At 70.9% G+C, this 115343-nt stretch carries 91 protein-coding genes, 1 tRNA gene and 2 pseudogenes (2 of these 94 running past the window's edge); 45 read left to right on the forward strand and 49 right to left on the reverse strand.

Annotated features, from left to right (window positions below; genetic code table 11):
* A protein-coding gene (locus ACIBBA_RS11295) for an amylo-alpha-1,6-glucosidase (RefSeq protein ID WP_396696110.1) crosses the window boundary here: on the reverse strand, positions 1–1150 show its 5' portion. It extends 794 nt beyond the left edge of the window; the window shows 1150 of its 1944 coding nt (coding positions 1–1150); the start codon lies at positions 1148–1150; its stop codon lies beyond the left edge, outside the window.
* 42 nt (positions 1151–1192) lie between these two features.
* On the opposite strand from ACIBBA_RS11295, the gene ACIBBA_RS11300 reads away from it, so the two are divergent.
* The 3 genes from ACIBBA_RS11300 (at position 1193) to aroA (ending at position 6753) form a co-directional block, all read left to right on the forward strand.
* Entirely contained in the window at positions 1193–3901 is a 2709-nt protein-coding gene (locus tag ACIBBA_RS11300; protein ID WP_396696112.1) for an MGH1-like glycoside hydrolase domain-containing protein, read from the forward strand.
* An 82-nt stretch (positions 3902–3983) separates the two neighbouring features.
* Complete coding sequence (locus ACIBBA_RS11305; RefSeq protein WP_396696114.1) at positions 3984–5357, forward strand: serine hydrolase domain-containing protein; 1374 nt, start codon at positions 3984–3986, stop codon at positions 5355–5357.
* A 115-nt stretch (positions 5358–5472) separates the two neighbouring features.
* A complete protein-coding gene (gene aroA, locus ACIBBA_RS11310; RefSeq protein ID WP_396696116.1) occupies positions 5473–6753 on the forward strand; it encodes a 3-phosphoshikimate 1-carboxyvinyltransferase in 1281 nt (426 codons plus the stop codon).
* Positions 6754–6946: 193 nt separating this feature from the next.
* On the opposite strand, the gene ACIBBA_RS11315 is transcribed toward aroA, so the two are convergent.
* Positions 6947–7534, reverse strand: coding sequence for a TetR/AcrR family transcriptional regulator (locus ACIBBA_RS11315; RefSeq protein ID WP_396696118.1), 588 nt, complete (start codon positions 7532–7534; stop codon positions 6947–6949).
* A gap of 84 nt (positions 7535–7618) precedes the next feature.
* On the opposite strand from ACIBBA_RS11315, the gene ACIBBA_RS11320 reads away from it, so the two are divergent.
* Together ACIBBA_RS11320 and ACIBBA_RS11325 are read left to right on the forward strand one after the other, a co-directional pair.
* Positions 7619–8035 carry a nuclear transport factor 2 family protein gene (locus ACIBBA_RS11320; protein ID WP_396696495.1) on the forward strand — a complete coding sequence of 139 codons (417 nt, stop codon included), beginning with the start codon at positions 7619–7621 and terminating at the stop codon, positions 8033–8035.
* A 153-nt stretch (positions 8036–8188) separates the two neighbouring features.
* The gene (locus ACIBBA_RS11325; RefSeq protein ID WP_396696497.1) at positions 8189–9460 is read left to right on the forward strand and encodes an IS701 family transposase; all 1272 of its coding nucleotides are present in this window, start codon (positions 8189–8191) and stop codon (positions 9458–9460) included.
* 21 nt (positions 9461–9481) lie between these two features.
* Here the strand turns inward: ACIBBA_RS11325 and ACIBBA_RS11330 are convergent, their stop codons facing one another.
* Positions 9482–9994 (reverse strand): GNAT family N-acetyltransferase, encoded by a 513-nt coding sequence (locus ACIBBA_RS11330; RefSeq protein ID WP_396696120.1) that lies wholly within the window; start codon positions 9992–9994, stop codon positions 9482–9484.
* Between the two features lie 159 nt (positions 9995–10153).
* Here ACIBBA_RS11330 and ACIBBA_RS11335 point away from each other — a divergent pair, with 159 nt between their 5' ends.
* The 7 genes from ACIBBA_RS11335 (at position 10154) to ACIBBA_RS11365 (ending at position 24189) form a co-directional block, all read left to right on the forward strand.
* Entirely contained in the window at positions 10154–10732 is a 579-nt protein-coding gene (locus ACIBBA_RS11335) for a TetR/AcrR family transcriptional regulator (RefSeq protein ID WP_396696122.1), read from the forward strand.
* A 114-nt stretch (positions 10733–10846) separates the two neighbouring features.
* Positions 10847–11557, forward strand: a complete 711-nt coding sequence (locus tag ACIBBA_RS11340; RefSeq protein ID WP_396696124.1) for an HAD family hydrolase — start codon at positions 10847–10849, stop codon at positions 11555–11557.
* A gap of 678 nt (positions 11558–12235) precedes the next feature.
* The gene (locus ACIBBA_RS11345; RefSeq protein ID WP_396696126.1) at positions 12236–12898 is read left to right on the forward strand and encodes a L,D-transpeptidase; all 663 of its coding nucleotides are present in this window, start codon (positions 12236–12238) and stop codon (positions 12896–12898) included.
* A 169-nt stretch (positions 12899–13067) separates the two neighbouring features.
* A complete protein-coding gene (locus ACIBBA_RS11350) occupies positions 13068–22190 on the forward strand; it encodes a DNRLRE domain-containing protein (protein WP_396696128.1) in 9123 nt (3040 codons plus the stop codon).
* Complete coding sequence (locus ACIBBA_RS11355) at positions 22187–22816, forward strand: hypothetical protein (RefSeq protein WP_396696130.1); 630 nt, start codon at positions 22187–22189, stop codon at positions 22814–22816. Before ACIBBA_RS11350 ends, ACIBBA_RS11355 begins: the two co-directional genes overlap by 4 nt.
* Positions 22817–22975: 159 nt before the next feature.
* Positions 22976–23521, forward strand: coding sequence for a hypothetical protein (locus ACIBBA_RS11360; RefSeq protein ID WP_396696132.1), 546 nt, complete (start codon positions 22976–22978; stop codon positions 23519–23521).
* Between the two features lie 185 nt (positions 23522–23706).
* On the forward strand, positions 23707–24189 hold the full coding sequence (locus ACIBBA_RS11365; protein ID WP_396696134.1) for a hypothetical protein: 483 nt from the start codon (positions 23707–23709) through the stop codon (positions 24187–24189).
* Positions 24190–24239: 50 nt separating this feature from the next.
* Here ACIBBA_RS11365 and ACIBBA_RS11370 read toward each other — a convergent pair whose 3' ends face one another.
* Positions 24240–24485, reverse strand: a complete 246-nt coding sequence (locus tag ACIBBA_RS11370; protein ID WP_396696136.1) for a hypothetical protein — start codon at positions 24483–24485, stop codon at positions 24240–24242.
* A gap of 493 nt (positions 24486–24978) precedes the next feature.
* Between ACIBBA_RS11370 and ACIBBA_RS11375 the strand changes: the two genes are divergently transcribed.
* From ACIBBA_RS11375 to ACIBBA_RS11390, 4 genes are all read left to right on the forward strand, one after another.
* Positions 24979–25485 carry a hypothetical protein gene (locus ACIBBA_RS11375; RefSeq protein ID WP_396696138.1) on the forward strand — a complete coding sequence of 169 codons (507 nt, stop codon included), beginning with the start codon at positions 24979–24981 and terminating at the stop codon, positions 25483–25485.
* Between the two features lie 81 nt (positions 25486–25566).
* Positions 25567–26109, forward strand: a complete 543-nt coding sequence (locus ACIBBA_RS11380) for a hypothetical protein (RefSeq protein WP_396696140.1) — start codon at positions 25567–25569, stop codon at positions 26107–26109.
* 72 nt (positions 26110–26181) lie between these two features.
* Positions 26182–26664 carry a hypothetical protein gene (locus ACIBBA_RS11385; protein WP_396696142.1) on the forward strand — a complete coding sequence of 161 codons (483 nt, stop codon included), beginning with the start codon at positions 26182–26184 and terminating at the stop codon, positions 26662–26664.
* Positions 26642–27157: an SUKH-4 family immunity protein gene (locus ACIBBA_RS11390; protein WP_396696144.1), complete on the forward strand. Its 516-nt coding sequence runs from the start codon at positions 26642–26644 to the stop codon at positions 27155–27157. The genes ACIBBA_RS11385 and ACIBBA_RS11390 overlap by 23 nt, the downstream gene beginning before the upstream one ends.
* Positions 27158–27180: 23 nt before the next feature.
* Here ACIBBA_RS11390 and ACIBBA_RS11395 read toward each other — a convergent pair whose 3' ends face one another.
* Positions 27181–27540, reverse strand: coding sequence for a hypothetical protein (locus ACIBBA_RS11395; protein ID WP_396696146.1), 360 nt, complete (start codon positions 27538–27540; stop codon positions 27181–27183).
* Between the two features lie 78 nt (positions 27541–27618).
* A complete protein-coding gene (locus tag ACIBBA_RS11400) occupies positions 27619–27945 on the reverse strand; it encodes a hypothetical protein (RefSeq protein WP_396696148.1) in 327 nt (108 codons plus the stop codon).
* A 487-nt stretch (positions 27946–28432) separates the two neighbouring features.
* Between ACIBBA_RS11400 and ACIBBA_RS11405 the strand changes: the two genes are divergently transcribed.
* Positions 28433–30274, forward strand: coding sequence for a BTAD domain-containing putative transcriptional regulator (locus ACIBBA_RS11405; RefSeq protein WP_396696150.1), 1842 nt, complete (start codon positions 28433–28435; stop codon positions 30272–30274).
* A gap of 14 nt (positions 30275–30288) precedes the next feature.
* On the opposite strand, the gene ACIBBA_RS11410 is transcribed toward ACIBBA_RS11405, so the two are convergent.
* From ACIBBA_RS11410 to ACIBBA_RS11430, 5 genes are all read right to left on the reverse strand, one after another.
* Complete coding sequence (locus ACIBBA_RS11410) at positions 30289–30564, reverse strand: hypothetical protein (RefSeq protein ID WP_357057229.1); 276 nt, start codon at positions 30562–30564, stop codon at positions 30289–30291.
* A 47-nt stretch (positions 30565–30611) separates the two neighbouring features.
* A complete protein-coding gene (locus tag ACIBBA_RS11415) occupies positions 30612–31043 on the reverse strand; it encodes a hypothetical protein (protein WP_350872920.1) in 432 nt (143 codons plus the stop codon).
* A gap of 186 nt (positions 31044–31229) precedes the next feature.
* Positions 31230–31934 (reverse strand): VOC family protein, encoded by a 705-nt coding sequence (locus tag ACIBBA_RS11420; protein ID WP_396696152.1) that lies wholly within the window; start codon positions 31932–31934, stop codon positions 31230–31232.
* A 7-nt stretch (positions 31935–31941) separates the two neighbouring features.
* Entirely contained in the window at positions 31942–32373 is a 432-nt protein-coding gene (locus ACIBBA_RS11425) for a hypothetical protein (RefSeq protein ID WP_396696154.1), read from the reverse strand.
* Positions 32374–32408: 35 nt separating this feature from the next.
* Entirely contained in the window at positions 32409–32936 is a 528-nt protein-coding gene (locus ACIBBA_RS11430) for a hypothetical protein (protein WP_396696156.1), read from the reverse strand.
* Positions 32937–33243: 307 nt separating this feature from the next.
* Between ACIBBA_RS11430 and ACIBBA_RS11435 the strand changes: the two genes are divergently transcribed.
* Genes ACIBBA_RS11435 through ACIBBA_RS11450 form a run of 4 tightly spaced genes read left to right on the forward strand, consistent with a single transcriptional unit; the run spans position 33244 to position 37578 of the window.
* Positions 33244–34530, forward strand: coding sequence for an ABC transporter substrate-binding protein (locus ACIBBA_RS11435; RefSeq protein ID WP_350872923.1), 1287 nt, complete (start codon positions 33244–33246; stop codon positions 34528–34530).
* Positions 34527–35522 (forward strand): sugar ABC transporter permease, encoded by a 996-nt coding sequence (locus ACIBBA_RS11440; protein WP_350872924.1) that lies wholly within the window; start codon positions 34527–34529, stop codon positions 35520–35522. Before ACIBBA_RS11435 ends, ACIBBA_RS11440 begins: the two co-directional genes overlap by 4 nt.
* Position 35523: 1 nt before the next feature.
* A complete protein-coding gene (locus ACIBBA_RS11445) occupies positions 35524–36360 on the forward strand; it encodes a carbohydrate ABC transporter permease (RefSeq protein ID WP_357057218.1) in 837 nt (278 codons plus the stop codon).
* Positions 36361–36369: 9 nt separating this feature from the next.
* Entirely contained in the window at positions 36370–37578 is a 1209-nt protein-coding gene (locus tag ACIBBA_RS11450; protein WP_350872926.1) for a sn-glycerol-3-phosphate ABC transporter ATP-binding protein UgpC, read from the forward strand.
* Between the two features lie 213 nt (positions 37579–37791).
* Here ACIBBA_RS11450 and ACIBBA_RS11455 read toward each other — a convergent pair whose 3' ends face one another.
* Positions 37792–38892, reverse strand: coding sequence for a winged helix DNA-binding domain-containing protein (locus ACIBBA_RS11455; protein WP_396696160.1), 1101 nt, complete (start codon positions 38890–38892; stop codon positions 37792–37794).
* 128 nt (positions 38893–39020) lie between these two features.
* Between ACIBBA_RS11455 and ACIBBA_RS11460 the strand changes: the two genes are divergently transcribed.
* Positions 39021–39407: a hypothetical protein gene (locus tag ACIBBA_RS11460; protein WP_350872928.1), complete on the forward strand. Its 387-nt coding sequence runs from the start codon at positions 39021–39023 to the stop codon at positions 39405–39407.
* A gap of 353 nt (positions 39408–39760) precedes the next feature.
* On the forward strand, positions 39761–40378 hold the full coding sequence (wrbA, locus tag ACIBBA_RS11465; protein WP_396696162.1) for an NAD(P)H:quinone oxidoreductase: 618 nt from the start codon (positions 39761–39763) through the stop codon (positions 40376–40378).
* Between the two features lie 119 nt (positions 40379–40497).
* Here wrbA and ACIBBA_RS11470 read toward each other — a convergent pair whose 3' ends face one another.
* Positions 40498–42447, reverse strand: coding sequence for a chorismate-binding protein (locus ACIBBA_RS11470; RefSeq protein ID WP_396696164.1), 1950 nt, complete (start codon positions 42445–42447; stop codon positions 40498–40500).
* A gap of 252 nt (positions 42448–42699) precedes the next feature.
* Here ACIBBA_RS11470 and ACIBBA_RS11475 point away from each other — a divergent pair, with 252 nt between their 5' ends.
* From ACIBBA_RS11475 to ACIBBA_RS11485, 3 genes are all read left to right on the forward strand, one after another.
* Entirely contained in the window at positions 42700–44112 is a 1413-nt protein-coding gene (locus tag ACIBBA_RS11475; protein ID WP_396696166.1) for an FGGY family carbohydrate kinase, read from the forward strand.
* 98 nt (positions 44113–44210) lie between these two features.
* Complete coding sequence (locus tag ACIBBA_RS11480) at positions 44211–46697, forward strand: nitrate- and nitrite sensing domain-containing protein (protein WP_396696168.1); 2487 nt, start codon at positions 44211–44213, stop codon at positions 46695–46697.
* 5 nt (positions 46698–46702) lie between these two features.
* The gene (locus tag ACIBBA_RS11485) at positions 46703–47116 is read left to right on the forward strand and encodes a roadblock/LC7 domain-containing protein (protein ID WP_350872965.1); all 414 of its coding nucleotides are present in this window, start codon (positions 46703–46705) and stop codon (positions 47114–47116) included.
* Between the two features lie 138 nt (positions 47117–47254).
* On the opposite strand, the gene ACIBBA_RS11490 is transcribed toward ACIBBA_RS11485, so the two are convergent.
* The 4 genes and pseudogenes from ACIBBA_RS11490 to ACIBBA_RS11505 form a co-directional block, all read right to left on the reverse strand.
* On the reverse strand, positions 47255–47527 hold the full coding sequence (locus ACIBBA_RS11490) for a nuclear transport factor 2 family protein (protein WP_396696499.1): 273 nt from the start codon (positions 47525–47527) through the stop codon (positions 47255–47257).
* A 2-nt stretch (positions 47528–47529) separates the two neighbouring features.
* Positions 47530–47694, reverse strand: a pseudogene (locus ACIBBA_RS11495) (nuclear transport factor 2 family protein); the annotation flags it as partial.
* A gap of 25 nt (positions 47695–47719) precedes the next feature.
* A complete protein-coding gene (locus ACIBBA_RS11500) occupies positions 47720–47947 on the reverse strand; it encodes a hypothetical protein (protein ID WP_396696519.1) in 228 nt (75 codons plus the stop codon).
* Between the two features lie 247 nt (positions 47948–48194).
* On the reverse strand, positions 48195–49517 hold the full coding sequence (locus tag ACIBBA_RS11505; protein ID WP_396696170.1) for a GH1 family beta-glucosidase: 1323 nt from the start codon (positions 49515–49517) through the stop codon (positions 48195–48197).
* Positions 49518–50365: 848 nt separating this feature from the next.
* Here ACIBBA_RS11505 and ACIBBA_RS11510 point away from each other — a divergent pair.
* Positions 50366–53260 (forward strand): glycoside hydrolase family 48 protein, encoded by a 2895-nt coding sequence (locus tag ACIBBA_RS11510; protein WP_396696501.1) that lies wholly within the window; start codon positions 50366–50368, stop codon positions 53258–53260.
* 281 nt (positions 53261–53541) lie between these two features.
* On the opposite strand, the gene ACIBBA_RS11515 is transcribed toward ACIBBA_RS11510, so the two are convergent.
* Entirely contained in the window at positions 53542–54237 is a 696-nt protein-coding gene (locus ACIBBA_RS11515) for a DUF3159 domain-containing protein (RefSeq protein WP_396696172.1), read from the reverse strand.
* Positions 54238–54309: 72 nt separating this feature from the next.
* Between ACIBBA_RS11515 and ACIBBA_RS11520 the strand changes: the two genes are divergently transcribed.
* Positions 54310–55197 carry a phosphatase PAP2 family protein gene (locus tag ACIBBA_RS11520; protein WP_396696174.1) on the forward strand — a complete coding sequence of 296 codons (888 nt, stop codon included), beginning with the start codon at positions 54310–54312 and terminating at the stop codon, positions 55195–55197.
* Positions 55198–55203: 6 nt separating this feature from the next.
* Here the strand turns inward: ACIBBA_RS11520 and ACIBBA_RS11525 are convergent, their stop codons facing one another.
* The gene (locus tag ACIBBA_RS11525) at positions 55204–55656 is read right to left on the reverse strand and encodes a YbhB/YbcL family Raf kinase inhibitor-like protein (protein WP_396696176.1); all 453 of its coding nucleotides are present in this window, start codon (positions 55654–55656) and stop codon (positions 55204–55206) included.
* A gap of 121 nt (positions 55657–55777) precedes the next feature.
* On the opposite strand from ACIBBA_RS11525, the gene ACIBBA_RS11530 reads away from it, so the two are divergent.
* The gene (locus tag ACIBBA_RS11530) at positions 55778–56446 is read left to right on the forward strand and encodes a maleylpyruvate isomerase N-terminal domain-containing protein (RefSeq protein ID WP_396696178.1); all 669 of its coding nucleotides are present in this window, start codon (positions 55778–55780) and stop codon (positions 56444–56446) included.
* Positions 56447–56534: 88 nt separating this feature from the next.
* Here ACIBBA_RS11530 and ACIBBA_RS11535 read toward each other — a convergent pair whose 3' ends face one another.
* The 3 genes from ACIBBA_RS11535 to ACIBBA_RS11545 form a co-directional block, all read right to left on the reverse strand.
* A complete protein-coding gene (locus ACIBBA_RS11535) occupies positions 56535–57008 on the reverse strand; it encodes a DUF3618 domain-containing protein (RefSeq protein WP_396696180.1) in 474 nt (157 codons plus the stop codon).
* Entirely contained in the window at positions 57005–57436 is a 432-nt protein-coding gene (locus ACIBBA_RS11540) for a phage holin family protein (RefSeq protein WP_396696182.1), read from the reverse strand. Before ACIBBA_RS11540 ends, ACIBBA_RS11535 begins: the two co-directional genes overlap by 4 nt.
* A gap of 95 nt (positions 57437–57531) precedes the next feature.
* Positions 57532–57765, reverse strand: a complete 234-nt coding sequence (locus ACIBBA_RS11545; RefSeq protein WP_396696184.1) for a hypothetical protein — start codon at positions 57763–57765, stop codon at positions 57532–57534.
* A 169-nt stretch (positions 57766–57934) separates the two neighbouring features.
* On the opposite strand from ACIBBA_RS11545, the gene ACIBBA_RS11550 reads away from it, so the two are divergent.
* The 9 genes from ACIBBA_RS11550 (at position 57935) to ACIBBA_RS11590 (ending at position 67314) form a co-directional block, all read left to right on the forward strand.
* Positions 57935–58636, forward strand: a complete 702-nt coding sequence (locus ACIBBA_RS11550; RefSeq protein ID WP_396696186.1) for a YsnF/AvaK domain-containing protein — start codon at positions 57935–57937, stop codon at positions 58634–58636.
* A gap of 496 nt (positions 58637–59132) precedes the next feature.
* The gene (locus ACIBBA_RS11555) at positions 59133–59351 is read left to right on the forward strand and encodes a hypothetical protein (protein WP_396696188.1); all 219 of its coding nucleotides are present in this window, start codon (positions 59133–59135) and stop codon (positions 59349–59351) included.
* 110 nt (positions 59352–59461) lie between these two features.
* Positions 59462–60403 (forward strand): helix-turn-helix domain-containing protein, encoded by a 942-nt coding sequence (locus tag ACIBBA_RS11560; RefSeq protein WP_396696190.1) that lies wholly within the window; start codon positions 59462–59464, stop codon positions 60401–60403.
* Between the two features lie 58 nt (positions 60404–60461).
* On the forward strand, positions 60462–61121 hold the full coding sequence (locus ACIBBA_RS11565; protein WP_396696192.1) for a dihydrofolate reductase family protein: 660 nt from the start codon (positions 60462–60464) through the stop codon (positions 61119–61121).
* 150 nt (positions 61122–61271) lie between these two features.
* Positions 61272–62282, forward strand: a complete 1011-nt coding sequence (locus ACIBBA_RS11570) for a DUF5937 family protein (protein WP_396696194.1) — start codon at positions 61272–61274, stop codon at positions 62280–62282.
* A 1-nt stretch (position 62283) separates the two neighbouring features.
* A complete protein-coding gene (locus tag ACIBBA_RS11575; RefSeq protein ID WP_396696196.1) occupies positions 62284–63759 on the forward strand; it encodes an epoxide hydrolase family protein in 1476 nt (491 codons plus the stop codon).
* Between the two features lie 175 nt (positions 63760–63934).
* On the forward strand, positions 63935–64879 hold the full coding sequence (locus ACIBBA_RS11580) for an RNA polymerase sigma-70 factor (protein WP_396696198.1): 945 nt from the start codon (positions 63935–63937) through the stop codon (positions 64877–64879).
* 92 nt (positions 64880–64971) lie between these two features.
* Positions 64972–66165, forward strand: a complete 1194-nt coding sequence (locus tag ACIBBA_RS11585; protein ID WP_396696200.1) for an NAD(P)/FAD-dependent oxidoreductase — start codon at positions 64972–64974, stop codon at positions 66163–66165.
* A gap of 174 nt (positions 66166–66339) precedes the next feature.
* The gene (locus ACIBBA_RS11590; protein ID WP_396696202.1) at positions 66340–67314 is read left to right on the forward strand and encodes an NADPH:quinone reductase; all 975 of its coding nucleotides are present in this window, start codon (positions 66340–66342) and stop codon (positions 67312–67314) included.
* A gap of 73 nt (positions 67315–67387) precedes the next feature.
* On the opposite strand, the gene ACIBBA_RS11595 is transcribed toward ACIBBA_RS11590, so the two are convergent.
* Complete coding sequence (locus ACIBBA_RS11595; protein WP_396696204.1) at positions 67388–68095, reverse strand: VOC family protein; 708 nt, start codon at positions 68093–68095, stop codon at positions 67388–67390.
* A gap of 118 nt (positions 68096–68213) precedes the next feature.
* Positions 68214–69152 carry an AraC family transcriptional regulator gene (locus ACIBBA_RS11600; protein ID WP_396696206.1) on the reverse strand — a complete coding sequence of 313 codons (939 nt, stop codon included), beginning with the start codon at positions 69150–69152 and terminating at the stop codon, positions 68214–68216.
* 72 nt (positions 69153–69224) lie between these two features.
* On the opposite strand from ACIBBA_RS11600, the gene ACIBBA_RS11605 reads away from it, so the two are divergent.
* On the forward strand, positions 69225–70064 hold the full coding sequence (locus tag ACIBBA_RS11605) for an NAD(P)H-binding protein (protein ID WP_396696208.1): 840 nt from the start codon (positions 69225–69227) through the stop codon (positions 70062–70064).
* A gap of 60 nt (positions 70065–70124) precedes the next feature.
* Here ACIBBA_RS11605 and ACIBBA_RS11610 read toward each other — a convergent pair whose 3' ends face one another.
* From ACIBBA_RS11610 to ACIBBA_RS11630, 5 genes are all read right to left on the reverse strand, one after another.
* Entirely contained in the window at positions 70125–71297 is a 1173-nt protein-coding gene (locus ACIBBA_RS11610) for an alanine--tRNA ligase-related protein (protein WP_396696210.1), read from the reverse strand.
* A 297-nt stretch (positions 71298–71594) separates the two neighbouring features.
* Entirely contained in the window at positions 71595–71837 is a 243-nt protein-coding gene (locus ACIBBA_RS11615) for a hypothetical protein (protein ID WP_396696212.1), read from the reverse strand.
* An 84-nt stretch (positions 71838–71921) separates the two neighbouring features.
* Entirely contained in the window at positions 71922–72245 is a 324-nt protein-coding gene (locus tag ACIBBA_RS11620) for an amphi-Trp domain-containing protein (RefSeq protein WP_396696214.1), read from the reverse strand.
* A 97-nt stretch (positions 72246–72342) separates the two neighbouring features.
* A complete protein-coding gene (locus tag ACIBBA_RS11625; RefSeq protein WP_396696216.1) occupies positions 72343–73203 on the reverse strand; it encodes a DUF1028 domain-containing protein in 861 nt (286 codons plus the stop codon).
* Between the two features lie 46 nt (positions 73204–73249).
* Positions 73250–74503 (reverse strand): low temperature requirement protein A, encoded by a 1254-nt coding sequence (locus ACIBBA_RS11630; RefSeq protein ID WP_396696218.1) that lies wholly within the window; start codon positions 74501–74503, stop codon positions 73250–73252.
* Positions 74504–74643: 140 nt separating this feature from the next.
* Here ACIBBA_RS11630 and ACIBBA_RS11635 point away from each other — a divergent pair, with 140 nt between their 5' ends.
* Together ACIBBA_RS11635 and ACIBBA_RS11640 are read left to right on the forward strand one after the other, a co-directional pair.
* Entirely contained in the window at positions 74644–75621 is a 978-nt protein-coding gene (locus ACIBBA_RS11635) for an LLM class F420-dependent oxidoreductase (RefSeq protein ID WP_396696503.1), read from the forward strand.
* Between the two features lie 2 nt (positions 75622–75623).
* On the forward strand, positions 75624–76415 hold the full coding sequence (locus tag ACIBBA_RS11640; RefSeq protein WP_396696220.1) for an SDR family oxidoreductase: 792 nt from the start codon (positions 75624–75626) through the stop codon (positions 76413–76415).
* A 111-nt stretch (positions 76416–76526) separates the two neighbouring features.
* Here ACIBBA_RS11640 and ACIBBA_RS11645 read toward each other — a convergent pair whose 3' ends face one another.
* The 5 genes from ACIBBA_RS11645 to ACIBBA_RS11665 form a co-directional block, all read right to left on the reverse strand.
* Positions 76527–78968: a DUF3488 and transglutaminase-like domain-containing protein gene (locus tag ACIBBA_RS11645; protein ID WP_396696222.1), complete on the reverse strand. Its 2442-nt coding sequence runs from the start codon at positions 78966–78968 to the stop codon at positions 76527–76529.
* Entirely contained in the window at positions 78944–80221 is a 1278-nt protein-coding gene (locus tag ACIBBA_RS11650; RefSeq protein ID WP_396696224.1) for a DUF58 domain-containing protein, read from the reverse strand. The genes ACIBBA_RS11645 and ACIBBA_RS11650 overlap by 25 nt, the downstream gene beginning before the upstream one ends.
* Positions 80222–80235: 14 nt before the next feature.
* Positions 80236–81231, reverse strand: coding sequence for an AAA family ATPase (locus ACIBBA_RS11655; protein WP_396696226.1), 996 nt, complete (start codon positions 81229–81231; stop codon positions 80236–80238).
* Between the two features lie 32 nt (positions 81232–81263).
* Positions 81264–83894, reverse strand: coding sequence for a fibronectin type III domain-containing protein (locus ACIBBA_RS11660; protein ID WP_396696228.1), 2631 nt, complete (start codon positions 83892–83894; stop codon positions 81264–81266).
* Positions 83895–84046: 152 nt separating this feature from the next.
* Positions 84047–87031, reverse strand: coding sequence for a tetratricopeptide repeat protein (locus ACIBBA_RS11665; RefSeq protein ID WP_396696230.1), 2985 nt, complete (start codon positions 87029–87031; stop codon positions 84047–84049).
* A 219-nt stretch (positions 87032–87250) separates the two neighbouring features.
* On the opposite strand from ACIBBA_RS11665, the gene ACIBBA_RS11670 reads away from it, so the two are divergent.
* Together ACIBBA_RS11670 and ACIBBA_RS11675 are read left to right on the forward strand one after the other, a co-directional pair.
* A tRNA-Leu gene (locus tag ACIBBA_RS11670) sits at positions 87251–87337 on the forward strand.
* A 436-nt stretch (positions 87338–87773) separates the two neighbouring features.
* Positions 87774–90959, forward strand: a complete 3186-nt coding sequence (locus tag ACIBBA_RS11675) for a penicillin acylase family protein (protein WP_396696232.1) — start codon at positions 87774–87776, stop codon at positions 90957–90959.
* Positions 90960–91079: 120 nt separating this feature from the next.
* Here ACIBBA_RS11675 and ACIBBA_RS11680 read toward each other — a convergent pair whose 3' ends face one another.
* The 9 genes from ACIBBA_RS11680 to ACIBBA_RS11720 all read right to left on the reverse strand — a co-directional run bounded on the left by ACIBBA_RS11680 (position 91080) and on the right by ACIBBA_RS11720 (position 107521).
* A complete protein-coding gene (locus ACIBBA_RS11680) occupies positions 91080–97268 on the reverse strand; it encodes a S8 family serine peptidase (RefSeq protein ID WP_396696234.1) in 6189 nt (2062 codons plus the stop codon).
* A 15-nt stretch (positions 97269–97283) separates the two neighbouring features.
* Positions 97284–97445: a hypothetical protein gene (locus tag ACIBBA_RS11685; RefSeq protein ID WP_396696236.1), complete on the reverse strand. Its 162-nt coding sequence runs from the start codon at positions 97443–97445 to the stop codon at positions 97284–97286.
* Between the two features lie 80 nt (positions 97446–97525).
* The gene (locus tag ACIBBA_RS11690) at positions 97526–100663 is read right to left on the reverse strand and encodes an ATP-binding protein (RefSeq protein ID WP_396696238.1); all 3138 of its coding nucleotides are present in this window, start codon (positions 100661–100663) and stop codon (positions 97526–97528) included.
* 63 nt (positions 100664–100726) lie between these two features.
* Positions 100727–102898 (reverse strand): HelD family protein, encoded by a 2172-nt coding sequence (locus ACIBBA_RS11695; RefSeq protein WP_396696240.1) that lies wholly within the window; start codon positions 102896–102898, stop codon positions 100727–100729.
* A 304-nt stretch (positions 102899–103202) separates the two neighbouring features.
* On the reverse strand, positions 103203–104093 hold the full coding sequence (locus ACIBBA_RS11700) for a hypothetical protein (RefSeq protein WP_396696242.1): 891 nt from the start codon (positions 104091–104093) through the stop codon (positions 103203–103205).
* A gap of 126 nt (positions 104094–104219) precedes the next feature.
* Complete coding sequence (locus ACIBBA_RS11705; protein ID WP_396696244.1) at positions 104220–105434, reverse strand: amidohydrolase family protein; 1215 nt, start codon at positions 105432–105434, stop codon at positions 104220–104222.
* 253 nt (positions 105435–105687) lie between these two features.
* The gene (locus tag ACIBBA_RS11710) at positions 105688–106062 is read right to left on the reverse strand and encodes a hypothetical protein (RefSeq protein WP_396696246.1); all 375 of its coding nucleotides are present in this window, start codon (positions 106060–106062) and stop codon (positions 105688–105690) included.
* A gap of 143 nt (positions 106063–106205) precedes the next feature.
* Entirely contained in the window at positions 106206–107228 is a 1023-nt protein-coding gene (locus ACIBBA_RS11715; RefSeq protein WP_396696248.1) for a hypothetical protein, read from the reverse strand.
* A gap of 158 nt (positions 107229–107386) precedes the next feature.
* Entirely contained in the window at positions 107387–107521 is a 135-nt protein-coding gene (locus ACIBBA_RS11720; protein ID WP_396696249.1) for a hypothetical protein, read from the reverse strand.
* Between the two features lie 254 nt (positions 107522–107775).
* Between ACIBBA_RS11720 and ACIBBA_RS11725 the strand changes: the two genes are divergently transcribed.
* The gene (locus tag ACIBBA_RS11725; RefSeq protein ID WP_396696251.1) at positions 107776–108036 is read left to right on the forward strand and encodes an ArsR/SmtB family transcription factor; all 261 of its coding nucleotides are present in this window, start codon (positions 107776–107778) and stop codon (positions 108034–108036) included.
* A 109-nt stretch (positions 108037–108145) separates the two neighbouring features.
* On the opposite strand, the gene ACIBBA_RS11730 is transcribed toward ACIBBA_RS11725, so the two are convergent.
* Both ACIBBA_RS11730 and ACIBBA_RS11735 read right to left on the reverse strand, forming a co-directional pair.
* Positions 108146–108928: an alpha/beta fold hydrolase gene (locus ACIBBA_RS11730; protein ID WP_396696253.1), complete on the reverse strand. Its 783-nt coding sequence runs from the start codon at positions 108926–108928 to the stop codon at positions 108146–108148.
* Entirely contained in the window at positions 108925–109443 is a 519-nt protein-coding gene (locus ACIBBA_RS11735) for a PadR family transcriptional regulator (RefSeq protein ID WP_396696255.1), read from the reverse strand. Before ACIBBA_RS11735 ends, ACIBBA_RS11730 begins: the two co-directional genes overlap by 4 nt.
* 221 nt (positions 109444–109664) lie before the next feature.
* Between ACIBBA_RS11735 and ACIBBA_RS11740 the strand changes: the two genes are divergently transcribed.
* Complete coding sequence (locus tag ACIBBA_RS11740) at positions 109665–110045, forward strand: DUF6506 family protein (protein WP_396696257.1); 381 nt, start codon at positions 109665–109667, stop codon at positions 110043–110045.
* Positions 110046–110151: 106 nt separating this feature from the next.
* On the opposite strand, the pseudogene ACIBBA_RS11745 reads toward ACIBBA_RS11740, so the two are convergent.
* The 4 genes and pseudogenes from ACIBBA_RS11745 to ACIBBA_RS11760 all read right to left on the reverse strand — a co-directional run.
* Positions 110152–110307 (reverse strand): annotated as a pseudogene (locus ACIBBA_RS11745) (VOC family protein); the annotation flags it as partial.
* Between the two features lie 146 nt (positions 110308–110453).
* Positions 110454–110936: a VOC family protein gene (locus tag ACIBBA_RS11750; RefSeq protein ID WP_357056946.1), complete on the reverse strand. Its 483-nt coding sequence runs from the start codon at positions 110934–110936 to the stop codon at positions 110454–110456.
* Positions 110937–111003: 67 nt separating this feature from the next.
* Complete coding sequence (locus tag ACIBBA_RS11755; RefSeq protein ID WP_396696259.1) at positions 111004–113727, reverse strand: AAA family ATPase; 2724 nt, start codon at positions 113725–113727, stop codon at positions 111004–111006.
* Positions 113728–113941: 214 nt separating this feature from the next.
* Positions 113942–115343 carry the 3' portion of a tannase/feruloyl esterase family alpha/beta hydrolase gene (locus tag ACIBBA_RS11760; RefSeq protein WP_396696261.1) on the reverse strand. The gene runs 209 nt beyond the window's last position, so only the last 1402 of its 1611 coding nucleotides appear in the window; its start codon lies beyond the right edge, outside the window; the stop codon is at positions 113942–113944.

Below are 115343 nucleotides of genomic sequence, written 5' to 3' on the forward strand. Positions count from 1 at the left end.
CCGGCAGCAGCTCGTCCCCGAGGTCGGTGTCGCCGGTGACGGTCACGTGCCGGCTCACCGCGTGCAGGAACCACAGCGTCGCGTCGACCGTGTTGTACTCCACCCGGCCGGTGTCGGCGGTGTTCGCCAGCATCCCCTCCGACAGCGTCGCCGCGTACGAGCGCAGCAGCTCCCGCCCCAGCTCGGCCCGGTTGGTGCTGAGGAAGAGCCCCTCGTACGAGATCATGGTGTCGCGCGACCAGGCGCCGAACCACGGGTAGCCGGCGACCACGTCCACCGGGGCGTCTGCGGTGCGCACCACGAACGCGTCGGCGGCCAGGGCCAGCGTCGCCTCGACGTCGTCGGCGGGCTTCGCCTGCGCCACCACCTGCCGGTTACGCCGCCGGGCCACCTCGATCACGTCGGTCGCCGGCGGCGGCTCGACCTCCAGCGGTGCCGCCCAGGCCAGCACCGACACCGTGTCGCCGGGCCGCTCCAGCGCGCCGCTGAACCGACCCGCGTACCAGAGGTCCTCCTGAGGGTGCAGCCCGCGGGCCGCCTCCTCCCGGTGGTGCACTCCCAGCCACCACTGACCCTGCGGCGTCCAGCCCGGCCCGGCGAGCCGGAACGCGCCCTCCACCACCGCGCCGCCGGCCACCTGCTCCACCGTGGGAGCCGGGCCGTCGGCTCGGCGCTCGCCGTGCGCGTCCCGCCAGGTGCAGGCCGCGGAGAGGTCGAGGCGCACCGGCCCGCCGGAGACCAGCCGGTGCACCACCGCCACGCACGACCGGCCGGGGAGCATGGCCAGCTCCCGCTCGATCACCACGTCGCCGATCCGCCACCGCCACCGCGGCACCCCGTCGATCAACCTGAACTGCTCCAGCAGTTCGAACCCGCGCGGGTCGACGTTGCCGGAGGCCCACTCGTGCGCGCCGAGGCGCACCTGCGCGCCGGAGGGGAGCTGCACGGCCGGGTCGAGACTGACCAGTCCCACGCGTCGGGACGCGGGCGTGTCGCCGGCAACCACCAGCAGCCCGTGGTAGCGGCGGGTCCGCAACCCGCTGACCGTGCCCATGGCGTAGCCGCCGACGCCGTCGCAGACGAGCCACTCCCGGGTCGCTGCGCTGGTCAGCTCGGTGCAGACCTGCGGGCCGAAGCGAATGTCGATCAACTTTCCTCCACCGGCGGCGGCGTGCCACACGCCACGACGAGAATGGCTGCTGTGGTCAAGTACCCGAACGGCGTCGAAGATGTGCAGGTGATCACCGACCGTTCGTCCTCCGACGCGCCGGCCCCCGACGCCGAGCGGATCCGGCTGGCCCAAGCCGACTCCGGGGAGCAGGACTGGCGCGCATGGGGTCCCTATCTGTCCGAACGGGCGTGGGGAACGGTACGGGAGGACTACAGCGAGCACGGTACGGCCTGGGACTACTTCCCGCACGATCACGCGCGGTCCCGAGCGTACCGATGGAACGACGACGGCATGGCCGGCGTCTGCGACGACCGGCAGACCTTCTGCTTCGCGCTCGCGCTCTGGAACGGCAGGGACCCGATTCTCAAGGAGCGGATGTTCGGTCTCGGGGGCGACGGCGGCAATCACGGCGAGGACGTCAAGGAGTACTGGTGGTACGAGGACTCCACCCCGACGCACTCCTGGATGCGCTGGCGCTACCACTACCCGCAGGCCGCCTTTCCCTACGACGAGCTGGTCGCGGTGAACGCGCTGCGCGGCCGGGACGACACCGAGTACGAGCTGGTCGACACCGGCATCTTCGACGACGACCGGTACTGGGCGGTGACCGTCGATTACGCGAAGGCGTCGCCGACGGACATGTGCATCGTGATCACCGTGGCCAACCGGGGCGACCAGGCGGCCACCCTGCACGTGCTGCCCACGCTCTGGTTCCGCAACACCTGGGCCTGGGGGCTGCCGGGCGCCGACCGGGTGCCGCGGCTGGTGGGCGACGGGTCGCGGCTGGTCGGCGAGCACTGGGTGCTCGGCCAGCTGCTGCTGGAGGGCGACGGGGCGCCGACCCCGCTGCTCTGTGACAACGACACGAACGCCGAGCGGCTCTGGGGCCTGCCGGGCCGCTCGCCCTACCCGAAGGACGGCATCAACGACCACGTGGTCGACGGGGCGGCGACGGTCAACCCGGACCGGGAGGGGACCAAGGGCGCGCTGCACTACGTGCTGGACGTGCCGGCCGGCGGCAAGCGACAGATCCGGCTGCGGCTGACCCGTACCGCCGGGCCGCCGGCGGGCGACCCGCCGCCCCCCGCCGACCTGGGCGGCGGTTTCGACGCGGTGTTCTGGGCCCGCCGGGCCGAGGCGAACCGGTTCTTCGCCGGCGTGATCCCGGCGGCGGCCACCGCCGACGAGGCGCTGGTGGCCCGGCAGGCCATCGCCGGGCTGATGTGGGGCAAGCAGTTCTACCACTTCGACGTCAAGCGGTGGCTGGAGGGCGACCCCGGATCTTCGCCGCCGCCGGCCGGACGCCGGCACGGGCGCAACAGCCACTGGTGGCACATGACCAGCTTCGACGTGATCTCCATGCCGGATCCGTGGGAGTACCCGTGGTACGCGGCCTGGGACCTGGCCTTCCACTGCGTCAGCATCGCCCGGGTGGACCCGAGCTTCGCCAAGGCGCAGCTGCTGCTCCTGCTTCGCGAGTGGTACCTGCACCCCAACGGGCAGATCCCGGCGTACGAGTGGGCCTTCGGCGACGTGAACCCGCCGGTGCACGCCTGGGCGGCGCTGAAGGTGTTCGAGATCGACGGCAGCCGGGACCACGAGTTCCTCGCCCGGGTGATGCACAAGCTGCTGCTCAACTTCACCTGGTGGGTCAACCGCAAGGACACCGGGGGCAACAACGTCTTCGAGGGCGGCTTCCTCGGGCTGGACAACGTCGGGCCGTTCGACCGGTCCGCGGCGCTGCCGGTGGCCGGCGTGCTGGAGCAGTCCGACGGCACCGGCTGGATGGCGATGTACGCGCTCAACATGCTCGACATGGCCATCGTGCTGGCCGAGCACGACCGCACCTGGGTGGACACCGCCACGAAGTTCTTCGAGCACTTCACCTACATCGCCGCGGCCGCGTACTCGCAGGGGCTCTGGGACGAGGAGGACGCCTTCTTCTACGACGTGCTGCGGCTCGCCGACGGCAGCAAGGTGCCGCTGAAGGTCCGCTCGGTGGTCGGCCTGCTGCCGCTGGCCGCCGTCACCCGGCTCAGCGCCCGCACCCTGCACCACCTGCCCGAACTGGGCGCCCGGCTGCGCTGGTTCCTGACCAACCGGCCCGAGTACGCCGACGTGGTCGGCGCCCGCCGGCTGGGGCCGGACGGCCGGCAGCAGCGGCTGCTCTCCATGGTGGGACCGGAGCAGGTGGTCCGACTGCTGGCCCGGATGCTGGACAGCGACGAGTTCCTCTCCGATTACGGCCTGCGCACGCTCTCCCGGGCACACCTGGACAAGCCGTTCTCGGTCACCCTCGGCGGCCAGGAGTTCTGCGTCGGGTACGAGCCGGCCGAGTCCACCAGCGGCCTCTTCGGCGGCAACTCCAACTGGCGCGGCCCAATCTGGATGCCGACCAACTTCCTGCTGATCAGCGCGCTGCGCGACTACGCCGCCTTCTTCGGCGACGACCTCCAGGTCGAGTATCCGACCCGGTCCGGGGTGAAGCTGACCCTGAACGAGATCGCCGACGACCTCTCCGCCCGGTTGATCGCGCTCTTCACCCGCGACGGCTGGGGCCGCCGGCCGATCTACGGTGCGGCGCAGCTCTTTCAGACGCACCCGGACTGGCGGGACCTGATCGCCTTTCCGGAGTACTTCCACGGCGACAACGGCGCGGGCCTGGGCGCCTGGCACCAGACCGGCTGGACGGCGCTGGTCGCCGACCTGATCCTCACCCTGCGCCGCTGACCGCGCGCCGCGCCGCGCCGACGTGGCCGGTGGGCATGGTCGTGCTCCAAGCTACGGGGACGTGTGGTCGAGAATCGGTGCCATGAAAGACGTGGACTTCTCGCAGGACTGGGTCCGATTGCTGGGTCAACTTGACCGTAATGTGTCTTCCGAGCGGCTCTCGCCGGACACGGCGGCGTTGTCGGATCTGATGAACGTCTATCAGGTGCCGGGGGTCAGCATCGCCGTCGGGCACGTGAGCGGGCGGGTGTGGGCGGCGGGGTATGGCGTCACGGGTGGCGAGACGTCGACGCCGGTGACCGCCGGCACCGCGTTTGCGGCCTGTTCGATCAGTAAGCACGTTGCCGCGTTCGGCGCACTGCTACTGGTCCAGGACGGTGTCCTGGACCTGGACACCGACATCGGCGAGTACCTCACCTCGTGGCAGCTACTCGACCGCGAGGGTCGGCGACCGGGAGTTACGTTGCGCCAATTGCTGGCGCACACGGCGGGCTTGTCCGACACCTGGTATCGCGGCTATGCCGCGGATCGCGCCCCGTCGCTGTTGCAGGTCCTCGAAGGCAGCGGCTCGACGACTACTCCACCGGTTCGGTCGACCCTGTTGCCGGGCAGCCGTTTCCGGTACTCGGGCAGCCACTACGCCGTGCTCCAGCAGCTGATGGCGGACGCGACCGGAACCCCGTTCGAGGACCTCATGCGAACTCTGGTGCTGGAACCGATGGCCATGGCCGACAGCAGCTTTGACCAGCGGTTTCCACACCGGCGAGCGCATCTGGTGGCTCGTGGTCATCACGGTGGCGGCACCGGGATCCCCGGCGGTTGGCGAGCGCAACCGGAGACGGCCGCGGCTGGACTGTGGAGCACCCCGGCCGACCTGCTCCGGCTCGACCTCGAGATCGCCCGGGCGGCCTCGGGAGACTCGAAGCTGCTCGACCGCGACCTGGCCACCGAGATGTGGACACCGCAGATTCCGGGCGGCAGCTACGGGCTCGGCACCCAGGTCGACGACCGCGCCGGGCACCGGCGTTTTGGCCACACCGGGCTGAACGTCGGCTATACCTGCTTCTCCTACGTGTGGCCCGACAGTGGCACCGCGGTCGCTGCGATGACCAACTCCGAGGATGGATGGGAGCTGCTGGCCAGCATCCGCGCCGCCGCGGACCGTCGGTACGCCACCAGCACCACAGCCGCGCCGCTTGGTGACGTGACGGGCCGCTACGTGCTGCACGACGACTACCCGATCGACATCGCGATCACCAACAGCCGACTGACCTTCTCCGCCGCTGCCCAGCAACCGGTTGTACTACTGGCAGAACCGGACGGTCGCTACCTGCACCCAGGACTCGATCTGGAAGTCCGGTTCCTACCGACCAACGACCAGCCTCACGTCCTGGAACTGCGACAGGAAGGAGTCACGCAAACCGCGACACCATCAACCAAGCAACCAGAATCGTGACTGCCGCCAGGCCTTACTTGAATGCACCCTGCGGAATGCGCTATTGCCGATGAATGTGAGGCCATTGCGGTCCCCTGGTGGGCGGCTGTGATCGAGTTTGCGAGAGACTGTCGCTGTGGCTGCCATCGCCGAAGATCTTCCCGATGTCCTGACCGTGTCCCCGTTGCCGACACCGCCGGATACATCGGTGCGGCCTCCGGGCTCGAAGAGCATCACCAACCGGGCTTTGCTGTGTGCCAGCCTGGCCCCTGGCCGGAGCACACTGACCGGCACGCTGTTCGCTGATGACACACGCGCCATGCTCGATGCCGTCACAGCACGGGGCGCCGTGGTGGTGGCGGACGAGGCGAGTAGCACTGTCACGGTGACCGGAGTCGACCCCCGCACATCGGCCGGAGCGTCGACGGTCGACGCACGGCGGTCCGGGACCACCTCACGGTTCATCCTGCCGGCCGCAGCCCTGAGCCCACACCGCACCGTCGTTGATGGGACCCCGCAACTCAGAGCGCGGCCGTTCGGACCGGTAATCGAAGCGCTGCGTCACCTTGGAGCCACGGTCGAAGAACTGGAACGGCCCGGATTTCTACCCGTCGCGGTGGCCGGGCCCATACGCGGCGGGCACGTGCAGCTGCCCGGGCACCTGTCCAGTCAGTTCCTGTCTGGCCTACTCATGGCCGGGCCACTGATGCGTGACGGCCTGGACGTGGAGTTGACCTCCCCGCTGGTCTCCGTGCCGTACCTGAAGATGACCCTTGCCGTCATGGCGGCGTTCGGGGTGGATGCCGACGGCCTGAGTGTGCCCCCCGGCGGCAGCTACCGCCCGACGGACTTCGCCATCGAGCCGGACGCGAGCGCGGCCTCGTACTTCCTGGCTGCGGCCGCGATCACCGGCGGCCGGATCACTGTCGAAGGGCTGGGCGCCACAAGCCTGCAGGGAGACGTGGCCTTCGCCGACGTGCTGGAGCGCATGGGAGCACGGGTGGAACGCGCCCCCAACCAGCTCACCGTCATCGGCACTGGAGCATTGCGGGGCATCGACGTTGACATGACCGACATCTCCGACACCGCGCAGACGCTGGCCGCAGTCGCCGTTTTCGCCGACGCCCCTACCCGAATTCGCGGTATCGGGTTCATCCGCGGCAAGGAAACCGACCGTATCGGCGCGACCGTCACCGAACTGCGACGAGCTGGTATCGACGCCACCGAGCACGACGACGGATTCACCGTCTGCCCGGGCACGCCGACTCCGACGAGATTCGCCACCTACGAGGATCACCGCATGGCGATGAGCTTGTCGCTCGTGGGTCTCCGTACACCCGGCATCGAGATCGCCGACCCCGGATGCGTGGCGAAGACCTACCCGGGATTCTTCCGCGACCTTGCCCGCCTGAGATGACCGATTGAGCGCGCGACGCGGCGTTGAGAAGTGCCGGCTCGGCCGGCATGCGCACATGGGCCACGGTCGCAGGTCAATGAAACAAGTAGCCGATGTGCGAGCGTCGGTGACGGGTCGGCCCAGTCCTAGTACGGCAGCCGCCGTTCGGGATCTGGGCTGAGGCGTTCATCGGAGCGGCATATGTCACGCTCATTTACAAGGGCTTCACCGATGTCGGCGGTGGTGTGGTCAGGCTTTGGAAGCACGGGCGCAGTAGGTCGATGATCTGCTCGGGTGAGGCGTTCGCAAGGTGCGTGAGGCGCAGCAGGTATCGCTCGGCTATCACGCCGTGGATGATCGCGCTGAGTAGGCTCGCGCGTAGGTCGGCGTCGGGCGTCGATATCGCCTCGGTGAGCTGGTTGAGCTGAGGCTCTCCGGCCGTCCGGTAACGGTCGGCGGCGTCGGCGTTCGTGAGCATCGATCGCAGCACCGCCAGGGAGGCCGCCGGCTCGCCGGTCAGGCGCCGGCCCAGCGACGTGAGGAGTGCCTCGGCCACCTCACCTGAGGTGCCGCCGGGCAACTCGTCGGCGGGCACCTCGACGGCCCGGGCGAAAAGCAGGTCCTTGCTGCCGAAATAGTGCATGACCAGGGCGGCGTCAACACCGGCAGCCGACGCCACGGCCCGAATCGTGGCTCGGTCGTAGCCGAGTTCGGCGAAGATCTGGCGGGCCGCCGAAAGGATGCGCTCCTCACTTTGGAGGCGCTGCTGCGCTCTGGTAGGGCGGGCGCTCGATTCAGTCACGGGTTCATTCTACGGCTGTTGACCGGCTGCACTCGAAGCTCTACGCTCGTTCGGTCAACAGGCGTTGAACGAATGGGGGTGGCCATGACTGCCACGTCACGCGAAGTCGTCGAGCAAATCCTGCGCGCGAGCCGCGAGCAGAACACTGAAACGTTCGTCAACCTGTTCGCAGCGGACGGCTATATCGAGTGGCCGTACCTACCAGCAGGCATGCCGGACCGTGTGGAGGGCCGCGACCAGATCCGCGAGTTTCTGACCGCTCGAGCTAACGGCCTCGTCAAGTTCGACGAGTACCGCAACACGGTGATCCACGAGACCACTGACTCGGAGGTGGTGATCGTCGAGTATGAGGCTCACGGCACCGTGATCCCCACAGGCGCACCCTTGCACCAGACGATTGTTGCCGTTTTGCGGATCAGGGACGGCTTGGTCGTCTCGTACCGCGACTACCTCAACCCCCTGGTGCTGGCCGAAGCCCTGGCAGGCATCGGCAACGTTTAACGACAGCCCTCGTTCGGGATCTTGTCCGATTAGGTGGACGCAGGGCGGCCACCGCGTGATCGTCTGTATGTTGTGGACAAACATTCGAGTCTTGCGGTGGCCGCCGGCCACAGCGTAGACGTTGCCGGTTGGCAGCAGGTTTTGGATCAGGTACTGAGCGCGTTTGCAGGCCGTTTCGGGCGTGTTGAGCCGCGACGTGCGGCGGCCGGATTCGTGAACGGCATGCTGGCCGATCTTGAGGTTAAGACCTGCTGGCAGCTCGCTGAACAGGCCGGACATGCCCGCCCGGATGCGATGCAACAACTGCTGTATCGGGCGGTGTGGGACGCCGACGCCGTCCGCGACGACTTACGGACCTTGATCGTCGGACGTCTCGGCGATCCGGAAGGCGTGTTGGTCCCGGATGAGACCGGGGACTTGAAGAAAGGCACCCACACGGTCGGGGTGCAACGCCAATACACCGGCACCGCCGGGCGGATCGAGAACGCCCAGGTCGCCGTGTTCATGACCTACGCTGGCCAACGCGGGCACACTTTAATCGATCGGCGCCTCTACCTGCCCGCATCCTGGACCAATGATCCGGACCGGATGCAAGCCGCTGGTGTCCCTGAGCAGATCGGGTTCGCGAAACGCTGGGAACTGGCCGCGGACATGATCACCGCAGCCGTCGAGGCGGCCGTGCCGGCACGATGGGCCGCCGCGGACGAGGCCTACGGCAACAGCAGTACCTTCCGCAGCCGGCTCCGCAAGCTCGGACTCGGCTATGTCCTGGCTGTCTCGTGCGACCACCCGGTCCCGCTCGACGCCGGTAAGACCCGCCGCCGCGCCGACCACATCGCCACCAACCTGCCCGCGACGGCTTGGCAAAGCCGGTCAGCAGGCGCCGGGTCCAAGGGCCCAAGATTTTACGACTGGGCCTGGCTCGACGAAGTCACCACGGACACCGACCCGGACGTCGGTGGCCGGCACAGCCTGCTGATCCGCCGGAACAACACCACCGGTGAGCTGGCGTTCTACCGCTGCTGGAGCCCACGGCCGGTCAGCCTGGCCGTGCTGGTGCGCGTCGCCGGGATCCGCTGGACGGTCGAGGAAAGCTTTCAGGCCGCGAAGGGCCAGGTCGGTCTCGACCAACACCAAGTTCGGCGCTGGAACTCCTGGCATCGCTTCACCACCCTCGCCATGGCCGCCCTCGCAGTCCTGGCGATCGGCGCCGCCGACAGCCACGACCCCGCAAACGACCCCGCCGAGCAGGCCATGATCGCGTTGACGGTCAACGAGCTCCGCCGCCTCATCAACGTTTTCATCATCAAATCCAGCCATGACCTCATACATTGTTTGCACTGGTCAGGATCGCGACGACAGCACCAAGCCCGAGCCAAACGAGCCCACTACGCCCGTCGCCTCAACCTTGAACTTCAGCCATGATCTCGAACGGCGGCTGCCGTACTAGGGCTGGCTCGATTGCGAGGAGTTGTCGAGAAGCACCTCGTAGCGGCACAGGTCGCCGTCGGCACCCGATTGCCGGAAACCCGCGCGTTCAAGGGTGCGTTGGGAGGCGACGTTGTCTCTGTCGGTGTCGGCAACGACCCGGGACACTCCGTGCTCGGCCGCGACGGTCAGCAGCACGGTGACCGCCTCTGCCGCGTAGCCCTGTCCACGAGCCGACGCTGCCAGGCCGTAGCCGATCTCGACGCATCCGTCGTGCGGCTGGCCCTTGAAGCCGATGCCGCCGATGGCCTTCCCGTCGGCCTTGCGAGTGATCCGATAGTGCCCGAATGGCCTTGGGTTCCCATGGGCCGCGGCGGTCCTCAGGAACGCCGTGACGCCGATGACGTCACCGTCGAAGGGGAAGTCGGCCGCCCAGAGGTCACCCGCTCCGGCCTGACGCGCGACTATGCGTTCGCCCTCTGCGGTGTCGATCGCGTGCAAGGTGAGTCGCGGTGTGTGCAGTTCGGTCACGGCGGCAGCCAAGCAGGGCGCCGCGGCTGCCACAAGCTACTTTTCGCGTCCGGCGCACCCGGCGTCGGGTCGGCCGGTGCCGGAGATGACCCGGATCGGCCGTAGTCGCCAATCCGTCATGGAGCGACCACGGGCCGTGTGCGCCACTAGGCTCGTGGCGTGTCCGGACCTGAAGAAGGGGCCGCCGAACGAGATCTGCGTGACCGCATCGTCACGGCTGCCCGCGAGTTCGCCGAGGCGGAAGGCTGGGCGGGGGTGAGCATCCGGCGGTTGGCCGATCGGGCCGAGATCGACATCGGTGATCTCTACCGGCACTTCGCCGATCTGGAGGCGCTGGTCGCCGCCGTCGCGGTGTGCGCCTTCGCCGACATCGCCGCCGACCTGGCCGAGGCCCACGCCGAGGCGACCGGCGGGCCGGAGGGCGCCTGGCCGGCGGTGGTGAGCGCGTACCTCGACTTCGCGTACGCGAACCCGGAGGTCTACGACGCGATGCTCGTGCTGACGCCCGACCTGGCCCTCGGCGTCGACGGCGTGCCGGCGGCGCCCCGGGCGGTCTTCGCCGAGCTGCGTGCGGCGCTCGCCCCGCTGGCCGCGGGGCGTGACCCGGACACCCTCGCCGAGGTGGGCTGGAGCCTGCTGCACGGGGTGGTCATGCTCACCCGGGGTGGCCGGCTGCGCCCCGAGGCGCAGGAGGAGCGGGAGGCGATGATCGCGGACCGGCTGCTGCGCTGGCCCTGACAAGCGACGGGCGGGCGCGACGCGCCGCTGGGCCGGAGCGGAAAGTCACTGCGCACACCGCGTCCGGTGCCCTAGAGTCCCGGACCGTTCGGATGAGCGTGAGGAGGCGGCGGCATGACGGTCGGCGGGATGGCAGTGCGGCGCGGGCAGGTGTTGGTCTTCGACGCGGACGACACGCTCTGGGAGAACAACGTCGTGTTCGAGCGCGTGATCGACGACTTCCTCGCCTGGCTCGATCACCCCACCCTCGACCGGGCCGAGACCCGAGCCATCCTCGACGACATCGAGCGGGCCAACGCGGTGGCGCACGGTTACGGCAGCAAGGTCTTCCTGCGCAGCCTGGGGGAGTGCCTGGAGCGGCTGCGCGAGCGGCCGGCCACCGACGCCGAGCGCCGGGAGATCGACCGGCTCGCGGTGGCGCTGGTGGAGCACAAGGTCGAGCTGATGCCCGGGGTGGCCGAGGCGCTGGACGAGCTGGCCGGCCGGCACGAGCTGCTGCTGCTGACCAAGGGCGAGCGGGAGGAGCAGCAGCGCAAGCTCGACGCGTCCGGGCTGCTGCACCACTTCCGGGCCGCGCACATCGTCCGGGAGAAGGACGTCGACACCTACCGGTGGCTCGTCCGCGAGCACGACTTCGACCCCGCCCGCGCCTGGATGATCGGCAACTCCCCGCGCTCGGACATCCGCCCCGCCCGAGCGGCCGGGATGAACGCGGTGTTCATCCCGAACGAGAACACCTGGGTGCTGGAGCATGACGACCTGGACCCGACCGACCGGGGCGTGCTCCGCCTGGCCGCCTTTCCCGACCTGCTCCGGCATTTCTGAGCAGCGCCGCTCACCCGGCGTCGCCGCCGCGACGGGCGTACGGTTGCTGAGCCGGGTGGCGCCGCTCCGCGCGCTCGCCGCCGGCGCGCTGGCACGCCGACGCCGACCAGCGGCACACCGGACGCGGCACACCCCACGGCGAGGTCGTCTCGACCAGAAACAGCGTTCACGAGAACCGTCGTGTTACGCCGACATGCCGCTTTTCCACGTTGATATCAATCACCCTTCTCCGACTCCGCGGCTCCTTGTCCAGCCTGGAGAAACGCGCCTAACCTGAGCCGGCGCTCGCGCCTCTTCGGGGTGAGACGGGAGCGCGCCGAAGTCCGGTCGTTGGGCACCGTGGAGCTGAGTGCAGGCGGGCCGGCTCGTCGTGTTGAGCCCGGAGTGGGCGGCGTGCCACGCCCGCACGTTCAATACGACGATGTCCGCTACCACGCCCGGACGGTGGGGGTCAGGACCGGGGAGTTGCGGACCCGGTCCTGACCCGTTATCTGTTTCCGTTTCGGCGCCGACTGATCCTGGTGGCGTCCGGCTCGTCATTTCCGTTACGCCGACTCTCCGCGTGGGCAACCGACGTTCCTCACTATTTCCGGGGCCCCGGAAGCGGCTGCGGCCTGTCATCATCCTTCGAATGGAACGCAGACATATCGCTGCGGTGGCGACGCGGGCGGGTCGGCCGTGAGCGGGCGGGGGCGGCCGATCCCGCCGCCGAACCGGGCCTCCGCGCTGACCACGCTGCCCGATGCGACCAACCAGGTCGTCATCGTCACCGGCAACGGCTACAGCACGACGTACGCGACGCTGGAGACGTTCGCGAAGGTGGGCGGGCACTGGACAGCGGTCTCGGCGCCGCTGCCGGCGCGCATCGGCTCCAAGGGGTTCAGCGACAACCACGTCGAGGGTGTGGCCACCACGCCGACCGGCGTCTACTCGTTCGGCCCGACCATGTACGGCATCGCCGCTGACCCGGGCGTGCGGTTCCCGTACCACCGGTTGGTGGCGAACGACTGGTGGAACGAGAACGTCAATTCGCCGCTCTACAACACCTTCCAGCACAGCACCACCAACCCGGGCGGCTACAGCGAGGCGCTCTGGCAGGAGGTCCCGGCGTACACCCACTTCGCCGTGATCACGTACAACATGCCGCCGAACGTGGCGAAGCCGGTGCCGGGCGCCGGCAGCGGCATCTTCCTGCACGAGTTCAGCACCGCCAGCGGCAACGCGACCGCCGGCTGCGTCAGCCTCTCCCATGCCAACCTGCTCAAGGTGCTCACCTGGCTCGACCCGGCCCGCTCGCCGCGGATCGTGATGTGCCCGGTGCAGAACCTCGGCCGCTACTGACACCACCCGTCCCCGACAGGGCCGTCCCGCGCGTCGGGGCGGCCCTTCGTCGTGCCCGGCCGCCGATACCGCCGCGAGATAGCCGGACGATAGCCGGACGATAGCTGTCGGTGTATGTCCTCTCCCTAGCTTCTACCCGACGTATTGGCCCTTGACCGGAGGGTAACGGGTGAGAAGAAAGCTAAGGGGACCGCTGATCGCGGCCCTGGTGGTGACCCTGGCGGCCACCATGGGCGGGACGCAGGTCCTGTCCGAACAGAGACCGGAGGGCGCCGCGAGCGCCGACGACGACGGAAAGGGCCTGCTCGACCGGCTCGGGGGCGCCGCCCGCGGGTTGGTCGGCGACGGACCAGACCGGCCCAGGCCGGAGGTCATCAGCGCCGGGCTGTCGGTGCAGGAGAACACGCCGGCGGGCAAGGCGTGGCCGGCGCAGAAGCGGGTCAAGGAGTTGACCGGCAAGCGCACGGCGAACGGCAAGACCTACCAGCTGTCCGACGGGCGCACGCAGGCGGAGATCTCCGCGGTGCCGGTGCACTACAAGGACTCGAAGGGCCGCTACCAGCCCATCGACACCACCGTCCGGCCGACCAACGACAAGGGCTACGTCCAGGGCAACCGGACGAACGCCTTCACCAGCCTCTTCGGGGACAGCTCGGATGAGCTGGCCCGGTTCGAGCAGGACGGCCGCAGCATCGAGCTGGGGCTGGCGGGCGCGCCGCAGGCGGTCACTCCGAAGGTGTCCGGCTCGACGGTGACCTACGCCGGCGTGGCCGGTGGCGCGGACGTGGTCTACGACGTGACCAGCACCGCGCTCAAGGAGAAGATCGTCCTGCGTAGGGCCCCGGCCGCGCCGGTGTCCTACACGTTCACGCTCGACAGCGCGGGGCTGGTCGCGCAGCAGCGCGAGGACGGCTCGATCGCGTTCGTCGGCCGCGACGGCGGCCGGACGTACTTCGAGATGCCCGCGCCGTTCATGTTCGACGACAAGGACGACAAGGCCTCGCCGCACGGCAAGGTGTGGAGCGACAAGGTCACCCAGAAGGTGACGCAGTCCGGCGCCACCACGACGGTCACCGTCACCCCCGACGCGGGTTGGCTGGCGGACTCGGCGCGGGTGTACCCGGTGGTGGTCGACCCGACCATCAAGGTCCAGCCGGTGCCGACCGACGCGCAGGACGTCGCGATCTACTCCGGCGCCACCACCACGAACTACAACGACACCTACCAACTGAAGGTGGGCACGGACGCCTCCCAGTCGTGGCGGTCCCTGGTCAAGTTCGACGTCAGCTCGGTCCCGGCGAACACGCCGATCGACGACGCGCGGCTCGACATGTACTACTCGCAGACCCACCACGCGTGGGGCTTCGACGTGGCGATGGAGGCCCGGCGGGTCACCCAGCCGTGGACGGAGAGCACCGCGAACTGGTCGAACATGAACGCCAACATGGCCGCACAGCCGGCCGGCAACATGGTCACCAAGGACGACGGCGACTCCGGCACGTCGATCAGCGGCACCTGGCCGTACTCGGCCAACGCCGATCTGACGCCGCTGGCGATCAACGGTGACTACCGCTACAACAGCGACACCACCGCCGGGAACACCCACACCTGGGTGCCGACCATCACCGAGTCGGGTGACTACCAGGTCGAGGTCCACTACGTCTCTGAGGCGGACCGGCCGACCAACGCCCCTTACACGGTCTACTACAACGGCGGGTCCAAGACCTACAACGTCGACCAGACCGGCAGCGGTCTCGGTGAGTGGAAGACCCTCGGCGTGCACCCGTTCGTCGCCGGCACCACCGGCAAGGTCGTCCTCGGCGACGTGCTCGGCAAGTCGGTGATCGCGGACGCGGTCCGCTTCACCCGCTGGGGCGTGACCACCAAGAAGGCCGCGGTCTCCAACGTCTGGAGCTCGTTCCCGGTCCGCAATGCCGTGCAGGAGTGGGTCAACAAGTCCCAGCCGAACTACGGCTTCATGGTCAAGGCGGTCGACGAGGCGAAGAAGGGCCGCGGCGGCCCGATCTTCGAGGCGTCGGAGTTCGCCTACAACAACGCGCGGCGGGACTACAACCTGCCGAAGCTGGTGGTCACCTGGGGCACCCCGGGCATCGCGGTGAACCCGCCGACCACGATCACCTCGACCGGTGCGGTACTGGACTGGCCGGCCTACCCGGGCACCGACATCGCCGAGTACCAGGTGCACCGCAGCATCTTCCAGGAGTACACGCCGTCGGCGGCCACGCTGGTCGCGCCGGTCTCCAGCGCCACCCGCACCTACCAGGACACCACCGCGGTCCCCACGCCGGCGGACAACACCGACCCGTTGGCGCGGAAGTTTTATTACTACATGGTCGCGGTCAAGACCAAGGACGGGCGGCTGATCGCGGGTCCGACCCAGTCGGCGATCCTGCCGAAGGCGGGTCAGATCACCCGGATCTACCGTACGGGCACCACGGACACCACGCTGGCGCAGAGCCGGCCGACGGAGAACGTGGACGTCTACGACGGTGACCCGTACGTCAGCCCGGGCAACAACTCGCCCTACTACGGCGACACCCACGGTCTGGTGAAGTTCCCGACGCTGACCGGGATCCCGACCGACGCCCAGGTCGTCGACGCCGACCTGCGGCTGTACAACACGTCGCTGTTCCCGGGCACGGACACCGACGAGTACGTCGACGTCTACAAGCTCAAGCGGGCGTTCACCGAGACGAAGGCGACCTGGAACACCTACGACGGTGTCAACGCGTGGACCACGGCGGGTGGCGACTACGACACCACCTGGAAGGCCGGCACCACCGGGTTCACCAACGACCCGGAGTGGGCGAGCTGGGACATCACCGCCGCGGTGAAGGGCTGGGTGACCACCCCGACCAGCAACAACGGCCTGCTGCTGCGCCAGCGCGACGAGGTCAACCAGACCGCGCGGGCGATGCTGCTGTCGTCCGAGGCGCAGGAGCCGCTGCTGCGCCCGACGCTGGAGGTCACCTACCTCGAGCAGAACGCCGAGTCGACCTACTACGCGGCTTCGACGCCGGCGTTGACGACGCCGAACGCCACGTACACGGTGCCGATGACCCTGTCGAACCCGACCCTGGCGGCGTGGAACCCGACCGACTGGGAGCTGGCCTACGACTGGAAGCGGCCCGACGGGATCACCGACGGCGCGGACGCCACCTTCGAGTTGAAGACGGCGCTGCCGAAGAGCGTCCCGGCCGGCGGCACGGTCGACGTGGCCGCGCAGGTGAAGACCCCGCCGTCGTCGACGGACGGGAACAAGCGCACCGACTACGTGCTGCAGTGGGATCTGCGCAACAAGCTCACCGGCAAGAAGCTGTCGGAGACCACTCCGGCGATCCAGCCGCTGCCGCAGAACGTGGCGGTGGAGGAGCCGACCTCCGACCAGCTGGGTCTGGAGAAGTTCTACTCCTACGCGGGGAAGAACACCGGCGCCGGTGGCTCGCTGATGAACAACCTGTACTCCGGCAACACGGTGTGGTCGTACAACGCGATCAACAACCCGTCCCGCGGGCTGTCGACGTTTGTGCGGCTGGCCTACAACTCGCTGGACACGAGTGACTCGGTCACCGGCTTCGGCTGGTCGTTGCAGGCGTCGTCGTTGATGCGCCTGGGCACGCCGCTGGACTTCCACCCGAACCCGAACCCGACCAAGGTCACGCTGACCGACGGTGACGGTACGAGCCACTGGTTCACCTGGGACGCGGCGGCGAACGAGTGGAAGAGCCCGAAGGGTGTGCACCTCTACCTGCAGAAGTACAGCAGCGTGGACTGCAAGCCCAACACGCAGGAGCCGAAGGCGTGGGTGCTGACCCGGCCGGACCGGACGCAGTTCTTCTACGACTGCGAGGGCTTCCTGTCCAGCATCGTGGACAACAACCAGAACGAGATGCGCTTCGTGTACGAGGAGCGCAAGTCCAACAACAAGCCGACGAAGTTCCTCAAGTACATCCTCGACGCGACCAACCGTAAGACCCTGACCATCGAGTACTTCGCGAAGGGTCAGACCTTCGACTACATCGATGATGTCACCTGGACCCGCAAGACCGGGACCGGCCTGACCAACCCGAAGATCATCGACCACATCTCGGAGATCACCGACATCTCCGGGCGGAAGCTGACCTTCGCGTACACCGACAAGGGTCTGCTCGGTGAGCTGATCGACGGTGCCGGCTCGACCGACGGCGCGCCGAAGACGTTCAAGTTCGCCTACGACATGACCCAGGGCAACAAGAACGTCAAGCTGGTCAAGATCACGGACCCGCGGGCCAGTGCCAGCGGCGCCAACTACTCGACCAACCTGGTCTACAACTACCCGCAGGCCGGCGACGACCCGAAGTGGCACTGGACCACCAAGTCGTACACCGACCGGCTCGGCTACCTGACCCAGTTCGCCTACGTCGACCCGGACGGCCCGCAGGGCAACAACATCAACACCACGGTCACCGACGCGGAGAACCACGCCACCGCCTACCAGATGGACGGCTACGGGCGGACCTACCAGACCACCAACGCCAAGAATGAGACCACGAAGTTCGGCTGGGACGACGACCACAACGTGGTCCGGATCGAGGAAGCCAACGGCGCGGTCGCGACCTGGGCGTACGACCCCAAGACCGGTTACCCGACCTCGATGAGGGACGCCGAGGCGGTCAAGAACGGTTGGCCGGGAACGGCGCTGGCCTACCAGCGCCAGCTCAACGGCTACGTGGCCGAGGTGATCAGCAAGACCAGCTCGGAAGGCCGCAAGTGGACCTTCACGTACACCGCCGAGGGTGACGTCGAGACGGTCACCGACCCGGTGGGCAACACCACGGCGACCGCCGGCGACTACACGAGCACGAACACCTACGACGAGTGGGGTCAGCTCCTCACCGCCAAGGACGCCAACGGCAACACCACCAAGTACGGTCCCTTCCACGCCAGCGGTTACCCGACGAAGATCGAGGACCCGGGCCCGGGCTTCTCGTACTTCACCTACGACGACCGGGGCAACACCCTCGAGGTCAAGAACGGCAAGAACGCCAAGGTCACCCAGGCGTACGACACGTTCGGTCGGCCGAAGACCAAGGTCGAGCCGATGGACGCGGCGAACAACCGCTTCATCACGACCAAGGCCCCGGTGTACGACGCCAACGACAACATCACCACGGCGTACGCGACCAACGGGGCGGAGTCGACGTCGGTCTACGACCGGGCCGACCAGGTCACCGAGTCGTACGCGCCGAAGGACGTGGCCACCGACCCGGAGCGCAAGACCACCACGACGTACGACAAGGTCGGCAACGTCCTGACCGTCACGGAGCCGCAGGGCAACCTGACCTCCACGGTCGGCGACTACACGACGACGACCAAGTACGACGCGATCTACCAGCCGATCGAGGTCGTCAACGGCCTCGGTCAGAAGGTGGCCTCGGAGTACGACAACGTCGGCAATGTCACGGTCCTGTACGACGCGAAGAAGACCGCCAGCGCGGCGGCCGACTTCACGACCAAGTACGAGTACGACTGGAACCACCGGGTCGTCAAGACCACCGACGCGCTCGGCAAGTTCACCACCGCCCGGTACGACAAGGACGGCCTGACGCTCGGGACCACCGACGCGGAGGGCAACGAGTCGCTGGCGCAGTACGACGCCCGCGGCGCGCTGGTCGAGTCGAAGGTGCCGCACAAGAAGGACGCCTCCGGCAACAACGTCTACCGGACGACCAAGTACGAGTACGACCAGGTCGGCAACCAGACGAAGGCGATCACGCCGCGCGGCGTGGACACCGCCGACGACGCCGACGACTTCGCCGTGGTGACCCTCTACGACGCGCTCAACCGCAAGAAGGAGGAGTGGTCGTCCTACGACAAGGACGACAGCCGCTACAACACGCCGGACAAGACCTTCTACACCTACGACGAGATCGGCAACCTGGCGAAGGTCAGCGCGCCGCCGTCGGACGGGCAGAGCGTCCGCAACGAGACCGAGTACACCTACTACGACAACGGGTGGACGAAGACGTCCAAGGACCCGTGGGACATCGTCAACTCGTACGACTACAACGACCTGGGCCAGCAGACCAAGAACACGCTGAGCTCGGCCGGTGGGTCGACCACCCGGACGATGACCTGGGACTTCTACCCGTCCGGCAATGAGAAGGGGCGGTCGGAGGACGGCCTACCGGTCGGCAAGGACGTTGTCCTCGTCGACAACTCGGACTCCCAGAACACGGCCACCCAGGGCACCTGGACCAGCGGCGCCGCGACCGGCAACTACGGCTACGACGTGGCCACCGCGCCCGCGGGCAGCGGGTCGGCGCAGTTCAACTGGCAGCTGACCATCCCGCGGGACGGCAGCTACGAGGTGTTCGTCCGGCACCCGCAGGTCAGCGGTGCCGCGACGGACGCGAAGTTCACCATCACCCACAGCGGCGGCAACGTCGTCAAGACGGTGAACCAGACCCAGAACACCGGCAGCTGGATCAGCCTGGGCAGCTACCCGTTCACCGAGGACGGCGTCCAGAAGATCACCGTCACCGACCAGGCGACGGGCAAGGTGCTCGCCGACGCGGTCAAGCTGGTGCGGGACAACGCCGGTGACGTGGACAACGAAAAGAAGGAGTTCACCTACCGGTACAACCCGAACGGGATGCTGGTCGAGGTCAAGGACCTCAGCCCGGGCGCGAAGATCAACCGGTACGACGTCGCGTACGACCAGCTGAACCAGATCTCGTCGGTCAAGGAGTTCGTCGGGGCCACCGACACGACGCCGAAGAACACCACGGCGCTCACCTACGACGACAACGGCAACCCGCTCACCTCGACCCACGACCTCACCTGGTCGAAGATCGAGTACGACGGTCGGGACATGGTCGCCAAGGTGACCAACGCCGACTCGCCGACGGCGGGCAACCAGCAGATCTCGACGTTCACGTACACGGCCCGCGGGCAGATGCTCAAGCAGACCAAGCCCAACGGCAACACCGTGGACTTCGAGTACTACCTCGACGGCGCCACCAAGCACCAACTGGAGAAGACCTCCGGTGGGGCGACCGTCGCGGAGCACACGCTGGAGTACCAGGCCAACGGGCACCCGTCCCGGGACGTGCTCAAGTTGATGAACGCCGACAACGCGTCGGACCACATCGACAACACGTACGTCTTCAGCTACGACCCGCAGGACCGGATCGCGAAGCTCGACAAGACCGGAGACAGCACGTCGACGGAGACGTACGTCTACGACGCCAACGGCAACACGGTCTCGCAGACGGTCGCCGGCACGACGAGCACCAGCAAGTACGACCGGAACCGGCTGCACTCCACCACCACCGGTGGCGTGACGCAGACGTACAACTACGACCCGCTGGGTCGCCTCGACACCGTGTCGATCGGTGGTCAGCGGACGCAGAAGCACTACTACGACGGTTTCGACCGCACGGTGAAGACCACTGCGGGCATCGGTGCGAACGCCAAGTCGACCACCTACGTGTACGACCCGTTCGACCGGACGGTGTCGCAGACGAAGGGCGACAAGACCACCCTGTTCACGTACCTGGGGATGGACAGCCAGGTGCTGCGCGAGGAGGTCGCCGGCAAGGCGGAGAAGTCGTACCAGTACGCGCCGTGGGGTCAGCAGTTGACCCAGATCAAGCACAAGGACGACGGCAGCCGGGAGTACTCGCAGTTCATCTACCGGCCCCGCGGTGACGTCGTCGGTATCACCAAGGATGACGGCAACACCCGCGCGACGTACGGCTACACGGCGTACGGCAAGGACGACGAGTCGCAGTTCACCGGTGTGGACAAGCCGGGTGCGACGCCGGAGGGTGAGGAGCCGTACAACGCGTTCCGGTTCAACGCCTCCCGGTGGGACTCGGGCTCCGGTACGTACGACATGGGTTTCCGCAACTACGACCCGGGTCTGAACCGGTTCCTGACGCGGGACACCTATGGCGGCGCCATGGCGGACATGGGTCTGGCGATGGACCCGTTCACGGGCAACCGGTACTCCTTCGCCGGCGGTAACCCGATCAGCTTCGTGGAGTTGGACGGGCACCTGTTCGGGATGTCGTGGTCGGACATCGGTCACGCCGCCCTGGACGTGGTCGGCATGGTGCCGGTCGTCGGTGAGGTCGCCGACGTCGCCAACGGCATCTGGTACGCGGCCGAGGGCAACTACGTCGACGCCGCTCTGTCGATGGCGTCCGCGATCCCGCTGGCGGGTAACGCGGTGGCCGCGGCGAAGCTGGCCAAGACCGGCACGAGGATCGCCGAGGGCATCGACACCGCCAAGGACGTCAAGAACGGCGCCGAGGCCGTCACTACTGGTGCCAAGGGAGCGCCCTCGACCGGCGCGCCCAAACCGAAGGACACGACACCGTCGGGTCCGAGCTGCAAGGTCAACAGCTTCGTACCCGGTACGAGGGTGCTGATGGCAGACGGCTCGACCACGGCCATCGAGGACCTGCAGGAGGGCGACTGGATCAAGGCCACGGATGTCGAGTCGGGTGCCACCCGGAACCGTGAGGTCACGAACACCCGCAACCACGAGGGTGACAAGAAGCTCGTCACTCTGACGCTCGACACCGACGGCCGTGATGGCCAAGCTACCGGCAAGGTCACGTCAACGGCCGGTCACCACTACTGGTTGCCGGACTCCGGGCGTTGGGTCACCGCGGACACGCTCAAGCCGGGCATGTGGCTGCGGGCGTCCTCCGGCGTCTGGGTGCAGATCACCGCTGTCGAGCACGAGAAGCGCTCTGCACGTGTCTACAACCTCACCGTCGATGCGGACCACAACTACTACGTCCTCGCCGGTGGCCAGACCGTCCTGGTCCACAACGAATGCCCTGACTATGATGAGCTCGCCGGTGACCGGGCGAAGCAGCTCCACGAGGGGCTGAAGGATCCCTCGAAGGAGAAGGGCGGATGGGCCTACGAGAACGACACGACGGCGGTGATTCTCGCTCGCGACCAGGCGGGTGACATCCGCACCATTGTCGCCTCGAACCGTAAGTACGTGCCCAAGGCGATCAAGAACCAGCTGGACGCCGATGCTGGCGATGTGTTTGCCAATGGCAAGGGGCATGCTGAGATGACGGCTCTGAGCTACATGGACAAGCAGGGCTGGACATTCCTCGGGGGCGGTGCCAACCGCAACGTCTGTCCTCCCTGTGAGAACTCAATACGTGACCGGGGGATGTCTCTGACGGGCCCGAAGTTCCTGGGCAGGCTCAAGTACCTCGGTCGGATGTTCAACTACAAGGGCGAAAGGACGTTCAAGTGACAGATCTGGAGGAGGACATGCGCCAGGCGTCTCTGCTTGGCCCTGCAGGTCGACAGAGTGCTGTCGCCCTGGTCCTCGTCCGATACTTCGGCTTCGATCAGGATCCGAAGTTTTCGCCCTGGTTCGAACAACATCGGGAGGCGCTGTCACAGGTGCTGGCCTTCGGCTCTCGGGTCCACCGTGAGGCGATCACCGGTTCCGGAGTGTCCACCGAAGAAGTTCGACCTGTAAGAGAACTGGTCGAGCGCGTTCTGGAGGCTAGCGATCCGGACGGCCCGCCTTTCGAAACGGAGATCGTCGACCATCTTGTGCTGGCAACGGAGGTTTTTGACTCCTTGGCGGCACCAGAGGACCTGGAACGGTTGAGGCGCGCCTTCGAACATGCCGAGGAACTTGCGGAGGCCTCTGAAGAGATGGCGGCCGAGTCTTCTTCTGAGGACGAGGACGCTGCCGAGTTCCTGCGCCTGGAGAGCGAGATCCGACGGTCGGATTTGAGTGAGGCGAGATTGGCGCGGGAGGTTCCGGGTTTCGATCCTGAGCTCCTTCTTCTTCGCAGCGAGGCGTTCGCCCGGTCCTACGCCGAGGTAATCGCCAACGGCTATTCGGATGAGGAAGCCGGTCGCTAACTAAATCCGCATTGTCCGGTGCCCACCCCGCCGCCAGTGGGGTGGGCACCGTGTTAGCCGCGCAGCGGGCTAACCCCAACTGCGTGGCAGCCATTGCCCAGCAGAAGGGAATCAATAGGGGTGTGGTGAGCCGGATCCTCGGTGAAAGGGAGGTGGCTTGTGCTGCAGCAGTCTCTTGAAGCACTCTGGGGTCACCTGGCTACGATCGGTCGACCGGTGGTTGTCGCACGTATCCCGGGCCCCGGCCTGGAAGACGTGAAGTCCGCTCTCGGGGAGCCGATCCCGGACATGGTGGCTCAGTGGTTCAACTGGAGCAACGGAGTCGCTGACACGCCCGGGCAGACTCAGGATGACGCATCGGTCATGCCGGGTTACTGGCCGCTCTCGATCGCCGAAGCTAAGTCGATCATGTCTGACTACATCGACGACGAGGCGGCGTTGGGCGATCACTGGGTGCCGTTGCTGGGTTCCGGCGGTGGTGACTTCTACGCTGCGGTCTTCGACGAGTCGCTGCACGAAGTGGGTGTCTTCACCGTCATGTCCGGCGGCGAGACGGAGATTTCCTTCCGTTCGGTCGAAGAGATGGTTGATGGGTTCCTTGAGCTCTATCAGACCGGTGTCTTCTACGTGGATGATGACGGCACCCTCGAAGCCGACGATGACCGCTGGGTGGAATATGAGTCCAGAGTTGGTGGTACCGCGTAGCAAGTGACCAACGTGGACTCGGATCCGACGCGGCCGTAGTTCGATAGACCGGCTCGGGCAGCATAGGGTCCAGCGTGGCCGCCGGGGTGACTTGTCACCTCGGCGGCACGTCCTTTTGCCATAACGACGGGACACTGCGGCAACAGGAGTTGTCGGCCGGGTCTGATTGTGGCCGCGAGCGATGCGTGCGGGACGCGACGTCAGAGCGATGTGAGATTCTCTCCAAGGTCCGGACGTTGAACACGACGGACTCTGGCGGTGTGAAGGAATTCCCCGAGAAAGTAGAGTTGGTGGCAGTCATGGAGTCCGCCCGGGTGGGCCAGGGGAGGGTAATGGATAAAAGAGTCGATCTGATTGACATAATCGGAAGAACTGGCGGCGTCCATGCCAGACCTGAGGATTTTGAACGAGCCTTGGACCTGTGGTGCCACAAAGCTGAAAAGGAAGGCTGGTCTGTGTCGGTGCTCGACCATGAGCGTGACTCGGGCATAGATGGACGATGCGGAACGGTCGAGGTAGAGGGCCTGAGGTACGAAGTTCGCTACGGACCGCGCACCCGCACGACCCTCATCGACGACAGCACTGGAGAGGACATCGAGCGACCTGCCTTTGCCTACGCCGTGTGGGCCGAACCGGTCGTACTTGAGATATTCCTGGTCGAGGAGTAACGCGCACCGCGAGGACCATCGGCTGCGGGCCACCCCGGACATCGGGACAGCTAACCGGTGGGTGGAGACTTCGAGATCCGCCATTCGAAGTCCCCGCGTCGCGGATGACCCTCAAGGAGGGTGGCCAACGCCGAGGTCGGAGCCGCGGGGATGGTCACGGCGATCACGCGTGCGGCGTGTGCGTCGATCTCGCCTCCAACCTCGGTGAGCCGCGATTCCATGTCCCTGAGATCCTCGAGTTCCAGGTCTCGGCGGTAGTAGATCTGCAGCGCGTAGTGGTCGCCGTCGCGAACCACCTGGTAGGTCCGCCGCCATTTTCAATGCGAATGGTATCGCCGCGAGCTACACCATCCGCCATCAGCGGTGAACGTTCCAGCACATACAAGTCCGAACCGAGGGGGGTGACGAGCAGCGATTCGAAGGAATCCTGACCCGCCCGTGTCGTGCCGATCAACACCTGAACGACTTCCGCCAAGGAACAAGTCCGTTCTTCCGTACGGGGCTCCACACCTTCCCCGATCCGCGCAGGACGGCCTGGTTTCGGAGCGCCCAGAGTTCCGAGCAGTGAGGTTACAGCCTGCACTCGGAGCGGACGTTGATCAAGGTCAAGGTGCCGCGCTGGAGCCAGAAAGTGGTCAACACCTGGCCTTCGTACGGTATGCGTCCGCCCGTCGTCGTCGGGCGCCGCTCGGGACTGTACGAACACCGTGGCAGGTGGTTGGGCACCTCCCCGGTATTGGATCAAGGTGTGGGCGGGGCTCAACGGTGGCGACTCTGTGGGACCGGGAGATGGCCGACAAGATCCCTCTCCTCGGACGGCTGGACTCCGGTTCGCAACTCAACCTGATCGTGCGGCTGCTGGAGTGGACGGTTGAGGTTCTGCCGTCCGGGGCGCGTGAGCTGCTGGAAGGGGAGGGCCGTGGCGCCGTCGAAGCAGCGCTTGACTACGTTCGCGCGGCTGCGGCGGGGTCGCCACCGGATGTCGAGTCGGAGGCGTTCGAGGAACTTGAGGACGAGTTGTCAGAACTGGCCGACGAGGTCGACCTTCAAGACCTCTGGCAGCTTTTTGTCGCGCTGATCGACTCTGTCGGAGTGCCGGCGGAGGACGTCACGGTGGGCTTCACGCGGACGATCATGTCGGCCTGCTACGACGTCATCCGTGACTGCGAGGACTTGCCGGAACTCCCGCTGGGAACCGCGGAACCTGTCGTCCTCGACGTCGAGCGTGCGAACCCCAACTGCATGCGTGCGATCGAGTATCAGAGGCAACTCGTCCGCACTGCGGCGCAGGATTAGGTGGACGCCGACACGGGATGCTGTGGTGGGTCGGAGCCCTGGCCGATAGCCGGCACGTCGGATCGCGAGGTGTGCTTGTTCATGAACGCCGATCAGTTCGCGGGCGTTGCTTCCCTCCAACAGGCGGCCCTGTTCGCCGCCGGATGTGCGGAGCGGGCCTGCGGGGTGCTCTTCTGGGCGGTGTCCGAGGATGATCGGCGCGATGACCTGGACCGCTACCACGAGGCGTTGGAATTGTTGTGGCGCCCGCTTTCGAGCGACGTCGCGCGGTACTCGTCGACCCGATCCGGCCTCGAGCGGATGCGCGAGATGCGCTTCGGGGACGAGCTTGAGGGGTCTGCTGCTCATGCTCTCTACGCAGCGGTTGTCCTCCACTCGGCGTTGGGGATGCTTGCAAGGCGATCGCTTGACGGTCTGGCGGAGTGCTCCGCGGCGGCGCGGAACGGTGCCTTCAGGATCGGGGCCCGGACCGGGCATCACCTCGTGCTCGACTTGGAGGAGCGTTGTCAGGCGGAGGACGTCGAGCGTCTGCTCGACGGGGGAAGTGCAGACGAGCTTCGGGAGTCCGCCCGACGCCGCGGGCGTGAGCGGCTGCGCCTGCTGTACGAACACTATCGGCGGTGACGTCGGCCCGTGCGACCGATGGTTCGGCCGGCGGGATGTCCTAACCGGGATCAACCACGTTTGGAGGACAGCGTGCTGCTGTGGGATTACGAGATGAAGCCCTTGCGGGATGAGCTTCCGACCATCCCGCCTGCGCGGAGGCTTGCTGTGGCCGTGTCGGTGCTGGACTGGACGCTTCAGGCTGCGGGCGAGATCGAGGACGCGGAGGTCCGGAGCTACCTGGCGGAGGGGCTGAGGATCGGCCATGAATCGGTCCGGGCCGGCCGTGACGAGATGATCCTCCCCGAGGACATGCTCGATGCGTACGAAGACGTCTACGACAGTTCGGATGAGCCCGGTACGGCGCACCTGATGTCGGCGATCCTGGCCTGTGTCGACGCGCCCGAGGGCCTGACCGGCGAGGTTCTCTACGGCGTTCTCTCCTCCTGCTATGAGGGCCTTCTCGACCGGGAGAGGCTGCCGATCTGGACCGTCGAGGCGGAGCGGGAGAACGCCAGATGCCTCGAAACCATCGCATACCAGAAGAGGATCGTTGACGAAGCGCTGGGACGCTGAGAGCGTCACGAGATGGTCGTCCCACCAGGCCGCCGTCATCCGCCACTTGCGCACCCGGGCGTTCCTCCTCCAGCAGGGGCTGCCCCGGCGGTCGCTGCTGTTCGAGGCGGCCGAGCCGACGGGCCGTACGCAGATCCTGAGCGGTCAGGTCTGCGTGTTGCTGGGCAGCTATGACAAGGGCGAGCAGTTCTTCCTCGACGTCGAGCGTGGGCAGGTTCTGTTCGGCGCGGAAGGGTTCGACGACGCCCACTCGGTCAACACCACCGTCGAGATGTTCGCCCAGTGCCTGCTGGTGTCGGAGCGGGCGTACCCCTACTACTCGTCGGCCGAGGGGCCTTCGGCCTTCGTGTCGGTCGCGGGGCGACTGGAGGCGCTGTTCGCCGCGGTCGACCCGGCGACCTATGGGCTGGTGGGCTCGTTCTGGAAGACCTTCGTCCACGACGTGTCCGTCGGTGACTTCGCGATCGAGGACGTCGACTGGTGGAGCCCCTGACCGGGCCGGTCGTGCGGGAGCAGCTACTGCTCCCGCCACCTGAACTCGGTCAGGAGTCCCGGCACGTCGTGGGCGAGCCGCAGCGCGGCGAGCCCGGTCTCCGGCCGCACCAGCGCGCCGGCCGGGACCCACGCCTCCTGCCCGCACAGCAGGATTTCCACCAGTTCCGCGGCCGGTGACTCCGTCAGCCAGTACCAGGTGCGGTCGTGAAGCAGCGAAACGGTGCTGTACTCGTCGTGCAGCGAGACGATCAGCACGTCTTCGCCGCCGTCGCCGTAGCCGAACACCGGCTCGTGGTCCGGGACGTACAGGCCGGGCAGCTCCTCGAGCGTGATGACGCGGGATGCCGCGTACGGCAGGTACGTCTCCATCTCGTAGCGCATGCCGCCGAGGGTACGACCGGGTCGCCGGGGATCGACTGGCGGAGATCGGACCGGGTGGGAACAGCGAGGAGAGGTGGCTCAGGTGGCTTGCGGAGTTAGCTGGTAGCGGCTGCAGACGTCGAGCAACAGAGCGGCCCTGACCTCGAACCGCTCGTCGTTGCCGTCCAACTCCACATCCACCAGCACGCTGTCCTCCGCGGCCGCGAAGTGCAGCTCGACGCGCGTCTGGCCGTCCAGTTCGAGGGTGAACCAGCGGTCGTCGTCGGCGTCGGAGCCGTCGACTCCGGCGGTGACGCGGCTCGGGTCGAGTTCGTGCCGGACAAGGTAGGCGATCGTCTCGACGAACGGCAGCACGTTCCGGCGCCAGATCCAGCCGTGCATCGTGCCGTGTGGCTCGTCTTGCATCGGTGCAGGCTAGATCCCGGCACGTCGGGCCACAAGGAAGCGAAGGGCTCCGCGCCGGGGAGCGGCCCCGCCGCCGGACGTGGGGGCGCGCCGCCAGGGGGAGCGCCGGCCACCCGAACGGCCAGGTCACCGGCCGGATCGGCGGTGATCACCGAGCCGTACGGGGAGTTGGCGGTGGGGCCGTCGGCGGTGTGTGCTGATGGGACGATCCGGCACCGGACATTGGTCCGGTCGTCATGGCGGGTTTCCCGCCGCTCGGGACGGGGTAGGGCCGGTGTCGCAGGCCATCGATGCCGCGATGACCATCGATGTCGCAGGTCGAGGGCGAGCACCTGTGGGAGCGTTTTCCGACGGGATCCCGTTACGCTGACACGCCGTCTCGGGACATTGACTCTCATCACAATAGCCGAGCGGTTGAATCGCTTGTTACCTGCTCCGATGTCCGTTTAGCCTGAGCGCGCTCAAGGTGCAACGGGGGAGCTACGACATGCAACTTCAGATCCGGCTACTGGGCACAGTGGAGCTGAGTGTCGACGGCCGGATCGCCACACCCGGCCCGGCGAAACGACGCGCGGTGCTCGCCGGGCTCGCCCTGGAGGCCAACCATCCCGTCTCGCTGGCCCGGCTGACCGGGATGGTGTGGACGGAGGAACCGCCGGCTTCCGCGGTGGCCAACCTCCGGTCGCACGCCGCGGCCCTGCGCCGCGTGCTCGGCGACCGGCTGATCGCCCGTCCCAACGCGTACGAGCTGAGCCTGGGACCGGACGAGCTGGACATCACCGAGTTCCAGCGGCTGGCGGGGGAGGGGCGTGGCCTGCTGGCCGGCGGCGAGCCGGACGCCGCCGCGGACCCGCTGCGCGCGGCCCTGGACTGCTGGCGCGGCGGCCAGGCCGGCGACGGCCTGCCCCGCGGGACCGCATTGGACAACCGCTGGGCGAGCCTCGACGAGCAGCGGCTCCAGGTCTTCGAGGAGCTGACCGAGGCGCGCCTGGCCGTCGGCGAGCACCGACCACTGTTGTCGGAGGTCCGGCGGCACCTCGCGGCCCATCCGCTGCGCGAGCGGGCCTGGGGGCAGCTGATGCTGGCGCTCTACCGGTGCGGTGAGGTGCCCGCCGCGCTGGCCGCCTACCGGGACGCGCACGCCATCCTGCACGAGCAGCTCGGCATCGACCCGGGTGAGGACCTGGCCCGGTTGCACCGGGCCGTGCTCGACCGGTCACCCGACCTGGCCCACGTCCCGCCGGCCACCCCGATCGTCGCCGCCGCCGTCCCGGTCACCCCGGCGGCGGTCAGGGTCCCCCGCGAGCTGCCGGCCGACCTGGTCACCTTCGTCGGTCGTACGCCCGAGGTGGCGGACGTGGTCGCGGCCGTGACCGGCGGGACGCCGGCCGCCGTGGTGGTCAGCGGGCCGGCGGGCAGCGGCAAGAGTGCGCTGGCGGTGCGCGCGGCACACGCGGTGGCCGCCGACTTCCCCGAGGGACAGGTCTTCGTCGACCTCGGCTACCGGCCGACGGTGACGCCCGACGAGGTGCTGGCCCGGGTGCTGCGCGCGCTGGGGGTTCCGGCCGCCGAGGTGCCGGTCAGCGTCGACGAACGGGCCGGCTGGGTCCGGTCCCGGATTGCCGGGCACCGTCTTCTGCTGGTGGTCGACGGGGTCACCGGGGCCGAGCAGGTGCGGCCGCTGATCCCGGCCGGGCCCGGCCCGGCGCTGATCGTCGTCGGCCAGCGGCAGCTGCGCAGCCTCGACGGTGTGCGGCGGGTGGCCCTCGGCCCGGTCGGCGCGGTGGGGGCGCGGGCGTTGGTCGCCGCGTTCAGCGGCGCCGACCGGCTGAAGGCGGAACCGGCCGCCACGGCCGAGCTGGTACGGCTCTGCGCCGGCTCGGTGCTGGCGCTGCGGATCACCGGCTCGCGGCTGGCCAGTCGGCCGGACCTGTCGGTGGCGGCGCTGGTCGACCAGTTGCGCGACCGCCGTGATCGGCTGGACCTGCTGGTCTACGAGGACCAGTCGGTGCGGGCGAGCCTGGCCCTCGGGATCGCCGCGCTGCGCTCCGGCGACGAGCTGATCGGTCGTCTGCTCAAGCTGCTCGGCGAGTCACCGGACGCGCCCGCGCTGCCCGAGCGGACGGCGGCTCGGCTCGGCGTCTCCGCGCAGCGGGCGAGGCACGCGCTGGAGGAGTTGGTCGACGCGCACCTGGCCCAGCGGACCGATCCGGGCGGCTACCGTCTGCCGGCGTTGGTGCGCGACTACGCGGCGGAGCTGGCCGGCCCGCCGGCGCTGCTCGCCGCGCACCCGCTGACCGGCTGGCGGGTCGACCCGGTCGCCGCCTGAGCGCCGGTTGGCGATCAGCCGTGGTCGGCGCGGACGATCGCCACCGCGACCCGGCAGAACTCGTCCATGTCCGGGTTGAAGCCGGCCGCGATGTCGGGGTGCAGCCCGGAGCGGGTCTCGTCGAGCAGCCGCTGGCAGACCTGCTCGACGGGCTCGCCCGCGTAGCCGGCGCGGACCCGTTCGGTCGCCGCCTGGAGCGCCGAGGTCAGCTGATCCTCCAGCGGGCCACGCAGCTTCTGCTGCACGGGATCGAGCCCGCGTGGATCGAGCGTGACATGTGGCTCCGACATCGGCGCTCCCTTCGTCGGCGTCCGCGGTACCCCGCCGCGGTCGTCGGTCAAACCACGTTCGGTACGGCGGCCACCCGCACCTGGTACGAGAACTCCTCGGCCGGTTCCTCGGTGTACGACAGCCGGCGGATCTGCCGGTCGTCGTCGTAGAGGGCGACGTCCACCAGGACGCCGAGGTGGGCCAGGCCGATGGTGGCGACCCGCTTCTTGTCCTGGAGCACCGCGCACACCCCACCGAGCAGGGTGCTCGCGTCGGAGGTGCGGTGCCCGGGCGGACAGCGGAGAACCAGATCCACCTCGATCGGCCCGGAGAGCGGGGTCCAGCCGGTACGCTGGGCCGCCGCACAGGCCGCGTCGAGCAGGGCGCGGACCCTCGTCGCCTGCCGGTGCCCGGCGGCGAAGATGGACAGCGCCTCGGTCTTGACCGGTGGCAGGCCGCTCACCTCGAATGTCAGGGCGAGAGCGCGGGTGTCCTGCACGACGGCACCTCCTCGTTGCGGACGATCCTGCCCAACCGGTGGACCGGGGGAGGGAGTTCCCGCGAGAACCAACCGAACGGGCGGGTGGGGGTCGGCCGGAGGCGTATCGACGTCGACGGCGTACGCGCTGGCAGCGGAGCTATGAAAACGCTAATGCAACCGGCCGGCGCTGGGTAGCTCCGCCGCTCACTGGGTGGGACGCGGCGCGAACGCGCAGAACTCGTTGCCCTCGGGGTCGGCCAGCACCCACCAGCTGATCGCGTCGTCCGGCTCACGCAGCAGGGTCGCGCCGGCCCGGATCAGCCCGGTCGGCTCGGGGTCGATCAGGTCGACGTCCCAGTGCATCCGGTTCTTGACCGTCTTGCGCTCCGGCACCGGGTTGAAGACCCACTCGTCCCACGGGAAGCCGGCCGCGCCGACCAGCGAGGCCGCGTCCCAGCCGGTCATCTCGACCGCACCGCCGAGCACGCCGGCCCACCACTCGGCCAGCCGCTGCGGCTCGACGGTGTCCACCACCAGCTCCATCGGCCCGGGCGAGGTGTCCGGTCGGGCGGCGAAGGCGCAGAACTCGTTGCCGTCCGGGTCGGCCAGCACCCACCACTCGATCTCGTCGTCGGGCTCGCGTACCACCCGGGCGCCGGCGGCGAGCAGCGGCGCGGGATCGTCGCCGGCGAGGCGCAGCTCCAGGTGGACGCGGGTCTTGACGGTGCGCGGCTCGGGCACCCGGTTGACCCAGATCGACTCGGGGCCCACGCCGTCCGGGCCGGCGTCGACCCGGGTGTCCCCGTCACCGGTGTCGACGACGCTCCCGTCGAGCACCCGGGCCCAGAAGGCCCCGAGCCGGTCAGGGTCGGCCGCGTCGATGCAGAGGTCCTTGAAACGAGCGATCACCGGAACATCATGCCGCTCGAGTGCGACGTTCCGCTGGAGCCGGTGCGGCCGAGGCGCGGCCAGCGGGGCACTCCGGTCTGGTCAGGGCCAGGTAGGAACTGGCCGAGACGAGCAGCCCCACCCCCCACAGCGTGTAGGTGGCCAGCGCCACCACCAGGAACCAGTCCGGCGCGATCATCCCGGTCGCCACCGCGGTCCCGCCGCCGATGCCGAAGTAGCTGGTCAAACCCGCCCCGAGGAACAGCGCCGGAACGAGCACCAGCCAGCGCGGCACCGGCCGTGCGGCCAGCGGCCCCACCCACGAGGGCCAGATCCGGCCCCAACGGTGCACCAGCGCGAGCGGCAGCAGCGTGCCCGCCAGGACCATCAGCGCGACGAAGGTCAGCAGGAACGGGGCGGATGCGCCGGGCGAGGTCCGCCACAGGGCTCCCTGCGGCACGGCCGCACCGAGGCGGGCCAGGCAGGAGGCGATGGTCAGGTAGCCGGCAAGGTAGGCCCAGCGCGGCGAGGGACATCGCGCTTTTCGGGGGAACGGCCGTGGACACGACCGCAACGCGGGCAGGCGGCCCGGGTGCGGCGCTGTGCCAGGACGGCGACCGCGGACGCCAGCACCCCGGCCACCGCGCCGGCGCCCTGGGCGAGCAGGACGACCAGATCGGCCCGGCTGACCGGCTGGCCGAAGAGGGCGCCGAGCGCCATCAGGAGGCTCAGCGGAAACATGATGGCGTAGAGCAGCAGCGCGATCCCGCACGACCAGGCCAACACCGCCGACACCCAGCTCGCCGGCTGGGACCGAGCCGCCCTCGTGCCGGCCAGCGCCGCCACGATCGCGGCCGACGCGGCCGGCACGACCGGCGTCCAGCCCTCTGGCAGGAACGACTCACCGAGGTCGCCGAAGTCAGGCGCGCCGCCGATCGCCCAACTCGCGTGCACGATCGCGTACGCCGTGCACCAGACAACCGCGAGCGGGGGTGTCCACCGCATCCACCTCGGCTCTGTCATGGCCGCAGCCTCTCGCGTGCCGAATGCCAAGCGACTCCCCGCGAAGGGGGATCTGGCCCGTTCCGGTCTCCCCGGTGCGCGGGAGCGCCGGCGAATCGCCCGTGCGAGCGGACAGGTGATCCAGGGCACACCGCCGCCGCGTCATCCGGTGCCGTCGCCGGCAGGTTTCGCGACTTCGCAGGTCGGGCAGTGTTGGGACCACGAAACGTCCGGGGTCCGTCACTCGCCGGTCAGAGCCCGACCGTCTCGCCGTGCGCCGGGGCACGGTGACCTTCCCCGGCTGTTGGCCGATCAGAGGGGAGGGGTGATGAGCGACCCTGACGAGGCCGGACGTCGACGTCGACCGCGGGTGCGCGCGGTCGCGGCCGCCGCCGCGGTGGCGCTGGCGGCGCCCTTGGCGGGCTGCGGTTCCGGTGGGGACGGCGGCACGCCCACGATCAACCTGTACTACCCACCGGAGCAGAACCTGCAGAAGGTGGTGGACAACTGCAACGCGCAGGCCGGCGGTCGCTACGAGATCGTCTACCGGGTGCTACCGCGGCAGGCCGACGACCAGCGGGTGCAGATGGTCCGCCGGCTGGCAGCCGAGGACAGTGGCATGGACGTGCTCGGTCTGGACGTGACCTGGACGCAGGAGTTCGCCAGCGCCGACTGGATCCGGGAGTGGACCGGGGCGGACAAGGCCGAGGTGGAGCAGGGCACCCTGGCCGGCCCGCTGGAGACCGCCCGCTACCAGGACAAGCTCTACGCGGCGCCGAAGAACACCAACGTGCAGCTGCTCTGGTACCGAAAGGACCTGGCACCGGACCCGCCGAAGACCTGGGACCAGATGATCGCCGCGGCGCAGGAGCTGAAGCGGCAGGGCAAGCCCTACCAGGTGCTCACCATGGGCGCCCAGTACGAGGGCCTGGTCGTCCTCTACAACACCCTGGCGGAGAGCGCCGGCGGCAAGATCCTCAGCGACGACGGCAAGAAGGCCCTGATGGACGAGGGCACGGTGAAGGCGCTCGACCAGCTGCAGAAGTTCGCCTCCTCCGGCGTGACGTCGCCGTCGTTCACCAACGCCACCGAGGACCCGGTCCGGTTGGAGTTCCAGTCCGGTAGCGGCGCCTTCCAGGTGAACTGGCCGTTCGTCTATCCGGCGATGCAGGAGGCCAACCCGGACCTGGCCAAGCAGGTCGGCTGGGCCCGGATTCCCGGCATCGACGAGAACACCCCGAGCAAGGTCACCATCGGCGGGGTGAACATGGCGGTCAGCGCCTACTCGAAGCACCCGGAGCTGTCCTTCGAGGCGGCGAAGTGCATCCGTAACGAGCAGAACCAGAAGTTCTCGGCGATCAACGACGGCGTGCCGCCGACGATCGAGTCGATCTACGCCGATCCGGAGATGGAGGAGGCGTACCCGATGAAGGAGACCATCCTCGAGGAGCTGAAGGAGCCGGCGGTGCGTCCGCTCACCCCGGCGTACCAGAGCATCTCCACGGTCATGTCGGCGATCCTGTCGCCGCCGTCGGGGATCCGCCCACAGCAGACCGCTGACGAGCTGCGCGGCGCCATCGCCGACGCGCTCCAGTCGAAGGGGGTGCTGCCGTGAGCCTGCCCGCCACACCCACCGGCGCCGAGGCGACCGCCGCCGAGACCGCGACCGGCACCGGCCGGCACGCCGCCGTGCCCGCGCAGCGCAGCCGGCGCGGACGGCCGCCGCTGAGTGAGAACAAGAAGGCCGAGCGCCGGCTCGGGTGGCTGCTCTGCGCACCGGCCGCGCTGGTCATGCTGGCAGTGACCGCGTACCCGATCATCTACTCGGTCTGGCTGTCGCTGCAGCGCTTCGACCTGCGCTTCCCCGATGAGCGCGAGTTCATCGGGTTGGAGAACTACGCCACCGTGCTGAGCAACGAGTTCTGGTGGACAGCTTTCGGGGTGACCGCGCTGATCACCGTGGTCACCGTCGCGGTCGAGCTGGTGCTCGGCATGGGGCTGGCCCTGATCATGCACCGGACCCTGGTCGGGCGCGGCATCGTGCGGACCGCGGCGTTGATCCCGTACGGGATCGTCACGGTGGTCGCCGCGTTCTCCTGGCGGTACGCCTGGACGCCCGGCACCGGCTACCTGGCCAACGTGTTCAGCGACGGCGCCCCGCTCACCGAACGGGCCAGCTCGCTGGCGATCATCATGCTGGCCGAGATCTGGAAGACCACCCCGTTCATGGCGCTGCTGCTGATGGCCGGGCTGGCGCTGGTGCCGGAGGACCTGCTCAAGGCGGCCTCCACCGACGGGGCGACGTCCTGGCAGCGGTTCACCAAGGTGATGCTGCCGGTGATGAAGCCGGCGATCCTGGTCGCGCTGCTGTTCCGCATGCTCGACGCGTTCCGGGTCTTCGACAACATCTTCGTGCTGACCGCCGGCGCGAACGAGACCTCGTCGGTCTCGATGCTCGCCTACAACAACCTGATCCGGGGCCTGAACCTCGGCATCGGGTCGACCATGTCGGTGCTGATCTTCATCACCGTGGCGATCATCGCGTTCGTCTTCGTGAAGCTCTTCGGCACCGCTGCCCCCGGCAGCTCGGACGACGAGAGGCGTTGAGATGGCTACCGAAACCACCACCCGGGCGAGACTGCGGTGGGGCCTGCTGGACGTCATCGTGGTCGTCTTCGCGCTGATCCCGGTGCTCTGGATCGCCTCGCTGTCGTTCAAGACCCCGGCCACTCTCACCGACGGGAAGTTCATCCCGCGCGAGTGGACGCTGGAGAACTACCGGACGATCTTCGACACCGACCAGTTCGTCCGGGCCCTGGTCAACTCGATCGGCATCGCCCTGATCGCCACCCTGATCGCGGTGGTGCTCGGCGCGATGGCCGCGTACGCGATCTCCCGGCTGGACTTCCCCGGCAAGAAGCTGCTGGTCGGCGTCTCCCTGTTGATCGCGATGTTCCCGCAGGTGTCGCTGGTGTCGCCGCTGTTCGAGATCGAGCGGCAGCTGGGGCTCTTCGACACCTGGCCGGGGCTGATCCTGCCGTACATCACCTTCGCCCTGCCGCTGGCGATCTACACGCTGTCGGCGTTCTTCAAGCAGATCCCGTGGGACCTGGAAAAGGCGGCGAAGATGGACGGCGCCACCCAGGGGCAGGCGTTCCGGCGGGTGATCGCGCCGCTGGCCGCGCCCGGCCTGTTCACCACGGCGATCCTGGTCTTCATCTTCTGCTGGAACGACTTCCTCTTCGCCATCTCGCTGACCTCCACCGAGCGGTCCCGCACGGTGCCGGTCGCGCTGTCGTTCTTCACCGGCGAGTCGCAGTTCGAGGACCCCACCGGGGCGATCTGCGCCGCCGCCGTGGTGATCACCATTCCGATCATCCTGTTCGTGCTCTTCTTCCAGCGCCGCATCGTCTCCGGCCTGACCTCCGGCGCAGTCAAGGGATAGGTGACAACAATGGCTGACATCGTGCTGGACAAGGTGAGCAAGCGGTTCCCGGACGGGACCGTCGCGGTGCAGGACGTCGACCTGGAGATCGCCGACGGCGAGTTCGTGATTTTGGTCGGCCCGTCCGGCTGCGGCAAGTCCACCACCCTCAACATGATCGCCGGGTTGGAGGACATCAGCTCCGGCGAGCTGCGCATCGGTGGCGACCGGGTGAACGACAAGGCGCCCCGGGACCGGGACATCGCCATGGTCTTCCAGTCGTACGCCCTGTATCCGAACATGACCGTCCGGGAGAACATGGCGTTCCCCCTGCGCCTGCAGAAGCTGGACCGGGAGACCATCAACGCCAAGGTCGACGAGGCGGCCAAGGTGCTGGAGCTGACCGCGCTGCTGGACCGCAAGCCGGCAAACCTCTCCGGCGGGCAGCGGCAGCGGGTGGCGATGGGCCGGGCGATCGTGCGGCAGCCGAAGGCCTTCCTGATGGACGAACCGCTGTCCAACCTGGACGCCAAGCTGCGGGTGCAGATGCGAACGGTGGTGTCCCGGTTGCAGAAGCAGCTCGGCACCACCACCGTCTACGTCACCCACGACCAGACCGAGGCGATGACCCTCGGCGACCGGGTGGTCATCATGCGCGGCGGCGCGGTGCAGCAGGTCGGCCCGCCGCAGGAGCTCTACGACCACCCGCGCAACCTCTTCGTGGCCGGGTTCATCGGTTCGCCGTCGATGAACTTCCTGCACGCCGCGGTCGAGGACGGTCGGCTGCGGACCGCGCTGGGTGACGTGCCCGTCGGCGACCGGCTCCGCCGCGAGCTGGAGGCGGCCGACGCGCCCCGGGAGCTGATCCTCGGCATCCGCCCGGAGCACTTCGAGGACGCCGAGCTGGTCGACGACGAGACCCGGCGGCGGGGCATGGAGTTCGAGGCGCCGGCGGAGATTGTCGAGTCGATGGGCTCGGACAAGTACGTCTACTTCACCGTGGAGGGGGAGCGGGCCAGCGCCGCCGAGCTGGAGGAGCTGGCCGCCGACGCGGGCGCGGCCGACCTGACCGGGGCGGGCGCCAACCTGGTGACCCGGCTGTCGGCGGAGTCCCCGGTGGCCGAGGGGCAGCACCGTCGGGTCTGGTTCAACCTGGAGAAGATCCACCTCTTCGACCCGGCCAACGGCCGCAACCTCACGCTGCACGAGGGTCGGGCCGCCGGCGCGCTCGCCGACTGAGACCCTCCGCGCGCGGGGCCGGCGGGGCAGGAAGCCCCACCGGCCCCGCGCCCTGCTCCCATCGTGCTGTCACGTGGAGGCGGGCCGGCGGCTCCGCCCGGGGTGGAGGTGGCCGAGCGTGATCGACTCCGGTTCGCCGATGTGGCGATGCCCCGGTGGGGTTACCGCGAGACCCGCGAACCAGCGTGGATCATGGGATCGAGCCGGGCGGGGTCAGGCCGGCCAGTCGACCCGCAGCTCAAGGCCGAGGAACTCGGCGTAGCGGCCGAGGGCGCGCTCCACCCGGGGGCGGTCGACCGGCGCCAGCGGGCGCACCGCGACGGTGACCCGATCACGCCCGACGCTGCGCTTCCAGGTGCCCACCACCCGGCCGTCGCGCACCACCGTGGCCTGGAAGACGCCGTTGCCGCCCGGCACGATCGCGTCCCGGTGCGCCGGATCGAGCATGAGCCCTCGGTCCTTGTAGCCGAGCAGGTATTCGTCGAACCCGGGCAGCGCCAGCAGGTCGTCGACCGGCGCCCGGGGCGCGTCCAGCAGAGCCGTGTCGACCAGCATCTCGACCTCGTCGACCCGCACGGCGGCGAGGGCGTCGCCGGCTGCGGCCAGGCCCCGCCGCGCGTCGGTGAGGGTCAGCCCCGTCCAGCCGGCGAACTCACGGGCGGTGACCGGGCCGTGCGAGCGCACATAGCGGTGGGCGAGGGTGGCGAGCGCGGCATCGCGCTCGGGCCGGTGCGGCTCCGGCGCCCACTCGTCGAGCAGCGCGAAGGTCTGCTCGGTGCCGACGGTCGGCGCCAGACAGGTCACCCCGCGCACGCTCGCGTACCAGAGGAGGTGGTAGCCCCGCTGCCCGCTGGTGCCGATGCCGGCGGCTTCCAGGGTGGTCAGGCACTGGGCCCGGGTGAGCCGGCCCCCGCCGGCCAGCGCGCTGCCGAGCAGCTCCACCGCCCGCTCCGCGTCGACGTCGCTGAGGCCGAGTTGCGCGCGGCGGGTGGCGGCGGGGGTCAGCGACCGTACGCCGGTGAGCTCCAGCATCCAGCGCGCGTCGCGGGGCGGGACGAGGTGCACGGTGCCCCGCATCGGCCAGGTGCGCAGCGCCTCGCGCCGTTCCAGCGCGGCCTGCACGTCGACCTGGGTGAGGGTGGGCAGTCGGGCGCCCAGTGACCAGAGCCCGCTGGCCAGATCCTGGGCCTGCATGGCGCCGAACCACTCGACCACCTCGGCCACCGTGCCCGGCCCGGCGGTGGGATGGGGGCGCAACAGCAGGCTGGTCATCCGCAGGGCGAGCGCCTCGCTCGCCGTGAGCTGCACGGGCATTGGCCGCCTTTCCCCGGTGGTGCCGTCAGCCTAGGCCCGCCCACTGACACCGCCCGGGAGGCATATCGGCCGGGGGAGTGGGGATGCCGCGGCGGAATGCGCGCGTCGCGCGTGTGGAAGGGAGAGCCATGACTGCGTCCAGCGAACCGATGCGGGGCGGCGCGCCGGCCCGTTCCCGGGCCGATCGGGGCACCCCGGCCAAGACCAGTGCAGCTGCCACCTTTTCCCTGGTCTTCGGGGTGGCCGCCCTGGTGTGCACGCTGACGGCCATCCTGGCGTGGGCGGGGATCATCCTCGGCATCATCGGGATCATCGTCGGCATCTTCGGGCTCCGGATGGCCGCCCGGCCGGGCGTGACCGGGCGGGGGGTGACCATCGGGGGTCTCGTGCTCAGCGTTCTGGCGCTGATCCTCGGTCTGGTGTTCATCGCGGGGGTGGCCACGTTCCTCAACAACGAGGGGGCCGTGGACCGGTTGCAGCAGCAGGTCGACGACCTGCGCGGCCGGGTCACGTGATCCGTGGGGACGTGAGTGACGGGACCGGACGTCCCGGACGGGTGCGCGGGTGGCGGGGGTCTGTCCGTCGCCGCCCCGCAGCCCCTGATCGCGCTCCGCCGGCCTGATCGCCGGCGGAGCGCGATCCCCCGTTCAGGTTCACCGACGCGGGGCCGCGGCAGGCTCCCACCGGCGCCGGTGCGATCAGGATCCCCGAGCGCCGCGCGCCCGGGACCGGCAGCCATCGGAACTTGCGGAAATCTTGAGTAACAGCAAGCAATTTCTTTGTGACGGAGAGCGACGTCGCGCGGCGTTTGTCGGGGCAGGTGACGGGTAGTCGCGGGAGCTGACCGAGTCGGAAGGGGACACATCTGATGGCTGCCCAGACCAAGGTGGCGGTGATCTACTACAGCGCCACCGGCATCACCTACCAGATGGCGCAGGCCGCCTGCGAGGCCGCCGGCGACGCGGGCGCGGACGTCCGGCTGCGAAAGGTGCGCGAGCTGGCGCCCGCCGAGGCGATCCGTTCCAACTCCGGCTGGCAGTCGCACCATCTGGAGACCCAGGACGTGCCCGAGGCGCAGATCGACGACGTGGCCTGGGCCGACGTGGTGATCTTCGGCTCGCCGACCCGGTACGGCATGGTCGCCGCCCAGCTCAAGCAGTTCATCGACACGACCGGGCCGCTCTGGGCGCAGGGCGCGCTGGTCAACAAGGTCTACTCCGCCTTCACCTCGACGGCGACCTCGCACGGCGGCCAGGAGACGACCCTGACCTCGCTCTTCTCGGTCTTCTACCACTGGGGCGGGATCGTGGTCACCCCCGGCTACACCGACACCAGCCAGTTCATCGCGGGCAACCCGTACGGCGCGTCGCACACCAGCAACAACGGCGAGATCGCGCCGGACGACATCGCGCTGACCGCCACCGCGCTCACCGCCCGGCGGGCGGTGCAGATCGGCGCGGCGCTGAAGATGGGCCTCGCCGGCTGAGCAGCCGCTGACCGGCGGCGCAACCGGCGACCCGGCGGCACGTCGACCCGGTGACCGGACGGGGGCTCTCGACCCGTCCGGCCACCGGTCGACCCAGCCGTACCCGCGTTCGGCCCGGACTATGCCGGCCCGGGCGCGGACCGACCGGTGCCGGTGACCCCCGTGGGTACCGGCGTGGACCCGCCGGCCGCCGGAAGCAACCGCTCCAGCAGTTCGGCCAGCACCGCCAACCCGTCCGGGCTGAGCACCGACTCCGGGTGGAACTGCACCCCGGCGAAGCCCTCGCCGCGCAGCGCGTGCACCGCGCCGTCCGTGCTGTCCCGGGCCAGCTCGACCGGGCCGTACCCGCTCTCCAGCCGGTCGCTGTCGGCGCGGGCCGTGAAGGTGGCGTAGAAGCCCACCCGGCGCGGCGTGCCGAAGAGCCGCACCTCCCGCTGCAAGCCCTGATACGGCACCGCGCGCCGGTGCAGGGGCAGGCCGAGCAACCCGGCGAGCAGCTGGTGCCCGAGGCAGACCGCGAGGACCGGACGTCCCGCCGTGAGCAGCCCGGCGAGCAGCCCGCGCAGCGCCAGCATCTTCGGCTCGGTCCCGCTGCCCGGGTCGCCCGGCCCCGGGCCGACCACCACCAGGTCGTGGTCGTCCGTCTGGCCGGGCGCCGACCACGGCCGTAGCGTCACGGCGAGGCCGAGCGCCCGCAGCTGGTGGGCCAGCATGCCGGTGAAGGTGTCCTCACCGTCGACGATCAGCGCCGTGCGGCCGGCCAGCCCGGGCAGCGCGGCGGCGCCCGGCGCCCGTTGGTCCAGCCAGAAGCGGGACAGCGGCGCGTTGCGGGCGGCGAGCGCGGCACGTACCGCCGGATCGTCGGCTAGGCGGACCGTCGGCCCCCGGCCGGCGCCGGGCGCCTGCGGGCCGAGCCCGAGCGCGGCCAGCACCCCGGCGGCCTTGGCGTGCGTCTCCGCCACCTCGCCCGCCGCGGTCGAGTGCCGGACCAGGGTGGCCCCCACCGGCACCCGCAGCGCGCCGGTGGGAGAGATCTCCGCGGTGCGGATCAGGATCGGCGCGTCCAGGGTCTGCCGCCCGGCGTCGTCGTGGCCGAGCAGGGCCAGCACCCCGGCGTAGTAGCGCCGCCCGGTGCGCTCGTGCCGGGCGATCACCCGGCAGGCGTTCTCCATCGGGCTGCCGGTGACGGTGGGCGCGAACATCGTCTCGCGCAGCACCTCCCGCACGTCCCGCGAGCCCCGCCCGGCGAGCAGGTACTCGGTGTGCGCCAGGTGGGACATCTCCTTGAGGTACGGGCCCACCACCTGGCCGCCGTGCTCGGCGACCGTGGCCATCATCTTCAGCTCCTCGTCGAGCACCATGTACAGCTCCTCGACCTCCTTCGGGTCGGCGAGAAAACGCAGCAGCGCGGCGCGGTCCGGCGTCGCGCCGGCGTGCCGGAAGGTCCCACTGATCGGGTTCATCATCACCAGGCCGTCGTCGACGCTGACGTGCCGTTCCGGGCTCGCCCCGACCAGCACCCGGTCGCCGGTGTACACCACGAAGGTCCAGTACGCGCCGCGCTCGCGCAGCAGCAGTCGACGCAGCGCGGCGAGCGCCGCCGCCAGCGGCGAGCCCTGCACGGTCGCGGTCAACGTCCGGTGGATGACGAAGTTGGCGCCCTCGCCCCGGCCGATCTCCTCGGCCAGCACCCGGCCCACCGTGGCGGCGTACTCGTCATCACTGACGTCGAACGCGGCGTCGGCGGTACGCACGGGGGCGTCCGGCAGCGCGGCCAGCGCCTCGGTCAGGCCGATGCGCTCGTGCCCGGTCACCAGCAGGCACTCCAGCGGCGCACCGTCGTCGACGCAGGCGAAGCCGCGTTCGGTGATCTGCCGGTAGGGCACCAGGGCCAGCGTCCGGGGCCCGGGTGCGCCGTCGGGGAGCGGGATCTCGGCCAGCCGGTCGACCGTGCGGACCGGGCCGGTGAACAGCTCCACCTCATCGGCTTCGGCGCGACGGACCAGCGCGAACGGGCCCGGGTCGGTGCCGCCGGACACGGCGGCGAGCAGGTCGGAAAAATGGTTCATCGGAGTCTCCTGAGGCCGGGCGCCGCCGGCGGGGCGGCCCCGGGGCCGGGAGATCCGGCGACCGCCTCGACGGGCGGCCGCGTGGGAAAGCTACGCGCGGAGGGTGGCCGCCGGGTCGGCGGGCCACCAGCAGGTCAGATGCGCGAGCATGCGACCACCCTACGCGGCGGACCGGCCGCGGGGAAGCCGATCCGGCGTACCCCGGGGCGGACGCGGCTTGGGCGCGGCGCGCAGCGGGTAACTTGACCTTCGATGAACACTCTCGCGCTCGACCTGGGCACCTCCTCGGTACGCGGGCTGGTGCTGGACGAGGACACCCAGCCGTTGCCGGGTGCCCTGGCGCGGCGCAAGGTCAGCCTGGCCATCGGTGACGACGGCACCGGCACCCTGAACGCCCCCGCCTACTACGCCTGCCTGCTCGAGTGCCTGGACGAGCTGGCCGACGCCGGGCACCTGCGCGACGTGACGCTGGTGGCGATCTCCGGGCAGTGGCACTCGGTGATCCCGCTGGACGGCGGGGGGCAGCCGCTCGGCCCGGTGCTCACCTGGCTGGACACTCGGCCACAACCGCTGCCGTCGGCCACCGGTCCGGCCAATCCCGACGACTACCACCAGCGCACCGGCACCTGGTGGCACCGCACGTACTGGTCGGTTCGGCTGCCCTGGCTGCGCGAGCGCGCCGGCAGCCGGGTGACCCGCTTCGCCGGCCTGGTCGAGTACGTGCTGGGTGAGCTGCTCGAGGCGGCGCCGATGTCCATCTCGCAGGCCTCCGGGACCGGCCTGCTCGACCTGTGCACCCTCGACTGGGACGACGAGGCGCTCGCGTTGGCCGGCGCCGGCCTGGCCGAGCTGCCCGAGCTGGCCCCGCTGGACTGGCACGGGCGGCTGCGCAAGGAACACGCGAAGCGCTGGCCCGGGCTGGCCGACGCCCGCTGGTCGGCGCCGGTGGGCGACGGCGCGGCGTCGAATGTCGGCTCGGGGTGTGTCGACCCGACCCGGGCGGCGGTCACCGTCGGCACCTCCGCGGCGGTGCGGCTGATGCAGCGGCTGCCGGCCGGCCAGGAACAGCCCCGGCTGCCCGAGCGGCTCTGGCGCTACCGGGTGGACCACGACCACGTGGTGACCGGCGCCGCGTACTCCTCCGGCGGCAACCTGTTCGCGTGGGCGAAGCGGGAGCTTCGGCTGCCCGCCGGCGCCGAGTTGGACGCGGCGTTGGCGCTGGTGCCGGCCGGCGGGGGGCTGCCGGTCGACCCCCGCCTGGGCGGTGACCGCCCGCCGGGGCTGGCCCCGGCCGGCTCCGGTGAGCTGCGCCGGCTGAGCTTCGGCACCACAGCGGTGGACATCCTGGCCGGGCTCATGCAGGGCCTGTGCGAGATGGTCGCCGAGGACCTGCGGGTGATGGAGTCCACCATCGACCGGCAGGTCGCGGTGGTGCTGGGCGGCGGCGCGGTGGCCGCGTCGGTGTGGTGGCGGCAGGCGTTCGCCACGGCGCTCGCGCCGCGGGCCGTGTCGCACCAGCGCAACCCGGAGATCGGTGCGACCGGTGCGGCTTTGGTGGCGCTCGGACGGTTGGCAGCGGCGGTCGACCTAGCCGACATCGGCCGGACGGATGAGCTGGTCCTGCCGACCACGACAGGACCGTCCCGCCCGCAGTATCCTTCCTGAACACCTGCCTCGGTCGAGCCGTTGACACGGCCTCCCGGCCTGGTTGGATGGACTCCGCTCCCCAGGCGCGGCGGACGCGAGGGGCGGAGGAGGCAGGTGTGGGCGTAGGTGCGGACCCGGCGCGCGGCGCGGTGTCCAACCATCGCCGGCGTCGCTTCGACGTCCGGGTCGTACCGCACCGGCGCCGCTCGCCGTTGCGACTGCGCGACTGGCGGATGCGGACGAAGCTGGCCACCGTCCTGATCGTCCCCTCGGTGGCGTTCCTGGTCCTGGCCGGTGTGCAGACGCAGGCCCTGGTCGGGCGGACCACCGCGCTCGGCGACTTCGCCGAGCAGGTGGGCATCGGTCGGCAGATCACCGTGGCGGTGCACCGGATCCAGCAGGAGCGCGACCGCTCGGCGGGCGAGCTGGCCGAGCTGCGCCGGGTGGGCGGTGTGGCTGACCGCGACGCCGCCATCGACGCGCTGGAGCCGCTGCAGGACGCCGCTGATCAGGCCATTCAGGATCTGCGTCGGGCGGCCGAGCCGCTGGCCGACGCGGACGCGTCCTGGCGGGTCGCGTACTCGGAGGTGCTCGAGGCGTACGACCAGGTCATCTACATCCGGCCGACGGTGCCGCCGGCGGTGCTGAGCAGCGACACGATCCTGAGCAACTACCACCGGGCCATCGACGCGCTGCTGAACCTGCTGGCCGAGCCGACGCCGGGGCCGGACCGTCCCGCGCTCAGCGACGCGGTGCTGCGCTACGTCCAGCTGGCCCGGGTCAAGGAGCTTTCCTCCCGGATCCGCGCCGAGCTCTACGCGGCCGGTCGGGCCGGCCGGTACGGCCCGGAGGACCAGGTCGTCCTCTCCGATCTGCGCGCTCAGCAGCTCACCGCGCTCGGCGCGTTCCGGGTCGCCGCCAGCAGCGATCAGATCCGCCGCTACGACCAGACCTCGGTGAACCCGGCGTTCGTCGCCGCCGCCCGGCTCGAGGAGCAGAGCCTGCCGACCGGTGACGCCGCGCCGGCGGTGCTGCCCGCCTCGCAGTGGTGGACGGCGAGCGAGGAACGGCAGGAGCTGCTCCAGCAGGTCGAGGCGGGGGTTCTGGACGACGCGGTCCGGCAGGCCGACGAGGCCAGCTCCGGGCAGCTGCGCGCCACCCTGCTGGTGGTCGGCGGGATCGTCGCGGTGCTGCTGGTCGCCCTGCTCATCTCCATCCTCATCGGCCGGTCGCTGGCCCGTTCGATGCGGCTGCTGCGCAGCCAGGCGCTGCGCATCGCCCAGGTCGAGCTGCCGGACGCCCTGGACCAGCTGCGCACCGTCACCGGTGGGGTGCCCGACATCGAGGTCGCGCCGGCGGTGGTCCGCTCGCTGGACGAGATCGGTGAGCTGGCCGAGGCGTTCGTCGCGGTGCACCGCAGCGCGGTCAGCGTCGCCGTCGAGCAGGCGATGATGCGGCGCAACGTCAACGCCATGTTCGTCAACCTGGCCCGGCGCAGCCAGGTGCTGGTGGAGCGGCAGCTGGAGCTGCTGGACGACCTGGAGCGCGAGGAGAGCAACCCGGACCAGCTGGAGAACCTGTTCAAACTCGACCACCTGGCCGCGCGCATGCGTCGCAACGACGAGAGCCTGCTGGTGCTGGCCGGTACCGAGTCCACCCGACGGTGGCAGCAGCCGGTCGGCCTGGGCACGATGCTGCTCGCGGCCGCCGCCGAGATCGAGCAGTACCAGCGGGTCCGCCACGAGTCCGTGGCCGAGCTGCACATCGTCGGTCACGCGGTGGGGGAGCTGGTGCACCTCCTGGCGGAGCTGCTGGAGAACGCCACGGCCTTCTCCCGGCCGGACACCACGGTCTCGGTCACCGCCCGCGCCGAAGGGGCCGGCGCGATCATCGAGATCGTCGACCGGGGCCTGGGCATGAGCCCGACGGCCCTGGCCGAGGCGAACGCGGTCCTCGCCAGCCCGCCGGCCGCCGACGTGGCGACCGTCGAGCGGATGGGCCACTTCGTGGTCAGCCACCTGGCGGCTCGGCTCGGCGTACGGGTGCGGCTCGACGGCGGGCAGGACGGGCTGGTGGCCGTGCTCAGGCTGCCCGCGCAGTTGCTGGCACCGGCTCCACCGATGTCGTTGGACCAGCCGGTGCCGGCGCGGATGCTGGCCACCGCGGCGCAGACCGCCACCCCTGCCGACCTGCCGGTGGCGGGTCGCCGACCGGCGGTGCCCCGCCAGGTCCGACCGGTGCCGGTGCGGGCCGAGAACGTGCTCGCCCCGGCCGCCGAACCGGCGGGCGGCAGCGGCTGGTGGTCCCGGCAGGGCACGGCCGCGGCAGCGCAGCCGGCACCGGCCACGCCGCCGTCGACCCCGGTGACCGGCGGCACCAACGCGCGCGGTCTGCCGGTCCGGGTACCGATGGCGCAGCTGGCCACGGTCACCCGGTCGGCCCGCCCGGAGCCGGCGCCGTCCCGGCACGAGCCGGATCCGGAGGCGGTCGGCGGCATGCTCTCCCGCCTGTACGGCGGAGTGCGGCGCGCCGAGGCCGAGGACACCACCGAATTACCCGTGCCGCCGCTGGGCGCGCACAGTGAAGGAGGACGACGACAGTGACGACGTTGAGTCAGGAGGCGCGGGACCTCAGCTGGCTGGTCAGCGGCTTCGCCGAGCGGGTGCCCGGCGTGGCGCACGCGGTGGTGGTCTCCTCCGACGGATTGCTGGTGGCGATCTCCGATCACCTTCCCCGGGACAACGCGGACAAGCTCGCCGCGGTGACCTCCGGGCTGATGAGCATCACCTCGGGTGCCGCGCAGATGTTCGACGGGGACGTGGTCAAGCAGACGGTGGTCGAGATGGGCCGCGGCTACTTCCTGGTCATGCAGGTGCGCGACGGTTCGATCCTGGCCACGCTCGCCGCGGCCGACGCCGACATCGGCGTGGTCGGCTACGAGATGGCCCGGCTGGCCAAGCAGGCGGGGGAGATGCTCACCCCGGCGCTGCGCGCGGAGTTGCAGCAGGCGCTGCCCCGCTGACCGGAGCCGGTCCCGGGTCGGTCGGACCCGGGACCGGGCAGCGCTCTTTCAGACGCTGCTCGATCCGTACGTGCATGTTGTCTGCCGATGAGAGTGCGTGTGACGGCGGTCCTGCCGTGAGGCGAATCGCGGTTTGGGCTACGCCGGGTCCCGGCTGAACAGTTGCACCCAGGCGCGGTGGGTGAAGCGCCAGCCGGTGTCGGTGCGGACGAACTTGTCGTGATCCTCGCCGACGACCCAGGGCGTGCTGATCGGCCGGCCGTGGGCGTCGTCGAGGTACACGGTGAGCACCGTGAGCCCTTCGGCGGTGTCACGTCCGTCGGCGTCGACGCCGGTGGCGACGAAGCGCATGTTGGACGCCAGGTGCCGGATGCCCGGGTAGGGTTGTTCTGGTCGAGTTCCTGGCCCCAGGCGCGGATCGCGTCACGGCCCCGGTAGGGCTTACCGATGTCGAGCACGCCGTCTTCGGTGAAGAGTTCGAACAGGGTGCCGGCCTGGCCGGCGTCGACCCGCCAGCCGCTTTCGCCGACGAGGCGGGACAGGCTCAGATGGTCGGCGTCACCGACGAGACCGGGCAGGAGGGATCGCTGACGCTCATGTCGCTCACCACGTCTGCTCCGCTGCCCAGACGAGCATCTCGTTGACCGCGAGGTGTCGTTTGCGGGTGACCAGGTAGGCCACGGCGTCGGCGATGTCCTGTGGGCGTAGCAACTCCATGTCTCCGATCTGCCGCACGACCGCCTCCCGTACGCCATCGCGGAGGTGCGAGGCCAACTCGGTGTCCACCGTTACGGGCGCCACCAGGCCGACGCGTACCTGGTCATTGCCCATCCTCCGACAACACTCTAGAAGCGGAGCGCCGTCCGCATACACGTCAAGCACAAGCGGAGCGTGCTCCGGTAGTAGGGCACGGTGGAGGACCGGGTGACCGAAGAAGCAGGGGGTCGCCTGCGACGCGAAGATCAGACATCGGCGACGCGGGTCAGCGCGGGGCATTCCGTGCCACCCCGCACCAATCCGCAGGTCGCCAGGCTGGACGCTCGCGCCCTTGCCTCTCAGGAATGGGGCAACGGTGTTCTCAGAGACCGTTGTCGGCGATCACCGCGCGGTACCAGTGCGCGCTGCGCTTGAGGATCCGGCGCTGGGTCGGGTAGTCCACGTACACCAGCCCCCAGCGCTGGTCGTAGCCCTCGGCCCATTCGAAGTTGTCCAGCAGCGACCAGACGTGGTAGCTCTCCAACGGCACCCCGGCGGTCAGCGCCCGGTGCACGGCGGCCAGGTGGTCGCGCAGGAAACTGATCCGCCCGGCGTCGTCCACCGTGCCGTCGGCGCCAAGGTTGTCCGGGGTGGGCAGACCGTTCTCGGTGACGGTGAGCGGCACCGGTCCGTAGTCGCGGGTGACCCGGGTCAGGATGTCGTACATGCCGTCGGGGTAGATCTGCTGCCACTCGGCTTCCGAGGTTGGCCAGCGTGGCACCGTGCCGCCGTCGGCGGTCACGTAGATCGGGGTGTAGTACTGCACCGCGAGCAGGTCGACCGGGGAGGCGATGACGGCCAGGTCCCCGTCGGCGATGCCGCGGACCAGCCGGCTCTGCGGCCCGAGGTCGGCCAGCACGTCCTGCGGGTAGCGGCCGGTGAAGACGGGGTCGAGGTAGAGGCGGTTCTCGTAGCCGTCGTAGAGCCGGCTGGCGGCGGCGGCCTCGGGCGAGTCGTCGGCCGGGTAGCAGGGGTGCAGGTTCAGCGCGGGCCCGATCCGGGCGCCGGTGGCGGTGGCTCGCAGCGCCCGTACGGCCAGCCCGTGGGCGAGCTGGAGGTGGTGGGCGACCAGGTAGGCCGCGTCGGGGTCCTGCCGGCCCGGGGCGTGGTGCCCCTGCAGGTAGCCGTTCTGCACCACCGTCTTCGGCTCGTTGATGGTCAGCCAGTTCGGCACCCGGTCACCGAGGGCGCGGAACACGGCGTCGGCGTAGTCGGCGAACCGGTATGCGGTGTCGCGCGCCTCCCAGCCGCCGGCGTCCTGCAACGCCTGCGGCAGGTCCCAGTGGAAGAGCGTGGCCATCGGGGTGATGCCCCGGTCGTGCAGACCGTCGACGAGCCGGCGGTAGAAGTCCAGGCCGCGCTGGTTGGGGGCGCCGGTGCCGTCGGCCTGGATGCGCGGCCAGGAGATGGAGAACCGGTAGCTGCGCAGCCCGAGGTCGCGCATCAGGTCGAGATCCTCGCGGTACCGGTGGTAGTGATCGGCGGCCACGTCGCCGGTGTCGCCGTTGCGGGTACGCCCCGGCGTGCGGCTGAAGGTGTCCCAGATGGACTCACCCCGGCCGTCCTCCTTGGCCGCCCCCTCGATCTGGTAGGCCGAGGTGGCCGCACCCCAGCCGAAGCCGGGTGGAAAGCTCAGGATCGTCATGGTTCTCCTCGTGTTTACGGGCCCACCGCCCGAGGGCCGGGAGCGCTCCCATCATAGGGCAGCCGCCGCCGGCCGGGCACCCGGCCGGGCTGGGTGGGTGCGGCGGCGCGGTAGGAGGTCGGAAGCCCGGACAGCGAGCGAGGCCGGCCGGGCGGCGCGGTGCGCCTGTCCCGTCGGCCTCTTTTCCCATCGTGTACGGGCGGTTAGTGTGGGGACGGGGGAGGGCAACCCCCGTCCCCACCATTGCTGCACACGCACGGGCGGAATTGGCGTCCTGCCGTACGTGTCGCGCGGGAGCCGGGCCACGCGAGTGGCTTCGGATCCACCTCCCTCCGGTTGGCGGGATGATGGCTGACGGCGGTGTCCGGGCTGGCCCGCCGTCGGCCTTCGGGCTGGTCCCCGAGCCCGTCACAGGGACGAACTCGACGATCTCCTTCTTGGACCGCCATCGATGGAAGCGCTCCCATCGATGATGCTGCGACTGTAACCTCCGTCACGGCTTTGTGAAAGACCCAAAACGAGATCGAAACAAGGAGCTGGTGGAGGGCCCGCGCGTCTTGTTGTGGGAGCGCTTCCATGTAACACTGTCGATTCAGCGCGACGGGGAGCCAGCTCGCGCGCAAACGCGGGGTCGCTGAGGGCAGCCGGCAGATCCGGTACGGCAACCACGCGGCCGGCGGGACCGGTGTCCCCATGAGGGCCCGCCTCCGCCGCACCCCGACCGGGCCGGGGCGACCACCTTCCCGGGCGACCGTGACCCCACCGCACGCCACCACCCGCGCGGCACGGCGCCCCGCCGGGGGCAGCACCCCGGCCAGGCCCGAGGAGACACCGCGCACATGAGAAATCTGGCCCACCGCCGCCGGCTGGCGATGCTCGCCGCCGCCGCGCTGGCCGTCGTCGGGGTGACCGTGCCCGCCGGCGCCGCCCAGGCCGCACCGGCCTGCGACGTGGTCTACGCGACCAACGACTGGAACAACGGCTTCACCGCGAACGTGACCATCAGGAACCTCGGCGACCCGATCAACGGGTGGACGCTGCAGTTCGCCTTCCCCGGCGACCAACGGGTCACCCAGGGCTGGTCGGCGCGGTGGAGCCAGACGGGCAACCAGGTAACCGCCACCAGTGAGTCCTGGAACGGCAACCTCGGCACCGGCGCCAGCACCAGCGTCGGCTTCAACGGGTCGTACACCGGCAGCAACCCCAAGCCGACCTCGTTCTCGGTCAACGGCGTGACCTGCGGCGGCACCGCCCAGCAGCCGCCGACGGTCGGGCTCACCGTGCCGGCCGGACCCTTCGAGGCCCCCGCCGACGTGCCGCTGACCGCCACCGCGAGCGACCCCGACGGCAGCATCAGCAAGGTCGAGTTCTACCGCAACGGCCTGCTGGTCAACACCGACACCACCGCCCCGTACGCCTACACCCTGGAAGACCTGCCGGCCGGGTCGTACACCGTGCAGGCGAAGGCGTACGACAACGCCAACCTCAGCGCCACCGCCGAGCGGTCGTTCACAGTGTCGCCGGCGTCCGGCCCGGTGCTGGTCGCCACCCCGTCGGCGGTGAGCGTCACCGAGGGCGGCACCAGCCCCCTCACCCTGAAGCTCAGCGCCGCGCCGACGGCCAACGTCCCGGTCTCGCTGACCCGCACCGGTGACGCCGACATCAGCGTCTCGCCGGCGAGCGTGACGCTGACCCCGGCCAACTGGAGCACCGGGGCCACGGTGAGCGTCGCCGCGGCCGAAGACGCCGACACCATGGGCGGCACCGCCACCCTCACCGCCTCGGCCACCGGCTACGCGCCGCTCGCGATCACCGCCACCGAGATCGACAACGACACCCCGGGCGGTGGCGACAACGAGTACACCGAGCGTTTCCTCGACCAGTACGGAAAGATCAAGAACTCCGGCTACTTCAGCCCGGAGGGAGTGCCCTACCACTCGGTGGAGACGCTGATCGTCGAGGCGCCCGACCACGGGCACGAGACCACGTCCGAGGCGTTCAGCTTCTGGCTCTGGCTGGAGGCCCAGTACGGGCGGGTGACCCAGAACTGGGCGCCGTTCAACAACGCCTGGACCGTCATGGAGAAGTACATAATTCCGACCCACGCCGACCAGCCGACTGCCGGCGCCGCCGGCACCCCGCAGTACGCCGCCGAGCACGACCTGCCCAGCCAGTACCCGTCGGCGCTGGAGGCGTCGGTGCCCGTCGGCCAGGACCCGCTGCGCGGCGAGCTGCAGTCCACCTACGGCACCGGCGACATCTACGGCATGCACTGGCTGATCGACGTCGACAACACCTACGGCTTCGGTCGCTGCGGCGACAAGACCACCCGCCCGGCGTACATCAACACCTTCCAGCGCGGCACCCAGGAGTCGGTCTGGGAGACCGTGCCGCAGCCCTCCTGCGACACCTTCACCGCCGGCGGCCGCTACGGCTACCTCGACCTCTTCGTCAAGGAGTCGGCCGCGCCGGCCAAGCAGTGGAAGTACACCAACGCCCCGGACGCCGACGCCCGGGCCGTGCAGGCCGCGTACTGGGCGCTGACCTGGGCCAAGGCGCAGGGCCGGCAGGCCGACGTGGCGGCCACCGTGGCCAAGGCCGCGAAGATGGGTGACTACCTGCGGTACGCGATGTTCGACAAGTACTTCAAGAAGATCGGCAACTGCGTCGGGGCCAGCACCTGTCCCGCCGGCAGCGGCCGGGACTCCGCGCACTACCTGCTCTCCTGGTACTACGCCTGGGGCGGCGCGTACGAGACCAGCCAGAACTGGTCCTGGCGGATCGGCTCCAGCCACAACCACTTCGGCTACCAGAACCCGTTCGCGGCCTGGGCGCTGACCAACACCCCGGAGCTGAAGCCGCAGTCGCCGACCGCGGTCACCGACTGGACCAGGAGCTTCGAGCGGCAGCTGGAGTTCTACACCTGGCTGCAGTCCGCCGAGGGCGGCATCGCCGGTGGCGCCACCAACAGCTGGGGCGGCAACTACGGCCAGCCGCCGGCCGGCACGTCCACCTTCTACGGCATGTATTACGACGTCGACCCGGTCTACAACGACCCGCCGTCCAACCAGTGGTTCGGCATGCAGGCCTGGTCGATGCAGCGGATCGCCGAGCTGTACCTGCAGACCGGCAACACCCGGGCCAAGGCGCTGCTGGACAAGTGGGTGCCGTGGGCCATCGCCAACACCACCCTGGGCACCAACTGGTCGATCCCGTCCGACATGCGCTGGACCGGCCAACCGATCACCTGGAACCCGACCAACCCGCAGCCGAACACCAACCTGCACGTCGAGGTCATCAGCAAGGGCCAGGACGTCGGCGTCGCCGCCGCGTACGCCCGGACCCTGATCGCGTACGCGGCGAAGTCCGGTGACGCGGCGGCGAAGACCACCGCCAAGGGGCTGCTCGACGCCCTGCACGCGGCGAGCGACGCCAAGGGCGTCTCGACGGTGGAGAAGCGCGGCGACTACCGGCGCTTCGACGACGTCTACGACGCGGGCACCGGGCAGGGCCTCTACGTCCCGCCGGGCTGGACCGGGACGATGCCCAACGGCGACGCCATCGCCGCCGGCAAGAGCTTCCTCGACATCCGCTCCTTCTACAAGAACGACCCGGCGTGGCCCAAGGTGCAGGCGTATCTGAACGGCGGGCCGGAGCCGGAGTTCAGCTACCACCGGTTCTGGGCCCAGGCCGACGTCGCCATGGCGTACGCCGACTACGGGGCCCTGTTCCCCAACGGCTGACCCCCGAGCCGGGGTGGGCGGCCCAGGCGCCCGCCCCGGCACCGGTCGGGGCCCCGGGGCACGCCGGGCCCGACCGGCGGGCGGCCTGACACCCACGGTCAGGCCGGGGTGGGCCGGCCATCCGGCCGACGCAGCGGGTCGGCCGGCCCACCCCACCGCCCGGACATGAACCCGGCGCGAAAAAGCCCGCAAAAAGAGGCCGTCACGGGATCACGCGTCGGACCGTGACGGAGTAACGTACGTCACCGGAGAGGCCGCTCCCCCCGTGGCGGCCTCTCCCTTTATGTGCTGGTCTCGCCGTCGGTAGCGGTGACCGGGTGCCGCAGCCCGGGATGGCCGGGCGGCAGCGACCGCCGCACCACCACCCAACTCAGCGCCAGCGCCGCCGCCACCAGCGGCCAGGTCAACGCGACCCGGGCCACCACCAGCGCGACCACCTGACCGCCGAGGTAGAGCGGCACGAACACCGCCACCCGCAGCAGGTACGTCGCGGTCCACACCCAACTGCCCCGCCCGTACGCGCGCAGCAGCGCCGGATCCCGCCGCCACCGGCTGCGCTGGCCGAGCGCGGCGCCCACCACCACCCCCAGCAGCGGCCAGCGCAGCACGATGCTGACCGCCCAGGCCAACGCGCTCGCCGCGTTGGAGAGCAGCTGGAGCAGGAAGAAGTCGGCGGCCCGACCGGTCCGCAGGGCGATCAGCGCGGCCACGCAGACGGCGAGCAGCCCGATCAGCACCGAGCGCGGCCGGTCGCCCCGGCGCAGCCGCCAGCCGGCGACCACGGCGCCGGTGACCACCGCCGCGCCCACCCCGGCCCAGATCGACTCACCGCCGAGCAGCCAACCGGCGGCGAACGCCACCGGCGGCAGGGTCGCGTCGATCGCGCCGCCCCGGCCGCCGAGCAGGTCCGCGAGCGACTCCGGCCGGCCGGAATCCGGCTCCGGCGGGCGGGCATCGTGCTCCGGTGTGGCGCCCACGTCACCTCCTCACGTCGCCTAAAATTTAGCGGGCGGCCCACCGGCCGGTCCGGGCCGGCCAATCGCTACGGTGTGCGGGTGCGAGCGACGGCGCGGGGTTGGACAGCGGTGTGGTTGGTCCTGTTCGCCCTGATCCAGGCGGCAGCCTTCCTCGCGGTGTGGCGGGTGGCCATGCACACCGGCGTCGGGCAGTGGCTCGACACGGTGGCGCTCACCGGCAACCGGATCGGGCAGGACCGCATCGACGGTCCTGTCGACCGGCTCCTCAACGCCATGTCGATCGTCTCGCTGCTGGCCGCGACCGCGGTGATCGGCTTCATCGCGCTGATGCGCGGCCGGATCGCGCTGGCGATCACCGCGACCCTGCTGATCGCCGGCGCGAACGTCACCACCCAACTGCTCAAATGGGGCCTGTCCCGCCCCGACTTCGGCATCGACCTGGAACGCGTCTACGCGGGCAACAGCCTGCCCAGCGGGCACACCACGGTCGCGGCGTCGGTGGCGGTGGCCCTGGTGCTCGTCCTACCGGCCAAGGTCCGGGCGGTCGGCGCCTTCATCGGCGCCGGCTACGCGGCGGTCGCCGGGGTGGCGACCCTCTCCGCCGGATGGCACCGGCCCAGCGACGCCGTCGCCGCTTTCCTGGTGGTGGGCGTCTGGGCGGCGCTGGCCGGGCTGGTGCTGCTGGTGACCCAGCGGGAACAGGCCCAGTTCTCCGCCGGCGACGCGCACCGGGCGGCCGCGACGGTGCTCGGCGTGGGCGGCGTGCTCGCCCTGGTCGCCTCGGGGGTCGCCCTGGCCTGGCTGGTGGACCTGCGCGGGGTCGACCCGGACGAGCTGGGCCGGCGCGCGCTCTTCGCCGGCTATGCCGGCAGCGCCACCGGCATCGCCGGAACGATGTCCGTGGTGATGGCACTGGTCCTCGCCGTGGTGCACCGGCTGGTGCCCCGCCACAAGGGTTGAGGCTGCTCAGCGGGCGTACAACCCCACCACGGTCCCGCTGGCGAACTCGTGGCCGGTGATGGCCTGGTGCACGTCCGCCGCCTGCGGCGCGTCCGGCAGGTCCAGCGGGCGGTTCAGCGCCCAGAGCCGGAAGAAGTAGCGGTGCGGGTCGTCGCCGCGCGGCGGCTGCGGCCCGCCCCAGCCGATCTCCCCGAAGCCGTTCGGCCACTCCCGGCCGCCCGTGGGCACCGCGCCCTCGCCGATCCCGCCGGAGACCGGTTGGATGCCGGTGACCAGCCAGTGCAGGAACGGCTCACGCCCGGCGTCGCGATCCTCCACCAGCAGGAGCAGCTCGTTCGCCCCCTCGGGCACCTGCCCCCACTCCAGCGGCGGCGACACGTTGCCGCCGTCGCGGGCGAAGCGGTCCGGCAGCAGGTCGTGGTCGTTGAACGCGGTGCTGCGCATCATGATCCCGGCCATCGTGGCGCCCCCTCACTCGGTCCCGGTCGCGCGTACCCGCCGGACCGGCGCCGAAACGGCCGGAGCGCGTGACCCGGCGTCGTGAGAGGGTACGGGCGGCAGCCGGACGGGGGGAGCAACGGTGGAGACGGTACGGGCGGCGTTCCGGGACGAGTGCGCGCGACTGGGCGAGGTGTTGCGTGGTCTCGCCGAGGCGGACCTGGACCGGCCTACCGACTGCCGGCCCTGGACCGTACGAGAGCTGCTCGCCCACGTCCGCAGCGGCGCCGGCCGACTCACCGACATGCTCGCCGCACCGGCCCCGGACCGGGCGGAGGTGGACGCCGCCGGCTACTTCGGCGCACCGAAGTTCACCCCCGACGTCGACGCGGCCCGGATCGACAGCGGGCGGCGGGAGGCGCGACAGCTCGACGGCCCCGCGCTGGTGGCCGACTTCGACCGGGCCTGGCGGGCCGCCGTCGCGGCGGTCGCCGTCGCGCCTGCCGACCGGGTGGTCCGCACCCGCCACGGCGACGCGATGAGTCTCACCGAGTTCCTGCGTACCCGGGTGGTGGAGGTCGGTGTGCACGGCCTGGACCTCGCCGCGGCGCTGCACCGCGCGCCGTGGCTCACCCCGGCCGCCGCGGAGGTGGTCGCCGAGCTGCTCGCCGGTGGGCGACCGGTCCCGGTCGAGCTGGGTTGGGACCGGCTGACGCTGATCCGCAAGGCGACCGGGCGGGCGCCGCTCACCGACCGGGAACGGGCGGTGGTCGACGCCGCCGGCTTTCGCTGGCTCTCCTTTGGCGGCTGACCTTCTGCCACAAGCACTCCGCCGCAGGTCACAGGTCGTCTCCATGCCTTTCGAAGACCCGTTGTTGACCGTCCCTGCGCGCCGGTGGTCATCTCGTCCGGCGGCGCCCGTAGGCCACGACGGTGATGACGGCTGCGGCACCGGCGGCCGTGACGACCGGAACGGGTTTCGCGCGCACGGCGGCGCCGACCTTCGCTGTCGCGGCACGCGCGGAGGTGATCGCGGCGGACCCGGCCTTACCGGGGGCCTGCGTGCCGGCGGCCGCCGAGGCTCGCACTCGGGCCACGGCTTGAAGGCTTTTCTGCTTCGCAACCGCGGCCCGCTGGGAGGTGTTCTGCCTGACCGTGGCGAACCTCTGGGCTGCCGAGGTCCTCACGGACTGACTGACCGTGGTCAAGCGCTGCCGGAGTCCGCCGGCGGTTGTGGTGGCCTTGGTGTGCAGGCGGGTCTTGACGTCGGTCTTGGCGGCCAGAGCGGCGACGGTATCTCCCAGCTCCGCGCGTGTGTGCTGGATGTCCTGCCGCGTCTTGTCCGGGTCGTTGGCTGCGTTTGCCGTGCTCATGGCTGCCTCCGACCCGCCGCGCCGCGTATCGTCTCGGTGTCTGCCCGCACGCTGTCCCTGGTTTCCGTCGGTGTGGGTGGCATGGCCTTTGTGACCTGCTTCTTTCCCCATTGCGCCGCTACCGCTGCGGCGATGAGCAGGATGACGGCGACGATGACCGCGGCCAGCGCATCCGGAATGACCGCGCCCAGGGCCAGCACGACTGCGGCGACGAGGACGCCGCCGCCGTAGAACCCGAGCGTGGCGCCACCACCGAGCAACCCGGCGCCTGCGCCTGCGCGTTTGCCCTTCGCCGTCATCTCCGCACGGGCCATCGTCAGCTCGTCCCGGACCAGGCGGGTGATCTGGTCCGTGGCGCGCTGCACCAGCTCAGGGACCGGGGTGTCAGCAGAGGCAGCGCCGGGGCTGCCGCCGGGTTTGTCTGCCATGAGTGCCCCCACTTGTTCTCGCGTTCTGTAATGGCCAGAGACGCCGACGGGTGACCTGGTCGGCCACGTTCGACTGGTGCTCCAGGATGGCCGCGTCAGCCTTGCTGCACCGCTGACGCGGCCAACGAGCCCTGCGAGAATCCGTCGGAACGTTCGACCGGAGACGGGAAGGCAGTGTCGCTTAGATGGCCGGCGGCGTCACCCGCCGGAATGTCGCTTCCCTGCCTGTGACGCCGCAGCATCAGCGCGCCCGCCGCCCCGGTCAACGCCCCCACCGCGAAAGCAAGGACCAGCGCTTGTCGGATGCTTGAAGTGCTCTTGCGCGCCATGATCGCTCCTTGGACCCAACGTGCCCGTAGAGCCTTGATTGTCTGACCCGCACGCTTGAGCCATGCACCGAATCGGTGGACTTGTATGGCAACCCACGCGGGCCCGGGGCGGTGAATGGCCGGGGGGCCGTCGGGTACGCAGGGGTTACACGCGAAAGGAGGACGACCCGTGCAACTCACAGAACAGCAGGTGCGTTCGCTGTTTGACCAGGACGTCCAGGACCAGGCGGATACCAAGATCGGCAGTGTCGGCCAGGTATGGGCCACTGCGGGCCACCCTGCCTGGGTCAGCGTGCACACTGGTGGTGGCCAGGAGCCGATGGCCCCGCTGGGCAACGCGCAGATGCAGGACGGGCGGCTGAAGGTTGCCTACGACAAGGCAACCGTTCAGAACGCCCCGAGTGTGCCACGTGGCACGAATACGCCGCTCAACGCGGAGCAGACCGCGCAGCTGTACGCGTACTACCGGATGCAGCCGCAGCAGACCTCGCAGAGCCGTGAGGAACTGATCCGCTCTGAGGAGCGGCTGCGGGTGGGCACGGAAAGCCAGCCCGCTGGCAAGGCGGTACTGCGCAAGAACGTGGTCACCGAGGACGTTCACACCACCGTGCCGGTCGAGCACGATGAGGTGTACGTCGAGCGCGAGCCGATCACCGCCGCGGGTGCGGGTGACGTTCGCGCCGAGATGGGCGCGGCGGAGCAGGAGATGCAGTTGCGCGCCGAACGTCCCGTGGTGGCCAAGGACCGGGTGCCCGTCGAGCGGGTCCACCTGGCCAAGAACGAGGTGGTCGAGGACCAGCCGATCGATGAGCAGGTCCGTCACGAGGAGATCGAGGCGAACATCCCCGAGCCCAGCCGCCGCCGGCGGTAAGAGCCTGGGCCCTGTGACAGGGTGCCGTGGGCGGGTGGGTCATCGGCCCGCCCGTCCCCGACCGAATTTGTGCTGGTCAGGTCCCGCTCGCACGTGGTGTCGGGTGAGGATCCGAACCCCTGGAGTTCACGGGTGACACAGAGCGAAGCGACCGCGGCACCACCGGATAGGTGACGAGCACGGAAGGGGCAGGTCATGACATCGGTTGGCCAACGAATCAAAGGATTCCTGAACAGCCCTCAGGGCCGCAAAATGATCGAACGCGGGCGACGCCAAGCGGCGAAGCCGAGCACCCAGCAGAAGCTACGGCAGTTCGCGGAGCGCATGACCGGGCGGCCATCCGGCCGTTGACCGTGCGAGAGCGGACCGGCAGAGCTCCCGGTCGGCTGTGTCAGCCATACCCAGACGGCTCGCCGGTAGGGGCGGGCAGGGTGAGCGCCCCTACCGGGAATTGCGAAATCGCCTGTGATCAGGACGGCCGTCTAATGATCGGGGCATGTGGGAGAAGGTCGACGTGCCGTGCGTTGGAGGTCCGGCCAACGGCCGGTCATTGCTGGTGCCCGTCGACGAAGGCGGTGTCCCGCCCGACGTGATCGACCAGAACTGGCTGTGGGTGGAGTTCGGTGGCGAGTTACCCGATGCCGAAATGGCATCGTCTAGTGCCTTCGTCTCACTTGTCGTCTCGTTCGTTGGCGTACGGGGCAACTGTAGATGAACGGCCGGCCGAGTTGGCCTGGGTGGCGAGCCGGCGTTCAGGACGATTAGGGCCTGTGTCGAAATCGGTTGGCGCCAGTCGTTGATCGCAGCGATCTGTACGGTGGCCGGGTGGCGCACGGCGAGTTTGTTGAAGCGGTGGCCACCGCACGGTTGCGCTCGAGCCGGTTGATGCCGCACTCGACCGCGTGGCGCTGCTTGTCAATCTCCGGGTCGAAGGTCGGTGGCCGGACTCCGTTGACCCCGGACCACGCTGCCGATGGTGATGACGACAGCGGAACGACCCCTGCCCGTAACCCCGGCAGATTGACGACGGAGGAGGCCATGGCCTTGCGGTTCGAGCATCGCGACACCGAGATCGACGTGAGCCTCGTCGACCGCGTGTGGCGCACCCGCTCTGACGCGGAGGAGACGATGACGTCCGCAGCACGCACCTGCTGGCATCTGATCCTCTCGCGGGCGCAGGGACGCCTACTCGCCAGCCTGCGCGGGCCGGAGACGAGGGCGACTACGGCACCGGTCCCGTCTGGCACCGAGTTCCTCGGGGTCCGGTTCGCATTCGGCGTGGTTCTTCGGCCGCATCCTGCCGCCTCGATCGTCGATGGATACGTGCCGTTCCCCGTGACGGAATCGGGCAGGATCGTCATCGGCGGCGAAAGCTGGGAGGTACCGACGTTCGAGAACGTCGAGCACTTCGTCCGGCGATTGCAGGACGCGGGTCTGCTGGTGCGATCGCATCTCGGGAACGAGGAGCGGGTCGCCGAGCATCCCGGAGCCAGCCCGACCGAGCGAACCCTGCAGCGTCGCTACCGAGCGATCATTGGACTATCGCGAACCGCCGTAAGGCAGATCGACCGCGCGAACGCCGCAGCCACGATGCTGCGTGACGGCCTTGACTGGCGCACAGTCGTCGAGACGTTGGGGTACTTCGACCAAGCGCACCTCGCGCATGCGCTGCGTCGCTACGTCGGGTGCACCGCACGCGAGCTGCAGGCGGGCCGCTTTGCCGCGATGTCGTTCCTGTACAAGACCCACCCTGGGCCCGGAAGCTAGCGTCCGTCTGCCAGCCAACCCTGGCCGGCTGTCCGCGACCCGAATTCAGAGGAAAACCGTGCTACTCAGCGTCAACATCTTCGTCAGTCTCGACGGCATCATGCAGGGACCCGGAAATCCCGACGAGGACCGCTCCGGCGGCTTCGACCGCGGTGGGTGGCTCGTTCCGCACGGCTCGACGCACACCAACGAGGTCGTCGAGAGCTGGTTCCGTGAGGCCGACGCGTTCCTCTTTGGCCGTACTAGCTTCGGCCTGCTCGGCGGGTACTGGCCGAAGGTCACCGAACCTGACAACCTGATCGCCACCAAGCTCAACACGCTGCCGAAGTATGTCGTCAGCTCTACGCTGACCGACGATGAAGCCGATTGGAACCCGACGACGGTCCTACGCGGTAACCCGGTCGACGAGGTACGCCGCCTCAAGGAGCTTCCCGGCAAGGAACTCCAGGTTCACGGAAGCTGGAAACTCGTGCAGACGCTGCATCAGGCAGGACTCGTCGATGTCTACCGGCTGCTCCAATACCCGGTCATCGTCGGCACGGGAAAGCGCCTGTTCCCGGACGGATCGACGCCCGCGACGTTCGCAACCGTCGAAGAGAGCTCGCGCGTACTGCCCGGCGGCGTCGTCTCGCTGACCCTCAACCCCACGAGCCTCGGCGCGATCTCCGCAGGCGCGTACACGGTCGACGAAGGGCGCTCGGCGACGGTCCTCGACTGACATCGGCCGGCTTAGGCCCTGACCTCCGGCTAGGGCCCGGCTCTCTTAAGGAGTGGACGCGGCGGCGGCACGATATTCGACGTACCGGGTGACTCAGAGCGCGGGCGTTCGGGCGAGGGGCGAGCGTCCGCGAACGCCTAGGCTGGCGGTGTGATCCGGCTGCGGATGGGTCTGGCGGATGTGGCGAGGATGCGACTTGCGTTCTCGCCGCTCGCCGAGGTGATCGAGAGCCTGTACCAACTGTCGTCGGGGCGGGTGTCGCCGCTGCACCAGGGCTGGTTGGCGGCGACGTGGGACGGCCTACGCGCGGTGGACATGGCGTTGTTGGGCGCGGTGGTGCCGGCGAGTGCGTACGTGGCGGATTTCCTGTTCGTGGCGGCCACCGGCGCCAGCACCATCGACGATCAGCTGCGGTTGGTTGCCGAGTCGCCCGTTCCGGGAATCCGTGCCGACCTGGCGGCGGTGTGGGAGCGGGAGCCCATGCCGGCGCCGGCCCAGGCGTTGGTTGCCGAAGGGGCGGCTGGCGCGCGACGGTTGGCCGACGAGCTGTGGCGGTACTGGTCGGTGGCGATCGAACCGCATTGGCGGGAGCTACGCGCGGTGCTGGAGGATGATGTCGCGTACCGGGCTGGCCGGCTGACCGGCGGTGGTGTCGACGCGCTGCTGTCGAGTTTGCACCCGGAGATCAGCGTGCGTGGTGAGTTCCTGCGGATCGACAAGCCCCGACACTCGGTGGAACATGACCTGGCTGGTGACGGGCTCGTGCTGGTGCCGTCGGTCTTCGCGTGGCCGAACCTGGTAGTGGACAAGAGCCCCGACCGACCGGCGAGCCTCATCTATGCCTGCCGAGGAGTTGGCACGCTGTGGGAAGGCGATTCGCGGGACGCCGACTACGACGACGACGCGCTGGGTGCGCTGCTGGGTCACAGCCGCGCGGCGATCCTCAGCTGTCTGACGCTGCCGAAGTCGACCACCGACCTCGCCCGTGAACTCAGTCAGAGCGCACCGTCGGTGAGCTTCCACCTGTCGGTGCTGCGCCGCAATGGCCTGGTGATGTCGTGGCGTTCCGGGCGCCGGGTGTTGTACCGGCGAACGCCGCTGGCCAGCGTGCTGGTCACGGCTGGTCCGGGGCGCGGGCGGGGCTGGCCGGATCCCGGGTGAGGTGCCGACGGCGACGCCGGATTCCAGGGCCATCGAATCGTTGGTGACTTCCCTCCAGGGCTGCGACGGTGACCGGACGCAGGCATTCGACGCGCTACGGTGCCCGGTCGAGTCGCAATCTGGCCTTATCGCGACCATCACCGCAGGCCGTCGATCCTTGCCGATCACTCGACAAGGGAAGGCAGGAATTGTGCTGAACGAAGATACGCGTGGCCTGACCCGACGCACCGTCTTGCGCGGGGCCGCCACGGTCGGCGCCGTCGCAGGCCCGCTCGGGGTGGTGGGAACAGCGGTATCCCCGGCGTCTGCCGAGCCCGGGGCGACGTTGCCGGCGGCCACAACCGACGTGACACCGTTCCAGTTGTCGGTGCCGGACAGCGCGCTGCGCGATCTGCAGCGGCGGTTGGCGGCGGCCCGGTTTCCGGAGCGGGAGACCGTCCCCGACGGGTCCCAGGGCGTGCCGCTGGAGCGGGTACGCGGCCTTGTCGAGTACTGGCGGACGCGGTACGACTGGCGTCGGGTCGAGGCGCGGCTGAACGGGTTCGGCCAGTTCCGCACCCAGATCGACGGGTTGGGGATCCATTTCCTGCACGTACGTTCCCGCCACTCCAGTGCCATACCGGTGGTGCTGACCCACGGCTGGCCGGGTTCGGTGGTGGAGTTCCTCAACATGATCGGGCCGTTGACCGATCCGACGGCGTTCGGCGGGAGCGCCGCGGACGCGTTCCATGTCGTGGTGCCGTCCCTACCGGGCTTCGGGTTCTCCGACAAGCCGGCCACGACCGGGTGGAACATCCAACGCACCGCCAGAGCCTGGGCGGTACTCATGTCCCGGCTCGGCTACCGTCGCTGGCTCGCACAGGGCGGCGACCTGGGCGGCTCCGTGACGCACGAACTCGCCAAGCTCGGGCCCGCCGGACTCGCCGGGATCCACCTCAACTTCTTCCCCGTGTTCCAGCCCCCGGTCAGCGACCCGCCGACGCCACCAGAGCAGGAAGCGCTGGACAAGCTGCAGCGATTCTTCGACGACGGCGCCGGCTTCATCTACCAGCAATCCACCCGCCCCCAGACGGTGGGGTATGCGTTGACCGACTCCCCGGTGGGGCAGGCGGCGTGGATCTACGAGAAGTTCATGGAGTGGACCGACAGCGACGGCAATCCCGAACGGGTCCTCGGTGTCGACCGGATGCTCGACGACATCATGCTGTACTGGCTGCCTGGCACCGCCGCCTCCTCGGCCCGGATCTACTGGGAGGACGCGCGGGCCGCCGGCACGGCCGATGACTTCGCGGTCCCAGTCGGGTTCACGGTCTTTCCCCGCGAGATCATCCCAACTCCGAGAATCTGGGCCGAGCGCGTCTACAAGTCCAAACTCGTCTACTTCAACACGGTCGCCCGTGGTGGCCATTTCGCCGCGTTCGAGCAACCAGAAACCCTCACCGAGGAGCTGCGGAGGTTCGCACGCCTGGTCCGTTGACCCACCAGGCGGAGGTGGGGTGACCCAAGCTGTCGCGGGACGGTAGAGGATCCGCTGAAACAGGGGCTCCGGACAGGGTGAACCCGGTGGGTGCGGGCCGGCAACTTACCGGCCCGCACCGCGCCGTCGGGCGCACGCGGGCTCGACTCAGCGCCGCGCGGGCTAAGATCCAGCCGTGCCCTTGACGGCGAACGACGTCGACCGGTTCGAGGCCTTCAGGCCCCGCCTGGAGGCCATCGCCTACCGTCTCCTCGGCTCCTCCGTGGAGGCCGAGGACGCCGTGCAGGAGACGTTCCTGCGCTGGCAGGCTGTCGACGTCGACCGCATCGAGGTCCCCGAGGCCTGGCTGACGAAGGCCCTCACCAACCTGTGCCTCAACCAGCTCACTTCCGCGCGGGCGCGCCGCGAGACCTATGTGGGCGAGTGGCTTCCCGAGCCGCTGCTCGGCGGGGACCCGATGCTCGGCCCGGCCGACTCCGCCGAGCAGCGCGAAACGGTTTCGTACGCGGTCCTCACCCTCATGGAGCGCCTCTCGCCCAACGAGCGGGCGGTGTACGTGCTGCGGGAGGCCTTCGACTACCCGCACCGGGAGATCGCCGAGATCCTCGACATCAGCGAGGCCGGCAGCCAGCAGATCCTGCACCGTGCCAAGAGGCGCATCGCGGACGGCAGGGCCCGCACCGAGATCGACAAGGCCACCGCCCGGCGGATCGTCGAGGAGTTCATGACGGCCACCACCAGCGGCCGGATCGAGCCGCTGGTACGCCTGCTCACCGCGGACGCCGTCTCGGTCGGCGACGGCGGTGGGAAGGTGCCGGCCCGTGCCCGGGCGATCGAGGGCGCCGTCGCGGTCGCGAAGTTCCTGCGGGGCCTGTTCAAGCCCGGCGAGGCCAAGCGCGCCCTGCTCGGCGGCGAGGTCGAGATCTACGCCTGGACCGCCAACGGCGACCCCGCCGTCCTGGCCGTCGTGGACGGCCGGGTCGTCGGCGTCATGTGCCTGGAGGTCACCGCCGAGGGGATCGCGGCGTGCCGCAACCAGGTCAATCCCGACAAGCTCGCACGCGCGACCGCGCACTGGGCGGCCGCCGAGCACGGGGAGCCCCTGTTCCGGGCCTTCTGACCCCTACGTGAGCTGCTTCACATCGCGCTGCTGTCAGGAAACGGCGGGCCGCCCGGTTCAAAGGGCAATCCCGCGCAGACAGGAGCAGCGAAATGCAGCACCGGATCATCGTCCTCGGAGCCGGATACACCGGAGCCATCGCCGCCGGCCGTCTCGCCAAGCGGCTCCGCCGCGAGGACGTCGCCATCACCCTCGTCAACGCCGAGCCCGACTTCGTCGAACGCGTCCGCATGCACCAGTTGGCGACCGGCCAGGACCTCAAGCCCCGGCCATTCCGCGAGATGTTCTCGGGCACCGGCGTCGAATTCCGGCTCGGGAAGATCACCGGTGTCGACGTCGACCGCAGGACCGTCGCCGTCGTCGACGCGAACGGCGCCGAGGAACTCGCCTACGACACGCTCGTCTACGCCCTCGGCAGCGGCTGGAACGCCCAGGGCGTTCCCGGGACCGCCGAGCACGCCTACGAGATCGCCAGCCGCCCTGGAGCGCGCCGGCTGCGCGAGCGCCTGGCCCGACTCGACGCCGGGCAGACCGTGGTCGTCGTCGGCGGCGGGCTCACCGGCGTGGAAGCCGCGACCGAGATCGCCGAGGCCCGCCCGGACCTCGACGTCGCCCTCGCCGCCCGCGGCGGCCTCGGCGACTGGCTCTCGCCCAAGGGCCGCGCGCATCTGCGGAAGGTCTTCGACAAGCTCGGGATCACCGCGCACGAGCACGCCGCCGTCACCGGCGTCGAAGCCGGCCACGTCACCACCGCCGACGGAAAGGCCATCCCGGCCGCGGTCACCGTCTGGGCCACCGGCTTCGCGGTCCACCCGATCGCGAAGGCGACCGCCCTGGAGGTCACCGGCACCGGCCAGATCGTGGTCGACGGCACCATGCGCTCGGTCTCGCACCCGGACGTGTACGCCATCGGCGACGCGGCCATGGCGATGGGCCCCGGAGACAAGCCGCTGCGGATGTCGTGCGCCTCGGGAACTCCGGCCGCGTGGCAGGCCGCCGACGCGATCGCGGCGCGCCTGACCGGCGGGAAGCTCCCGAACACGCCGATCCGCTACTTCAACCAGTGCATCTCGCTGGGCCGCAAGGAGGGGCTGATCCAGTACGTCACCGCCGACGACCGCGCCGTGCAGGCGGTCCTGACCGGACGCCTCGCCGCCGTCTACAAGGAGCTGGTCTGCAAGGGCGCCGCCTGGGGCGTGGCCAACCCGACGCTCGGGCTGCCGACCCGGCGCCGCCGCGTCACGGGGGAGCGGGCGGCGGGCCCGGCCGTCCGGGCAGAGGCCTGACGCACCGAGCGAAACGGGTGCCCTCGACGCGAGGGCGCCCGCGCGTTCCCGGGCTCGCGTGCCGCACGGTGGGCCGGCGGCAAAGGCCCTGACCTGGTGTTCTGCATCGGTCCGGCGCCTTTCACATTCCGGGTCGGAGCGCCGGGCCGTCGGGATGCCGACCAGAATGAGGGCATGCGAGCCGCGTACATCGAGCGTCCCGGGTCCGCCGCCGACATCCGGTTCGGCGAGCTGCCGGCACCCCGCCCGGGCCCGACCGATGTCCTGGTCGACGTGGTCGCCACCACCGTCAACCCCGTCGACACCTTCGTACGCTCCGGGGCCTATCCCACGCCGCTGCCGTGGCCCTTCGTGGTCGGCCGCGACCTGGTCGGCCGGGTGGCCGAGGTGGGCCCGGGCGTCGCCGGCTTCCGCCCCGGAGACCTGGTCTGGTGCAACAGCCTGGGGCACGACGGACGGCAGGGCAGCGCCGCCGAGCAGGCCGTGGTCGCGGTGGACCGGCTCTACCGGCTGCCCGCCGGCGTCGAGCCGGCCACCGCGGTGACCGTGGTGCACCCGGCCGCCACCGCCTACCTGGCGTTGTTCGTCCACGGCCGGCTCCGGCCCGGGGAGACCGTGGTCGTCGCCGGTGGCGCCGGCAACGTCGGGGCGGCGCTGGTGGCCCTCGCCGCCACGGCCGGTGCCCGCGTCGTGGCGACCGCCTCGGCGGCGGACGCCGACTACTGCCGGCGCAACGGCGCCAGCGAGGTGCTCGACTATCGCGCCCCCGACCTCGTGGACCGGCTGAGATCGGCCTGCCCCGACGGCGTCGACGTGTACCTGGACACGGCCGGGCGCAACGACGTGGAGTCGGTGCTCGACCTGCTCGCCCTACGCGGACGGATCGTGCTGTTCGCCGGGGGCGCCTCCCGGCCGGTGGTGCCGGCCGGCGCGCTCTACCAGTACGACCGCGCCGTCATCGGCTTCGCGATCTCCCGCGCCACCGTCGCGGAGTTGGCCGAGGCCGCCGGCATGGTGAACCGGCTGCTCGCCGACGGGCGGATGGCCCCGCGCGAGATCCTGCCGCTGCCGTTGTCGGCGACGGGGGAGGCGCACCGCATGCTCGAGCGGGGTGAGCTGCGCGGCCGGCGGGCGGTGATCCGCCCGTGACCGCGGCGGGCGGCACCAGGCGATGATCGGCAGCGAGTCGCGGTGACGCGCAGGGGGCCAGGCGGCCCCGTGGTCATTTCGCCGTCACGCAGAACTCGTTGCCGTCGGGGTCGGCCAGCACGACGGCGCCGTCCGCACCGACCTCCAGCCGAGTGGCCCCGAGGGAAACCAGTCGATCGACCTCCGCCTGCTGGTCGCCACCGACCGGGGCAAGATCGAAGCGCTGCCGGTTCCGCACCTCTTTCGGGGTCACGGGCGGGCCGCCCCACGCGACCTTGGTGCCGCCGTGCGGCGACTGGATTGCCGTCTCCTGGTCCTGGTCCCACACTAGCGGCCAGCCCAGCGCCCGGCTCCAGAAGAGGCCGACCTCCCGGGTGCCGTCGCAGGCGACTTCCCCGAGAAAACCGCACCCGGCGAGGAAGGTGTTGCCATGCTCGATCACGCAGAATGCGTTGCCTTCGGGGTCGGCCAGGACTATGTGTCCCTCCTCAGGGCGCTGCCCGACGTCGAGGTGGTCGGCGCCGAGTTCCAGTGCCGTCGCCACCGTCTGGTGCTGATCCGTCGGGCCGGCGCTGGTCAGATGCAGGTGCATGGTGCGCCTCGGCCCTACCTGCTCCGCGCGGCTCGGGACGAACCGGAGGCTGAGCTGGGTGTCCGTGCCAGGCAGGAACACCCCATGGGCGTCCTCGACGATCTGCCGGCCGAGCAGGTCGGCCCAGAACTTCGCCAGGCGAGCAGGGTCGTGCGCGTCGTAGGTCACCGTCAGCAGTCGCGAGCGCATCACCGCACAGTAGATACGGGCCGGAAGGACGACAAGGCGAATTCGGTCGGACGTGCCGCGAGCTGCGAAGGGTGCCGTGACGGTCGCGCGCCGGATCTCCGCTCACAGATGTTGAAAGCTAAGCACCGGCGGCGAGCCGGTGCTGTCGGGGGCTCACCCCACGGCGGCGTTTGAAGGCGGTGCTCAGGGCGAAGGAGCTGCCGTAGCCGACGCGGTGGGCGACCGCACCGACTGTGGCGTCCGGCTCGCGGAGCAGGTCGGCGGCGAGGGCCAGCCGCCACTCGGTGAGGTACGACATGGGAGGCTCACCGACCAGCGCGGTGAAGTGGCGGGCCAGCGCGGCCCGGGAGACCCCGGTCTGGGCAGCCAGGGACGCCACGGTCCAGGGCTGGGCAGGGTTGTTGTGCAGCAGCCGCAGGGCCTTGCCGACCACGGGGTCGCCGTGTGCCGTGTACCAGGCAGGGGCCTTGGCCCCGGGTTGGGCGGACCACTCCCGCAACGTGGCGATCAGCAGCAGGTCGAGTAGGCGGTCGAGCACCGCTTCCTGACCGGGGTCGTCCTTCACGATCTCGGTGGCCAGCAGCGGGACCAATGGGGAGTCCCAGGAGTCGCGCCGCACGACCACCAGCGGCGGCAGCGCGCCCAGCAGCCGCTGGCCGACCGCACCCTGCATCGTGTACGTGCCGGTGAGCAGGATCGTCGGACCGTCCAGGCCATTGCCCCAGGTCCGTACGCCCAACTGGGTCATCTCGAACAGTTCCTGGCCATCGGGGGTGGTGCAGCGCTGGCCCGGATGGATGATCACTTGCGGCACCGTGGCCGGGTCGTCGGCGACGGTGTACGGGCCGGTGCCCCGGATGATCGCCACGTCCCCTGGGCCGAGCCGTGCGGCCGCGCCCTCATCGGGAACGATCCAGGCGTCGCCTCGGACGACGGCCACCAGGGTGAGGGGCGCCTCGTCCTTGATGGCCATCGACCAGGGCGGGGTCAGAATCGAACGGAGCAGGAACGCGCCCTGCGCCCGGGGTCCGTCGAGCAGACCGGAGACAGCATCCACGTAGACGAGTGAACACAAAGGTGCGCGTCCTGGCTATGTGCAGTCTCACCGGCCCGCACTTCAATGGTTCCTATGACGAACGCGCGAGAGCAGAAGACGATCCTGGTCCTGGGCGGCACGGGCAAGACCGGCCGTCGCGTCGTACCGCGACTGCGGGCCGGGGGAGTGCCGGTGCGGGTCGGTTCCCGGTCCGCCGCGCAGCCCTTCGACTGGACGGACCGGACGACCTGGGCGCCGGTGCTCCGCGACGTCGGTGCCGTGTACGTGTCCTTCTACCCGGACCTCGCCGTGCCGGGCGCCCCCGAGACCGTCGGCGCGTTCGCCGATCTCGCGGTGGCATCCGGGGTCACCCGGCTGGTGCTGCTGTCCGGGCGGGGTGAGGAGGAGGCCCAGGCTGCCGAGAAGCTGATCCGGTCCGTGGGGGTCGAGTGGACGATCCTGCGGTCGAGCTGGTTCAGCCAGAACTTCAGCGAGGACTACCTGCGGGAGCCGGTGTCGGGCGGTGAGGTGGTTCTCCCGGTGGGGACCGTGCCCGAGCCGTTCGTGGACGCCGACGACATCGCCGAGGTGGCGGTGGCGGCACTGACCGGAGGCGGACACGCGGGGCAGATCTACGAGTTGACCGGGCCGCGGCTGCTCACCTTCGCCGACGCGGTCGACGAGATCGCCCGGGCGACCGGCCGGCGTATCGACTTCGTCCCGGTCTCCGTCGAGGAGTACGCGGGGGCGTTGGCCGCCGAGGGTGCGCCGGCGGAGGTGGTCGAGTTGCTGACGTACCTGTTCACGACCGTCCTCGACGGCCGCAACGCCCAGGTGGCCGACGGGGTGCAGCGCGCCCTGGGCCGGCCGCCGCGCGACTTCGCCGACTACGCCAAGGACGCCGCGGCCACCGGCGTCTGGGACCGGGCGTAGTCGGCGACTCCGTCGTCGCCGCACGGGGTGCGGCACGGCGACGACGGATCGTCGCGCGGGTCACCGCGCCTCGGCCGCCAACCCCTCGACGAGGTCGCGAGGGAGGCCGTGCGTGTCGTGCAGGTAGCGGTAGTCGTCCTCGGTGAGCGGCCCGCCGGACAACTGGCGGGCGACGACCGGGCGACCGCGACGCAGCAACTCGCGGAACCGCCGCTCCTCCTCGCGCAGCAGGCCGCGCAGCTCGCCGACGTCGACGCCCAGCCGGAACCAGTCCAGCGTGTGCGTGATCGGCTCGGTCGGCAGGTCCGACAGGGTACGCGTGGAATCGTCCCGCCACAGGATGGTGAGCACCCGCCGGACCAGCCGGCGCAGCACGTACCCGTGTCGGGTGTTCGACGGCCGTACGCCGTCGGCCACGACGACGACGCTGGACCGGAGGTGGTCGCAGACGCGCCGGAGCGAGTGCTCGTCCGGACGCCACAGGTCCGTGACGGCACGGACCCACGGGCCGAAGCCCTCGCCCTCGAAGACCGAGCGTCCGCCCCGCAGCACCATCTCCATGCGCTCCAGACCCATCCCGGTGTCGACGTTGGGCTGGGCCAGCGGGGTCAACCGGCCGTCATCGTGGCGGTGGTAGCGCATCTGGACGTGGTTCCACACCTCCATCCACCGGTCATCGGTGGTGGGGGTGCCGCTCGGTGGGGCCTCGCCGGTCCAGACGAAGATCTCCGAGTCGGGTCCGCACGGTCCGGTAGGTCCGTTGGACCACCAGTTCTCCGGCCCGGTCAGCTCCACCGGCACGCCGAGCTCCTGCCAGACCGCCAGCGAGCCGTCGTCCGGTCCCACCTGCTCGTCGCCGCCGAACACGGTCGCGTACAGCCGGTCCCGGTTCACGCCGAAGCCGTCGCGGAGCAGGTGGTAGCCCCACCGCAGGCTCTGCGGGCCGTCGTAGTCACCCAGCGACCACGAGCCGAGCATCTGGAACACGGTCAGGTGAGTGGGGTCGCCGACCTCGTCCAGGTCGGTGGTGCGCAGGCAGCGCTGGACGTTGACCAGGCGGTCGCCCAGCGGGTGTGGGCGTCCCTCCAGGTACGGGGTCAGTGGGTGCATCCCGGAGCTGGTGAAGAGCACCGGATCGTCGGACGGCCGGATAAGCGAGCTCTCGGGCAGCAGCAGGTGTCCGCGCTCGCGGTAGAAGTCCACGAAGGTGTCGATGATCGTTTGCGGGTTCACGGCAGGAGGGCCTTTCGGGTCAGGAAGACCGGAAAGGTCCGCGTGGGCGCGGGTGGTGGCAAAGAGGACGTACGGCGCCGTCGGACCGTTTCCGGTCGCCGGCGGGAGTCAGGAGATCAGGCGGCGGCGACCGTCGAGCGGGTAGCTCGCGCGGTCGCGGCGGTGGACAGCCTGGTGATCTCCATGGCTGCACTATATCTCGCGGTGGGGCCCGCACCCACCGCGTTCCGGGCCGGGCCGGTCGCCGGCACGGCTCGGGATCGGCCCCCGACGCCACCGCTCCGGGGGCGGTGGCGACTATGCCCCGCCACCCTGCCCGGCGTCGTGGCCGCCCTGCGAGGCGCCACCGTCGGTCTGCCCTTCAGCGCTGCTCCGGGTCGCGCCGAAGGCGATCGCGAAGGCGATGCCGATGGCGATGCCGAAGGCCACCCCGCCTGCCGGACCGAGCAGGGGAATGCCGATCACCAGACCGAGCAGGATGCCGACCGGCCACGCCCAGGCCTTGGATTGGCTCTTTTCCGTCTTCGGTTCTGCTGCCATTCCTCGATGTTATTCGGCCACCGCTGCGGTCCAGCCAACGGCGAGCGGCAGCCACCGAAGGCGGTGGCCAGCGTCGCCGGGCGGTCACGCCTGCGGCGTCGCCTCGGGGGCCTCGTCGGCGTCCTGCTCCTCGGCCGCGTCGTCGTCCTTCGCCGTCTTCTCCTCGTCCGCCGCCTTCACGGGCGCGGGCTGGGTCCAGGAGAACTCGATCTCGACGGAGAACTCCGTCTCGCTCTCGCGTTCGATCTCCAGCTCGCATCGCACCTTGTCCGCGACCGCGACCGCGCCGGCGGCGCCGTAGTAGACCCGTCCGTCAGACTCCAACTGGTTGGCCAGCTGACGCAGCCAGGCGGCCAGGTCGGCCCGCGACACCGTGCGGGCGTCCTCGTAGATATCCATATGGGCCATGCTCGCATTCCACAAAGGACGGTCGGGGAACGGGCCCGATCACGCGAGGGTCGGCGGCAGTGATATGGATCTTGTAAGGGCGCCGGCGGCCCGGCGGTCAGCTGGCGGAGCGCGGCGCCGGCACGTGCGGGGCGGTGCGGCGCAGGTGCTCCAGCACCACCGGGTCGATGCGCCCCGGCACCAGCCGCTCCTCCAGGTTCTCCATGCCGGCCCAGGAGACCAGCGCCTGCTCCGGGCCGGCCGGGTCCTGGTGACCGAGGGCGGCGAGCAGCGCGCCCACCTCGGCGGCGAGCGCGCCGGTGAGGTCGAGCAGGGTGGCCGGGTCGGGCCGGGTGAAGAGCAGGCTGTGCACGGCCAGCAGCCGGTCGAGCTCGGCGACCGGGTCCGGGTGGTCGTCGACGCGCAGGTCGACCACGACGTCGCTGCCGCCGCCGTAGCCGCCGCCGCGCCGCACCACCAGCAGGCCGGCGCTCTGCCGGCCACGCCGGTCGCCGCCGGCCTCGTCGCCGGCGCGCAGGGCGGCCAGCAGCCGCTGCGGGAACGGCAGCGTCGAGCCGGCCAGCCAGGTGTCGCGCAGCGCGTCGACCACCTGCGGCCCGGTGAGGATGTTGCCCTGCGCCGCCCAACCGTCGCCGGCCTGGCCACCGGCCCAGTCGTGACACTTCGGGCCGGTCCAGGTGGCGCCCGGGCCGGTCGCGGCGACCACGCCGAGCTGCCGGTGGTCGCGCTCGCCGTCGGCGGCGACCAGACCGGCCACCACGTCGGCGGCGGCCACTCCGGTGCGCAGCATGGTCAGCCCCTGCGGGCGGTAGGCGAGATTGGCGCTGGCCTGGGTGGCCAGCGCGCCGACGTCGGCCTCGGCTGCCGGGACGAGTGCCCCGGCGGCGAGGAACTTGCTGGCGACGGCGACGCCGTGCAGCTGGCCGTCATCGGAGCGGGCGACGATCGAGAAGGTCACCGGCAGAGACTATCCGGGCCGCGGCGCGGTCGTCGTACCTCGATGCTCAGCGCGGTGGGGCGGCGGCCTCCGGCGGGCGGCCGTGCGCCCGGCGGGTGTCGGCCACCGCGACCGCGATCAGCACCACGAGGGCGGTGGCGGCGGCGAACAACCCTGGCGCGCGCACCACCAGCGGCGTCGACGCCAGCAGTACCAGGATCGCGATCCACCGCGACGGTGAGACCCGGCTGAAGACCTCGTACTCGAAGCGGGCCCGGCCGGCCAGGAAGAGCACCGGTCCGCCGATCACCATCGCCACCCAGGCCATGGGGAGCCGCTCGACCGGATGGTCGATGACCAACTCGTACCCGATCGCCACGGCGGTCAGGCCGATCACCATCACCAGATGGGTGTCCGCCGAGGACCGGCCGACCGTCGCCGGGTGCCGGGCCTTGCTCACCGCCTCGGCGAGGATCTGCCCGGCCCGCTGCATGTAGATCCGCCACAGCACGATCGACGTGGCCAGCGCCAGCCCGAACGCGGCGGCGTGGCCGGCCTCGTACGGCCCCTTGCTGTACGCGAAGCCGGCGACCAGGATCGTCTCGCCGAGCGCGACCAGGAAGAACTGCTGGTACCGGTCGGACAGGTGCTCCGGGGCGATGTCCCAGCGCGAGACGGTGGACCGGCCGAGCCCGGGCACCGGCCAGCCGCAGCGGGCCGCGAGATATTCGGCGAAGAGCGCAACCGTCCAGAGCACCACCTTCGGGTTGGTGGGCAGCAGCGCGCCGCCGATCCAGAGCACCCCGGTGGCGGTGTAGATGAGGGTCATCCGCAGCTTGAGCCGCCGGTAAGGGTGCGGGCCGAGGGCGATCATGAGGATCAGCGGCCGGGACACCTGCGCGACCACGTACGCCACCGCGAACATCACGCCCGTGGCGGTGAACGCCCGCGGGACCGCCACTCCCATCACCATGCTGCACACCAGCGCGGTGATCACGATGGCCTGCAACCAGGTGTGCTGCGGGTCGTACCGGCTGGTGGTCCAGGCGGTGCCCTGCCACACCGCCCAGAGCGCGAGGAGCAGCAGCAGCGTCTTGCCGCCTCCGGTGACCGCGGTCCAGCCGTGCGCCATGCCCTTCTCGACGGCGAGGTCCTCGAAGGCGCGCGCCGAGATGCGGGTCAGCGCGAAGACGTAGACCAGATCGAAGAAGAGCTCCAGAAAGGTGGCCCGCCCCGGATCGCCCGCCGTCGGTGCCAGGCGGCTCCTGCCCCCGTTGGCCACGGTCAGCGCGTTCCGGCGTCGGCGCAGCTCACCCGGCATTCGTAACACCGGCGGCGGCACGGCCGACCGGCAACCGGGAAACCGGGTTCCGTCCGGGGCCGCCCGGCTTGGCCTCGGCCGGGATCTTGCTCCGGGCGGAGGTTACCGGGCAGTATCGACGGGTGACGACGCGATGGGGCATGACGGTGCCGCTGGGCGGGATTCCGCTCGCCGACCACGCCGCGGTCTACGCGACCCTCGACCGGGCCAGTTTCACCGACGTCTGGTCCGCCGAGGTCGCCGGGACCGACGCGTTCACCCCGCTGGCGCTCGCCGCCGCCTGGCAGCCGGGGCTGCGGCTCGGCACCGCCGTGGCGCCGGTCTTCACCCGGGGGCCGGGGCTGCTCGCGATGAGCGCGGCGGCGCTGGCCGAGACCGCGCCGGGCCGCTTCGCCCTCGGCATCGGCGCCTCCTCGCCGGTGGTGGTGGGCGACTGGAACGCGGTGCCGTTCGCCGAGCCGTTCCGGCGCAGCCGGGACATGCTGCGCTTCCTGCGCGCCGCGCTGGCCGGGCAGACCGTCGACCAGGCGTACGACACCTTCACCGTCCGCCGGTTCACCCTGGAACGCCCGCCGGCGGTGCCGCCGCCGATCCTGCTCGGCGCACTGCGCCCGGGCATGCTGCGGCTCGCCGGCGCCGAGGCCGACGGGGTCATCCTCAACTGGCTGGCCGCCGAGGACGTGCCGCGCGCCCTGACCGAGCTCGGGCAGCGCCGCCCCGGCTTCGAGGTCACCGCCCGGATCTTCGTCTGCCCCACCGAGGACGCCGGGCACGCCCGGGCGCTGGGCCGCCGGATGATCACCAGCTACCTCACCGTCCCGGCGTACGCGGCGTTCCACCGCTGGCTCGGCCGCGACGAGGTGCTGGGGCCGATGTGGGCGGCCTGGGCGGCCGGCGACCGGCGCGGCGCCCTCGCCGCCGTGCCGGACGAGGTGGTCGACGCGCTGATTCTGCACGGTTCGCCGGAGCAGTGCCGGGCGCAGGTGCGCCGCTACGCCGACGCCGGTGTCGACGTGCCGGTGCTGGCGCTGCTGCCCACCCCCGAGCTGACCGCCGGCGGGCCGGCGGCGCTGAGCGCGCTCATCGCCCGGCTGGGCCCCAACGGAGCGGAGGCCTGAGGGTGAACCTCACCGACCGGGTTGTCGTGATCACCGGTGGCGCCGGCGGCATCGGCGCGGCGCTGGCCCGCCGGTTCACCGCCGAGGGCGCCGCCGCCGTCGTGCTGGCCGACCTGGACGCCGACGCGGCCCGCGCCGTCGCCGCCGGCATCGGCCCCGCCGTGCACCCGACGGCCGTCGACGTCACCGACGAGGAGCAGGTCCGGGCCCTGGTCGACGACGCCGAGCGGCGCTACGGGCGCATCGACCTGTTCTGCGCCAACGCGGGCGTGGCCAGCGGCGGCGGGCTCGAGGTCGACGACGCGGGTTGGGACCGCGCCTGGCGGGTGAACGTGCTGGCGCACGTCTACTCGGCCCGCGCGGTGCTGCCGGGGATGCTCGCCCGCGGCGGCGGGCACCTGCTGCACACCTGCTCGGCGGCGGGTGTGCTGACCGCCGTCGGGGACGCCCCCTACACCGCGACCAAGCACGCCGCGGTGGGCTTCGCCGAGTGGCTGTCGATCACCTACCGGGACCGGGGGATCCGGGTGAGCGCGCTCTGCCCGCAGGGGGTGGACACCCCGATGCTCGCCGACGGGATGGCCGCCGGCCACCTGGGCGCCCGGGTGATCGCCGCCTCCGGTGACGTGCTCACCCCGGACCAGGTCGCCGAGGCGACCGTCGAGGGGCTGGCCGAGGAGCGGTTCCTGATCCTGCCGCACCCCGAGGTCGCCGGGTACGCCCGCCGCCGCGCCGAGGATCCCGACGGCTGGCAGGCCGGCCTGCGCAAACTCGTCCGCCGACTCACCAGCTGATCCACCACCGCCCGTACGTAATGAGCTACGTCGACGGCCGCCCGGACCAGATCCACTTCACCGGATTCTCGGGCGACTGACGACACCACGCCTCCTGGCCGATCGGCGGGCTCAGCGGCGCCAGCGCAGCGGGCCGGGGTGGATCGCCCAGAGCAGGCGGCGCCAGCGGGGACGCGTCCCGCGCAGGGCCGCGGTGTAGCGCCGGGCGATGCCGACGGCGTGGGTGGCCTGGTCAGGGGTGGCGGTGCCCGGTGCGAACCCGACCTGGTTGAGCAGGCCGGCCAACTCGTCCACGGCGGGCACCGGCCCGCTGGTGGCGGGATCGGCCGTCGGCGGGGCGACAGGCGCGACGGCACGGCGGGCACGCGACGCCACTTCGGTGGCGGCCAGGTCGTCGCCGACCGGCTGGCCGGCCAGCCGCAGGGCGTCGGTGACCTCCCGCCAGGCGCCGGCGATGCGCTGGCCGGGGTCGCCCCGTTCCAGCCGGGCCCGGGTCAGCGTCCGGCGCATCGCGAGCAGGGTGAGCAGCAGCGCCCCGACCAGCAGCAGCAGGCCGCCGGTTCCGCCGCCGACGAGCACCGTGGTCGACAGCCCGCCCGAGTCGGCTGACCCGTCGGGCGCGGCGGCCGGCTCCGGTGACGCGGTCGGTTCCAGCGTCGGCTCCGCCACCTCCGACGGTGGTGGCTCCGACGGTGCGGGCCGGAAGTCCTCCTCGACCGGCCGGGGCTCCTGGATGGGTTGGGGCAGCGGGTTGAACGGCACCCAACCCAGCCCGTCGAAGAGCACCTCCGGCCAGGCGTACGCGTCGCCGGCCCGGACCGGACCGTCCCCGGTGGACTCGAAGCCCACCACCACCCGGGTCGGCAGGCCGGTCAGCCGCCCGAGCACCGCGAACGCGGCGGCGAACTGCTCCGAGGTGCCGCGCTGCCCGCCGCCGTTGCGCGGCCCGAACAGGAAGAAGTTCAGGTTGGGGTAGGCGTGCCCGCTCGGCGCGTCCGCGACCATCCGGTAGTGCTCGGCGAGGAACTGCTCGATCGCGGCGGCCCGGGCGTACGGGGCGCCGTTCTCCTCGGCGAGCTGGCCGGCAAGGCGGGTCAGCGGCTCGGGCACCCCGTCGGTGACCCGCAGCACCCGGGCGACCGCCTCGCCGGCCGGCACGTTCGCGGTGGCGAGCAGGTTGTTGTCCGGGCGTTCCCGGGCGGAGGTGACGGTGTAGCTCAGGCCGGGGGTGAGCCCTTCGGGGCGGATCAGGGTGCCGGTCGCCGGGTCGTACGCCACCCGGGCGCCGCTGACCTCGCGGGGGGTGGCGACCGCGGGCAGCAGCCGGCCGGTCAGCTCGGCGATGGTGATCCGCTGCTGGACGGTCTCGACGCGGCTGTCCGGCGCCGGGGTGGCGGCCGGCAGGATCCGCCCGGCGTTGCGGTACGTCGCGCCGACCCGCCAGGTGACTCCGTCGTAGTCGCTGAGCACCGCCAGCCGGATCCGCACGCTGTCTTCGGCGGGAGCTTCGGGCCCGCCGTCCGCCGGGTCGGCGCTCGGGTCGGCCGACGCCGCCCCCGCCGGATCGCCGGTCGCGCCCGGCACCGGTCCGGTCCGGTCCGTGCGTACCTCCAGCAGTTGCTGCTCCGGGTGCAGGGCCCACCCGGAGATCCGGATCAGCGGGTTCTCGTCCAGCGTCTCTACCTGCGGCGGCTCGACGTACCGGCGCGGATCCACCGGCCGGCCGTCGACCTGCCCGACGATCGCCGGTCCGAGCAGCGCGACCAGGCCGACCACCACCGCGACCCCGACCACCGCGCCGCCGGCGAGCCGCAGCCGCACGACCGTCCGCACGCCCGGCGCCAGCCCGGCCACCGGGTCACCGGCGCCCGGAGCGGGCCGGGCGGAGACCGCCAGGCCCAGCGCCGCCGCGGCGACGAAGAGCACCGTCGGCCAGAGTGCCGGCCCGGCGTTCGGCCCGACCACGTAGAGCGCGCCGGCGAAGAGCGCCACGGGTGGCAGGTAGCCGGCGAGCACCCGACCGGCGCGCAGCGCCACCTCCGCGCCGGTCAGCCCGGCCAGCCAAGTCGCCACCAGCGGCACCAGGACCGTGTCCGGGGTCGGCTCCACCGGGATCATCGCGGTGAGCAGCCGGGGGATGCCGTTGCGCGCCGCGTCCGCGGTCACCTCGGCGAGGCTTCCGGGCAGCTCGGCGTGCGCGGCGGCCAGCCGCAGCGACCACGCCGTCCAGGCCGCCATGGCCAGCACCGACACCGGCGCGACCAGCCACGAGGGCAGCCGGCGGGCGGCCACGCTGACCAGCACCGCACCGACCGCCGCGCCGGCCAGCAGCCGGGGCAGCAACGGCCCGGCGTACACCCGGCCGAGCACCACGCCGGCCAGCGCGGTCATCGTGACCAGCGCCAGCGGCACCGGCAGTGCCCACAGCACGGCGGTGACCCGCCGCCGCCCGCCGCCGCCGGCGCCGGCCACGCCAGGGCCACCGGCTGCCGCGGTGGCGTCGGCCGTCGGCCGTGCGTCGCGCACGCTCACCACCGCCGGACCCCGTCCCACTCGGCGGCGAACTGCTCCCCGTCGGCCGCGTCGATGACCACCAGGCCGGCCGCGTCGGACGGCACCGGATCGGCCGCGCCGAACACCCCGACCACCACCGACGGGTACCCGCCACGCAGCGCGCCGACATGCCCGAGGTCGCCGCGACCGCCTGGCCCGGTGAGGAAGATCAGCGTGTCGCCGAGCCGGTCGCGGCGCAGCCGGGTCACCGTCGCGGGCAGCGCGTCGTCCTCCTCGTCGGCCAGCTCGACGGCGGCGAGCCGGTCCAGCGGCCCGCCGACGGATTCGCCCCCCGGGCGTGCGTCCGCGTCGTCCGCGGCTGCCCGCCGCCGGCCGCGCAGCGCCCCCCAGATCCGCGATGCGGCACCCCGGCCCGCCGCCGCGCCGCCGTCCGGGCCGTCGGAGGCCGGCGAACCGGCAGCCTCCGGTACGACCAGCAGCAGGAGCACCGGCAGGTCCGCCTGGTGCGCCGCGGTCACGATCGACGCCGCCGCCTCGCAGCTCGACTCGAACGACCCGGCCACCCCGCCGTCGCGCTCCGGGTGCGCGGCCGCCCGGTTGTCCAGCAGCACTACGATCTGCGGCAGGCTGGTGTCCACGTTCTCCCGCACCATCAGCTGCCCGACGCGGGCGCTGGTGCGCCAGTGCACCCGGCGCAGCTCGTCGCCGACCACGTACTCCCGCAGCGAGTCGAAGGTGATCGACCCGTGCGGCACGGCGTCGACCCGACCGTCCAGGCTGCGCCCGGCACCGGTGGGCACCGCGCCCATCCGGTGGATGCGCGGATGCACCCAGACCGGCACCGTGTCCCCGTAGGGGCGGGCCAGCGCGACCAGACCGAGAGGATCGCGGCGGGTCACCCGCAGCGGCCCGACCGCGACGATGCCCCGGCGCCGGGTCGGCACGTCGTAGCGGACGGTGGTGTCCCGCCCGGGTCGCAGCCGCAGCAGCGGCACGGGCACCGTCTCGTCGCCGCAGCGGTCCTCGGCGAGCAGGTTCGCCGCCCGCAGCCGCCCGGTGTTGCGCACGGTCAGCGTCATGCTGGCCGGCTTGCCGCGGGCCACCCGGTCCGGGTCGGCGTGCCGGCCCACCGCCAGCCGGGGCCGCCACGCCGCGACCAGCGCGGCGTAGCCGACCGCGGTCGCGGCCGCCGCGCCGAGCAGCGTCAGCTCCGGGTACGCGAAGCGCAGGCCGGCGCCGAGCAGCAGCACAGCCGCGACGAGCAGCCCGACCCCGCGGGCGGTGATCCCCATGCCGGTGCTGCCGGTCAGCCCTGCACCGGGGCCGGTTGCCCCGACGGCAGCGGCACCGGCACCGAGGCGATGGCCTGGCGCAGCACCTCCCCGGCGGTCACCCCGCGCACCTGCGCGTCGGGGGTGAGCAGCAGCCGGTGCGCGAAGACCGGTTCGGCGAGCGCCTTCAGATCCTCCGGCATGATCCACCCCCGCCCGTCGATCAGCGCGTACGCGCACGCGGCGCGGGTCAGCGCGATCACGCCCCGGGGGCTGACCCCGACCCGGACCTGTGGATGGGTGCGGGTGGCCGCGGCGAGGCGCACCGCGTACGCGTAGAGCGGTTCGGCGATGTGCACCCGCAGCGCCATCCGGACCATCTCCCCGACGGTGGCGGTGTCGGTGACCGCGGTCAGCGCCTCGGGGGAGCGGACGGTCGCGCCGCGCAGCACCTCCACCTCGACCGCCTCGTCCGGGTAGCCGACGGAGAGCTTCACCAGGAACCGGTCCAGCTGGGCCTCCGGCAGCCGGTAGGTGCCGTCCATCTCCACCGGGTTCTGGGTGGCCACCACCAGGAACGGCTGCGGCACCGGATGGCGGACGCCGTCCACGGTGACGGTGCGCTCCTCCATCACCTCCAGCAGCGCCGACTGGGTCTTCGGCGAGGCCCGGTTGATCTCGTCGGCGATGACGATGTTGGCGAAGACCGGGCCCGGGTGGAACTCGAAGCCACGGGTGGCCTGGTTGAAGATGGTCACCCCGGAGACGTCCGAGGGAAGCAGGTCGGGCGTGAACTGGATCCGCCGCCACTGGCCCTTGACCGTGGCGGCGATCGCCCGGGCCAGGGTGGTCTTGCCGACGCCGGGCACGTCCTCCAGCAGCACATGCCCCTGGGCGAAGAGCGCGGTGAGCGCCAGCCGCACCACCTGCGGCTTGCCCAGCACGACCGCGTTGACGTTCTCCGCCAGCCGGGCGGCGAGGGCGGCGAAGCCCTGCACCTCCGCCTGGGTGAGCGGCTCGTGGGTGTTCACGTGGTGGTGCTCCTTGCTTGCCCGGGGGTGGATCAGCAGGTCGGCAGGACGTTGATGTTGTCGCCACCCTCCAGGTTCAACCAGGCCCACGGGATGTAGTTCTTCCCGCTGTACTCGACCTGCACCCACCAGGTGCTGCGCTTCTCGTTGTTGTAGATGTAGGCGTACACCTCTTCGCCCGACTTCTTGCAGTACGCCTTCAGCCGCGTGCCGGGCTTCGCCCAGCCGACCTGACGGTCGTTGTCCTGCCGGGCCACCGAGAAGACCTCGTTGCCGTTGCGGCCGCTCACGTCCTTGTCGCAGTAGGTCGCGGTCTCTCCGGCCGCCCCGTTGCGGCAGGTGGCGATGCCGTAGAGGGCGTCGGTGCTCTGCGCCCTGGTGACGGTGTCCTTGCCGGCGGCGTTGCTCGCGGTCACCGTGAACGTGTACGCCGTGCCCGGGGTCAGGCCGCTCATCGTGATGCTGGAGCAGGCTCCGGTCTTCGCCGGCTCACCCGGGGTGCTCAGCGAGCACGCCGCCTGCCCGCCGCCGGCGTCCACGGTGAAGCTCACCGTCGCCGCGGTCGCGGTCGCCGACGAGCCGGTCACCGTGATCCGCGGCTCGGCCACCGTCCGCGCGGTCGCGGTGGCCTCCGGGCCCGGCCCGGCCTCGTTGACCGCCTTCACCTTGACCGTGACGTTCTGCCCGTTGCCCAGGCCGCTCACGGTGGCCTGGGTGTCGGTCACCTCGCTGCTGCGCCCGCCCACGTCGAGCAGGTACTTCGTCACCGGGCGGCCGTTCGGCTCGGCCGGCGACCACTGCACCGCGACCGTGCCCGGCTGGTTGGGCACCGTGCTCGCCCGCAGGTCCGCCGGCCGCTGCGGGGCGGTGTAGGGCACCACCGTGTTGCTGACCGGGGAGGCCGCCGAGCCGGCGCCCTTGTTGTTGACCGACACCACGGTGAACGCGTACTGGGTGCCGTACTCCAGCTCGCCGGCGGGCACCACCAGCTCGGTCTTGGCCGACTCGCCCACCGGGGCGTTGGCACCGGCCGAGGTGGCGGTGACCGCGTACTTCGCGATGGTGTTGCCCTGACCGTTCGCCGCGGGCCAGCGCACCAGCACCGTGCCGTCCGGCCGTTCCTGCGCGGTGACGCTGGCCGGCGGATCGGGCACCGCGGCGGTCGGCGTCACCGGGTTGCTGCTGCGCGACGGTCCGGCGCCCTTGGCGTTGACCGCGTGCACCGAGAACCGGTACGTCTCGCCGTTGGTCAGGCCCTTGATCTCCACGGCCCGCTGGTTGGCGCCCACCTCGTGCCGCTGACCGGCGCCCTCCACCACGTAGCGGATGATCGCCGCGCCGTTCGCGGCGGCCGGCCGCCAGCTCACCCGGGCCTGCGCGTTGCCCGCTGCCGCGGTGACGGCGCGCGGCGCGCTCGGCTTGCCCACCTTCGGCTTCTTCGGCGGAGGCGGCGGCGGGGGAGTCGGCGGCGGGTCACCACCGAGCACGTCGTTGGCGTACTTGTCGACCTCGCGCACCTGGTGCTTGTCGTCGACCACCCGGGCGGTCGCGGAGTCCGGGGAGTTGATGAAGAGGTGGTTCTCCCGCACCTCCAGCTCCAGCGGGCCGGGCCGCTTGCCGCGGATGGTGTCGACCAGCTTGCCGTCGGCGTCGAAGGAGTAGACGGTGCCGGTCGCCTCGTCGGCGCAGTAGAACCGGGCCCCCCAGGCGACGGCCGGGGTGAGCCGGTCACCGGCGCCCGGCACGGTGAACGCCCGCACCTCGCCGCCACCCTCGGCCACCACGTGCACCCGCCGCTCGCCGGGCACCGTGACCGGCACCCTCGGCCCGGTGGTGCGCGCCGGCAGCGCGCCCGGCGAGGTGAGCGTCAGCGGCGTCGGCTTGACGGCGCCCCGCTGCACCGTGACCAGCGCGCCGGCGGTGCGGTCGAGCACCGCGACGCCGTCGTCCAGGGTGGAGACCACCAGTTCGTGGCTGGGCTCGGCCACGTCGTACGTCTCGACCTGCTTCGGGCTCAGCCCGCCGCCGGCTGCGGGCGACGCCGGCGTGACCGGCAGCACCGCGGCGGTGATCGCCGAGACGGTGCCCTCGCTCGGCACCGCGATCCAGAGTCGACCCTCGCCGTCGAACGCCCCGCCGGTGATGCCCGGCGGGTAGCGCACCGGCTCGCCCACCGGCGAGAGGGAACGCGGGTCGAGCTGCCGGACGACCCCCTGCACCGCGTCGACCACGAAGGCCGCGTCCTCGTGCAGCGCCACGTTCACGCCCAGCCCGGGTGTGGTGCGGGTGGTCGCGGTGATCTGCAGGGTGGCCAGGTCGAGCGAGCTGACCTGGCCGGTGTTGAAGTCGCGCAGGATCAGCAGCCGGTCGGTCTGGGTGACCTGCATCGGGTGCCGCCGCGCGCCGGGGACCTCGGTGCGGGTGTCGACCCGCGCGGTGACCCCGTTGACCCGGGCCAGCTCGCTGCGCGCCGCGCTCCACAGCCAGGAACTCGCGTCGTAGCTGGCGACGGCGTTGTCGGCGGCGCCCAGCCCGAGCACCGTGAGCCCCATCGCGGCGAGCAGGGCCGTCACCGTCCCGATCGTGACCAGACCGCCACGCAGCCGCGACCGGGGACGGGAGGTGCCGGGCCCGGACTTCACGGCATCGTCGATGGTGGCCACAGCCGGCTGCCTCCAGTGTCGTCAAGCCAGGTGGCGCGCCCTACCGGCGACCCTCCCCTGAGCCGGGTGCCATCATATGGGCCCGGTCCGGGCCGGGGGAACCCGTACCGTCCCGCTGTGGACACCGAGCGTGTGCGGTGTGGATCCGCAGGTCAGCTCGTCGGAGTGGCGCGCTCGCGCTCGGTGCAGACCTGGCCGGAGGTGGCGAACGTGTCCGTCGACCAGACCGCGAGCACGGTGAAGCAGTAGTCCACCCGCGAGTTCAGCCCGTTGACCGTGTAGCTGGTCTGCCCCGGGTCCACGGTGGCCAGCACTCCCAGCGCCTGACCGGCCCGACCGCCGGCGACCATGAACGGCACCGCCCCACCGGCCGGATCCGTCCAGCTCAACGTGATCGTCGTCGAGTCGTCGCGCAGCCGCAGGTCACCCGGGGGTGGCCCGCTCGCCGTCGGCCCCGCGACGCCCGACGCCGTCGGACCGGCCGCCGGCGGCGGCGCGTCCCGCCCCAACGCCAGCACCCCCACCGTGGCCACCGCCGCGACCGCCACCCCTGCGGCGGTCACCGCCACGGCCACCGCCGTCCGGCTCCGGCCGCGCGGCTCCGGCTCCTCGATCATCGGGTACGCCGGCGGCGCCGCGACCGGGTGCGCCGGAGACGGGTGGTACGGGGCGGGCTCCGGCCGGGGCGGCGCCACCGGGTGGGGATGGACGGGCGCCTCCGGCGCGATGGACACGCTGGGCGGCGTCGCTGTGGTGACCGGGTCGGCCGGCAACGGTGCCGGCGTGAACGCCAGCGGACCCGGCGGATCCGTCGGGGTGGCGTCGGGCCAGCCCTCCGGTATCGGCTCCATCGCCAGCTCCCGCGGAACCGAAGACGGCCGGTCAGCCGCCCGCTCGTCGTCGTCCGGGTCGGGCAGGTCCGGCGCGAGCTCCGGCGCCGGGCCGGCCTCCTCGGCCGCGCCCAGCGGCTGCGGCGGTGCCGTGGTGCTCCACGGCGGCGCGGTGAGCCCCCACGGCGGCGCCGGCGGGGCACTCACCGGTGGCGGCGCCACCGGCGGGCCGCTGGTCGGGTGCGGGTAGCCGGGTGGAGCACTGACGGGTTGCGGGTATCCAGGCGGAGCGCTCACCGGGTGGCCGGGTGGCCCACTGACCGGTGCCCGATGGCCCGGCGGGGCGCTGACCGGGTGGGGATAGGCGGGCGCGGCGCTCACCGGAGAACCCGGTGGGGCGCTGACCGGCGGTGGGATGACCGGCGGGGCGCTGATTGGCGGGGCGCTGATTGGCGGCGCGCTGACCGGGGCCGGCTGCTCGGGCGCCGGAGGGGTCGGCCTGGCCGCCGGCGGCCCGCTCACCGGCGACACCGCCGGGCCGGCCTGCGCAGGCGAGACCGGAGCGGCGGACGCGGGCCGCCCACCGTCGCGTCGTACCCCGTCCTCGGTGTGCTCCCGCTGCTCGGCCTTGACCCGCGCCACCTCCTCCTCCAGCAGTGGTCCGATCTGCTGGACCTGGATGGTCGGCTTGTCCCAGCCCGGGCCGTTCCCGCCCGGTGCCAGCGCGGCGGTGACGTTCCCGCCCGTCTCCCGTGCCGGTCCGGGGGAGGCCGGGATCACGCTTGACCGCGCCGGCGCGGTCGCGTCACCGCCGGGCTGCCGCTCGGGTACGCCCGGCTGCGACGCGGCCACGGGCGGCGGTGCCGGCACGGCCGGCGCCGGCGGCACCCGCGGTGGCGCTGTCGGAGCGGCCGGGGACGTGTGCGCCACCGGTGGCGGTGGCGGTGGCGCGGGAATGTGCGCGGCTGGCGGTGCGGACGGCGGCGTGAGGGTGCGTGCGGATCGCGGTACCGGCGGTGGCGGTGGCGGGGCGGCCTGCGCGGCTGGCGGTGGCGTGGGGGCGTGCGTGGCCGGCCGTGGCGCGGCGGTCTGCGCGGCCTGCGGTGCCGGCGGCGGGGGTGTGGGTGCCTGCGGCCGAGGGGCGTGTGAAGTGTGCCCCGGCGGTGCCGACACGGGCATGCCGTCCGTCGGGAACCCGGAGGCGCGGGCCGCCGGGGGAGCGGGGGGCGGTGGCACGGGTCGGCGTGCCGCCGGTACGACGGGCGGCGCGGGTGACGGCGGCACCTGGGGAGCCACCGGGGGAGGCGGCGGCGGTGGGATCGGCACCGGCGGTGGAGCTACCGGCGGCTGCGGAGGCGCCCACGGTGACGTCGGCGGGGGTGGTACCGGAGCTGCCGCGTTCGGCTGTGGCGGGGGCGGCACTGCGGCTGGCACGCCCGGCGCGGTGCTGCTAGCCGACGGCGGGATCCGGGTCGGCGGCGGGGCCCACGGCGACGCGGGTTGGCCCGGTGGGGCGGGCGGCGCGGAGTGACCGGGCGATACCGAGGGCGCCTGCTGCCCGTGCCGTGCGGGCGTCGGCTGTTGGCCCGGCGACGCCGAATGGCTTCGCGGTGGCGGCGGCGCCTGCTGGCCCGGCGGTGGCGGCGGCGCTGGATGGGCGAACGGCGCCCGTGCGGTCGGTGCGTGCCCGTCCGGGGCCGGCGGGGGCGGCACGGCACGTGGTGCGGCGGGCGGTTGCCCGGCGGGGGAAGGCGTGGGCTGAGGCGGCCGTCGGACCGGCGGTAGCGTCGCGAACGCCATCGTCGGCCCGGACAGCGCGCCCAGCGCACCGGCCTGCTCTGGCGCGGTCGGATGTGGCGTCGTCGGCGCGGGCTGGGCGGCGGGCTGCCCGAGGTAACGGCGTGCGGTGCTTACCGCCGGGTGGTCCGCGCCGAGCACGGCGGCGCCGGCGGTCGCGACCCGGCTGTAGTTGCGGCGGGCCTCGTGGCGGTTGCCGAGCTCCTCGGCGACGCCGGCCAGGTCGTAGGAGAGGGCCAGCATCAGTGGGTCGGCCGGGTCCCACCGTCGCTCGCCGGCGGCGTACGCCTCCTCTAGCAGTCGCCGGGCGGCGAGCGGGTCGTCGGCTTCCCGGTGCAGCCGGGCCAGCAGGTGCGCGGTGTTGAGCACGTCCGGGTGGTCCTCGCCGTACTGGGGGCGGGCGGACCCGAGGGCCTCGGCCAGCAGATGACGGGCGGCGCTCAACTCGCCCGCGGCGCGCAGGGCCAGCGCCTGCTGCGCGACGACGGCCAGGGGGGAGGGATGGGGCACGTGGCAATGCTGCCGGTAACCCGCGTCCGGACGCTACCTGGACCCGCCCCTACGGGCGGTACGTCCGGGTCTGAGCAGGAGGTCAGCGCTCCCAGCGGCACCCGGGAACGCGATGTGCATGATCCACCGCGGCCGTGTACAGTAACTCCCCGTGCGGCCCGCCGGGCCGGCTTCGGGTGGGAGATCACCCAAGCCGGCGAGGTAGGCTGGACACACCCGGTCCGGGTGGCGGAATGGCAGACGCGCTAGCTTGAGGTGCTAGTGCCCGTATAGGGCGTGGGGGTTCAAGTCCCCCCTCGGACACCACATTAAGCACACGGCCGAGATCGCTTGAGACGATCTCGGCCTTCAGTGTCTTGTGCCCGGGTCCCGTGGGTCTGCCTGGCGCAGTGAGCGCGGACTCGTTTTCATCCTGGCCGATCCCACGCGCGGCGGACTCATCGACCATCAGCTCTCTCGGGGACTGCTCCGGACCCTGCCGAGAAGCGGCGAGACGATCGTGCTGCGGTGGTGAGCTTCGGCATGCGTGTCCGGTCCCGATGGCGAAGATGGCGAAACGTCGGCATTGGCGCGTGGTGAACGACGGCTATCCCGGAGGGCGGCCCTGCGCCGATCATTGCCCGGAGATAGATATGAGTCACTCTCACCTCCGGGTGGAACGCCCGGGCGCGGAGGGCGAGGCGTCGGCACCGGAAGCCGGGCGTAACCGAACGGCCCGACTCCGCGTCCCCGGAGGATCGCCATGCTCCGTCCCGCTCTCCGTACCCGGCTCGCGGCGCTCACCGCCGCCGCCCTGACCGCAAGCGTCCTGACGGTGACCCCGCCGTCACCGGCGCTGGCCGCAAGCACGTTCGCCGCCAACGACTACTGCCTCGGCCAGTGCGCCGACATCCTGCCCCCCGGGCAGAACGGCAACGCCACGCTGGTCGCCATCCTGGCGCACCAGGCGCTCGGCACCCGCCCGGCGCACTCCAGCGACCAGCTCGACGAGTACGCGAACCTGGTCTACAACTACGCCGGGCTGACCGACGAGCAGATCGGCCACTTCTACAACGACGCCTCGTTCGGCGTCCCGGCCGCGCAGGTCGAGAGCACCGTCTCGCCGCGCGCGGACGTCACCATCGTGCGGGACAAGGCCACCGGCGTCCCGCACGTCACCGGCACCACCCGCGCCGGCACGATGTTCGGCGCCGGTTACGCCGGGGCCCAGGACCGGCTCTGGGTGATGGACCTGCTGCGGCACGCCGGTCGCGGCACGCTCACCTCGTTCGCCGGCGGCGCGCCGGGCAACCGTGAGCTGGAGCAGAGCATCTGGGCCAACTCGCCCTACTCGGAGGCGGACCTCCAGGCCCAGGTGGACGCGCTGCGCCTCAAGGGCCCCCGGGGCCAGCAGCTCTACACCGACGTGGTCGACTACATCGCCGGCATCAACGCCTACATCGACAAGTCGATAGCTGAGGACAACTACCCGGGTGAGTACGTGCTCGCGGGCGCCGGCAAGCCGACGCACTTCACCATGACCGACCTCATCGCCACCGCCGGCGTCATCGGCGGGCTCTTCGGCGGGGGCGGCGGCAGCGAGATCCAGTCCGCGCTGGTCCGGGTGGCGGCCCGGGCCAAGTACGGCGCCACCGAGGGCGACCGGGTGTGGACGGCGTTCCGGTCGCAGAACGACCCGGAAACCGTGCTCACCCTGCACGACGGGCAGAGCTTCCCGTACGGGGCGACGCCGCCGGGCGCGACCAGCGCCGTGCTCCCCGACGCCGGCTCGGTGGTCGCCGAGCCCCTCGCCTACGACGCCAGCGGCGGGGCCGCCGCCCGCACCGGCACCAGCACCGCCACCCAGGGGCTGCTCGGCGGCCTGTCCAACCTGCGCGCGCACGGCATGTCCAACGCGGTCATGGTCTCAGGACGGCACACCACCACCGGCAACCCGGTTGCCGTGTTCGGGCCGCAGACCGGTTACTTCGCGCCGCAGTTGCTGATGCTCCAGGAGCTACAGGGGCCGGGCATCAGCGCTCGCGGCGCCGCGTTCGCCGGGCTCAACCTCTACGTGCTGCTCGGCCGCGGCCAGGACTACGCGTGGAGCGCGACCTCCGCCTCCCAGGACCTCACCGACACGTACGCGGTGCCGCTGTGCACCACCGACGGCAGCGCCCCGACGCTGCGCACCAACCGCTACCTCTACCACGGGCAGTGCCTCGCCATGGAGGCGCTGGAGCAGCGCAACTCCTGGTCGCCGACGCTGGCCGACTCCACTCCGGCCGGCTCGTACACGCTGCGCGCGCTGCGCACCAAGTACGGGCTGGTGGCCTACCGGGGCCTGGTGAACGGGCAGCCGACCGCGTTTACCAAGCTGCGCTCGACCTACCGGCACGAGGCTGACTCGGCGATCGGCTTCCAGGCCTACAACGACCCGTCGGCGATGGGCAGCGCGGCGGCCTTCCAGGCGTCCGCGGCCAACGTCGGTTACGCGTTCAACTGGTTCTACGTCAACTCGACCGAGGCGGCGTACTTCAACTCCGGCTCGAACCCCGTCCGTCCGGCCACCGCCGACCCGAACCTGCCCGTGAAGGCCGAGCCGGCGTACGAGTGGGCCGGTTGGAACCCGGACACCAACGACGCCACCTATACCCCGACGTCGGCGCATCCGCAGTCGGTCAACCAGGACTACTACGTCAGCTGGAACAACAAGCAGGCGCGGGACTTCGGGGCGGCGGACGGCAACTTCAGCTTCGGCCCCGTACACCGGGGTCAGCTGCTCGACGGCCCGGTGCGCGCCGCGATCGCCCAGCGCAAGCTCGGCCGCGCCGACGTCGTCAGGATCATGGCGGACGCGGCGGTGACCGACCTGCGCGGCCAGCAGGTTCTCGGCGACCTGCTGCGGGTGCTGGACAGCACGCCCGTCACGGATCCGGCGCTGGCCGACGCGGTGGGCAAGCTGCGGGCCTGGCAGCAGGCCGGGGCCCGCCGGGTGGAGACGTCCCCCGGCTCCAAGGTCTATCAGCACGCCGACGCGATCCGGATCTTCGACGCCTGGTGGCCGCTGCTGGCCTCCGCGCAGTTCCGCCCCGGCCTCGGGCCGGACCTCTACGCCGCGCTGGTCGACGCCCTCGAGGTGAACGAGGCGCCGTCAGGCGGCCAGAACGGCGGACGCGACGGTGCCGCGAGCTGGGCGTTGCAGGGCCAGGCGCACAAGGGCTCGTCGTTCCAGTACGGCTGGTGGGGCTACGTCGACAAGGACCTGCGCACCGTGCTCGGCGACCCCGTCGCCGGCGGGCTGGGCCGCGCCTACTGCGGCAACGGCAACGTCGGCGCGTGCCGGCAGGCCCTGCTCGACACGCTCGTCCAGGCCGCCGCGGTGCCGGGCACCACGGTCTACCCGGGCGACAAGTCCTGCGGCGCCGGCGACCAGTGGTGCGCCGACTCGATCGCCCAGTCCGGGCTGGGCGGCATCACCCACCCGCTGATCGCCTGGCAGAACCGCCCCACCTACCAGCAGGTCGTCTCGTTCCCGGCGCGTCGGGGTGACGACGTCACCAACCTTGCGCAGGGTCGTCCGACCACCGCGTCCAGCACCCAGTTCCTGACCAGCCACACCCCGGACAAGGCGGTCGACGGCAGTCTCGGCAGCCGGTGGGCCAGCAGCTACAACGACAACCAGTGGATCCGGGTCGACCTCGGCGCGGCCCGCAGCGTCAGCCGGGTGGTGCTGCGCTGGGAGGCCGCCTACGGCACCTCGTACCGGGTCGAGGTCTCCGGTGACGGCAGCTCCTGGGCGCCGGTGTTCACCACGACCGCGGGCAACGGCGGCGTCGACAACGTGACGTTCGCCCCGGTCACCGCCCGCTACGTGCGGGTGTACGGGGTCAAGCGGGCCACCTCGTACGGGTTCTCCGTCTACGAAGTCGAGGTGTACGGACGGTGACCTCGCCCGGAGGGGCCGTGCTCGCCGGCCCCTTCGGGCGATCGGTAGTTGTGGTCAGAGCCTCCCCGGCGATTCTCGCCGAGGAGGCTCTGACCGTTGTTGGCGGATTGTTCGGCTATCTCACAGGCGCGGGTCCTGCTGGACCTTCAGGGCATTGAGGATCGGGTCGCTCTCGCCCTTCTCGCGGCTGAACTCGATCTTCAGATCGCCACCGGCGTGCTCGACGGTGACCGTGTTCATGTCCGCGGTCAGCGCGCCCACCTTCGCCTGCACGTCGTGGTCGTAGAGCACGACCTTGCCGTCGGCCAGGACATCGAAGGAACGCTTGCCGGCCTTGACCTTCTCGATCTCCGCGAAGTCGAGAGCGATCCGGTACGTCCCGGCGGGGGCGTTCTTGAACACGTAGCTGAACGTCTCGCCGGTCCGCTGGGTGCGGAACAGCGCGTCGTCCTCGGTGCCGGCGATGTCGGCCCTGGTGGTACGCGTCTTGCCGCCGACGTAGCCCCACGGCCGCGAGCCGAGTTGCTGGTCGGGCGACCAGACGAAGCCGTCAGCGCCGACGTGCCCGGACCCGCCCACGTCGACGCCCTTCCAGTAGGCCGAGGTCGCCAGGCGGACCGGCTTGAGCTGGGTCTCGCCCTTGCCGGCGTTCGACGCCACGAGCACGTCCCCGACGAGCACACCGGGCTCGACGCCGGCGTTGTCGGCCGTCGCCGTGACCGTGGTGGACGCGCCGGCCGCGAGCGTGACCGTGCCGGTTGCGGCCGCGCCCGTGAGGGTCAGCCACGGAAGATCGGCGGCCTCGTGCCCGCCGTCGCCGGTGCGCTTCTGCTCGCTCATCCGCACCTCGAGCGGGGCGGAGCCGGTGTTGGTGACGGTCACGTCGGCCGTCGCCTTCTGGTCCTTGTCGAGGAGCCAGTCGAAGTCAGCTCCGGTGACGGTGGCGATGCCCGTGGTCAACGCCGTGTCGACCACCTCGGCCTGATCCTTCCTGGCGATGGTCACAGGGTGGCTGGCGGTGACGTAGTTCGGCGCCGACACCTCCACGGTGTTCTCGCCGACCAGCGCCTGGGCCTTCCACCGGCCCTTCACGTCGGTCGTGATGACCCGCTCACCGTTCGGCCCCTTGAGCGTGACGATCGCGCCCTCGAGCGGCTTGCCGTCGTTCTTGTCGGTGACCGTGCCCTCGATCGTGCCCCCGGCCGGGAGGGTGTACTCCAGCCCCAGGCCGGCCTTCAGGACGGGCTGGTTGAAGGAGTGCTGGCCCGCGGGGTTGCGCGTGAGGCTCTCCACACCGACCGTCGCCGACGACCCCCGGGTGAGGGGGTTGTCGCCGCCGACGCCGTCGCCGTACCCGATCTGGATGCGGCCGTCCGCGATCAGGGTGACCGAGAAGCTCACGCGAGCCGTCTGGTCGTTGTAGAAGGTGACGTTGCGCCACTCGATGACCTGCGCCGCCAGGCCATCCACCTCGGTGGTGCCGAAGTAGATGCCCGCCTCGTCATCGACGACCAGGTCGTCCCAGAGCGGATAGATCGCGTCGAACGCGTATGGCGACGGCAGCTCCGTGTTGTTCCCCACGGCGCTGGCCTGGTCGAAGATCAACTGGCCGTTCGTCGTCACGCACACGCCGTCCCAGGCCGTGTCGTAGAACGGGAACAGGAAGCTGGAGTCGAACCACAGCACGCCGCAGACGTCATCGCCGTGCCACCCGGACTCCTCCGTACCCTGGCGGTAGAGCCCGTCGGTCACCTTCATCGAGTACGAGCGGCCGGCGGGGGCCACCGGCACGGGGCCCGGCTCCGGCTGCTCGGGCTGGGGCTCCGGCTCCGCCGTGTCCGCGCGCGGGTCGAGCGTCACACGCAGCGCGGCAATGGTCGGGGCCTTCAGGCCCTTCGAGCCCCGCAGCTCCACGGTCAGCGGACCGCCCTCGTGCTTCACGATGGCGGTGCGCCAGTCGGCGGCGTTCGGCCCGACGGCCGCGGCCGGGTCGTACGCGTACTCCGTCAGCGTTCCGTCCACGAGGACGTCGAACACCCGCTTGCCCTTGGCCACCTTCTCGATCTCGGCGAACCCGAGGTCGATCGCGTAGGTGCCCTTGGGCGCGTCGGGGAAGCGGTAGAACAGCTGCTTGTCCGGCGTGGTGCGCTGCGACTGGAACAGGGCGTCGTCCGTCGTACGTGCGATGTCGGCCCGCGTGGAGGTGACCTTCGTCTTTCCCTCGTAGCCCCACGCCTTCTTCCCGGCGGCCTGGTCGCCGGACCAGGTGTAGCCGGAGCCGTCGGTGAACTTCGGGCCGCCGGCGTTGACGCCGACCTGGTACTTCGTGGTCGTGAGCGTCACGGGGACGTAGGTCTTGGACTGGCGTCCGGAGTCGGACCGCACCACGATGTTCGCGCCGAGGACTCCCGGCTTGGTGTCCTTCGAGGAGACGGAAACCTTGACGGTCGTCGACTGACCCGGGGCGAGGGTGCCGCCGGTCGAGGAGAGCGCAAGCCACGGCAGGTCGGTGAGCAGGTCGTCCTCGACGTCGACCAGCACGACGTCATCGGCGAGCTGGTCGGCCGCCCACAGCGCCCCGGTCGAGTCGGTCTCGAGGCCGCCGCCCTGGCCCGCCTTCTGGCCCGGGAACCACCACGCGTTGACCAGGGAGCAGTCGTCGGGATCGACCTGCAGCAGGCGGGTGGGCCTGTTCGAGGTGAGGTCGGTGTACCAGATGGTGTCGGACGCCTGGTTGTAGGCCAGGCCCATCACCTCGGGCAGCGGCGGGGCGCAGAAGGACAGCAGCGCACCCGCGTTGTCGTGCGACGTCCCGGCGACGGTGCCGATCATGCCGTTGGCCCGGCCGCCGACGTAGAACACGTCCTCCGCCGGGTTGTAGGCCAGACCGGTCAGCTGCAGCGTGGACCAGTCACCCCTGATCTGCCGGGTCTCCTTCCCGGTCTCCCGGTCGAAGCAGTGGATGTAGCTGGCCGGGCTGTCCTCCATCTGGCACATGTCACCGGTCTTGGTGTCCAGCGCCATGTCGAACGCCCGGTACGCGGGGTTCCACGACGCGTCGAAGACCTTTCCGGTCGGCTTGCCCGTCACCGTGTAGGCGGTGTTGGTCCGCTTGTTGTAGTCGTGGACCCAGACGTCGCCGTCGTACCCGATGCCGGAGGGCTCCTTCTCCTGGATCGTGCCGGGGATGGGGATCCGGGTGATGACGTCACCGCCGGAGGTCGCGCCGACCTTGGCAGCCGCCTGTGCTTCCGCGGCGCTCGACGTGGCGGCCTTGCCGTCGACGTTCGACGGCTTCATGCCGCTCGCACCGGCCTTCCACGCGGTGAGGTCGATCGTGCTGGCCGCACCCGTCCCGGTGCGCGCGGTGGCGCCCGCGACGTCAAGCTCGGGGTGGCGCGCGGCCTCGCCCAGGTCGTACGTGAGCGGGGCGGAGCCGTTGTTGGTCAACGTCAGCGAGCCCACACCGTTCTGGTCGGTACCCAACAGCGCGTCGAGGCCGTCGGCCTTCAGGCCGGCGACACCCGTGGTCAGGCGCGCGTCGATCTTGGCATTCGCGTAGAGCTTGTCGAGGGAGAAGGGGTACGCCGCGGTCGTGTAGTTCGGCGCGTCGACCGTCATCGTGTAGTCGCCGACCGGAAGCTGGCGATGCACGATGCCCGTCCCGTTGGTCGTGACGGTCTCGACGAGCCCACTCTTGTTCGTGAACGAGACCTTGGCCCCGGCCACCGGCAGCCCGTCGTTCTTGTCGACGACGGTCGCGTCGAGGTACCCGAAGTCCGGCATGTCGTAGGTGACGATCATCCCGTCGCGCAGCACGGGGGCGCTGTCGGAGAACCGGATGCCGTCGACGCCGGCCCAGCCCTGGATGCCGGTGGTGGCGTGCGCGCCGGCGGTCACCGGGTCATCGGTCCCGATGCCGTCGCCGTACCCGAAGGTCACGGTGCCCGAGCGGGTGAGCGTGGCCGAGTAGCTGACCGGCTCCGTGTACTCCGACCGGGTCGGATAGGCCCAGAGCTTGGCGTTGCGGAACTCGACGACGAACGCGTCCTCGCCGTTGACCTTGGTGGCCGCCGTGAAGACGCCTCCGCCGGGGGCGAACTCGACGGGGGTCTGGACGTAGAACGGGAAGACGCCCGCACCGCCGCTGCCCGGCCCGGTGGAGGTGTCCGGGGAGATCACGCCGCGCAGGCTGATGCCGAGGGTGTCGTGGCTGCCGTTGTAGAGCGCGATCGGGAACGGCAGCTTCACCGTCGCCCACACGCCGCTGGTGAACGCGACCGGGTCGGTGCCGCGCAGGTACTCGCCCTCGGAGACCGCGCAGCTGTAGCCGCCCTTGTCGACGACGAGCCCGACGGGGATCTCGCGCGGCTCGTTCTGCGCGCCGACGGTCAGCGGGACCGTCGTGGGCGAGAAGCAGGCGTTGGGCTTGACGCTCAGCGCGTACCCGCCCTCGGGGACACCGCCGATCGTGAACGCGCCGTTGGCATCCGTGCGTACCGGCTTGAGCGGCGTGTCCTTGACGGAGACGTCGGCGTTCGGGACGGGCCGCTTCTTGTCGTCGACGACCCGGCCGCTGACGTCGTGCTTCGCGGCGGCCGTGAGCGGCAGCTTGACGGAGGTGTCCTGGCCGAGGGAGATCGTGACGTTGGCGCTCGCGGCCAGGTAGCCGAAGACCTTGGTGCTGAGCTGGTAGTCGCCGACCGGGAGGTTCGTCGTGAACCGGCCGTCCTTGTCGGTTCCGATCGACCGGCTGAACGGCCCGCTGATCGTCACCTCGGCGGCGGCGACCGGGGCGCCGTCGGCGGTGACGACACCGGTGAGGGTGCCGCCCTGCCGGGGCGCGAGCTCGAGCAGGCGGACGAGGTCGAGCCGGCCCTCGCCGTACTTGTTGTTGACCTCGGCGGTGCCGCCGCACTCGGTGTCGTCGACGTCGACTGCCGACTCGCCGAGCAGGCGGCGGGTCTCCTCGACCTGCCCGATGAGGGTCGGGTCGTAGCTCCACAGCGCCGCGACGGCGCCGGCGACGTGGGGCGCCGCCATCGAGGTGCCGGACATCTCGGTGTAGCTGTTGCCCGGGTAGGACGACCGGACGCCGTCACCCGGCGCGGAGATCTCGGGCTTGATCCGACCGCCTTCACCCTCGCCCTTGCGGGAGAACGAGGCGAGCGTGCCGTCCGACGAGTAGGCGCCGACGGAGTAGGCGCTCTCGGCGGAGCCGGGGGAGGAGACGGTGTCGCAGGCCGCGTACGGCGTGGTGTTGCCCGACGACCAGACGCTGAAGATGCCCGCGGCGCTCCAGGCCTCGTCGATGGTCCGGAAGAAGTCGTCGAAGTTGTGCTCGACGGTCTGGCCCCACGAGTTGTTGATGACGTGGGGGCGCTTGGACGGGTCCGGGTTGTTCCCCTGGACGTCGGTCGGGGCGAGCAGCCACCAACCCGACCGCAGCAGCGACTCGACGCCGGTGCTGTCGCAGCAGCCGTTCGTCGCGATCCACTGCGCGTCCGGGGCGACGCCGACGTGGTTGGTGCCGTCGTCGCCGACCATGGTGCCCATGGTGTGCGTGCCGTGTCCGTTGTCGTCGCACGGAGCGCCCGTGCACGTGCCCCGGGTGGCCATCCAGTTGTAGTTGTGGTCGACGGTGCCGTCGGGCTTCGTACCTCGGTACTGGTGCGTCAGGGCGGGGTGGTCGAACTGGACGCCCGAGTCGAGGTTGGACACGGTGATGCCCGCACCGGTGGCGCCCATGGCCCACGCCTCGGGGGCGTGGATGGCGTCCAGACCCCACGTGGCGGTGCCGTCCTCGGCCGCGGCCTTCGGGGCGGCGGGGCGAGCAGCCTGGTCAGCGGGGATCTTCTCGTCCACGGGCTCGACCAGCGCGACCTGCGGCGTCGCGTGGATCTCGGCGACCTGCACCTTCGAGGCCACGTCGAGGGCGAGCTTCTCGGTGCCCCCCTTGACGAGCACGGTGTTGGCGATCGGGTACGAGGTGTACTTGACGCCTGCCCGGTCGAGTTCGGTGGAGACGGATGCGAGGGAGTCCTTCGCCGCCGTGGTCAGCGCGTCGTAGACGAACTGACCACGAGCGGTCCAGTCGGCGATCTTCTTCGCCGGCCCGAGATCGGGTCTGGTGTCGAACGTGATCCAGAAGTCGGACGCCGGCTGCGCGCGGAAGCGGTCCTTCAGGCTCGACGCGATCTTCTCGGCGGCCGCGCCGGGATCCGGCTCAGCGGCGGACGCCGGTGTTGGCTGAATCATGCTCAGGCCGACCGCTGCGGCAAGCGTTGCCGCGAGGGCTTTGAGTCTCATGCGGGGTCCTTCTGCCTACAGGGGTTGGTAGGGGTCGTGGCTCTTGTGCTCTTCGGCACCGTCGGCACGGTCGACGTCGGAGGCGTCGGAGGCGCTGTCACGCGGCTCGAGCGACAGCCCGGGAGGTGGCTGGTGCTCGATGGCGGCGTCGTCGCGCGCGACAGGTCGCTCAGGCATGTATCGCCCTACGGCTATGGATCATGCAGTCATGCTCGGCGGATGAGTGACCGCTCGCTATCCAGTGGATACGTCAATTTTCACGACGCGTTGCCGAGGGTTTCCTCTTCGGCGAACACTCCGGCCTCCACTGCCTTGACCGCGAGCGCGGTCCGGGATGTCACCTTCAACTTGCGCATCGCCGCACGCAGCTGTTGATCCACCGTGGCCGGCGACTTGGCCAGGATCCGGCTGATCTCCCGGTTGGTCTTGCCGGCGACAACCAGCTGGACCACGTCGAGCTCGCGAGGTGAGAGCTGGTCGCCGTACCCTCGTCGGCCGCCGCGCCACAGTCGCGGGACCTCGGCGCCGTGTTCGCGAAGCCGCTGTGCGGCACGGTCCGCATCGCCGCGGGCTCCGAGCCGGAACAGTTGCTCGTACTGTGCGGCCAGCAGAACTCGGCCCTGTTCGATCTGGCCTTGCGCGATGAGCGCCTCGGCTTGACGCTCGCGGGCGAGCATGGCGTCGTAGGGGCGCGGCAACGCGCTCCAGGCGCGCGCCGCCCGACCGTATGCCGTCGCCGCGCGGGCGTGGTCTCCGGCCGCGGCGAGCAGCAGGGCACGGCATACGGTGAGGGCGGCGCGAGGCGCAGGCGCCGTACGGCCACGCAGTCCTCTGGCGAACTGGTCGCCCAGGCGTGTCGCGGCCTTCAGGTCGCCCGCGACGAGGTGTGCCTCGATCCGGGCGGGGACGAGGTCCGTCGCCCAGACCCAGATGCCTTTTCTCTGGACGGTGTCCATCGGCTCGTTCGTGATCTGCAGCGCCCGGCCGCTGTTTCCGTCCGCCAGCCACAGTCTGGCCAGCGCAGCGGCGGCCTCCATCGTGTCGTCGGCTGCGCCGAGACGGGCAGACTCCTCGAGGACCAGCCGGAACTGCTCCTCCGCAGCGCGCCGCCGTCCGGCTGCGGCTGCCAGCCGGGCCGCGAGGCGAATGCTGCCGAGGTAGTACGCCGGCCGGTCTCGGTCGGCATCGGCGAGTGCCGCGGTTCGCTCCGCGAGACCCTCCCACCGGCCGGTCAGCCACGCCAGGTTGGCCTGTTCGAGTCGGACGTTGTGCTGTAACCGGGACGCCTGCTCGGCCTCGGCAAGGCGCATGGCCACGGCGAGGTGTTCTTCCGCGTCGGCGTACCGACCCCAGATCAGTGCGCCGGTCCCGACATTTGCGTGGATGCGGGCCACGTCGAGACGCTCCGCCGAGGTCGCGCCGTCGACGGGCAGGTCAGCGACGACGTCCCAGGCCTCCTCTTCGCCGAGCATGAGCAACGCGGCGGCTCGGTTGCCGGCCAGGTTCAGCCGCTCCGCGGGGGAATCGAATTCGGCGGCGAGTTCAGCGGCGCGATCCAGCCAGCGCCGATGGGTCGACGCCGGCCACGGTCCCGCATAGGCCCATCCGAGATAGGTCATTGCCCGAGCCGCCTCGACCGGGTCATGGTCGAGGTTGGCCACCGCCTGCTCCAGCTCGCTGAGTGCGGCCTGCGCCTCACCCCCGGTGATCAGGAGTCGACCCAGGGGGTTGCGGATCTCGGCCTGCTGGCGGGCGGAGAGACCGGGGGTCTCCAGCACCGAGCGCAAGGTACGGATCACGCGGTGGTGGACCTCGTCGACCGGTTCACGCCGGCCCAGTGCGGCCACTCCGGCGATGCGCGCGACTCGTGCCCGATCCGCCGGCGGCAGCACCGCCCACGACAACAGATCCACCAGCACGTCGACCGCCTTGGTGTGGTCACCCGAGGCGATGGCCAGCTCGGCACCCTGCTCGGCGTACCGCGCCCAGGACTGACGCTCGCCCGCCTCACGGAAGTGGTGGGCAAGGCGTGCCACAGGCTGCGGGTGGATGTCCTCCAGGGCCCGGCCGGCCAGCAGGTGGAAATGTCTGCGGTCGGTCAACGGGATCGCTTCGTAGACAGCCGTGGCGGCCAGCACATGCCGAAATCGCCACCGGCCGCGGTCGTCTCCGTCCAGGACGCCGGCGTCGGCCGCCTCCGCGACAGCGCCTCGACACGCAGCTGGTGACAGACCGGCGGTCATCGCGATCGTGGTTACCGATGACCGCTCAGCCAACGTCGCCGCGGCTCGCAACACCTGCTGCGCCGTCGGCGACAGACGGCCCACCCGCTCCCGGGTGGAGTCGCGCACCGTTGGCGGCACCTGTAGCTCGCGCAGCTTCAGCCGGACCCACTGTCCGTCGCGGAAGACGAGGTCGGCACGGTCGCACATGAGGCGAACCGACTCCTCCAGGGCCAGCGGAACGCCGCCTGTCCGCTCGTGCATGAACGTCGCGAACTCCTGCGATACCGGGTTGCCGTCCAGCATCGAGGACACCAGTGCTGCCGTGTCGTCGGGTCGCATCGGCGCCAGGGCGATCCTCAGCTGGGTCACGCCGGCAGGCAACCGGGACGTCAGCCGCAGCAACAGCGATCCGACGTCCACTTCCTCCGGCCGATAGGAGACCACGAGGCTCGTCCCGTCCGACTGCTGTCGGGAGGTGACGAACAGCAGGAACTCCAAGGTCACCTCGTCTGCCCAGTGAGCGTCCTCCAGCACGAGGACGTCGACACGCAGAGCCCGCAGCAGCTCGTCCAGGGCGCGGAACAGGCGATGCCGTGCCGCCTTCGCATCGTCCAAGGGCGGCAGTGCGGGCGGCAGGTCCGAGGACCATTCAGGGAACAGGGGTCGTAACGCACCCGCAAGCTCGGTGAGCCGCAATCGCGACACCGGGCGGTCGATCCCACGGAACGCGTCGACGATCGGCCCCAACGTCAGCGACTCGCGAAGCGGTGGGCACACCGAGACCAGAGCCGTGCGCTGGTCCGGCGCGGCCAACCACTCTCGCAGCAATCGACTCTTCCCAATCCCCGCCTCGCCCTCCACCAGCACGATCGCCGGGGGCCGGGCCAAGGCGCCGCGGAGCGCCGCCATCTCCCGATCACGGCCCACGAAATGCGGCGTGGAAACCGTCGGTGAAGTCCCGTCGTCCTCGGGCGAGGGGTCGAGCATGCGTGATGATCTCGCTTTTCGAGGCTCGTGCACAAGTACCATCGCGGCGACTCGCCCGCTGTTGGACGCCCGGGGCTGTACCAGTACGGGTCCGGACGCGAGCGCGCAGCGGCTGGCGCGGCTGATGGTCCGGTCGATCAGGAGGTGGATGACGTCGGTGTCGGCCCGGAACGTCGCCGTCACACCCGAGCGGATAGGGGCCGAGCCGGGCAGGTATTTCGCCGGCATGCTGTCGTGTGGCGACTGCTACGTGAGTATCAGCTGTCCAAGTTCCTGGGTGCATCGGGTGAGCGCGACGTAGAGGCCGTTCCAGCCGCGCGGTTCAGCGGCGATGCCCTGGGGGTCGATGAGGAGCGTCGCGTCCCATTCCAATCCCTTGGACTGGGTCGCGGTGAGCACCGGCACATCGCTCAGCACGGCTAGGAGTTCGGCGATGCGCTCGGCGGGGGCGATGACGCCGACTGTGCCGCCCTGCCACCGTTGCTGCAGCTGTCGGACAGCTTGCGCGGCGGCGGCGGCAAGCTGGGCGGATGTGATCGTGAGCTCCCAGGGGACGATGCCGGAGGCGCGCACCGCCCGTGGCGGCGTGTTGTGGCTGCCAGCCTTCTTCAAGACCGGTTCGGTGAGCTCCATGACCTCACGCGGGGTCCGGTAGCAGATGGTCAGTTCCGCGGCGGTCCAGCGGTCTCCGAAGACAGCCTGCACCGCTTGTGCCCAGCTGGTGTGCCGGTGCGCTGCCTCGGCCTGGTCGATGTCGCCGACGGCGGTGATCGAGCGACTGGGACAGCGCCGTACGACCATGTGCCACTGCATCTCGGACAGCTCCTGCGCCTCGTCGATCACGACGTGGCCGTACACCCAGCCGCGCTGCCGGCGAGCGCGGTCGGCGACGAACTCGCCCTGTGGTTGCGGGGCTTCGCCCTCGCCCAGCAGGTCGGCGAGAGCGTCGAGCAGGGCGATGTCGCTCGATGCCCAGGTGGCGGGCTCGGCCGAGACAGCGGTGATCTCCGGCGGGGACAGCTGCGGGGCGAACCGGGCCAGCAGGGTGCGGTCGGTCAGGAAATCACGCAGCAGGGTTTCGGCGTCGAGGGTGGGCCACCAGGCCTCGATGAACCGGGCGATGGTGGCGTTCTCGGCGATACGATTACGGAGGTGTTCAATCTCCTCCTCGGAGAGCAATCCGTCGATGTCGCTGCCGGTGGGCGTCCTGCCGGGGTGGTGGTCATGCCGCAAGTCCCTGTCGACGCGGGCGAGGATGTCCTCGAAGCCCTCCTCCATCTCGTTCATCAGCGCCTCGCGCTGCTCGGCGACGACTTCGGCAAGGAGGTGGTGCAGCTGCTCGGCGAACGCCGCGCGGGCGCGGTGGTACGGGCGTCCCTGCACCGCCGAGGCGAGCGCCTGCGCCACCGTTGCGGCTGTGATGACGTAGAACTCGCCCTCCCAGCGCAGCTTCAGCTCGCGGGGGCGGGGGAGCAGCGACGTGACGTAGTTTTCGAGCGCGGATTGCCAGAGGGCGCGGCCCTTGATCTCGGCGAGCAGCCGGCTCTCGTCGCGGCCCACCTGGATGCCGGCCAGCAGCGTGTCGCAGGTCGCCGAGACGACGGCGGTCTCACCGAGCGCGGGCAGCACCTGGGCGATGTACTCGAGAAACCGCGGCGAGGGGCCGAGCACCAGGACCGCTTGGTCGGCCATCGTTCGGTGCGCGAACAGCAGGTAGGCGACGCGGTGCAGAGCAACCACGGTCTTGCCGGTGCCGGGACCGCCCTGAACGATCAGCGGACCGGTCGCCTCGGCCCGGATGATGTCGTCCTGTTCGCGTTGCAGCGTCGAGATCGCCGTCGACATGCGGCCGGTACGCCGTTGGTCGAGGGCGGCCAGTAGAGCGCCTTCACCAACGAGTTCCGCCGTCATGGTCCCGTCCAGGGGCTCGTCGTCCACACCGACGACGGCCGATCCCCTCGTACGTATGTGACGGCGCCGTGCCTGACCCTGTGGGTCGACAGCCGTCGCGGTGTAGAAGGGCCGAGCTGCCGGAGCGCGCCAGTCCACCAGCAGTGGCTCACTGTCCTCGCCGTCGTTGCGGAGACCGATGCGGCCCACGTGTCGCACGGTGCCGTCAAGACCGTCGAGGCGGCCGAAGACCAGACCTTCCCGTGCTCGCCGTAGCTCCTCGTACTGATGGCGGAGCATGCGCTGTCGGGCCTGCTCCAACGCGTCCAGGGCCTCTGACGAAAGCTCGACCTGTAGGTGCTCGGCCAACCTGTCGCGCCGGGCCGTGGCCAGGTCGAGAAACGCCTGTTCCTCGGCGACCGCGGATCGGCGCGCGACGCCCTCCGCGGTAGAGCCCGGCGCTTCGCCGTCCGGTGCTACTTCGCTGACGCCAGCAGTGCCGTCGCTCGGAGCAGAATCTCGGCGCATTCGCAAATCCTTGCATTGGTGTTCCACTCGGGCCGGATACGCCGCAGCGCATTCCGGCGGCAAGCATAGAGCTGGTTCCTCCTCGTCGGCCCGGAACTTTGCCGGCAGAGATGGGAATCTCAATGCCTTGAAGTTCCGGGTCGCTTGTGGCCGCACCCAATCTTGATTCGCTTATTGACAGCTCGGCCCTTATCTGATCTGCGGGTGCGACACTCAGCGCACGGCGCTGGGGATCGGACCGCAAGCCCCGCCGTTGCTCACGCAATGCGCCGTCGCAGACCAGCCAGGAGGCCACCGCTCGAATTTATTCGATGAACACCTTCACGGAGTCGGCCAGCCCGTCGTTCCGGTTGACGCCGACGAAGAATTCGCTCCCCACATGGGTGACATCTTCGATCTCGTCGATCAGGTTGTTCCCCGGAATTCCGATGTCGCTCTCTACATCGCCTCCGGACCAGTTGTACTGGTACACCCAGTTCCAGCCGGTGGCGGGCGTTGAGGTGTTGATCGACTTGGTGTTCCAGACATAGTTCTCGGAGCAGTCAATGCCTTGGTCGGAACGATTATCGTGACTCGTCAGGTTGCTCTTGACCAGCGTCCATCCACTCGTCAGCGCACCGGCGCCGGGATGGGTCCACAGGCTACCCAACCGTCGGGCGGCATATTTTCCGGCTCCGCCGGCAGCCGTCGCGCTGTAGCAGAGGCCGCTGATGTTGCCTATCGGTAGCCGCACTTCCCCGGTTGTGCCAAGAGATCCGTCGGCGTTCAGGCGCACGATTGTCACCTTGTCGCTCAGGAACGCGGATTGGCTCCCTTGGGTGGCGATCAGGGCCGGGCCCTGACCCAGATAGTTCGCGTTGAAGGCGAGGTCGTTGCCGTGGCCGAGTGTGGGGATGGAAGTTGGCGCGCCGGCGCAGACCCAGCTGGTGCCGTCCCAGGTTGAGCCGTCGCGCAACCACCTGGACAGGACGGGCTCGGCGCCGGCCGCCTTCGTGAAAACGATGTAGAGCTGGCCGCCTGGCCCTGCCACCATGCCTTGCATGACCGTGCGACCCGCCTTGCACGCACTGCTGTTCGGGATGTTCAGCCGTTCCGCCCCGCTCCTGTCCGTAGCAGCGGAGGCAGAGGCTGCCGGGGCGATAGCGATTGCAATTGAGAGTGCGAGCACGGGCGCGACGCTTGACAGTTTCTTCACTTCGGTGTCTCTCCTTGAGGGGTAAGGCGAGAGCAGCGTATCAGTTTATGTCAACGTGTCTGTTTCATTGTTGTGGCGGCGAGCCGCGCTTCGAATACTGCGTGTCTCCGGCCTCAGTCCGTGCTGTCAGGTGTTTCTGACAGGCCCCTCGGAATCAATCATCTGCTCGCCGGCGCGGTACACGGCGAGCGGGCGGCGCAGTACCGTGATGTCGCTCGTCGGGTCGCCGTTCACGACCAGCAGGTCGGCGTCGAATCCGGGGCGGACGCGGCCCTTGCTCCGCCCGAGGCCACACACCTCGGCGCCGACCGAGGTGGCCGCGGCGAGGGCGGCGGTCGCGGGCATGCCGCACGCGACGTACTCGATGAGCGTCTCTGGCAGGATCCCGTGCGGCTTCGCCGGGCCGAGGCCCGCGTCCGAGCCGGCCACCAGGCGGACCCCGGCCCGGTGCAGGGTGGTGACGCCGTCGCGCAGCGCGGCCTCGCTGAGCCCGGCCCGCGCCGCCATCGCCACCACCTCCGGTGGCGTGACCACGGCCGGGTCGGTGCCGAGCGTGGCACAGACCGCCACCCCGGACGTGGCCAGACGGTCCGCGAGCTCGTCGGGGACGTGGGCGCCGGTCGCGGTCACGCACGTGCAGTGTTCGATGCCGTCGACACCGACGCGCAGCGCCTGCTCGACCGCGCTGAGCGCGTGCGCGTGCGCGGTCACCGGCAGGCCCAATTCGTGCGCCCGGGTCAGCGCGGCGGTCAGCTCCTGGTCGGTGAACTGAGGCCGGGTGGTGTCGGTGCCGGGGGTGAACACCCCACCGCTGGCCATGACCTTCACCAGGTCAGCGCCGGTCTCCGCCCGCAGCCGCACGGCCTCGCGGATCCCGTCGACGCCGCTCGCCTCGCCCCCCATCGACCAGCAGTGCCCGCCGACGCTGGTGACCGGCGCGCCCGCCCCCACCACCGTTGGCAGATCGTGGCGCACCTCCCGGTCCCGCCACCGGAGCACGGCGCCGCGCCGGTCGCCCAGGTCCCGAACCGTCGTGACGCCGGCCTTCAAGTGCGAGCGCAGCGACGCCTCGATGACCGCGTCGAGGTCCGGCTCGGGACGCTCGGCGAGCCGCCCGAGCGCGTCGAGCCCAGCATCGGCGCACAGGTGCACGTGCGCATCGATCAAGCCAGGCAGCACGGTGCCGTCGGGCTCCTCGCGCGCCGGCCAGCCCTCCGGCACCTCGGCCCGGCCCCGGTGCACGTCGGCGATGCGCCCGTCGTCCAGCAGGACCAGCACCCCGCCGTCCACCAGCCGCTCGCCGTCGAACATCCGCGCAGCCTGGACAGCATGCTTCGTCATCGACCCTCCCCGCTAGGTTGAACCGTTCGGCCGAACTCTCAGCTGACGGCACTCTGCGAACACGGGGCTCTGGTCAGCTTGACGCACGACGCGGAAGCCACCAGCAGTCCGACGTCCCAGAGTGGGTGGCCCCCTGTTTCCAGCAGCAACGGCAGGAACGGAGTGCCGAGATCACCGCGAACCGGGGCGCTCCTGAAGCGAGACCGCAGGCCGATGTGGACGGCAGCGCCATGAGGGCTCGCAGTCCGGAGCGCTATCGCGCCGGGGCTCGAACCAGGGTGACACGCCGACGGTAGTCGGCGGCCACGGCTAGGACGAGGGGACCCCATGCGACCAGTGGCACGTAGTAACGGAACACTTCCCAGTCGGGAGCCGGGTGCACGGGTTCGTCGCGGCCGACGCCGACCCATCCGCGCGGCACGAAGTGGAACGTCTGGTTCAGGACGAAGTAAACGGTGATGGCGACGAGCAGTGAACCGCCGGCCACAGCGAGGATCACGACCGGGCGTGCCGGGATCGGCCGGCCTCCGAGCAGCGGTACCCAGTGCGGAACCTGTTCTCCCCATCGATGCACCAGTCCGAGTGTCGACAGGGCAAGCACCATCGACAGAGCGGACAGGAAGATCATGTACCAGGTGGTGGCCTCCGCACTGAACAAGAGGGACACTCGCCAGACTGCGGACGGCAGGACGCAGAGCGGGACGGCGTAGGCGGCCCAGACAGCCCAGGGTGACGGCGCCGCGGCCCAGGCTCGTTCAGAGTCGGTGGAAGTCACGAGTGCTCCGATCCTCGAAGGCCGACGTCATCGCGGCCTCGGCCGTGGTCGGGCCGAATTGACGGCTCAGGGCGGCAGGCCGGTGGCCTGTTCCTGCGGCCGGTGGTGAGGGCGTAACCGGTGGTGGTGACGCCCAACGACACACCCCAACCGAGGAACACCAGCAGCGTGGCGGCCACCGCCCACCCCTCCCACACGTCTGACCGGTGCGTGTCGCCCGCAAGCAACTGCCGCACGAACACCGAGACGCTCAAAACGCCGTAGGTGACCAGCGTGAGCGCCACCACCCCGGCCGGGATCACCGCCAGGAGCCGGGGAACCGGTCGCCCCCGCAGTCCCGGCACCCAGCGCGGGAACTGCTGCCCCCATCGCTGTACCAACCCGAGAACGAGCAGGCCGGCGAGCGGCGGGACGAGGGTGATCGCCACACCGGTCCAGGTCGAGAGGCTCCGGTGGATGTCATCCAGTTGCCGCTGCGGAATTCCGAACGGAACGCCGAGCACCCACAGCCCGTGCGGCACGGCCCAACCGACCACCGGCAGAGCGACCGCCACGTACGCCCAGCGGCGGGTCCACCGCGGCACCGGCTGGTACTCGGCCTCCCGCGCTGCGCGCCGGGGAGCGCAGGCGTTGGCGAGCCCGGCGAACAGGAGACCGCCGGTCGCCAGCGCGAGCCGTGCGCCGAGGTCGCGCCAGTCCGAGGGGCGTCCCGCCAACGCCGCAGGGATCTCGAAGAGCAGATGCAGCGGGAACGCGAGGACCAGGAGCAGCGCGGCCGCCGCCCAACTGCCGGCGACCGGGTAGCGGCCGGGGAACCGGACCGCGCACACGGCCAGCACCGCGAGGGCGGCACCGACTCCCACCGCTCCCCACCCCGCCCAGAACGGCAGTGTCTCGACCTGGTTCGCGCCGCATCCGCCCGTCGGGTCGACCAGATCGGTGCGGTCGCAGGCGGTGTACCCCCACCGGTCACCCGCGATCCAGTACGCCCGCACAGTCACCTCGGCGACGACGAACACGACGCAGGCGACCGCCCACGGCCGGACCCGAGGAGCGGCAGTTGACCGGGGGGAGCGAGCCGAAAGGCCTGACTCGCCGACCTCCTGCGGAGCGTCCCGTGCCGGACCCGTGGCCGTGCGATCCGGGACCCGCACGCGCACGGGCCGTTGCCTCGCCGTCATCGCTTGACCACCTCGACCACGGCCGGGGTCAGCGGCCCGGTCCGGACCGGGAGCGGTGCCAACCACACCGCGAGACGCCGTCCCCGGCTTTTCAAGGGCACCGCGACGATCACCTCGTAGTCGAGGGCCAACCGTCTTCCGCTCCTCATGCGATCGGTCGACAACTCGACCAGCCACCCCGGGACTGACGGAAAAAGGCTTGATAGTCATGGAGCAATGCTCTGTGGCGACTGGCGGAGCTGTCCTCCCGGTAGAGGGGGACGCGCTCCCTCTACCGGGGGAGTGCGGACCTTGAATGGTCCCGTTGTATGGGGTTGGACTGCGACCACGCCGTCACCGTCGTCGACCCGCGTCTTCCGCCGCGCATCTGGTACCCGGCCCGGGCATGGCCACGGTCTGGCACACCGACGTCGACGTCGCGCCGCAGGCCCTGGCCGACCTGCTCGGCCGTACCCGTGCCCGAATCCTCACCGCCCTCGCACAGCCGGCCGGCACGACCGACCTGGCGCATCAATTGGGCCTGAGCCCTGGCACGGTCAGCCAACACCTCGGTGTCCTGCATCGCGCCGGACTGCTCACCCGGGCCCGACACAGACACGTCGTCCTGTACATGCGCAGCCCACTCGGTCACCGGCTGTCGAATTGACGGGGGCGCACACCTGACCACGCCCCACAGCCGGCAACCGGAGCGACACGAAGACCTCAACCGGATGCCCTGAACGAGGTCGCCGCGGTGCTTGCCCCGAGAAGAGCGCTCAGGCCCGGGAGACCGGGACAAGGCGCGGGTCGGTGGTTCCGTTCAGCCAGCAGCGCAGGACCTCGTTGAACAGGTCGGTGTCTTCGATGTTCCAGATGTGGTGCATTTTCGGTGCGAGCCGCAGCTGTGCTTGCGGTGCGGCATGGGCGATTGCCCGCAGGGAGTTGCGCACCACCGCGGGTTCCTTCTCGCCCGCGATCGCGAGCAGAGGGCCAGAGTAGCGACGTAGGTCCGCGGGCACGCCGCCCGCGAACACCTCGGCGTTCATCGCGGACGCGGTCTCGCGGCGTACTGACATTCCGTGCGCGACGTACAGCGCGCGTGAGTCGTGCGGGATGCCGAACGCCGCCGCTTGCGCGCGCCAGAACCACGCCGTCTGCCAGAACGCCAGCTGCAATCGGCAGATCAGGCGCACCCCGACGCTGGCGGGCTCGAGCGGCGCTCCGCTGAGGAGTGCCGAGCGCACCCGGTCGGGGTGTCGCGCCAACACGCGAAGCGCCAGCACGCCGCCCAGGGAGAGCCCGGCGAGGTCGAAGGGGCCATCGACGCCGTGGTCGGTCACCCGTGCCACCACGTCGTCAGCGATCGCATCCAGACCATGCCAGTCCTCGCGGACGCGCTCACCGAAGCCCGGTAGGTCGGGCGTGATGACTATCCGATCTGCGAGCGCGGGCAGCTGCGGCTGCCACATCCAGTTCGCGACGTTGCCTCCGTGCAGCAGCACCAGGGGGAGCCCGGCCGAGGTCATGGCGGGGACGTGCACCTCGGGAAAGCCGGTCATGCGAGTTCCTCCTCGACGGCGTCGAGCCAAGCGAGTTCGGTGCGTAGATGCGCGACGCCATTGTCGAGCGTGGCGAGCCGCAGCCGGGAGCCGCGATCGTGCCCTGTGGCCTCGGCGCGCACCTGCTCAAAGCGCGCGAGCTGCGCCTGGATTGCCACGCGATGCTGGGCGAAGAGTGAGCGGAGTGCGTCCTCGTCGAGATCGGCACCGAAGAACACCCGCGCGAGGAAGGAGTCGCGGTTGACCTGGCGCTCCGGCTTGGTCGCGAGCCACGCGGCGAGAGCCGCCCGTCCGGCGTCGGTGATGCGGTGCTCCTGGCGGTCGGGCCCAGCGGACCCGACCACCGTCTCGACCTCCGCGTACCCGTCGGCGACGAGCTGGGCGAGGGTGCGGTAGATCTGGGCCTTGTCTGCCGACCAGAAGTGCCCGACGGTCGAGTCGAAGTGTCGCTTGAGGTCGTAACCGGTCATGGGCGAGAGGGCAAGGAAGCCCAGGATGATGCGTGACAGGTTCACGTCACTAGTAGACAAGTCTCCCTATGACTTGTCAACTAGTCCCGTGCGCCGGACCGGCTCCGACCCACACCCACCCCGCTGCCGACCAGCCAAGGTCGTCGCCGTTGAGAAGGGATCTCTCGCCACTGATCCGAACGGACGCAGCCGGGTCGCCGTCCTGGGCACGGTTCTTGCCTCGGGCGAGCCGGACGGGGCAGCGTTCTCCTTGACCTCCAGTCGGCATGAGGTTCTACGTTCGGGGTGATCGTGCGTATTCGCGTTTGAGGGAGTGCCCTGTCATGTCTGTCAGCTGGGCCTACATCTATGAGCACCCGGGCACCGATCCGATCGCCGATCGCCGGTTGATCGACCGTGCCGGTCAGGTGACGTTTCTGGTGCGGGTGCCGGACCCGTCGGTGGCGCCGCAGGTCGCGGTGAGCCTGGTCGACGAGGGGATCGGGCTCATCGAGTTGTGCGGTGGGTTCTCGCTGGCGGCGGCGGCGCTGGTCGCCGAGGCGGTGGCAGGGCGCGTACCGGTTGGTCACGTCACCTTCGCCGTGGACTCGGTGCGCGGGGCGGCCGCATACGGTGCGCAGTTTGAGCAGCAGACGCCCGACGTCTGATCCTGCTCGGGCTGGACATGCCCCGAGGACATCTCGATGGGGCCGGCGCCGGTCCCGGGCCGTCTCAGCCCGGAGGCCGCCTGGGTCCGGCGGCGGTCAGGCTCGCGTACCTGAGGATCTCCACCTGTGCGACTGGGTCGTCGTCGGATTGAGGGCGGGCCGAGGCGCTGTCGAGAATGCGTACGGCCTGCCGGACATCGCCCCGTGAGTCGGCCTGTACGACAGCGTTCCCCAAAGCCTTGGCCAGACGCCCCGCCGGCGCGGGTTCAGCGGCCGATTCCCCGTGCGACGGAAGCCAGCGGACAAACGCGGTGCCGGCTCCGAGAAGGTGGGCCGGCCCGGCCGTCGCCGCAGCCCGGCCCCGGGCGCGGCAACGGCCGGTTCCGGCCGGACGGAAGGGTCCGCGGTTCAGCGGCCCGGCAGGCGTTCGGTGATCTCCTGCAGGAGGAATCCGTTGCCGTCCGGATCGGTGAACGAGGCGAACGACCCGTACGAGCGCCGGCCCGGGTAGAGGCCGGGCACCCGCTTGGCGGTGCCGGCGTGGTGGAAGACACCGTCCGCGTCGTGGAAGATCTCGCTGACCTCGACGCCCTTGCTGACCAGGTCCGCGCGGGCCTCCTCGATGTCCCTGACGATGAGGTGCACGTTTTCCACCGAACCGGGGGCGGCGGTGCCGATGCCCTCGCCGACCACGATCGAGCAGTGCGATCCGGGCGGGGTGAAGTGCACGACCCGGAAGCCGTCGCCGCCGGCGTAGTCGAGGTCCTCGCGGAACCCGAGCCGGCTGTAGAACTCCCTGGCCCGGTCGACGTCGGCCACCGGCAATACGATCAGCTCAAGCTGGTAGTCCACCATCATGTCCTCCTGGGCGAATCGAATGCCGTCCGGCATCCGGCACCCACCCTCGCGCGCCCGCAGGTGCCGTCGCCCCAGGGAGACACCCTGGGGCGGCCACGGGTCACCGGTCGCGCAGCGCCACGGCCAGTTCTCGGCGGGAGGTGATGTCCAGCTTGGTGAAGACCTTGCGCAGGTGCCACTCGACGGTGCGCGGGCTGAGGAAGAGCGTGGCGCCGATCTCGGGATTGGTCCGTCCCGCCACGGCCAGGCGCGCGATTCGCGCCTCCTGCGGAGTGAGGTCGACGGGCACGTCGAGGGCCCGCTTGCGGACGGTTTCCCCGGTCGCGGTCAGCTCCCGTCCTGCCCGGTCGGCGAAGCCCTCCGCGCCCGCCGTGGCGAACGTCTCGTACGCGTTACGCAGCTGCGCCCGGGCCTCACCGCGCCGGTTCTCCCGCCGCAGCCACTCGCCGTAGAGCAGGCGTGCCCGGGCCAGTTGCAGCCCCAGCCTGGTGTCGGCGAGCTGCTCGATCGCCTCACGGTAGTGCTCGTCGGCGTGCTTCGGAGCCGCCGTGAGCGCGTCGGCGAGGGCCTGGACACCGCGCGCCCATGCCGTGCCGGCAGCTCCGGTGCGCTCGGCCAGACGGTCACGGGTTTCGGCGGCCAGCCCGGCGTCTCCCACCCGGCTGGCGGCCTCGATCAGCTCGCTGAGTGTCCAGCTGAAGACGCCGAGGTCCGGATATTCGGCCGCGGACCGCGCGGCCGCCAGCGCGGCCGGGTACTGGCCGAGACCATTGGACAGCACGGCCTTGCCATAGCCGGCGAGGCCGAGCAGGCGGCCCTGCCCGCGCGCCTCACCCTCCCGGACCGTGGCGTCGATCAGTTCGACGGCGGGGAGTTCCTGGCCGCGGTGCGCGGCCAGGGTGAGCGCGGCGGATGGATGCATGGTCAGCCCGGTGGCCTGCTCGAGAGCGCAGGACTCGTCGATCAGGTCGGACGCGTCGGCGAACCGGCCGCTGAACACCAGCGCACCGGCGCGGAACACGAGCGCCGTCGGCAGCAGCGACAACGAACCGGTGGCCCGGGCGAACCGGACTGCCTGCTCCGTGAGCCGATACCAGGCCTCGTCGTCCCACACCTCGTGCGCCACCGGGGCGGCCAGCCACAGCAGGGACAGGTCCTCCTCCGCGGTCAGCGTGTCGAGCGCGCGGCGCAGCTGGGTGACGGCGGCTGCATGTCCGTCCAGGTTCAACGTGCTGAGTCCGGTCAGCAGCAGGCCGGTCACGTCGTCGCCGGCGGGCACTCCGCGGGCCGCCTCGGCGGCCCGGCGCAGGTCGTCGCCGCCGAACCGGCCAGCGTGCACGGCAGCGCCGACCGCGCTGAGGTACGCGGCGCGGGCGGCGTCCAGATCGAGGTCCGTGAGGCAGCGGGCGGCGGCAAGCAGTGGCGGGCCGGCCGCCTGGCCGGGGTTGAGGGTGAACGTGACCTGGGCGCGGAGCCGTTGCACCTCGGCGGCCTGCAACGCGTCGAGCGGACCGAGCTCGGCGGCGGACAGCAGCTGCGCCGCCTCGGCCGCGGCGCCGGCCTGCAGCTGGGCCTGCGCGGCGGCCAGGGTACGCGCGGCGCGCGACCGCGGATCCGGGGTGAGTTCGGCCGCCCGTTCGAGAAACGACGCGGCAGCAGCGCGGCCACCTCGGGCCAGTGCTCGACTGGCTGAGCGTTCCAGCTCACGCGCGACCTCCTCGTCCGGACCGACAGCGGCGTGCGCGCGGTGCCAGGCGCGGCGGTCAGGGTCGCGCCGTGGGTCGGTCACTTCGGCGAGAGCGCGATGCACGTCGCGCAGCTCGCTGGCCTCGGCCGCGCGCCAGGTGGCCGAGCGGACCAGTGGGTGGCGGAAGCGCACCCGGGCGCCGAACTCGACAAGCCCGGTGGCCTCGGCCGGCGCGGAGGCTTCGGGCCGGATGCCCAGGCGGTCGAGCGCGCGCCACAGCAGCGGCACATCGCCGACCGGCTCGACGGCGGCGGTGAGCAGCAGTCGCCGGGTGTCCGCCGGCAGCGCGGTGACGCGTCGCTGAAAACCCTCCTCCACCCGGCCGACCACGGGTGCTCCGCTCTGGGCTCCGAAGCCGAAGGCCAACTCCGTGGGGGTGAGGCCGCGCGGCAGTTCGAGCAGAGCCAGCGGGTTGCCTCGCGTCTCGGCGACGATCCGGTCCCGTACGCGGTCATCGACCGGCCCAGGCAGCACGGAGTCCAGCAGCGCCCGCGCGTCGGCGGCCGGTAGCCCGTCCACGCGCAACTCCGGCAGGCCACCCAGGATCCGCTCGTCGTCAGGGCTACGGACGGCGAAGATCAACGCGACCGATTCGGCGTCCAGCCGGCGGGCGACGAAGGTGAGGATGACCTCGGACATCCGGTCCAGCCACTGGACGTCATCGACAATGCAGACCAGCGGCTGGTCCGACGCCGCCTCCGCGAACAGCCCCAGGACGGCGAGCCCGACGAGCAGCCCTTCCGGCGGCTCTCCGACGCTCAGCCCGAAGGCGACTGACAGGGCGGCGCGCTGCGGCTCAGGCAACTGGTCGAGGTGGTCCAGGAAAGGCGCGCAGAGATGCTGCAACGCGGAGTAGGCGATCTCGGACTCCGGCTCCACCCCGCCGACCCGGGCCAGGCGGTCGGCCTGGGCGCGTTCGGTCAGGTAGTCGAGCAGCGCGGTCTTGCCGGCGCCCGCCTCGCCGCGCAGCACCAGCACTCGGCTGTTCCCGGCACGAACGTCACGGAGGAGGTCGTTGAGCAGGTTCTTCTCGCGCCTGCGGCCCCGTAGCGCCGGGCTGTCGGTGTTACGTGGCACGTGACCGGAGCCTACACGGAGCTTTCTTTCATTAGCCCAGCACAGTCCGCGACTGAGGTCTCCGAATGAGGGCCGACGAGACGACGGGTGGCGGAAGACGAGCAGAAATTTCTGGACCGCACGCGGACGCGGACCCATGTCATCGAGGAGCACGGCGGAGCCAGGCGGCGGCCCCGGAGCTGGTCCCGGGGCCGCCGCCTTGTTCCGGACCGGGTCAGGCGCGCACGCAGTGGAAGTTGGCGGCCTGGGCAGGATCGCCGTGGCCGGTGTAGCGGGCCACCATCGGGTAGCGGCAGACGTCCCGGGTGACGGTCTTGCCGTTGGTGCTGGTCGAGGCGGGCAGGGTGGCCGGGGCGTGGCCCTTCTCCACCCAGTTGACGAGGGCGGCCAGAGCATCGTCGTCGCTCACCTGCGGGCCGGTGCCGCCGCCGCAGTGGTTCACGCCGGGCAGCAGGAACAGCCGGTAGAAGTCGTCGACCCGCTTGTTGCCGCCGGAGGTCCGGTTGACCCGTTCCCGGTAGTCGACGGTGCCCAGGGTCGGGATCAGCTCGTCGGTCTGGCCGTGCCAGCTCAGCAGCTTGCCGCCGGCCCGCGCGAATCGCGACAGGTCGGGGTCGTCGGTGCCGATGACGTCGTTGAACTGACGCTGCGATGAGCGAAGCAGGCGTTCGAACGACGCATAGGTGATCTTGGAGGTGTCGAAGGACGGATCCCGGGTCACGAAGTTCTGGACCCAGGCGTTGGCGACGAAGAACGGCGCGCCGGGGGTGGCCAGGGGATCGAGGCTGGCGCCCTTGTTCGGGCCGTACCAGAGCTTCTCGCCCGTGCTGGAGACCGGACCGGCCCAGATCTTGTTGACCGCGTTGGCGGTGGCGCGGGAGATGGTGAACTCCTTGCCGTCGCAGACGACGGTGGTGCCGATCATCCGGCGGGCGTCCCAGTGGCAGTCCAGCGGGTTGTCGATGATGCCGTCGGTGACCCCGTCGAGGCCGTCACAGGCCTTGACCGCCGCCGCGGTGAGGGCGTCCAGCTCGCATTTGCTGGGTTGGACGTTCTCCTCATTGAAGACGGCCTGCGACCACAACGTCGCGACCGCGAACCGGTCCCAGTTGACCGCCGGCGCCTTCGCCAGGATGCCCTGGAAGTCGGTCGGGTGGTCCTGGGCCTCCGCGTAACCCTGGCGGCCGCCCGTCGAGCAACCGTTCCAGTACGCGTAGCTCGCGGACCGGTGGTAGAAGTTCCGAGTCACGTCCTTGCCGACGACGGCCATGTCGTGCAGTGAGCGCGAGGCGAAGTTCTGCAGGAGCGGAGTGTTCACGGTGCCGTCGGCGGTGCGTCCCCAACTGGCGTCCAGCGGGTTCTGGCCGACGCCGGCGTCGGTCGCCGCTCCCACGTAGCCGCCCTTGACCGCCAGCACCAGCGGGTGGAGAAACTCGCCGGCAAGGTACGCGCTGCCGCCCGTGCCCTGGAACCGGCCGTTCCAGTCCTGCGGGTTCTGCGGCAGCGAGACCTTGATGTTGACGTGGTCGTTCGCCCCTGGGTGGGTCACGGTGACGGTGATGTCGCACCAGGCCGGCACGTCGTCGATCGGGGGGTAGTCGAGCAGGGGAGGGGCC

This window comes from Micromonospora sp. NPDC051006, assembly GCF_044456245.1.
GTDB lineage: Bacteria > Actinomycetota > Actinomycetes > Mycobacteriales > Micromonosporaceae > Micromonospora.

What these genes read in the sequence shown, in the direction of transcription:
- ACIBBA_RS11300 (WP_396696112.1), top strand. Translation starts at nt 1,193, where the DNA reads ATGGCTGCTGTGGTCAAGTACCCGAACGGCGTCGAAGATGTGCAGGTG.
- ACIBBA_RS11305 (WP_396696114.1), top strand. Translation starts at nt 3,984, where the DNA reads ATGAAAGACGTGGACTTCTCGCAGGACTGGGTCCGATTGCTGGGTCAA.
- ACIBBA_RS11320 (WP_396696495.1), top strand. Translation starts at nt 7,619, where the DNA reads ATGACTGCCACGTCACGCGAAGTCGTCGAGCAAATCCTGCGCGCGAGC.
- ACIBBA_RS11340 (WP_396696124.1), top strand. Translation starts at nt 10,847, where the DNA reads ATGACGGTCGGCGGGATGGCAGTGCGGCGCGGGCAGGTGTTGGTCTTC.
- ACIBBA_RS11375 (WP_396696138.1), top strand. Translation starts at nt 24,979, where the DNA reads ATGGCCGACAAGATCCCTCTCCTCGGACGGCTGGACTCCGGTTCGCAA.
- ACIBBA_RS11380 (WP_396696140.1), top strand. Translation starts at nt 25,567, where the DNA reads ATGAACGCCGATCAGTTCGCGGGCGTTGCTTCCCTCCAACAGGCGGCC.
- ACIBBA_RS11395 (WP_396696146.1), bottom strand. Translation starts at nt 27,540, where the DNA reads ATGCGCTACGAGATGGAGACGTACCTGCCGTACGCGGCATCCCGCGTC.
- ACIBBA_RS11400 (WP_396696148.1), bottom strand. Translation starts at nt 27,945, where the DNA reads ATGCAAGACGAGCCACACGGCACGATGCACGGCTGGATCTGGCGCCGG.
- ACIBBA_RS11405 (WP_396696150.1), top strand. Translation starts at nt 28,433, where the DNA reads ATGCAACTTCAGATCCGGCTACTGGGCACAGTGGAGCTGAGTGTCGAC.
- ACIBBA_RS11410 (WP_357057229.1), bottom strand. Translation starts at nt 30,564, where the DNA reads ATGTCGGAGCCACATGTCACGCTCGATCCACGCGGGCTCGATCCCGTG.
- ACIBBA_RS11430 (WP_396696156.1), bottom strand. Translation starts at nt 32,936, where the DNA reads ATGACAGAGCCGAGGTGGATGCGGTGGACACCCCCGCTCGCGGTTGTC.
- ACIBBA_RS11435 (WP_350872923.1), top strand. Translation starts at nt 33,244, where the DNA reads ATGAGCGACCCTGACGAGGCCGGACGTCGACGTCGACCGCGGGTGCGC.
- ACIBBA_RS11445 (WP_357057218.1), top strand. Translation starts at nt 35,524, where the DNA reads ATGGCTACCGAAACCACCACCCGGGCGAGACTGCGGTGGGGCCTGCTG.
- ACIBBA_RS11450 (WP_350872926.1), top strand. Translation starts at nt 36,370, where the DNA reads ATGGCTGACATCGTGCTGGACAAGGTGAGCAAGCGGTTCCCGGACGGG.
- ACIBBA_RS11455 (WP_396696160.1), bottom strand. Translation starts at nt 38,892, where the DNA reads ATGCCCGTGCAGCTCACGGCGAGCGAGGCGCTCGCCCTGCGGATGACC.
- ACIBBA_RS11460 (WP_350872928.1), top strand. Translation starts at nt 39,021, where the DNA reads ATGACTGCGTCCAGCGAACCGATGCGGGGCGGCGCGCCGGCCCGTTCC.
- wrbA (WP_396696162.1), top strand. Translation starts at nt 39,761, where the DNA reads ATGGCTGCCCAGACCAAGGTGGCGGTGATCTACTACAGCGCCACCGGC.
- ACIBBA_RS11470 (WP_396696164.1), bottom strand. Translation starts at nt 42,447, where the DNA reads ATGAACCATTTTTCCGACCTGCTCGCCGCCGTGTCCGGCGGCACCGAC.
- ACIBBA_RS11475 (WP_396696166.1), top strand. Translation starts at nt 42,700, where the DNA reads ATGAACACTCTCGCGCTCGACCTGGGCACCTCCTCGGTACGCGGGCTG.
- ACIBBA_RS11500 (WP_396696519.1), bottom strand. Translation starts at nt 47,947, where the DNA reads ATGGGCAATGACCAGGTACGCGTCGGCCTGGTGGCGCCCGTAACGGTG.
- ACIBBA_RS11505 (WP_396696170.1), bottom strand. Translation starts at nt 49,517, where the DNA reads ATGACGATCCTGAGCTTTCCACCCGGCTTCGGCTGGGGTGCGGCCACC.
- ACIBBA_RS11525 (WP_396696176.1), bottom strand. Translation starts at nt 55,656, where the DNA reads ATGGCCGGGATCATGATGCGCAGCACCGCGTTCAACGACCACGACCTG.
- ACIBBA_RS11535 (WP_396696180.1), bottom strand. Translation starts at nt 57,008, where the DNA reads ATGAGCACGGCAAACGCAGCCAACGACCCGGACAAGACGCGGCAGGAC.
- ACIBBA_RS11540 (WP_396696182.1), bottom strand. Translation starts at nt 57,436, where the DNA reads ATGGCAGACAAACCCGGCGGCAGCCCCGGCGCTGCCTCTGCTGACACC.
- ACIBBA_RS11545 (WP_396696184.1), bottom strand. Translation starts at nt 57,765, where the DNA reads ATGGCGCGCAAGAGCACTTCAAGCATCCGACAAGCGCTGGTCCTTGCT.
- ACIBBA_RS11555 (WP_396696188.1), top strand. Translation starts at nt 59,133, where the DNA reads ATGTGGGAGAAGGTCGACGTGCCGTGCGTTGGAGGTCCGGCCAACGGC.
- ACIBBA_RS11585 (WP_396696200.1), top strand. Translation starts at nt 64,972, where the DNA reads ATGCAGCACCGGATCATCGTCCTCGGAGCCGGATACACCGGAGCCATC.
- ACIBBA_RS11590 (WP_396696202.1), top strand. Translation starts at nt 66,340, where the DNA reads ATGCGAGCCGCGTACATCGAGCGTCCCGGGTCCGCCGCCGACATCCGG.
- ACIBBA_RS11595 (WP_396696204.1), bottom strand. Translation starts at nt 68,095, where the DNA reads ATGCGCTCGCGACTGCTGACGGTGACCTACGACGCGCACGACCCTGCT.
- ACIBBA_RS11605 (WP_396696208.1), top strand. Translation starts at nt 69,225, where the DNA reads ATGACGAACGCGCGAGAGCAGAAGACGATCCTGGTCCTGGGCGGCACG.
- ACIBBA_RS11615 (WP_396696212.1), bottom strand. Translation starts at nt 71,837, where the DNA reads ATGGCAGCAGAACCGAAGACGGAAAAGAGCCAATCCAAGGCCTGGGCG.
- ACIBBA_RS11620 (WP_396696214.1), bottom strand. Translation starts at nt 72,245, where the DNA reads ATGGCCCATATGGATATCTACGAGGACGCCCGCACGGTGTCGCGGGCC.
- ACIBBA_RS11630 (WP_396696218.1), bottom strand. Translation starts at nt 74,503, where the DNA reads ATGCCGGGTGAGCTGCGCCGACGCCGGAACGCGCTGACCGTGGCCAAC.
- ACIBBA_RS11635 (WP_396696503.1), top strand. Translation starts at nt 74,644, where the DNA reads ATGACGGTGCCGCTGGGCGGGATTCCGCTCGCCGACCACGCCGCGGTC.
- ACIBBA_RS11650 (WP_396696224.1), bottom strand. Translation starts at nt 80,221, where the DNA reads ATGGGGATCACCGCCCGCGGGGTCGGGCTGCTCGTCGCGGCTGTGCTG.
- ACIBBA_RS11675 (WP_396696232.1), top strand. Translation starts at nt 87,774, where the DNA reads ATGCTCCGTCCCGCTCTCCGTACCCGGCTCGCGGCGCTCACCGCCGCC.
- ACIBBA_RS11680 (WP_396696234.1), bottom strand. Translation starts at nt 97,268, where the DNA reads ATGAGACTCAAAGCCCTCGCGGCAACGCTTGCCGCAGCGGTCGGCCTG.
- ACIBBA_RS11685 (WP_396696236.1), bottom strand. Translation starts at nt 97,445, where the DNA reads ATGCCTGAGCGACCTGTCGCGCGCGACGACGCCGCCATCGAGCACCAG.
- ACIBBA_RS11695 (WP_396696240.1), bottom strand. Translation starts at nt 102,898, where the DNA reads ATGCGCCGAGATTCTGCTCCGAGCGACGGCACTGCTGGCGTCAGCGAA.
- ACIBBA_RS11705 (WP_396696244.1), bottom strand. Translation starts at nt 105,434, where the DNA reads ATGACGAAGCATGCTGTCCAGGCTGCGCGGATGTTCGACGGCGAGCGG.
- ACIBBA_RS11710 (WP_396696246.1), bottom strand. Translation starts at nt 106,062, where the DNA reads ATGATCTTCCTGTCCGCTCTGTCGATGGTGCTTGCCCTGTCGACACTC.
- ACIBBA_RS11725 (WP_396696251.1), top strand. Translation starts at nt 107,776, where the DNA reads ATGGCCACGGTCTGGCACACCGACGTCGACGTCGCGCCGCAGGCCCTG.
- ACIBBA_RS11730 (WP_396696253.1), bottom strand. Translation starts at nt 108,928, where the DNA reads ATGACCGGCTTTCCCGAGGTGCACGTCCCCGCCATGACCTCGGCCGGG.
- ACIBBA_RS11740 (WP_396696257.1), top strand. Translation starts at nt 109,665, where the DNA reads ATGAGGTTCTACGTTCGGGGTGATCGTGCGTATTCGCGTTTGAGGGAG.
- ACIBBA_RS11750 (WP_357056946.1), bottom strand. Translation starts at nt 110,936, where the DNA reads ATGCCGGACGGCATTCGATTCGCCCAGGAGGACATGATGGTGGACTAC.